This is a genomic window from Streptomyces sp. DT224 (genome assembly GCF_049844595.1).
Classification (GTDB): Bacteria; Actinomycetota; Actinomycetes; order Streptomycetales; family Streptomycetaceae; genus Streptomyces.
Window position 1 is genome coordinate 52284 of the sequence record NZ_JBNCLI010000011.1, and the last position, 113037, is coordinate 165320.

At 72.9% G+C, this 113037-nt stretch carries 96 protein-coding genes, 2 pseudogenes and 1 riboswitch (2 of these 99 running past the window's edge); of the genes and pseudogenes, 59 read left to right on the plus strand and 39 right to left on the minus strand.

Features of this window, described 5'->3' with window-relative positions; translation table 11 throughout:
• From ACLQ2N_RS26475 to ACLQ2N_RS26485, 3 genes are all read right to left on the minus strand, one after another.
• Positions 1 to 608 carry the 5' portion of an ATP-binding cassette domain-containing protein gene (locus tag ACLQ2N_RS26475; RefSeq protein WP_425816625.1) on the minus strand. It extends 133 nt beyond the left edge of the window, so 608 of the gene's 741 nt are visible here — the first part of the coding sequence; the start codon lies at positions 606 to 608; its stop codon lies off the left edge, out of view.
• A complete protein-coding gene (locus tag ACLQ2N_RS26480; RefSeq protein ID WP_425816626.1) occupies positions 556 to 2010 on the minus strand; it encodes an ATP-binding protein in 1455 nt (484 codons plus the stop codon). Before ACLQ2N_RS26480 ends, ACLQ2N_RS26475 begins: the two co-directional genes overlap by 53 nt.
• A gap of 67 nt (positions 2011 to 2077) precedes the next feature.
• Positions 2078 to 3061, minus strand: a complete 984-nt coding sequence (locus ACLQ2N_RS26485; RefSeq protein WP_425816627.1) for an Lrp/AsnC family transcriptional regulator — start codon at positions 3059 to 3061, stop codon at positions 2078 to 2080.
• Between the two features lie 138 nt (positions 3062 to 3199).
• Between ACLQ2N_RS26485 and ACLQ2N_RS26490 the strand changes: the two genes are divergently transcribed.
• From ACLQ2N_RS26490 to tsaE, 8 genes are all read left to right on the plus strand, one after another.
• Entirely contained in the window at positions 3200 to 4696 is a 1497-nt protein-coding gene (locus ACLQ2N_RS26490; RefSeq protein WP_425816628.1) for an MFS transporter, read from the plus strand.
• A gap of 93 nt (positions 4697 to 4789) precedes the next feature.
• Complete coding sequence (glmS, locus tag ACLQ2N_RS26495) at positions 4790 to 6637, plus strand: glutamine--fructose-6-phosphate transaminase (isomerizing) (protein ID WP_425816629.1); 1848 nt, start codon at positions 4790 to 4792, stop codon at positions 6635 to 6637.
• Between the two features lie 27 nt (positions 6638 to 6664).
• Entirely contained in the window at positions 6665 to 7033 is a 369-nt protein-coding gene (locus tag ACLQ2N_RS26500; protein WP_425816630.1) for a holo-ACP synthase, read from the plus strand.
• Between the two features lie 125 nt (positions 7034 to 7158).
• Positions 7159 to 8625 (plus strand): NAD(P)H-hydrate dehydratase, encoded by a 1467-nt coding sequence (locus tag ACLQ2N_RS26505; protein ID WP_425816631.1) that lies wholly within the window; start codon positions 7159 to 7161, stop codon positions 8623 to 8625.
• Positions 8626 to 8667: 42 nt separating this feature from the next.
• Complete coding sequence (locus tag ACLQ2N_RS26510) at positions 8668 to 9054, plus strand: DUF488 domain-containing protein (protein ID WP_425816632.1); 387 nt, start codon at positions 8668 to 8670, stop codon at positions 9052 to 9054.
• 52 nt (positions 9055 to 9106) lie between these two features.
• Positions 9107 to 10255, plus strand: coding sequence for an alanine racemase (alr, locus tag ACLQ2N_RS26515; protein WP_425816633.1), 1149 nt, complete (start codon positions 9107 to 9109; stop codon positions 10253 to 10255).
• 26 nt (positions 10256 to 10281) lie between these two features.
• Entirely contained in the window at positions 10282 to 11532 is a 1251-nt protein-coding gene (locus tag ACLQ2N_RS26520) for an alpha/beta fold hydrolase (protein WP_425816634.1), read from the plus strand.
• Positions 11501 to 12052: a tRNA (adenosine(37)-N6)-threonylcarbamoyltransferase complex ATPase subunit type 1 TsaE gene (gene tsaE, locus ACLQ2N_RS26525; RefSeq protein ID WP_425816635.1), complete on the plus strand. Its 552-nt coding sequence runs from the start codon at positions 11501 to 11503 to the stop codon at positions 12050 to 12052. The genes ACLQ2N_RS26520 and tsaE overlap by 32 nt, the downstream gene beginning before the upstream one ends.
• 445 nt (positions 12053 to 12497) lie before the next feature.
• Here tsaE and ACLQ2N_RS26530 read toward each other — a convergent pair whose 3' ends face one another.
• Complete coding sequence (locus tag ACLQ2N_RS26530; RefSeq protein ID WP_425817097.1) at positions 12498 to 13043, minus strand: hypothetical protein; 546 nt, start codon at positions 13041 to 13043, stop codon at positions 12498 to 12500.
• A gap of 224 nt (positions 13044 to 13267) precedes the next feature.
• Here ACLQ2N_RS26530 and tsaB point away from each other — a divergent pair, with 224 nt between their 5' ends.
• The 7 genes from tsaB to ACLQ2N_RS26565 all read left to right on the plus strand — a co-directional run bounded on the left by tsaB (position 13268) and on the right by ACLQ2N_RS26565 (position 18149).
• The gene (tsaB, locus tag ACLQ2N_RS26535) at positions 13268 to 13906 is read left to right on the plus strand and encodes a tRNA (adenosine(37)-N6)-threonylcarbamoyltransferase complex dimerization subunit type 1 TsaB (protein WP_425817099.1); all 639 of its coding nucleotides are present in this window, start codon (positions 13268 to 13270) and stop codon (positions 13904 to 13906) included.
• The gene (gene rimI / locus ACLQ2N_RS26540; RefSeq protein WP_425816636.1) at positions 13903 to 14406 is read left to right on the plus strand and encodes a ribosomal protein S18-alanine N-acetyltransferase; all 504 of its coding nucleotides are present in this window, start codon (positions 13903 to 13905) and stop codon (positions 14404 to 14406) included. Before tsaB ends, rimI begins: the two co-directional genes overlap by 4 nt.
• On the plus strand, positions 14406 to 15506 hold the full coding sequence (gene tsaD, locus ACLQ2N_RS26545) for a tRNA (adenosine(37)-N6)-threonylcarbamoyltransferase complex transferase subunit TsaD (protein ID WP_425816637.1): 1101 nt from the start codon (positions 14406 to 14408) through the stop codon (positions 15504 to 15506). Before rimI ends, tsaD begins: the two co-directional genes overlap by 1 nt.
• Positions 15503 to 15775 carry a hypothetical protein gene (locus tag ACLQ2N_RS26550; RefSeq protein WP_425816638.1) on the plus strand — a complete coding sequence of 91 codons (273 nt, stop codon included), beginning with the start codon at positions 15503 to 15505 and terminating at the stop codon, positions 15773 to 15775. The genes tsaD and ACLQ2N_RS26550 overlap by 4 nt, the downstream gene beginning before the upstream one ends.
• Positions 15776 to 15855: 80 nt before the next feature.
• The gene (locus tag ACLQ2N_RS26555) at positions 15856 to 16326 is read left to right on the plus strand and encodes a VOC family protein (RefSeq protein WP_425816639.1); all 471 of its coding nucleotides are present in this window, start codon (positions 15856 to 15858) and stop codon (positions 16324 to 16326) included.
• A gap of 47 nt (positions 16327 to 16373) precedes the next feature.
• Positions 16374 to 17039, plus strand: coding sequence for a hypothetical protein (locus ACLQ2N_RS26560; RefSeq protein ID WP_425816640.1), 666 nt, complete (start codon positions 16374 to 16376; stop codon positions 17037 to 17039).
• Between the two features lie 135 nt (positions 17040 to 17174).
• On the plus strand, positions 17175 to 18149 hold the full coding sequence (locus ACLQ2N_RS26565; RefSeq protein WP_425816641.1) for a polysaccharide deacetylase family protein: 975 nt from the start codon (positions 17175 to 17177) through the stop codon (positions 18147 to 18149).
• Here ACLQ2N_RS26565 and ACLQ2N_RS26570 read toward each other — a convergent pair.
• On the minus strand, positions 18140 to 18556 hold the full coding sequence (locus ACLQ2N_RS26570; RefSeq protein WP_425816642.1) for a DUF6234 family protein: 417 nt from the start codon (positions 18554 to 18556) through the stop codon (positions 18140 to 18142). The genes ACLQ2N_RS26565 and ACLQ2N_RS26570 overlap by 10 nt on opposite strands.
• Before the next feature lie 306 nt (positions 18557 to 18862).
• On the opposite strand from ACLQ2N_RS26570, the gene groES reads away from it, so the two are divergent.
• Positions 18863 to 19171, plus strand: a complete 309-nt coding sequence (gene groES, locus ACLQ2N_RS26575) for a co-chaperone GroES (RefSeq protein ID WP_018101172.1) — start codon at positions 18863 to 18865, stop codon at positions 19169 to 19171.
• A 101-nt stretch (positions 19172 to 19272) separates the two neighbouring features.
• Positions 19273 to 20898 (plus strand): chaperonin GroEL, encoded by a 1626-nt coding sequence (gene groL, locus ACLQ2N_RS26580; RefSeq protein ID WP_361023710.1) that lies wholly within the window; start codon positions 19273 to 19275, stop codon positions 20896 to 20898.
• A gap of 69 nt (positions 20899 to 20967) precedes the next feature.
• Here groL and ACLQ2N_RS26585 read toward each other — a convergent pair.
• The 4 genes and pseudogenes from ACLQ2N_RS26585 to ACLQ2N_RS26600 form a co-directional block, all read right to left on the minus strand.
• Positions 20968 to 21213, minus strand: a pseudogene (locus ACLQ2N_RS26585) (IS30 family transposase); the annotation flags it as partial.
• Between the two features lie 301 nt (positions 21214 to 21514).
• Positions 21515 to 22555, minus strand: coding sequence for a hydroxyacid dehydrogenase (locus ACLQ2N_RS26590; RefSeq protein WP_425816643.1), 1041 nt, complete (start codon positions 22553 to 22555; stop codon positions 21515 to 21517).
• Positions 22556 to 22780: 225 nt separating this feature from the next.
• A complete protein-coding gene (locus tag ACLQ2N_RS26595) occupies positions 22781 to 23554 on the minus strand; it encodes an SDR family NAD(P)-dependent oxidoreductase (protein ID WP_425816644.1) in 774 nt (257 codons plus the stop codon).
• Positions 23555 to 23606: 52 nt separating this feature from the next.
• Positions 23607 to 24278, minus strand: coding sequence for an MOSC domain-containing protein (locus ACLQ2N_RS26600; protein ID WP_425817101.1), 672 nt, complete (start codon positions 24276 to 24278; stop codon positions 23607 to 23609).
• An 89-nt stretch (positions 24279 to 24367) separates the two neighbouring features.
• On the opposite strand from ACLQ2N_RS26600, the gene ACLQ2N_RS26605 reads away from it, so the two are divergent.
• Complete coding sequence (locus ACLQ2N_RS26605) at positions 24368 to 25306, plus strand: LysR family transcriptional regulator (protein WP_425816645.1); 939 nt, start codon at positions 24368 to 24370, stop codon at positions 25304 to 25306.
• A 70-nt stretch (positions 25307 to 25376) separates the two neighbouring features.
• Here the strand turns inward: ACLQ2N_RS26605 and ACLQ2N_RS26610 are convergent, their stop codons facing one another.
• A complete protein-coding gene (locus ACLQ2N_RS26610) occupies positions 25377 to 25703 on the minus strand; it encodes a WhiB family transcriptional regulator (protein WP_018101161.1) in 327 nt (108 codons plus the stop codon).
• 425 nt (positions 25704 to 26128) lie between these two features.
• On the opposite strand from ACLQ2N_RS26610, the gene ACLQ2N_RS26615 reads away from it, so the two are divergent.
• The 4 genes from ACLQ2N_RS26615 (at position 26129) to ACLQ2N_RS26630 (ending at position 30450) form a co-directional block, all read left to right on the plus strand.
• Positions 26129 to 26740, plus strand: coding sequence for a response regulator transcription factor (locus tag ACLQ2N_RS26615; protein ID WP_003948568.1), 612 nt, complete (start codon positions 26129 to 26131; stop codon positions 26738 to 26740).
• A 250-nt stretch (positions 26741 to 26990) separates the two neighbouring features.
• Positions 26991 to 27566: a sigma-70 family RNA polymerase sigma factor gene (locus tag ACLQ2N_RS26620; protein WP_425816646.1), complete on the plus strand. Its 576-nt coding sequence runs from the start codon at positions 26991 to 26993 to the stop codon at positions 27564 to 27566.
• A gap of 152 nt (positions 27567 to 27718) precedes the next feature.
• The gene (gene guaB, locus ACLQ2N_RS26625) at positions 27719 to 29221 is read left to right on the plus strand and encodes an IMP dehydrogenase (RefSeq protein ID WP_425816647.1); all 1503 of its coding nucleotides are present in this window, start codon (positions 27719 to 27721) and stop codon (positions 29219 to 29221) included.
• Positions 29222 to 29325: 104 nt separating this feature from the next.
• Positions 29326 to 30450 carry a GuaB3 family IMP dehydrogenase-related protein gene (locus tag ACLQ2N_RS26630; RefSeq protein ID WP_425816648.1) on the plus strand — a complete coding sequence of 375 codons (1125 nt, stop codon included), beginning with the start codon at positions 29326 to 29328 and terminating at the stop codon, positions 30448 to 30450.
• 63 nt (positions 30451 to 30513) lie between these two features.
• Here ACLQ2N_RS26630 and ACLQ2N_RS26635 read toward each other — a convergent pair whose 3' ends face one another.
• Together ACLQ2N_RS26635 and ACLQ2N_RS26640 are read right to left on the minus strand one after the other, a co-directional pair.
• Positions 30514 to 31041 carry a hypothetical protein gene (locus tag ACLQ2N_RS26635; RefSeq protein WP_425816649.1) on the minus strand — a complete coding sequence of 176 codons (528 nt, stop codon included), beginning with the start codon at positions 31039 to 31041 and terminating at the stop codon, positions 30514 to 30516.
• A 122-nt stretch (positions 31042 to 31163) separates the two neighbouring features.
• Positions 31164 to 32426 (minus strand): nucleotide sugar dehydrogenase, encoded by a 1263-nt coding sequence (locus ACLQ2N_RS26640; protein WP_425816650.1) that lies wholly within the window; start codon positions 32424 to 32426, stop codon positions 31164 to 31166.
• A gap of 244 nt (positions 32427 to 32670) precedes the next feature.
• On the opposite strand from ACLQ2N_RS26640, the gene ACLQ2N_RS26645 reads away from it, so the two are divergent.
• From ACLQ2N_RS26645 to ACLQ2N_RS26675, 7 genes are all read left to right on the plus strand, one after another.
• A complete protein-coding gene (locus tag ACLQ2N_RS26645; RefSeq protein ID WP_425816651.1) occupies positions 32671 to 34380 on the plus strand; it encodes a glycerol-3-phosphate dehydrogenase/oxidase in 1710 nt (569 codons plus the stop codon).
• 151 nt (positions 34381 to 34531) lie between these two features.
• Entirely contained in the window at positions 34532 to 36475 is a 1944-nt protein-coding gene (locus tag ACLQ2N_RS26650) for a serine/threonine-protein kinase (RefSeq protein WP_425816652.1), read from the plus strand.
• Between the two features lie 199 nt (positions 36476 to 36674).
• Positions 36675 to 39518, plus strand: a complete 2844-nt coding sequence (locus tag ACLQ2N_RS26655) for a protein kinase (protein ID WP_425816653.1) — start codon at positions 36675 to 36677, stop codon at positions 39516 to 39518.
• Positions 39519 to 39624: 106 nt separating this feature from the next.
• Positions 39625 to 41277 (plus strand): serine/threonine-protein kinase, encoded by a 1653-nt coding sequence (locus ACLQ2N_RS26660; protein WP_425816654.1) that lies wholly within the window; start codon positions 39625 to 39627, stop codon positions 41275 to 41277.
• 148 nt (positions 41278 to 41425) lie between these two features.
• Positions 41426 to 43054, plus strand: coding sequence for a succinic semialdehyde dehydrogenase (locus ACLQ2N_RS26665; protein ID WP_425816655.1), 1629 nt, complete (start codon positions 41426 to 41428; stop codon positions 43052 to 43054).
• A gap of 83 nt (positions 43055 to 43137) precedes the next feature.
• Entirely contained in the window at positions 43138 to 44970 is a 1833-nt protein-coding gene (locus tag ACLQ2N_RS26670; RefSeq protein WP_425816656.1) for a GMC family oxidoreductase N-terminal domain-containing protein, read from the plus strand.
• 290 nt (positions 44971 to 45260) lie between these two features.
• Entirely contained in the window at positions 45261 to 46976 is a 1716-nt protein-coding gene (locus tag ACLQ2N_RS26675) for a peptidase (protein WP_425816657.1), read from the plus strand.
• A 300-nt stretch (positions 46977 to 47276) separates the two neighbouring features.
• Here the strand turns inward: ACLQ2N_RS26675 and ACLQ2N_RS26680 are convergent, their stop codons facing one another.
• Positions 47277 to 47585 (minus strand): chorismate mutase, encoded by a 309-nt coding sequence (locus tag ACLQ2N_RS26680; protein WP_425816658.1) that lies wholly within the window; start codon positions 47583 to 47585, stop codon positions 47277 to 47279.
• Positions 47586 to 47919: 334 nt separating this feature from the next.
• On the opposite strand from ACLQ2N_RS26680, the gene guaA reads away from it, so the two are divergent.
• From guaA to ACLQ2N_RS26700, 4 genes are all read left to right on the plus strand, one after another.
• Entirely contained in the window at positions 47920 to 49506 is a 1587-nt protein-coding gene (guaA, locus tag ACLQ2N_RS26685; protein WP_425816660.1) for a glutamine-hydrolyzing GMP synthase, read from the plus strand.
• A gap of 120 nt (positions 49507 to 49626) precedes the next feature.
• A complete protein-coding gene (locus ACLQ2N_RS26690; protein WP_425816662.1) occupies positions 49627 to 50382 on the plus strand; it encodes an SAM-dependent methyltransferase in 756 nt (251 codons plus the stop codon).
• Positions 50383 to 50528: 146 nt separating this feature from the next.
• Positions 50529 to 51794, plus strand: a complete 1266-nt coding sequence (locus ACLQ2N_RS26695; RefSeq protein WP_425816664.1) for a hypothetical protein — start codon at positions 50529 to 50531, stop codon at positions 51792 to 51794.
• 140 nt (positions 51795 to 51934) lie between these two features.
• Positions 51935 to 52456 (plus strand): DoxX family protein, encoded by a 522-nt coding sequence (locus tag ACLQ2N_RS26700; RefSeq protein ID WP_425817103.1) that lies wholly within the window; start codon positions 51935 to 51937, stop codon positions 52454 to 52456.
• Here ACLQ2N_RS26700 and ACLQ2N_RS26705 read toward each other — a convergent pair.
• Together ACLQ2N_RS26705 and ACLQ2N_RS26710 are read right to left on the minus strand one after the other, a co-directional pair.
• A complete protein-coding gene (locus ACLQ2N_RS26705; RefSeq protein ID WP_425816666.1) occupies positions 52363 to 52626 on the minus strand; it encodes a hypothetical protein in 264 nt (87 codons plus the stop codon). The genes ACLQ2N_RS26700 and ACLQ2N_RS26705 overlap by 94 nt on opposite strands.
• Positions 52613 to 53926, minus strand: a complete 1314-nt coding sequence (locus ACLQ2N_RS26710; RefSeq protein ID WP_425816668.1) for a PspC domain-containing protein — start codon at positions 53924 to 53926, stop codon at positions 52613 to 52615. Before ACLQ2N_RS26710 ends, ACLQ2N_RS26705 begins: the two co-directional genes overlap by 14 nt.
• A 186-nt stretch (positions 53927 to 54112) precedes the next feature.
• Between ACLQ2N_RS26710 and ACLQ2N_RS26715 the strand changes: the two genes are divergently transcribed.
• Complete coding sequence (locus tag ACLQ2N_RS26715; protein WP_425816670.1) at positions 54113 to 55411, plus strand: PspC domain-containing protein; 1299 nt, start codon at positions 54113 to 54115, stop codon at positions 55409 to 55411.
• Positions 55395 to 56099 carry a LuxR C-terminal-related transcriptional regulator gene (locus tag ACLQ2N_RS26720; RefSeq protein ID WP_425816672.1) on the plus strand — a complete coding sequence of 235 codons (705 nt, stop codon included), beginning with the start codon at positions 55395 to 55397 and terminating at the stop codon, positions 56097 to 56099. Before ACLQ2N_RS26715 ends, ACLQ2N_RS26720 begins: the two co-directional genes overlap by 17 nt.
• Here ACLQ2N_RS26720 and ACLQ2N_RS26725 read toward each other — a convergent pair.
• Both ACLQ2N_RS26725 and ACLQ2N_RS26730 read right to left on the minus strand, forming a co-directional pair.
• Positions 56096 to 56863 (minus strand): GNAT family N-acetyltransferase, encoded by a 768-nt coding sequence (locus tag ACLQ2N_RS26725; RefSeq protein WP_425816674.1) that lies wholly within the window; start codon positions 56861 to 56863, stop codon positions 56096 to 56098. The two genes, ACLQ2N_RS26720 and ACLQ2N_RS26725, sit on opposite strands and share 4 nt — an antisense overlap.
• Before the next feature lie 43 nt (positions 56864 to 56906).
• Positions 56907 to 57953, minus strand: coding sequence for an NlpC/P60 family protein (locus ACLQ2N_RS26730; protein ID WP_425816676.1), 1047 nt, complete (start codon positions 57951 to 57953; stop codon positions 56907 to 56909).
• A gap of 309 nt (positions 57954 to 58262) precedes the next feature.
• On the opposite strand from ACLQ2N_RS26730, the gene ACLQ2N_RS26735 reads away from it, so the two are divergent.
• Positions 58263 to 58616 carry a hypothetical protein gene (locus ACLQ2N_RS26735; protein ID WP_425816678.1) on the plus strand — a complete coding sequence of 118 codons (354 nt, stop codon included), beginning with the start codon at positions 58263 to 58265 and terminating at the stop codon, positions 58614 to 58616.
• 127 nt (positions 58617 to 58743) lie between these two features.
• On the opposite strand, the gene ACLQ2N_RS26740 is transcribed toward ACLQ2N_RS26735, so the two are convergent.
• The gene (locus tag ACLQ2N_RS26740) at positions 58744 to 59919 is read right to left on the minus strand and encodes an NlpC/P60 family protein (RefSeq protein ID WP_425816680.1); all 1176 of its coding nucleotides are present in this window, start codon (positions 59917 to 59919) and stop codon (positions 58744 to 58746) included.
• A 7-nt stretch (positions 59920 to 59926) separates the two neighbouring features.
• Positions 59927 to 60077, minus strand: a riboswitch (cyclic di-AMP (ydaO/yuaA leader).
• 161 nt (positions 60078 to 60238) lie between these two features.
• On the opposite strand from ACLQ2N_RS26740, the gene pcrA reads away from it, so the two are divergent.
• Entirely contained in the window at positions 60239 to 62677 is a 2439-nt protein-coding gene (gene pcrA, locus ACLQ2N_RS26745) for a DNA helicase PcrA (protein ID WP_425816682.1), read from the plus strand.
• A gap of 57 nt (positions 62678 to 62734) precedes the next feature.
• Here the strand turns inward: pcrA and ACLQ2N_RS26750 are convergent, their stop codons facing one another.
• The gene (locus ACLQ2N_RS26750) at positions 62735 to 64183 is read right to left on the minus strand and encodes a peptidoglycan DD-metalloendopeptidase family protein (RefSeq protein ID WP_425816684.1); all 1449 of its coding nucleotides are present in this window, start codon (positions 64181 to 64183) and stop codon (positions 62735 to 62737) included.
• Positions 64184 to 64382: 199 nt separating this feature from the next.
• Positions 64383 to 65225, minus strand: a complete 843-nt coding sequence (locus ACLQ2N_RS26755; protein ID WP_425816686.1) for an esterase/lipase family protein — start codon at positions 65223 to 65225, stop codon at positions 64383 to 64385.
• A 326-nt stretch (positions 65226 to 65551) separates the two neighbouring features.
• Here ACLQ2N_RS26755 and ACLQ2N_RS26760 point away from each other — a divergent pair, with 326 nt between their 5' ends.
• A complete protein-coding gene (locus tag ACLQ2N_RS26760; protein ID WP_361023831.1) occupies positions 65552 to 65965 on the plus strand; it encodes a cobalamin B12-binding domain-containing protein in 414 nt (137 codons plus the stop codon).
• Between the two features lie 519 nt (positions 65966 to 66484).
• On the opposite strand, the gene ACLQ2N_RS26765 is transcribed toward ACLQ2N_RS26760, so the two are convergent.
• Positions 66485 to 68149, minus strand: a complete 1665-nt coding sequence (locus tag ACLQ2N_RS26765; RefSeq protein ID WP_425816689.1) for a DUF5691 domain-containing protein — start codon at positions 68147 to 68149, stop codon at positions 66485 to 66487.
• 29 nt (positions 68150 to 68178) lie between these two features.
• Complete coding sequence (locus ACLQ2N_RS26770; RefSeq protein ID WP_425816691.1) at positions 68179 to 69570, minus strand: SWIM zinc finger family protein; 1392 nt, start codon at positions 69568 to 69570, stop codon at positions 68179 to 68181.
• Positions 69571 to 69697: 127 nt separating this feature from the next.
• On the opposite strand from ACLQ2N_RS26770, the gene ACLQ2N_RS26775 reads away from it, so the two are divergent.
• The 5 genes from ACLQ2N_RS26775 to sucD all read left to right on the plus strand — a co-directional run bounded on the left by ACLQ2N_RS26775 (position 69698) and on the right by sucD (position 76655).
• The gene (locus ACLQ2N_RS26775) at positions 69698 to 70810 is read left to right on the plus strand and encodes an ATP-binding protein (protein ID WP_425816693.1); all 1113 of its coding nucleotides are present in this window, start codon (positions 69698 to 69700) and stop codon (positions 70808 to 70810) included.
• Positions 70807 to 73176 carry a DUF5682 family protein gene (locus tag ACLQ2N_RS26780; RefSeq protein WP_425816695.1) on the plus strand — a complete coding sequence of 790 codons (2370 nt, stop codon included), beginning with the start codon at positions 70807 to 70809 and terminating at the stop codon, positions 73174 to 73176. The genes ACLQ2N_RS26775 and ACLQ2N_RS26780 overlap by 4 nt, the downstream gene beginning before the upstream one ends.
• A complete protein-coding gene (locus ACLQ2N_RS26785) occupies positions 73173 to 74378 on the plus strand; it encodes a VWA domain-containing protein (RefSeq protein WP_425816697.1) in 1206 nt (401 codons plus the stop codon). Before ACLQ2N_RS26780 ends, ACLQ2N_RS26785 begins: the two co-directional genes overlap by 4 nt.
• Before the next feature lie 189 nt (positions 74379 to 74567).
• Positions 74568 to 75749: an ADP-forming succinate--CoA ligase subunit beta gene (sucC, locus tag ACLQ2N_RS26790; RefSeq protein ID WP_425816699.1), complete on the plus strand. Its 1182-nt coding sequence runs from the start codon at positions 74568 to 74570 to the stop codon at positions 75747 to 75749.
• Positions 75750 to 75770: 21 nt separating this feature from the next.
• Positions 75771 to 76655, plus strand: a complete 885-nt coding sequence (gene sucD / locus ACLQ2N_RS26795; protein WP_164404328.1) for a succinate--CoA ligase subunit alpha — start codon at positions 75771 to 75773, stop codon at positions 76653 to 76655.
• Between the two features lie 103 nt (positions 76656 to 76758).
• Here sucD and ACLQ2N_RS26800 read toward each other — a convergent pair whose 3' ends face one another.
• Complete coding sequence (locus tag ACLQ2N_RS26800; RefSeq protein WP_425816701.1) at positions 76759 to 78033, minus strand: helix-turn-helix domain-containing protein; 1275 nt, start codon at positions 78031 to 78033, stop codon at positions 76759 to 76761.
• Between the two features lie 125 nt (positions 78034 to 78158).
• Here ACLQ2N_RS26800 and ACLQ2N_RS26805 point away from each other — a divergent pair, with 125 nt between their 5' ends.
• Positions 78159 to 79772 carry a DUF6350 family protein gene (locus ACLQ2N_RS26805; protein WP_425817105.1) on the plus strand — a complete coding sequence of 538 codons (1614 nt, stop codon included), beginning with the start codon at positions 78159 to 78161 and terminating at the stop codon, positions 79770 to 79772.
• Between the two features lie 53 nt (positions 79773 to 79825).
• On the opposite strand, the gene ACLQ2N_RS26810 is transcribed toward ACLQ2N_RS26805, so the two are convergent.
• Positions 79826 to 81958: a sigma-70 family RNA polymerase sigma factor gene (locus ACLQ2N_RS26810; RefSeq protein ID WP_425816703.1), complete on the minus strand. Its 2133-nt coding sequence runs from the start codon at positions 81956 to 81958 to the stop codon at positions 79826 to 79828.
• Positions 81959 to 82233: 275 nt separating this feature from the next.
• Between ACLQ2N_RS26810 and ACLQ2N_RS26815 the strand changes: the two genes are divergently transcribed.
• Together ACLQ2N_RS26815 and ACLQ2N_RS26820 are read left to right on the plus strand one after the other, a co-directional pair.
• Positions 82234 to 83670: a pectinesterase family protein gene (locus tag ACLQ2N_RS26815; RefSeq protein ID WP_425816705.1), complete on the plus strand. Its 1437-nt coding sequence runs from the start codon at positions 82234 to 82236 to the stop codon at positions 83668 to 83670.
• Between the two features lie 49 nt (positions 83671 to 83719).
• A complete protein-coding gene (locus ACLQ2N_RS26820; RefSeq protein ID WP_425816707.1) occupies positions 83720 to 85207 on the plus strand; it encodes an RICIN domain-containing protein in 1488 nt (495 codons plus the stop codon).
• Positions 85208 to 85253: 46 nt separating this feature from the next.
• On the opposite strand, the gene ACLQ2N_RS26825 is transcribed toward ACLQ2N_RS26820, so the two are convergent.
• Complete coding sequence (locus ACLQ2N_RS26825) at positions 85254 to 86066, minus strand: hypothetical protein (RefSeq protein ID WP_425816709.1); 813 nt, start codon at positions 86064 to 86066, stop codon at positions 85254 to 85256.
• 320 nt (positions 86067 to 86386) lie between these two features.
• Between ACLQ2N_RS26825 and purN the strand changes: the two genes are divergently transcribed.
• Both purN and purH read left to right on the plus strand, forming a co-directional pair.
• Positions 86387 to 87043, plus strand: coding sequence for a phosphoribosylglycinamide formyltransferase (gene purN / locus ACLQ2N_RS26830; protein ID WP_425816711.1), 657 nt, complete (start codon positions 86387 to 86389; stop codon positions 87041 to 87043).
• Complete coding sequence (purH, locus tag ACLQ2N_RS26835) at positions 87030 to 88583, plus strand: bifunctional phosphoribosylaminoimidazolecarboxamide formyltransferase/IMP cyclohydrolase (RefSeq protein ID WP_425816713.1); 1554 nt, start codon at positions 87030 to 87032, stop codon at positions 88581 to 88583. Before purN ends, purH begins: the two co-directional genes overlap by 14 nt.
• An 84-nt stretch (positions 88584 to 88667) precedes the next feature.
• On the opposite strand, the gene ACLQ2N_RS26840 is transcribed toward purH, so the two are convergent.
• Positions 88668 to 89252: an RDD family protein gene (locus ACLQ2N_RS26840; protein ID WP_425816715.1), complete on the minus strand. Its 585-nt coding sequence runs from the start codon at positions 89250 to 89252 to the stop codon at positions 88668 to 88670.
• Between the two features lie 226 nt (positions 89253 to 89478).
• On the opposite strand from ACLQ2N_RS26840, the gene ACLQ2N_RS26845 reads away from it, so the two are divergent.
• From ACLQ2N_RS26845 to ACLQ2N_RS26855, 3 genes are all read left to right on the plus strand, one after another.
• Entirely contained in the window at positions 89479 to 90348 is an 870-nt protein-coding gene (locus ACLQ2N_RS26845) for a bifunctional methylenetetrahydrofolate dehydrogenase/methenyltetrahydrofolate cyclohydrolase (protein ID WP_164399210.1), read from the plus strand.
• The gene (locus ACLQ2N_RS26850; protein ID WP_425817107.1) at positions 90329 to 90853 is read left to right on the plus strand and encodes a DUF3017 domain-containing protein; all 525 of its coding nucleotides are present in this window, start codon (positions 90329 to 90331) and stop codon (positions 90851 to 90853) included. The genes ACLQ2N_RS26845 and ACLQ2N_RS26850 overlap by 20 nt, the downstream gene beginning before the upstream one ends.
• 354 nt (positions 90854 to 91207) lie before the next feature.
• Positions 91208 to 92197, plus strand: a complete 990-nt coding sequence (locus tag ACLQ2N_RS26855) for a malate dehydrogenase (protein WP_425816717.1) — start codon at positions 91208 to 91210, stop codon at positions 92195 to 92197.
• A 60-nt stretch (positions 92198 to 92257) separates the two neighbouring features.
• On the opposite strand, the gene ACLQ2N_RS26860 is transcribed toward ACLQ2N_RS26855, so the two are convergent.
• Both ACLQ2N_RS26860 and ACLQ2N_RS26865 read right to left on the minus strand, forming a co-directional pair.
• Positions 92258 to 92983: an isocitrate lyase/PEP mutase family protein gene (locus tag ACLQ2N_RS26860; RefSeq protein WP_425816719.1), complete on the minus strand. Its 726-nt coding sequence runs from the start codon at positions 92981 to 92983 to the stop codon at positions 92258 to 92260.
• Positions 92984 to 92991: 8 nt separating this feature from the next.
• Positions 92992 to 93501 (minus strand): carboxymuconolactone decarboxylase family protein, encoded by a 510-nt coding sequence (locus ACLQ2N_RS26865; protein WP_425816721.1) that lies wholly within the window; start codon positions 93499 to 93501, stop codon positions 92992 to 92994.
• Between the two features lie 47 nt (positions 93502 to 93548).
• Here ACLQ2N_RS26865 and ACLQ2N_RS26870 point away from each other — a divergent pair, with 47 nt between their 5' ends.
• Positions 93549 to 94955 carry a PLP-dependent aminotransferase family protein gene (locus ACLQ2N_RS26870; protein WP_425816723.1) on the plus strand — a complete coding sequence of 469 codons (1407 nt, stop codon included), beginning with the start codon at positions 93549 to 93551 and terminating at the stop codon, positions 94953 to 94955.
• Positions 94956 to 95003: 48 nt separating this feature from the next.
• On the opposite strand, the gene rocD is transcribed toward ACLQ2N_RS26870, so the two are convergent.
• Positions 95004 to 96209, minus strand: a complete 1206-nt coding sequence (gene rocD / locus ACLQ2N_RS26875; protein WP_425816725.1) for an ornithine--oxo-acid transaminase — start codon at positions 96207 to 96209, stop codon at positions 95004 to 95006.
• A 179-nt stretch (positions 96210 to 96388) separates the two neighbouring features.
• Here rocD and trpS point away from each other — a divergent pair, with 179 nt between their 5' ends.
• Both trpS and ACLQ2N_RS26885 read left to right on the plus strand, forming a co-directional pair.
• The gene (gene trpS / locus ACLQ2N_RS26880) at positions 96389 to 97402 is read left to right on the plus strand and encodes a tryptophan--tRNA ligase (RefSeq protein WP_425816727.1); all 1014 of its coding nucleotides are present in this window, start codon (positions 96389 to 96391) and stop codon (positions 97400 to 97402) included.
• A gap of 106 nt (positions 97403 to 97508) precedes the next feature.
• A complete protein-coding gene (locus tag ACLQ2N_RS26885; protein WP_425816729.1) occupies positions 97509 to 98102 on the plus strand; it encodes a 2'-5' RNA ligase family protein in 594 nt (197 codons plus the stop codon).
• 6 nt (positions 98103 to 98108) lie between these two features.
• Here ACLQ2N_RS26885 and ACLQ2N_RS26890 read toward each other — a convergent pair whose 3' ends face one another.
• Together ACLQ2N_RS26890 and ACLQ2N_RS26895 are read right to left on the minus strand one after the other, a co-directional pair.
• Entirely contained in the window at positions 98109 to 98897 is a 789-nt protein-coding gene (locus tag ACLQ2N_RS26890) for a decaprenylphospho-beta-D-erythro-pentofuranosid-2-ulose 2-reductase (protein WP_425816731.1), read from the minus strand.
• 29 nt (positions 98898 to 98926) lie between these two features.
• The gene (locus ACLQ2N_RS26895; RefSeq protein ID WP_425816733.1) at positions 98927 to 100267 is read right to left on the minus strand and encodes an FAD-binding oxidoreductase; all 1341 of its coding nucleotides are present in this window, start codon (positions 100265 to 100267) and stop codon (positions 98927 to 98929) included.
• A gap of 140 nt (positions 100268 to 100407) precedes the next feature.
• Here ACLQ2N_RS26895 and ACLQ2N_RS26900 point away from each other — a divergent pair, with 140 nt between their 5' ends.
• Positions 100408 to 101364 carry a YihY/virulence factor BrkB family protein gene (locus ACLQ2N_RS26900; RefSeq protein ID WP_425816735.1) on the plus strand — a complete coding sequence of 319 codons (957 nt, stop codon included), beginning with the start codon at positions 100408 to 100410 and terminating at the stop codon, positions 101362 to 101364.
• Here ACLQ2N_RS26900 and ACLQ2N_RS26905 read toward each other — a convergent pair.
• Positions 101312 to 102586 (minus strand): D-alanyl-D-alanine carboxypeptidase family protein, encoded by a 1275-nt coding sequence (locus ACLQ2N_RS26905; protein ID WP_425816737.1) that lies wholly within the window; start codon positions 102584 to 102586, stop codon positions 101312 to 101314. The two genes, ACLQ2N_RS26900 and ACLQ2N_RS26905, sit on opposite strands and share 53 nt — an antisense overlap.
• Before the next feature lie 121 nt (positions 102587 to 102707).
• Between ACLQ2N_RS26905 and ACLQ2N_RS26910 the strand changes: the two genes are divergently transcribed.
• The 3 genes and pseudogenes from ACLQ2N_RS26910 (at position 102708) to ACLQ2N_RS26920 (ending at position 106049) form a co-directional block, all read left to right on the plus strand.
• Positions 102708 to 102953 carry an SCO4848 family membrane protein gene (locus ACLQ2N_RS26910; RefSeq protein ID WP_203602060.1) on the plus strand — a complete coding sequence of 82 codons (246 nt, stop codon included), beginning with the start codon at positions 102708 to 102710 and terminating at the stop codon, positions 102951 to 102953.
• A gap of 66 nt (positions 102954 to 103019) precedes the next feature.
• Positions 103020 to 104275, plus strand: a pseudogene (locus tag ACLQ2N_RS26915) (metallophosphoesterase).
• A 220-nt stretch (positions 104276 to 104495) separates the two neighbouring features.
• Positions 104496 to 106049: an ABC transporter substrate-binding protein gene (locus ACLQ2N_RS26920; RefSeq protein ID WP_425816739.1), complete on the plus strand. Its 1554-nt coding sequence runs from the start codon at positions 104496 to 104498 to the stop codon at positions 106047 to 106049.
• A gap of 27 nt (positions 106050 to 106076) precedes the next feature.
• Here the strand turns inward: ACLQ2N_RS26920 and ACLQ2N_RS26925 are convergent, their stop codons facing one another.
• Positions 106077 to 106802 (minus strand): TetR/AcrR family transcriptional regulator, encoded by a 726-nt coding sequence (locus ACLQ2N_RS26925; protein WP_425816741.1) that lies wholly within the window; start codon positions 106800 to 106802, stop codon positions 106077 to 106079.
• A 27-nt stretch (positions 106803 to 106829) separates the two neighbouring features.
• A complete protein-coding gene (locus ACLQ2N_RS26930) occupies positions 106830 to 108077 on the minus strand; it encodes an MFS transporter (RefSeq protein WP_425816743.1) in 1248 nt (415 codons plus the stop codon).
• Positions 108078 to 108178: 101 nt separating this feature from the next.
• Here ACLQ2N_RS26930 and ACLQ2N_RS26935 point away from each other — a divergent pair, with 101 nt between their 5' ends.
• On the plus strand, positions 108179 to 108688 hold the full coding sequence (locus tag ACLQ2N_RS26935; RefSeq protein ID WP_425816745.1) for a MarR family winged helix-turn-helix transcriptional regulator: 510 nt from the start codon (positions 108179 to 108181) through the stop codon (positions 108686 to 108688).
• Positions 108689 to 108983: 295 nt separating this feature from the next.
• Here ACLQ2N_RS26935 and ACLQ2N_RS26940 read toward each other — a convergent pair whose 3' ends face one another.
• From ACLQ2N_RS26940 to ACLQ2N_RS26960, 5 genes are all read right to left on the minus strand, one after another.
• Positions 108984 to 109760 (minus strand): succinate dehydrogenase iron-sulfur subunit, encoded by a 777-nt coding sequence (locus ACLQ2N_RS26940; RefSeq protein ID WP_383295548.1) that lies wholly within the window; start codon positions 109758 to 109760, stop codon positions 108984 to 108986.
• Positions 109760 to 111514 carry a succinate dehydrogenase flavoprotein subunit gene (gene sdhA / locus ACLQ2N_RS26945; protein ID WP_425816748.1) on the minus strand — a complete coding sequence of 585 codons (1755 nt, stop codon included), beginning with the start codon at positions 111512 to 111514 and terminating at the stop codon, positions 109760 to 109762. Before sdhA ends, ACLQ2N_RS26940 begins: the two co-directional genes overlap by 1 nt.
• A 30-nt stretch (positions 111515 to 111544) precedes the next feature.
• Positions 111545 to 112018 (minus strand): succinate dehydrogenase hydrophobic membrane anchor subunit, encoded by a 474-nt coding sequence (locus ACLQ2N_RS26950; protein WP_425816750.1) that lies wholly within the window; start codon positions 112016 to 112018, stop codon positions 111545 to 111547.
• A 5-nt stretch (positions 112019 to 112023) separates the two neighbouring features.
• The gene (gene sdhC, locus ACLQ2N_RS26955; RefSeq protein ID WP_425816752.1) at positions 112024 to 112404 is read right to left on the minus strand and encodes a succinate dehydrogenase, cytochrome b556 subunit; all 381 of its coding nucleotides are present in this window, start codon (positions 112402 to 112404) and stop codon (positions 112024 to 112026) included.
• Between the two features lie 243 nt (positions 112405 to 112647).
• Positions 112648 to 113037, minus strand: partial view of a 2-oxo-4-hydroxy-4-carboxy-5-ureidoimidazoline decarboxylase gene (locus ACLQ2N_RS26960; protein WP_425816754.1) — the 3' portion only. 120 nt of this gene lie beyond the right edge of the window; the window shows 390 of its 510 coding nt (coding positions 121-510); its start codon lies off the right edge, out of view; the stop codon is at positions 112648 to 112650.

A 113037-nucleotide genomic window follows, 5' to 3' on the forward strand; every position in this document is an offset into this window, starting at 1 on the left:
ACGGAGACGTGATCGGCCTCTTCGGCCAGATCGGCTACGTCGTGAGTGGAGAGCAAGACCTGCACATCCTGCGTCAGGCTGTTCAGGATGTCGCGGAATACCCGGCGTTGATGAGGGTCCATCCCCGCCGTGGGCTCGTCGAGAAGGAGTACGCGGGCATCGTGGACCAGTGCGCCCGCGACACCGACCCGGCGAAGCCGGCCCCCGGAAAGTTGGCTGGTCTTCACGTCGGACTGGTCGGACAGATGGACACGGTTCAACGCCCGGCGGGCCTCACGCCAGGCATCCGAACGGTTCATCCCCTTGAGCCAGCCGAGATAGGCGACGTACTCACGTGCGGTGAGAGACGGCATGCGGACGATATCTTGCGGCATCCATGCCACAGACCGCCGGTAGAGCTTCGAACCCGCTGCGGTTCCGCCCAGTGCGACAGTGCCGGAGCGGGGCTTGATGACGGAGGCGGCGAGTTTGAGCAGCGTCGACTCCCCGCCCCGTTGGGAGTTGGGGCCGTGTGTAGGGCTGGCGTGGCAGGCGACCTTCTCCTCGCTGCGGTGCTCAGCGCCACGCCGCGATGACGTCCTCCGGGCCCCAGTGCGCGGCCAGGCCATCCGCCGCTGTGTCCGTCGGGGGCACGCGGCTCACCGCGACGAGGGGGGCGTCCTGGGCGCCGGGCACCTGCTGGGCGGAGGCGGCGAGTTCCGCGAGGTCGCGGGCGCCGAACGGGGTCTCGTCGCGCCACTTCACCGAGCCGACGAAGCAGACACGACCCGCCACCGGTGCGGCGTCGGCGCCGATGAGGTCGACCTCCGGGTTGTTCTGCCGGTTCCACCAGCCGCCGGTCTCCACGGCCTCGGGGAAGAGGCCGTCCGGAACCCGGCGGGCCAGGGACTCCCGGATCACCGGCTCCACCGCGCGGCCCCGCCACGAGGACCAGGACCGTTGGATGCGCGCGGCCGAGAACTCGCCCCTGCCCCTCTCCGCCTGGGCGACGGCGTTCTCCAGGTGGGCGAGCCAGAAGCGCAGGTACGTGTCGGCGATGCGGTAGCGCTTGAGCTTGTGGGCGGGCCGTGTGGAGAGCGGGACGTCGGCGGCCACGATCCGCTTGGCCTCCGTGAGTTCGGTCAGTATCGGGGCGAGCGTGCCGTGCGCCAGGGGGCTGCCGTCGGCGCCCCCCGTGCTCGCGGCGATGCCGGAGAACGTGCGCTCGCCGGAGCCGATCGCCCGGAGCACCCGGCCCGCCTGGAGACGCGCGGGGAACTCCGCCGCGAGGGACCGCTCGCCCGTCGTGAGCAGGACCGACGACGGGTCCTCCACCTGGCGGTCGAGATACGCGGCGACCGGCTCGCCGGTACGCCAGCCGGTGACCACCTCGGGGAAGCCCCCGGTGACGAGGTAGGCGTCGAGTGCCGCTGCCGCGCCCAGACCGGTGGAGTCCTGTACGTCGGCCGGGCTGAGCGGCCCCACGGTGTACTGGCCCGCCCGCCCGTAGAACGGGTGGTCGTACGAGGTCAGCCGGTCCATCATCGCCAGGTCGGAGCCGAGCAGCAGCAGGAGCACCGGCTTGGCGGACAGGTGCATGTCCCAGGCCGTCTTCAGCGCCGCGTCGAAGCCCTGGTCCGCCTCCGAGAGCCAGGGGACTTCGTCCAGGACGAGGATCACCGGCTCGTCGGACGGCAGGGCGGCGCCGACGGCGGCCAGCGTCCGCACCCAGTCCTCGGGGGCGGCGGCGTGCTCCAGCGCCGCGCCGTGGTCCCGCATCCCCTGAGCACCGGCGACCGCGTCGAACAGAGCTCTCCGGGCGAGCGGTGCCGGCTGGCTGCGGGTCGCCTGGAAGAACACGTAGGGCCGGCCCGACCGGGCGCAGAACTCCTGTACCAGCCGCGTCTTGCCGATCCGCCGCCGACCCTTGATCACCAGCGCCTGCCCGGTACCGCCGCCGGAGCCCGCGACGACCCGCTCCAGCCATGACCCGAGGATGCGCAGTTCGCGGCCGCGTCCGGTGAAGGCCACTGGTCCTCCGTAAAGTAGGAACGGATCAAAGTATGAGCCGTTCCGAGTTTAGCGGCTGCGGGCCCCGCTACCCCCTGAACGGCCCGTACGTCAGCTGCTTCACCCGGCGCAGCAGCGGCATCGACTCCACGTGCTCGACGCCGTCCAGGCCGCCCAGGCGTTCGCTGAGGTAGCGGTACAAGTGGGCCGAGTCGCGGGTGATCACGACCGCGACGAGGTTGGACGGGCCCGTGGTGGCCGCCGCGTACGCCACCTCCCGGTCCGTGGCCAGCGCCGTGCCCACCGCGTGCAGGGCGCGGGGCGCGGCGGTGACGTACAGCATGCTCGCGTCGCGGTAGCCGATGTGGTCGGAGTCGAACTCCACGTCGACGTACAGCGCCCCCGAGGCCACCAGCCGGGCCAGCCGGCGCCGGACCGCCGATTCGGAGAGGCCGGTCGCCCGCCGGAGCTCCGGGTACGTGGCCCGGCCGTCCCGTTCCAGCGCGGCGACCAGGGGCTCGTCGTCGGCGGTGATGACGGCGGGGCCGGGCGGGGCGGGGGCGGGCGTCGGGGTGAGGGCGGCGGCCTCTTCCGGGGTCAGCGCCCCGCTCTTGTGGAGCCAGCCGGCGGGGCCCCCGTAGAACCGGTGGGGCAGCTGGTGCGCGCGGATGTCCACGAGGTGCGGGGTGCGCGGCAGCTTGCCGATGAGCAGGTCGTCCGCGTCGTTCCGGCTGCGCACGTTGACCGTGCACGTCACCTCCGTGCCGCCCGACGTCAGCCCGATCCACGACGTGTCGGGCCGCTTCGCCAGGGCCTCCGCGATCGGCATCGCGCCCTCCGGCGCGCACCGCACCCGCAGCAGCCAGTGCTCGAACGACTCCTCGGAGGCCGCGCACCGCACCCCCACCACCCGCAGCCCCGCCTCCGCGCGCAGCGAGCGGAAGCGGCGCGCGACCGTCTGGTCGGAGACGCCGAGGACGGCCGCGATCCGGCTGAAGGGCGCACGGGCGTCCAGCTCCAGCGCGTGCAGGACGCGCAGGTCCAGGGCGTCGCCCCGGGTGGGTGATTCCACTGAGGAAGGCCCCTTCCGTGTCGGATTCCGGCGCCGGGCCGTCACTGGCTGGGGATTCCGGACGCGGTCGTCCGATCGTACGTACGGGGGTGGCCGCCGGTCACCTCGCCGAAGCCGTACGGGAGAAGGATCAAGGACATGCGTAAGTGGGGGCCGCTCACCGCGGTCTGTCTGGGGACGTTCATGCTGCTGCTGGACGTCACGATCGTCATCGTGGCACTGCCCGACATGGCGAAGGCGCTCGACGCCTCGCTCTCCGATCTGCAATGGGTCATCGACGGCTACGCCCTGGCGCTGGCCGCCCTGCTCCTCGGCACCGGCGCGGCGGCCGACCGGCTCGGCCGGCGCCGGGTCCACGTCGTCGGCGTCGTGCTCTTCGCCGCCGCCTCGCTGGCCTGCGGGCTCGCCTCCTCGCCGGGGCTGCTGGTGGCGGCGCGCGGGGCGCAGGGCGTGGGTGCGGCCGCGATGTTCGCGACGACGCTGCCGCTGCTCGCCTCGGTGTACCGGGGCAAGGACCGGTCCGTGGCGCTCGGGCTCTGGGGCGCGGTGGCCGGGGGAGCCGCCGCGATCGGGCCCGTGGTCGGCGGGCTGCTCGCCGAGGGGCCCGGCTGGCGGTGGATCTTCTACGTCAACCTCCCCGTGAGCGTCGCCGCGGTCTGGCTGACCCTGCGGACCGTGCCCGAGTCGCACGGGGCGCGGGACCGGCGCACCGACTGGGCGGGGACCGTCGCCTTCGCGGTGTTCGCGGGGGCGGCGACGTACGCCGTCGTACGGGCGGGCACCGTCGGCTGGGCGTCCGGGCAGACGCTCGCCACGTTCGCCGTCGCCGCGCTCGCCCTGGTCTGCTTCGTCGTCGTGGAACTGCGCGTCGCGCACCCGCTGCTCGACCTGTCGCTGTTCCGCACCTCCGCGTTCACCGGGGTGATGGCCGGGTCGCTCGCCTTCAACATGGCGGCCTTCGGTGTGCTGCCGTACACCTCGATCTGGCTGCAGACGGTCCTCGGACTCAGCCCGGTCCAGGCCGGCCTGGCGGTCCTGCCGCTGGCCGCGACCTCCTTCGTGGTCGCCGCCGCCGGCGGCCGGCTGCTGCACGGGGTGCGGCCGCGCTTCACCATCGGCGTCGGGCTCGCGCTCATCGGCGCCGGCACCCTCGCCCAGGCGGTCCTGGGCGCGGGCTCCTCCTGGCCCGCCCTGATCCCGGGACTGGTGCTCGCGGGCATCGGTACGGGCCTGGTCTCGCCGGCCATCGCGGGCGCGGCGCTCGCGGCGGTCCCGCCGGAGCGGGCCGGCATGGCGGGCGGTGCGGTCAACACCTTCCGCCAGCTCGGATACGCCTTCGGGGTCGCCGTGCTGGGGACGGTGCTGACCTCCCGGATGGCGGAGAACCTGGGCGACGGGGAGTCCCACGCCCTGGCGGGCGGCGGCGCGGCGGGGCTGCGGGCCGCGGGGGTGCCGGAGCACGCGCTGCGGACGGCGTTCGCCTCGGGGCTGAACACGGCCGCAGTGGTGGCCGGTGCGGTGGGGATCGTCGCGGGCGCGGCTGTGCTGCTGCTGGTGAAGGGGGAGCGGAAGGCGCCCGGGGCGCCGAAGGCCGCGGGGAACGGCGCCGTGCCGGAGGCCGTACGGGCGGGGTGAGGGCGCGGCGGCGCGTGGTTCTCAATCGGCTGGTGGACCCGGTTTTCTGCGATTATGCGAAGAACAGGGGCTGGTGACCAGGAAGGGACCACTATGTGCGGAATCGTGGGTTACGTCGGCGGGCAGTCGGCGCAGGACGTCGTCGTCGCGGGCCTCAAGCGGCTGGAGTACCGGGGCTACGACTCCGCCGGCATCGCCGTCCTCGCCGACGGCGGGCTCGCCGCCGCCAAGAAGGCCGGGAAGCTGGTCAACCTGGAGAAGTCGCTGAGCGAGCAACCGCTCCCGGCCGGCACCGCCGGGATCGGCCACACCCGCTGGGCCACCCACGGCGGCCCCACGGACGCCAACGCCCACCCGCACCTGGACAACGCCGGCCGCGTCGCCGTCGTCCACAACGGGATCATCGAGAACTTCGCCGCCCTGCGCGCCGAACTCGGCGAGCGCGGCCACGCCCTGCTCTCCGAGACCGACACCGAGACCGTCGCCCACCTCCTCGCCGAGGCGTACAGCCAGAGCGGCGAGCCGGCCGAGGCCATGCGCCAGGTGTGCCGCCGCCTCGAAGGGGCGTTCACCCTGGTCGCGGTCTTCGCGGACGCGCCGGACGTGGTGGTCGGCGCCCGGCGCAACTCCCCGCTCGTCGTGGGGCTCGGCGACGACGAGTCCTTCCTCGCCTCCGACGTCGCCGCGTTCATCGAGCACACCAGGTCCGCGATCGAGCTCGGCCAGGACCAGGTCGTGGAGCTGCGCCGGGACGGCGTCCTCGTCACGGGCTTCGACGGCCGGCCCGCCGAGGTGCGCGAGTACCACGTGGACTGGGACGCCTCGGCCGCCGAGAAGGGCGGGTACGCCTCCTTCATGCTCAAGGAGATCGCCGAACAGCCGAAGGCGGTCACCGACACGCTCCTCGGCCGCATCGACCCGGAGGGCACCCTCCACCTGGACGAGGTCCGCATCACGCGCGGCGAGCTGCGCGAGGTCGACAAGGTGGTGATCATCGCCTGCGGCACCGCGTACCACGCCGGGATGATCGCCAAGTACGCCATCGAGCACTGGACCCGCATCCCCTGCGAGACCGAGCTGGCCAGCGAGTTCCGCTACCGCGACCCGATCCTGGACCCGCACACCCTGGTCGTCGCCATCTCGCAGTCCGGCGAGACCATGGACACCCTGATGGCCCTGCGGCACGCCCGCGAGCAGGGCGCGAAGGTGCTCGCCATCTGCAACACCAACGGCTCCACCATCCCCCGCGAGTCCGACGCCGTCCTCTACACCCACGCCGGGCCCGAGGTCGCCGTCGCCTCCACCAAGGCGTTCCTCACCCAGCTCGTCGCCTGCTACCTCGTGGCCCTCTACCTCGGCCAGGTGCGCGGCACCAAGTGGGGCGACGAGATCCGGACGGTCATCCGGCAGCTCTCCGAGATCAGCGGCTCGGTCGAACGGGTCCTGGAGACCATGGAGCCGGTCCGGGAGCTGGCCCGGTCACTCGCCTCCCACGACACCGTGCTCTTCCTCGGCCGCCACGTCGGCTTCCCGGTCGCCCTGGAAGGCGCGTTGAAGCTCAAGGAACTCGCGTACATGCACGCCGAGGGGTTCGCCGCCGGCGAGCTGAAGCACGGGCCGATCGCGCTCATCGAGGACGGGGTGCCCGTCGTCGTCGTGGTCCCGTCCCCGGCCGGGCGGTCCGTGCTGCACGGCAAGATCGTGTCGAACATCCAGGAGATCCGGGCCCGGGGCGCCCGCACCGTCGTCATCGCCGAGGAGGGCGACGACGAGGTCGTCCCGTACGCCGACCACCTCATCCGCATCCCCGCAACGCCTACGCTGCTTCAGCCGCTGGTCGCCACCGTGCCCCTGCAGGTCTTCGCCTGCGAACTCGCGACGGCCCGCGGCAACGAGGTGGACCAGCCGCGCAACCTGGCGAAGTCCGTCACCGTGGAGTGAGCCGAGACGAGCAGTGAGGGTGGGTACGTGATCATCGGGGTCGGGATCGACGTGGCGGAGATCGAGCGGTTCGACGCGGCGCTGGAGCGTACGCCGCAGCTCGCGGCGCGGCTCTTCGTCGACGGGGAACTGCTGCTGCCGGGCGGTGAGCGGCGCGGCATCGCCTCGCTGGCCGCCCGGTTCGCGGCCAAGGAGGCCCTGGCCAAGGCGCTCGGCGCCCCCGCCGGGCTGCTGTGGACGGACGCCGAGGTGTACGTGGAGGAGAGCGGGCAGCCGCGGCTGCGGGTGCGCGGCACGGTGGCGGCTCGCGCCGCCGCGTTGGGGGTGAAGAGCTGGCACGTGTCGCTCAGCCACGACGCGGGGGTCGCGTCCGCGGTGGTGATCGCGGAGGGGTGACCGGGGCGCGGGCCCCTGTGGCCTCGGGTGGTCCGGCGGGCCGGTTCCGTCCTCGATCGCCGGACGGGCTCGATGGGTACGGGTGAAGCCTGCGCGGGGCGCCCGACGTGCGTACGTTGGAAGGCATGCGTACCGCCTACAGCGTCGAATCCGTACGGGCCGCCGAAGCGGCTCTCATGGCCCGGCTCCCCGAAGGTGCGCTGATGCAGCGCGCTGCCGCCGGGCTCGCCGCCGCCTGCGCCGATCTGCTGCGCCGGGGCGGCCGGGTCTACGGCTCCCGCGTCGTCCTCCTCGTCGGCACCGGCGCCAACGGCGGCGACGCCCTGTACGCCGGAGCCCGGCTCGCCCGGCGCGGCGCGGGCGTGGTCGCCGTGCGGGTCACCCCGGGCCGGGCCCACGAGGGCGGCAGCGCGGCCCTGCTCGCCGCGGGCGGACGCGTGGTGGACGGTGCGCAGAGCACCGCCCACGCGGACTGGGCCGGGCGCATCGACCTCGTGGTGGACGCCGTCACCGGCATCGGCGGGCGCGGCGGACTGCGCCCCGAGGCCGCCGAGCTGGTCCGGAAGTACACCGCGCACGGCGCGCCCGTCGTCGCCGTCGACCTGCCCAGCGGGGTCGAGGCGGACACCGGAGAGGTGACCGGCGACGCGGTGCGCGCGGACGCCACCGTCACCTTCGGCGCGTACAAGCCGGCGCTGCTCGTGGACCCGGCCGCCGAACGGGCCGGGGCGCTGCGCCTCGTGGACATCGGCCTCGGGCCCGAACTCCCCGAGGTGCCCGACCTGGAAGCCCTCCAGTACGCGGACGTGGCCGCGCTGCTGCCCGTGCCGGCCGCCGAGAGCGACAAGTACCGGCGCGGGGTCGTCGGCATCGCCGCCGGATCGACGCGCTACCCGGGCGCCGCCGTGCTCGCCGTCTCCGGGGCGCTGCGCGCCGGGGCGGGGGCCGTGCGCTACGCGGGCCCCGGCGGTGAGGCGGTCATCGCCCGGCATCCGGAGACCCTGGTCCACGCGGGCCGCCCCTCGGAGGCCGGGCGGGTGCAGGCGTGGGTCGTCGGCCCCGGGCTCGGCGACGGCACCGAGGCCGTGGCGGCCGTCTCCGACGTGCTGGCCGCCGAGGTGCCGGTGCTGGTCGACGCGGACGGGCTGCGGCTCCTCGACCCGGCCGTGGTGCGGGCCCGCAGTGCGCCCACCGTCCTCACCCCGCACGCCGGGGAGGCCGCCGCGCTGCTCGGCGTGGCGCGCGAGGAGGTCGAGGCGGGGCGGCTCGCCGCCGTCCGGGAGCTGGCCGGGCGGTTCGGCGCGACGGTGCTGCTCAAGGGCTCGACCACCCTCGTCGCCACGGACACCCCGCACACCCCGGTCCGGGTCAACCCGACCGGCACCCCGTGGCTGGCCACCGCCGGCAGCGGCGACGTGCTCTCCGGCCTCACCGGGTCCCTGCTCGCCGCCGGGCTCGCCCCGCTCGACGCCGCGTCCGCCGGGGCCTATCTGCACGGGCTCGCCGCCCGCCGCGCGGCCGACGGTTCCCCGCTCGCCGCGATGGACGTCGCCGACGCGATCCCCGGGGCGTGGCGGGACGTCCGGGCCTGAGCGAAGCTGGGGAGAACGACCGCCGAGGAGAGGTGACCGGCCGTGGGCAGCAGCGGTGACGTGCGCGTACGCCGGGTGTACGACGGGGTGGACGAGGGCGACGGCACCCGCGTCCTGGTGGACCGGCTGTGGCCGCGCGGGGTGTCCAGGGAGAAGGCGGCGATCGACCGCTGGCTCAAGGACCTGACCCCGTCGGACGAGTTGCGCTCCTGGTACCACGAGGACCGCTCCGCCACCCGCTACGACACCTTCGTCGAGCGCTACCGGGCCGAACTCGCCGGTCCGGCGGAGTCGGCGGCCGTGGACGAACTGGCCGGGCTGGTCCGCGACGGCGGCCCGGTGACGCTCGTGACGGCCGTCAAGGACGTCGAGCACAGTCACGTACCGGTCCTCGCCGACCACCTGGAACACCAGCTGCGCCACCGCTGACGCGCCCCGCCGGACCGGCCCGCACGGGCGGCAATGAGAAACTGGGCGCGATATGAACGAGACAGCGTCCTTGCGAGCCCGTGCCGAGATCGACCTCGACGCACTCCGCGCCAACGTGCGCGTCCTGCGTGCCCGGGCGGCCGGGGCGCACCTCATGGCCGTGGTCAAGGCCGACGCCTACGGGCACGGCGCGGTCCCCTGCGCGCGGGCCGCACGGGAGGCGGGCGCCGCCTGGCTGGGCACCGCGACCCCGCAGGAGGCCCTGGCCCTGCGCGCCGCCGGGCTCGACGGACGGATGCTGTGCTGGCTCTGGACGCCGGGCGGGCCCTGGCGCGAGGCGATCGAGGCCGACATCGACGTGTCGGTCAGCGGTATGTGGGCGCTGCGTGAGGTCACCGAGGCCGCCGCGGCGGCCGGGCGGCCCGCCCGTATCCACCTCAAGGCCGACACCGGCCTCGGCCGCGCCGGCTGCCAGCCCGCCGACTGGCCCGAGCTGGTCGCCGCCGCCCGCACCGCCGAGCGCGCGGGCACCGTCCGCGTCACCGGCCTCTGGTCCCACTTCGCCTGCGCCGACGAGCCGGGCCACCCCTCGATCACCGCCCAGCTGGACACCTTCCGCGACATGGTGGCGTACGCCGAGAAGGCCGGTGTCGAGCCCGAGGTGCGGCACATCGCCAACTCCCCGGCGACCCTGACCGTCCCCGAGTCCCACTTCGACCTGGTGCGGACCGGGATCGCCATGTACGGCATCTCGCCCAGCCCGGAGCTGGGCACCTCCGCGGACTTCGGGCTGCGCCCGGTGATGACGCTCGCCGCGTCCGTCGCCCTGGTCAAGCAGGTCCCGGCCGGCCACGGCATCAGCTACGGCCACCACTACACGACGCCCCGCGAGACCACGCTCGCCCTGGTGCCCCTCGGTTACGCCGACGGCATCCCGCGCCACGCGTCGGGCCGGGGGCCGGTCCTGGTCGGCGGGGTGCGGCGGACCGTCGCGGGCCGGGTCGCCATGGACCAGTTCGTCGTGGACCTGGACGGCGACGAGGTGGCGGCGGGCAGCGAGGCGGTGCTCTTCGGCCCGGGCGACCGGGGCGAGCCGAGCGCCGAGGACTGGGCGGAGGCCGCCGGCACCATCGCGTACGAGATCGTCACCCGGATCGGCGCCCGGGTACCGCGCGTCCACCTGGGCGCCACGACCGACTGACACGACCCACGAGGAGCGGGGCACGGGTGAGCGACATCAGCACGGGGGACGTGGTGGCGACGGCGGCCGCTTCGGGGGCCGGCTGGCGCCGGGCGGGCATCGCCGGCGCCGCCATAGGCGTGCTCGCCGCCGGGGCCGCGGCCGGGGTCGCGGTGGAGCGGCTGACCGTCGGCCGGGGCATGCGTAAGCGCGCCCGCCTCGCCCTGGACGCCACCGGCCCCTACGGCACCCTGCGCGGGACGCCCGGCCGGGCCGCCGCCGACGACGGCACCGAGCTGTACTACGAGGTGGACGAGGTCGACCCCCCGGAGAACCCCGGACCCCCGTCCGCCGGTGCGGGCTCCCGCCGGCGGCGGCTCTTCGGGCGCAAGGAACCCGCCCCCGTCACCGTCGTCTTCAGCCACGGCTACTGCCTCGGCCAGGACTCCTGGCACTTCCAGCGCGCCGCCCTGCGCGGCATCGTGCGCACCGTCCACTGGGACCAGCGCAGCCACGGCCGCTCCGAGCGCGGTCGCGCCCAGGCCCGCGCCGGAGGCGGGGTGCCCGTCGGCATCGACCAGCTCGGCCGCGACCTCAAGGCCGTCATCGACGCCGCGGCGCCCGAAGGCCCGCTCGTCCTCGTCGGCCACTCCATGGGCGGCATGACGATCATGGCGCTCGCCGAGCAGTACCCGGAGCTGATCCGCGACCGGGTCGCCGCCGTCGCCTTCGTCGGTACGTCGAGCGGCCGGCTGAACGAGGTCAGCTTCGGGCTGCCCGTGATGGGCGTCAACGCCGTGCGGCGCGTGCTCCCCGGGGTGCTGCGGGCGCTCGGCTCGCAGGCGGAGCTGGTGGAGCGGGGGCGCCGGGCGACCGCCGACCTGTTCGCCGGACTGGTCAAGCGGTACTCCTTCGGCTCCCGGGACGTGGACCCGGCCGTCGCGCGGTTCGCGGAACGGCTCATCGAGTCCACCCCGATCGACGTGGTCGCCGAGTTCTACCCCGCCTTCGCGGAGCACGACAAGAGCGCGACCCTGCCCCTCTTCCGCGACCTCCCGGTCCTCATCCTGGCCGGTGACAAGGACCTCGTGACGCCCAGCTCGCACAGCGAGGCCATCGCGGACCTGCTGCCCGACGCGGAACTGGTCATCGTCCCGGACGCCGGGCACCTGGTGATGCTGGAGCACCCCGAGACGGTGACCGACCGGCTCGCGGACCTGCTGGTGCGGGCCGGAGCCGTACCGGAGTCCTCTAACGTTGGCGGGCATGGAACCGCAGAACAGCCCGGCGGCCACTGAGGCCGCCGCGTACGGACACGTCCCCGGCGCCGTCAGCGTGCGCCTCGCCGTCGACTCCCCCGAACAGATGGGGGCCCTGGGCCGCCGGCTCGCCGCCGCGCTGCGCCCCGGCGACCTCGTGATGCTCACCGGCGAGCTGGGGGCCGGCAAGACGACCCTGACCCGGGGGCTCGGCGAGGGGCTGGGGGTACGGGGCGCGGTGACGTCCCCCACCTTCGTGATCGCCCGCGTCCACCCGCCGCTGTCCGGCGGGCCCGCGCTGGTCCACGTCGACGCGTACCGGCTGGGCGGCGGGCTCGACGAGATGGAGGACCTGGACCTCGACGTGTCGCTGCCGGAGTCCGTGGTGGTCGTGGAGTGGGGCGACGGCAAGGTCGAGGAGCTGTCGGACGACCGGCTCCAGGTGTTCATCGACCGCGCGGTGGGGGACACGGACGACGAGCGGCGCACGGTGACGCTGGTGGGCGTGGGGGCGCGCTGGGCGGGGCTGCGGAACGAGTCCTGGGCGCCCTGGGGCTGAGCGGACCGCGGTTTCCGACGCGCTGTCGGCAAAATGTTGCGCGGGACGGGGCGGGCGTGGTGACATGGAGGACGAGAGCGGGTTAGGTCTACCTAACCACGCCCCACCGGAGCCGGAGCCTCAGGAGGCGTCCATGCCGACATCCGACCGCGACCCGGGACCGCCGAGCACGGCGGTCCCCATGAGCACGCTGCTGGCCGCGACGGCAGCGGCGACCGCGGTGTCCACGCCACCCCAGCCACGCAACCAGCCCCACCCGGCGGGCCCGGCCGGCCCCGCCCACGCCGCGAGTCCCGCTCACGCGGCAAAGTCCGCCCGCACGGCGACATCCGGACGGGCGGCACGATCAAGCCCGTCCGGCGAGTGAGGACATCTGTGACACGGGCCGACGACGGCCCGCAGAAAAACAGCCCGTCCGGCAAGTGAGGACAACGGCCGGTCCGGGCTACGGGACCACCACGACGGTCGCCCCCACCGTGGCGAACCGCCACACCGCGTCCCCGTCGGCCCGGGACATCCGCACGCCCCCCGCCTTCACCGTGGGATCCGGCTCCTCCATCGACCCGTCCTGCGCGGCGCTGAAGCCGATCGTCACGTCGTCCACCGTGGCGAACCGCACCACGTGCTCGATCGGCACACCGTCGGAGCCCTTCACGCTGCCCGTGCGCGACGTCACGTGGTACGTGCCCGGCACCGCGTGCACCGGGCTCGGCATCACCTTGAACGTCCGCGACGCCTTCCCCTTCGCGTCCACCAGCCACACCCGGCGGTCGTGCAGCGCGTAGACGACCCGCGCCCCGGTGCCGGAGCCGGCGGGGACGGCGAGCGGGTCCTTCTTCGGCCTGGCCTTGCCCTGCCCGCCGGCCGGGGCGGACGCCGAGGCGCTGATCGACGCCTTCGGCTTCGCGCTCAGATCGTCCGGCACATTCGCGGAAGCCTGGTAGGCCAGGAAGCCGACCGCCGCGACGGCCGCCGCGGTGAGCGCGGCCACGATTCCCGAGCTGCCCCTTGCCACCGTGCGTGCCTCTTTCGCTGTCGTGTGCCGGAAGGCGCGAACCGTACGCCGTACGCGAACCGTAAGTCGTACAAGCGTTTACACGTACTCCGCGTATACCCGGTGACGGTAGCAGCCGGGACCGCCCGGGCCGGGATGCCGTACGGGGCGCGGGGCGGGCCGCGCCGGAGCCGTAGGCTGTTTGCGTGCTCTTGCTCGCAATGGATACCGCCACCCCCGCCGTCACCGTCGCCCTGCACGACGGGACCCGCGTCGTCGCCGAGTCCGCGCAGGTCGACGCCCGCAGGCACGGGGAGCTGCTGCTGCCCGCCGTCGACCGGGTCCTCGCGGACGCCGGGGTGGAACTCGACGCCGTGACGGACGTCGTCGTGGGCGTCGGCCCCGGCCCGTACACCGGACTGCGCGTCGGCCTGGTGACGGCCGCCACCTTCGGCTCGGTGCTCTCCGTGCCCGTGCACGGCCTGTGCACCCTGGACGGCCTCGCGTACGCCGCCGGGCTCGACGGCCCCTTCGCCGTCGCCACGGACGCCCGCCGCAAGGAGGTCTACTGGGCGCGGTACGAGGACGCCCGCACCCGGACCGCCGGGCCGTCCGTCGACCGGCCCGCCGACATCGCGGACCGGCTCGCGGGCCTGCCGGTCGTCGGGGCGGGCGCGGTGCTCTACCCCGAGGCGTTCCCGGACGCGCGCGGCCCCGAGCACCTGGCGGCGGGCGCCCTCGCGGGCCTGGCCGCCGAACGCCTCGCGGCGGGCGAGGAGCTGCTGCCGCCGCAGCCGCTCTACCTGCGCCGGCCCGACGCGCAGGTCCCGAAGAACTACAAGGTGGTCACCCCGAAGTGACCGTCACGACCGCGGTGCTGCGCGAGATGCGCTGGTGGGACATCGACCCCGTGCTCGCCCTGGAGCACGAGCTGTTCCCGGAGGACGCCTGGTCGGCGGGCATGTTCTGGTCCGAGCTGGCGTACGCGCGCGGCCCGGCGGCCACCCGGCGCTACGTCGTCGCCGAGGAGCCCGGCACCGGCCGGATCGTCGGATACGCGGGCCTCGCCGCCGCCGGTGACCTCGCCGACGTGCAGACGATCGCCGTCGCCCGCGACCACTGGGGCGGCGGGCTCGGCTCCGAGCTGCTGACCGACCTGCTCAGGCACGCCACGGCCTTCGAGTGCGCCGAGGTGCTGCTCGAAGTCCGCGTCGACAACACGCGCGCCCAGAAGCTCTACGAGCGCTTCGGCTTCGAACCGATCGGCTTCCGCCGCGGCTACTACCAGCCGGGCAACGTCGACGCGCTCGTCATGCGCCTCCACGTACACGAAGAAGCAGAAGAAAACGGGACCCACTGATGGCTGACGAACCGCTCGTACTCGGCATCGAGACCTCCTGCGACGAAACCGGGGTCGGCATCGTCCGGGGGACCACGCTCCTCGCGGACGCCGTCGCGTCCAGCGTCGACACGCACGCCCGCTTCGGCGGCGTCGTCCCGGAGATCGCCTCCCGCGCCCACCTGGAGGCGATGGTCCCCACCATCGAGCGCGCCCTGAAGGAGGCCGGGGTCAGCGGCCGCGACCTGGACGGCATCGCCGTCACCGCCGGGCCCGGCCTCGCGGGCGCCCTGCTCGTCGGCGTCTCCGCCGCCAAGGCGTACGCGTACGCGCTGAACAAGCCGCTGTACGGGGTCAACCACCTGGCGTCCCACATCTGCGTCGACCAGCTGGAGCACGGCCCGCTGCCCGAGCCCACCATGGCGCTCCTGGTCAGCGGCGGGCACTCCTCCCTGCTGCTCGCGCCGGACATCACCAACGACGTACGGCCGCTCGGCGCGACCATCGACGACGCGGCCGGCGAGGCGTTCGACAAGATCGCCCGGGTCCTGGACCTCGGCTTCCCCGGCGGCCCGGTCATCGACCGGCTCGCCAGGGAGGGCGACCCGGCCGCCATCGCCTTCCCGCGCGGCCTCACCGGCCCGCGCGACCCCGCGTACGACTTCTCCTTCTCCGGCCTGAAGACCTCCGTCGCCCGCTGGATCGAGGCCAAGCGGGCGGCCGGCGAGGACGTGCCGGTCCGGGACGTGGCCGCGTCCTTCCAGGAGGCCGTGGTGGACGTGCTCACCCGCAAGGCCGTCCGCGCCTGCAAGGACGAGGGCGTCGACCACCTGATGATCGGCGGCGGCGTCGCGGCCAACTCGCGGCTGCGCGCGCTCGCCGAGGAGCGGTGCGAGCGGGCCGGCATCCGGCTGCGCGTGCCCCGCCCCAAGCTGTGCACCGACAACGGGGCGATGGTCGCCGCGCTCGGCGCCGAGATGGTCGCCCGCAACCGGCCCGCCTCCGACCTGGAGCTGTCCGCCGACTCCTCGCTGCCCGTCACCGAGACCCACGTCCCGGGCGCCCACACGCACGACCACGACCACGTGCACGAGATCAGCAAGGACAACCTGTACTCATGAGCGCCCCGGTGACCGCCCTGATGTGGGAGGCCCGCGCCGCCGAGGGCCGGGGCGGCGAGCTGGCGGAATGGGCCCGCGCCCGCGCCGCCGGGCTGCCCCGCCCCCCGCTCCGCAGCGAGCTGCTGCGCGCCCCGCAGGACCGGGTCCTCGTCATCACCTGGTGGCAGGCGGCATACGCCGACGAGCTGCCGGAGCTGCCCGACCCCGACCCGGACCTCGTCACCCGGCCGGTCCACCGCTGGCGCTTCGCGTCGCTGGGAGCGGGGTAGCCCCGGCACGTCGATGAGTCCGGGAGGTCCGCGCGGTCTACCCTTCACGGCACTTTGCCCCTGTACGTGAGGAGAGGACCATGCAGAAGGTCACCACGTTCCTGTGGTTCCCGAAGAATTTGATCGAGGAGGCGGCCGACTACTACGTCTCCGTCATCGGCGGCGACTCGCGCGTCCTGGAGACCACCCGCTGGACCGCCGCCGGCCACGGCGAGGAGGGCACGGCGATGACCGTCCGGTTCCAGCTGGACGGCGCGGAGTACATCGCGTTCGACGGCGGGCCCGAGTTCACCTTCACCGAGGCCGCCTCGCTCTCCGTGGAGTGCGACTCGCAGGAGGAGGCGGACCGCCTGTGGAACGAGCTCACCTCCGGCGGCGGGCAGGAGAGCCAGTGCGGCTGGCTCAAGGACAGGTACGGCCTCTCCTGGCAGATCGTCCCGCCGGGCCTCGTCGAGGCCCTGACCGACCCGGACCCGGAGAAGGCCGCCCGCGCGATGAAGGCGATGCTCGGCATGAAGCGCCTTGACGTCGAGGCCATCCGCAACGCCTGAGCCCCGCGCGGGACTTGGGGCCACGGGCGCTCGATAGGGTCGGCCCCATGTCCCCTCGATTCGTGCTGCCGCCGCCCCCGCCGCCCGTGGAGATACGCGCCTGGCCCGACCGGGAAGCGCTGCTCGCCGACCGGTCCTTCCTGCTCGGCGTCCTGGTCAGGGCGCACATCGGACCCGGCCGGCTCGGACTGCTGTGGCTGTGGGGGGTGGTCGGCGCGATCGGCTGGTCGTTCATCGGGACGGCGATCGTCACCTTCGAGGAGTCGTACGACGCCATCAGCGCGATCGTCGGCGTGGTGATGCTCGCGGTGGGCGCCGCCGCCCTCGTCCCGGCGGTGATCCTGGTCGTCGTCGGGCTGCGCCGGGACGTGGCGGTGCGCCGGCTGCTCACGCAGTGGGGCGGGCTGGACCGCGACCCCGTCCGCGACGCCGGACTCCGGCTGCCCGGCACGACGCTGGGGTGGCTGCTGCCCTCCTTCGTGCTCGGCGCGCTGGGGCTCTACCTCTGCGTCGTCGTGCCGGCGGGAGCGGTCCGGGGCGAGGACACGTACGGGCTGATGGCGCTGATCATGGGGCTCGGGCTGCTGGCCTGGCTCGTCGGGCTCGTCGGCGTCCTCAAGGCGTTCTGGCACCGGCGCTGGATCGTACGGACGCTGGCCGGGTCCGCCGCGCGGCCCGCGCCGGTCGCGCAGGGCGGCGGCGTCCACCGCTGAAGCCCCTTCGGCCGCCTCCGTGTGAGCCACCCGGGGGACCGTGCGTGCCCGGCGGCGGTGTCGGAGCCGATGCCCCGTCACGTACTGGCAGGATCCGGCGCCATGCAGCCAGTACGACAAAAGGACAAATTGGCCATGAATGGGCGCGAACAGGGTGCGGTGGTGGGCGGGCGGCAGCGGGTGCGGGGCCGCCTGCGGCGCGGGCCGGGTTACGCGGTCCTCGCCGCGCTCCTGGTCGCCGCCGCCGCGTCCGGCTGCGCGGCCGGGGACGAGGACCCGGGCGCCGCCCGGAGCGCGAAGCTCCAGGCCGGCCAGGCGGGCCCGCAGGCGGAACCGGCCGCCGGGGCGCTCGGCACCCGTGCGGCGCAGGCGGAGCGGGCCAGGCTCGCCCAGGCCGCCCGCGCGGTCGCCGCCAAGAAGTGGGGCCTGGCGGCAACGCCGCTCGCGGCGCCCCTACCGCCCGCGAAGAAGCCGCACCTCACCACCCGCAAGGGCTTCGAGGTCGAGGGCCAGGACGACTCGCTGCCGCCGGTCTTCACCCGGGTCCCCACCACGGACAAGGTCGTCTTCCTGACGATGGACGACGGGGACGACAAGGACCCCGAGCTGCTGAAGATGATGTCGGAGCTGAACATCCCGTACAGCGCCTTCCTCAGCGACTACCTGGTGCGCGACGACTACACGTACTTCAAGGACGCCCAGTCCCGGGGGACCGTGCTCGGCAACCACACGCTCAACCACCGCTACCTGCCGGGCCTCTCCCACGACGAGCAGAAGCGCGAGATCTGCGGCCAGCAGGACATCATCGAGGAGCAGTTCGGCAAGCGGCCCCGGCTCTTCCGGCCGCCGTACGGCAACTACAACGCCGACACGCTCACGGTCGCCAAGTCCTGCGGCATCACCGCCGTGCCGCTGTGGGAGGCGGAGGCGTTCCCCGACCACATGGAGTGGCGCGGGGAGGACCGGAAGCTGCACCCCGGCGACATCATCCTCACCCACTTCCGGGGCAAGGAGGACTGGAAGGGGAGCATGCCCGACCTGGTCCGGTCCGTCATGAAGACCGTCACGGACCAGGGGTACGCCGTGGCCCGCCTGGAGGACTACGTGTAGGAGGCGGCGTACGCGCGGTCGGGCCCGCGCTCCGGGTGCGCCTCCTCGTAGGCGTCGTGCCAGGCCGTCAGCGTGAGGACCAGCAGCAGGCATACGCCGATCAGCTGGACGACGCCCGCGACCGGCAGCCCGAAGCGCAGCAGCACCACCGCGATCACACAGGCCACCGCGGTGACGGTGGCGAGGACGAGAGTGCCGGACCAGTCCATCCCGGGCGGTCCGGCCTCCGCCGTGTCCGGGTTCGGCGGGCGGGGGTCGGAGCCCGTGTACGCGTAGAAGAAGACCGCGCCGATCACCCCCTCCAGTGCGATGAGGAGCAGGCCGAGCACCACGTCGAGGCAGCCGGTCGCCACAGGCCCCGGGCGGGTGGCGGCCGGGCGGTCCCGGCCGGCGGGTCGTATGCGCATGCCGCCACCGTCCACCGGAACGGTCCGGACGTCCCCCGCGTTGTCCCTACGGTGTCCGGAACGTTGCCGGGTCGCAGCCGCACGGTGGGGCGGACGGCTCCCGGGTACGCCACGGGGGGCGTGAATTGGCACTCCGCTTGACCGAGTGCTAATCGCGGCCATAGTCTCAGTGCTGGCACTCCCCACTGGAGAGTGCCAGCAGTACTGTGCGACCGGCAGGTCCGGCACCCGCGACGACGGGCCCACCTGGTCGCCACCCCAAAGACTGTTAAACCCCGTGAGATCTCCGAAGGGGGAGACCGGATCGTGTCGACCGCCAGCTCCAAGGTTGCGATCAAGCCGCTCGAGGACCGCATTGTGGTCCAGCCGCTCGACGCCGAGCAGACCACGGCCTCCGGCCTGGTTATCCCGGACACCGCCAAGGAGAAGCCCCAGGAGGGCGTCGTCCTGGCCGTGGGCCCGGGCCGCTTCGAGAACGGCGAGCGCCTGCCGCTCGACGTCAAGACCGGCGATGTCGTGCTGTACAGCAAGTACGGCGGCACCGAGGTGAAGTACAACGGCGAGGAGTACCTCGTCCTCTCGGCGCGCGACGTCCTCGCGATCATCGAGAAGTAATTCACCCACGTTTGCTTCTGTTCTGCGCCCCTGGCCCCCTGCGAACCAACAGCCGGGCGGCAGGGGCGCAGTTCTTGTTTTGAGAGGAACAGTTCAGCTCCATGGCGAAGATCCTGAAGTTCGACGAGGACGCCCGTCGCGCCCTTGAGCGCGGCGTCAACAAGCTTGCCGACACGGTGAAGGTGACGATCGGCCCCAAGGGCCGCAACGTCGTCATCGACAAGAAGTTCGGTGCCCCCACCATCACCAACGACGGTGTCACCATCGCGCGCGAGGTCGAGCTGGACGACCCGTACGAGAACCTGGGCGCCCAGCTGGTGAAGGAGGTGGCGACCAAGACCAACGACGTCGCGGGTGACGGCACCACCACCGCCACCGTCCTCGCCCAGGCGCTCGTCCGCGAGGGCCTGCGCAACGTCGCCGCCGGCGCCTCCCCGGCCGCCCTGAAGAAGGGCATCGACGCCGCGGTCAAGGCCGTGTCCGAGGAGCTCCTCGCGACCGCCCGCCCGATCGACGACAAGTCCGACATCGCCGCCGTGGCCGCGCTCTCCGCGCAGGACCCGCAGGTCGGCGAGCTCATCGCGGACGCGATGGACAAGGTCGGCAAGGACGGCGTCATCACCGTCGAGGAGTCCAACACCTTCGGCCTGGACCTCGACTTCACCGAGGGCATGGCCTTCGACAAGGGCTACCTGTCCCCGTACATGGTGACCGACCAGGAGCGTATGGAGGCCGTCCTCGACGACCCGTACATCCTGATCCACCAGGGCAAGATCGGTTCGATCCAGGAGCTGCTGCCGCTCCTGGAGAAGGTCATCCAGGCCGGTGGCTCCAAGCCGCTCCTGATCATCGCCGAGGACGTCGAGGGCGAGGCCCTGTCGACCCTGGTCGTGAACAAGATCCGCGGCACGTTCAACGCCGTCGCCGTCAAGGCGCCGGGCTTCGGTGACCGCCGCAAGGCCATGCTCGGCGACATCGCCACCCTCACCGGTGCGACCGTCATCGCCGAGGAGGTCGGCCTCAAGCTCGACCAGGCCGGTCTGGACGTGCTGGGCACCGCCCGCCGCGTGACCGTCACCAAGGACGACACCACCATCGTCGACGGCGGCGGCAAGGCCGACGAGGTCGCCGGCCGCGTCAACCAGATCAAGGCCGAGATCGAGGCCACGGACTCCGACTGGGACCGCGAGAAGCTCCAGGAGCGCCTGGCGAAGCTGGCCGGCGGGGTCTGCGTGATCCGCGTCGGTGCCGCCACCGAGGTCGAGCTCAAGGAGAAGAAGCACCGTCTGGAGGACGCCATCTCCGCGACCCGCGCCGCGGTCGAGGAGGGCATCGTCTCCGGTGGTGGCTCCTCCCTCGTCCACGCCGTCAAGGTCCTGGAGGGCAACCTCGGCAAGACCGGCGACGAGGCCACCGGTGTCGCGGTCGTCCGCCGCGCCGCCGTCGAGCCGCTGCGCTGGATCGCCGAGAACGCCGGCCTCGAGGGCTACGTCATCACCTCGAAGGTCGCCGAGCTCGACAAGGGCCAGGGCTTCAACGCCGCCACCGGCGAGTACGGCGACCTGGTGAAGGCCGGCGTCATCGACCCGGTCAAGGTCACCCGCTCCGCCCTGGAGAACGCCGCGTCCATCGCGTCGCTGCTGCTCACGACCGAGACCCTGGTCGTCGAGAAGCCGGCCGAGGACGAGCCGGAGGCCGCGGGCCACGGCCACGGTCACTCCCACTAGCGTGTAGCCGAGAGGCCCGGTCTCCCTTGGGCGGTTTCTAGGGGTCGTTGCAACACGTGGTTGTGTTGGTCAGGCCGCGAGTAGTTTATGCAGGCGCTCGGCTGGGGTTTCCCAGCCGAGCGTTTTGCGTGGGCGGCCGTTGAGTTCGGCGGCGACGGTGGCCAGGTGTTCGCGGGGATGGACGGCGAGGTCGGTGCCCTTGGGGAAGTACTGCCGTAGCAGGCCGTTGGTGTTCTCGTTCGAGCCGCGCTGCCAGGGGCTGGCCGGGTCGCAGAAGTAGACCGGGACATCGGTGGCGATGCTGAAGCTCTTGCGGCCGGACGCGCCTCGTCCGTTCCGCCAGCGTCTGCCGGTCTTCGGGTTGATCCCGACAATCCGGCACGCTTCCTCGTTGCTCAGGCCCTGCCCCATGAGCCGGGAGTATGCCGCCCGCTCAGCGGACAGCTTTCTGCGCCCCTGAGGCTTCCGGTCCCCTCGGATCTCGAAATCCATCGCACCCCTTGAACTGGGGTGTTGCAACGATCCCTAGAACCCAAGTTGCGGGGACCGGGCCTTTTTGCGCTGGGGGGCTGGGCCCCGGCCCCTCCCGCTGCTCGAACGCCGGAGGGGCCGGCTCTCACGCCGACCGGTCCAGCGCCGCCGGACGCACCGGGTCCGCGAACGGCCGCCCCTGTGCGTAGCGTTCCAGCTCGTCCAGCGCGTGATCGGTCATCCGGTGCAGCTCGTTGCCGAGGGAGCCCGCCACGTGCGGGGTCAGGAGGACGTTCGGGAGGTCGTACAGCGGGGAGTCGGCCGGGGGCGGTTCGGGCTCCGTCACGTCGAGTACGGCGTGCAGCCGGCCCGGGACCAGTTCGCGCAGCAGGGCCGCCTCGTCGATCAGGGAGCCCCGGGCCGTGTTGATCAGCGTCGAGCCCGTCCGCATCAGCGCCAGCTGGCCGGCGCCGATCATGTGGTGGGTATCGGGGAGCTGCGGGGCGTGCACGGAGACGACGTCGGCGCGGGCGCACAGCTCGTCCAGGGCGGCCGGTTCGACGCCGAGGCGCGCCGCCTCCTCCGCGGTGACGAACGGGTCGTACAGCAGGACCGCCAGGTCGAAGGGGCGGAGCAGCTCGATGACGCGGCGGCCGATGCGGGAGGCGCCGACGATGCCCACCGTGCGGCGGTAGTTGCCGGCCCCGTCCAGCTCGGCGCGCCAGTCGTGGTCGGCGCGGACCTGGCGGTAGACGTGGGCCGAGTGCGGGACGCGCTTGTTGGCCAGCAGGATCGTGGCCAGGGTGTACTCCGCCACCGGCAGCGCGTTGGCCCCGGCCGCCGAGGAGACGGCGAGGCCGCGCTCCCAGCACGCGTCGGTGATGTGGTGCTTGACGGAGCCGGCCGCGTGGATCACCGCCTTCAGGCGGGGCGCGGCGGCGAGGACCCGTTTGGTGAGCGGGGTGGCGCCCCAGCACGTGAACAGGACCTCGGCCTCGGCGAGGGCGGCGGCGACGCGGGGGTCCGGGTCGGCCAGGTCGTGGGCGACGAGGTCCGGGTCCGTACGGGCGAGGGCGGCGAGCCGGTCGCGGTGGCGCGGCTCGAAGAGGCGCTCGTGGATGTCCGGGCCCATGGCGAGCAGAACCGAGGGCCGGGGGCTTCGTGTTGTCGTGGGTTGCGTGTGCATGAGTGAGTTGTAGTACCCGGGGCGTGGTGGCGGGAGGGGGATGCGGGAACCGCTTCCGGGCGGGGGAGGCAGGTGGGGGACCCGGCGGCGCCGTTCGTGAGGTCCGGACCGTCAGGGGTGGCGGTGCGCGACCGGCTCGGGGACCTCACCGAGCAGGACGAGCGGGTACGCGGCGCCCGGCCTCGGCGCCTGCGCGGCGGCGGCGTGCAGTGGTCGCGCCGCTCCCTACTGCGGCCCGTACTTGCGGCCCGTACGCGAGGTCAGCCCGCCGAGCAGGCCGCGCGGGGCCAGCTTCACCGCGCCCATCAGCACCTTGTAACGCGGGTCCGGGATCGACACCGACTTCCCGCGCGCCAGGTCCGCCAGCGCCGCGCTCACCAACTTGTCCGCGTCGAGCCACATCCAGCCCGGGATGTTGCCCGTGCCCATCCCGGCCCGCTGGTGGAACTCCGTACGCACGAAGCCCGGACACAGCGCCATCAGCCGCACCCCGGACCCGGCCAGGTCCTTCGCCGCGCCCTGGCTGAACTGCACGACCCACGCCTTCGAAGCCCCGTACGTGCCGCGCGGCACGAACGCGGCGACCGACGCCACATTGACGATGCCGCCCCGGCCGCGCTCCCGCATCGAGGCCGCCGCGGCGGAGGTCAGCCGCAGCACCGCCTCGCAGTGCACCTTCAGCATCGACAGCTCGTCGGCCATCGGGACCTCCAGATAGCGCCCCTTGTTGCCGAAGCCCGCGTTGTTCACCAGCAGGTCGACCGGGTTCCGGGCGTCCCCGAGGCGTTCCTCGACGGCGCGGATGCCCTGGTCGTCGGACAGGTCGGCCCGCAGTACCTCGGCCTCGATGCCGTGCCGGTCGTGCAGCTCGGTCGCCTGCTCGCGCAGCCGCTCCGCGTCCCGGGCCACCAGGACCAGGTCGTACCCGTCGGCGGCGAGCCGCCGTGCGAAGGCGGCACCGATGCCCGCCGTCGCGCCCGTGATCAGTGCAGTCGTCATACGCGGCACGGTAGAGCATCCGCGAGCGGCGCCTCCGGGCGCTCCCGCACGCTCAGGAAGCGGTGAGCTCCGCCGCGTACGCGCGTGCCGTGCGCAGCGTCGACGGAGTCAGCGCGCCGCCGGCCGGAAGCAGCAGCGGCAGCAGGTCGCGCCGGGTCGTCACGGCCCGGAACTGCAGCTCCACCGTCACCTCGTGGTCCGGCCGGTGCACGACCTCGACCGGGTCGCCCGCCCGGACCGAGCCCGGCGTGATCACCCGCAGGTACGCCCCCGGGGCCGCCGCCCGCGTGAACCGCTTCACCCAGCGGGCCTCGCCGAGGTGGCCCTGGAACGTACGGCACGGGATGCGGCCGGAGGCGACCTCCAGGACCAGCTCCCCGCCGATCCGCCAGCGCTCGCCGATCAGGGCCTCGCCGACCCGCAGCCCCGCCGTGGTCAGGTTCTCGCCGAACGTGCCGTTGGGCAGCGCGCGACCCAGCTCCCGTTCCCAGACGTCCAGGTCCTCGCGGGCGAAGGCGTACACCGCCTGGTCCGAGCCGCCGTGGTGGCGCAGGTCGCACACCGCGTCCCCGGCGAGACCGCTGCCGCCCGCACCCCTGGGGCCGGGGTCGGAGACCAGGACGGGCCCCTCCACCGGCCGCTTGTCGATCCCGGTCCTGCCGCCCGGGGCGTCGGTGTAGGACGCCGGCGTGGGACGCCCCGCGTTCACGGTCAGCACAGTCATCGCGGTCATACCGGAACGGTATCCAAGACCATCCCAAAGTCACGCGCGAATATCTCGCGATCACTCCAAGCGTTGCTTATGCTGGAAGGGTGATCGAAGCCCGCCACCTCCGCGTCCTGCGCGCCGTCGCCTCCACCGGCTCCTTCTCCGCCGCCGCCCGGGAGCTGGGCTGCACCCAGCCCGCGGTCAGCCAGCAGATGAAGGCCCTGGAGTCCTCCGCCGGGACCACGCTGCTCATCCGGACCGGGCGCGAGATGCGGCTGACGGAGGCGGGCGAGGCGCTGGTGCGGCACGCCTCCGGCATCCTCGCCGGGCTCACCGCCGCCGAGGAGGAGGTCGCCGCGATCGCCGGACTGCGGGCCGGCCGGGTCCGGCTCGTCTCGTTCCCGAGCGGCAGCTCGTCGCTGGTCCCGGGAGCCCTCGCCGCCCTGCGCGCCGCCCACCCCGGCACGCGGGTCTCCCTCGTGGAGGCCGAGCCGCCGCGGTCGGTGGAGATGCTGCGGGACGGCGACTGCGACATCGCGCTCGCCTTCCGGTACGGCGAACCGGGCGCCGAATGGGACGACCTGGTGGTCCGTCCGCTGCTCACGGACCGGCTCACGGGGCTCGTGCCCGAGGGGCACGCGCTGGCGGACCGGGACGAGGTCGGCATCGCGGAGCTGGCCGGGGAGTCCTGGATCGCCGGGTGCCCCCGGTGCCGCGGGCAGCTGGTGGAGGTGTGCGAGGGGTCCGGGTTCACCCCGCGCATCGACTTCGCCACCGACGACTACCCGGCGGTGATCGGCCTGGTCGGCGCGGGCCTGGGGGTCGCCGTGCTGCCGGCGCTGGCCATCGAATCGGTACGCCCCCGAGGGGCCAGGACCGTCACGGTGGTGCCGGCCATCGAACGCGAGATCGTCGCGCTGACCCTGCCCGACCTGGCGCGGGTCCCTGCGGTGGCGGCCACCCTGGATCACCTGGCGCTGGCCTCTTCCGGCCCGGCCGCACTGTCCGGCCCCGCCGAGGTGTCCAGCCCCTCCGGCGTTTGAGGGGCGGAGTCCCGGGTCCGGGAACGGGTGGGGTGAAGAAACGTTTCTCCCCTGATGCGCGCAGCGGCGGTCACCCATGCCCCGGGGGAGACGCCGGCGCCGCCGCCGTGATCAGCCGGTTCCGCGCACGCCCCATCAGCTCCTCGCGCTCGTCCTCGGTGAGCCCGCCCCACACTCCGTAGGGCTCGCGAACGGCCAGCGCGTGCGCCGCGCACTCCGCGCGGACCGGGCACCGCATGCAGACCTCCTTCGCGGAGGTCTCGCGGGCGCTGCGGGCGGCGCCGCGTTCCCCCTCGGGGTGGAAGAAGAGCGAGCTGTCGACCCCGCGGCAGGCCGCCAGCAGCTGCCAGTCCCACAGGTCGGCATTGGGTCCGGGAAGTCGGGAGAAATCGGCCATTGCTTGTCCCCTCGAAACCGTGCTGAGTCGGAAGCGTCGTGTGTGTCGTGGGTGGGTGCTCGTCGATGATCGCGTACAAAACCGTACATCTACGGTGTTAGTAGATGTAAATATGACTGATTGCGAATCTAGTCGTAGACACCACCTAAAGGGAAGAAATCCCGCTAAATGGGGCACGGTCCTGCCGAATATTTCGGTTGACGCCTGGACGACCCGTGGTGCTCTCCTCCGTGAGCGCTCACTCACGTAGAGTGCCGAACTCGGTCTTCCGACCCGTAACTCTTTCGAGTGACCATCGTTGAGAGTGCGGAGGCGGTTGGCAGAAAGAGCGATCGGGCAGATGTCCGAGAGCGTCAACCGCACAGGTGACGACTTGTAACAGCCTGGAGGCTCAAGGTGACGCGCATCAGCTGCGGAGGGCGGTCATGACTTCCGTCCTCGTCTGCGACGACTCCCCGCTTGCCCGAGAAGCGCTCCGTCGCGCGGTCGCGACCGTACCCGGCGTCGAGCGTGTGACGACGGCCGCCAACGGCGAGGAAGTCCTCCGCCGCTGGGGTGCCGACCGTTCGGATCTGATTCTCATGGACGTACGCATGCCCGGGCTCGGGGGGGTGGAGACGGTCCGCCGGCTGCTCTCCGCCGACCCCGGCGCCCGGATCATCATGCTGACCGTCGCCGAGGACCTGGACGGCGTCGCGCTCGCGGTCGCCGCCGGTGCCCGCGGCTATCTGCACAAGGACGCCTCCCGGGCAGAGCTCCGGGCGACCGTCACCCAGGCGCTGGCCGACCCGACGTGGCGGCTCGCCCCGCGCCGGCTGCGGTCGGCCGAGATGGGTGCGGCGCCCACGCTCACGGCGCGCGAGATCCAGGTGCTGGAGGGGATGAGCCACGGCCGCTCCAACGCGGAGATCGGCCGCGAGCTGTTCCTCTCCGAGGACACGGTGAAGACGCACGCCCGGCGGCTCTTCAAGAAGCTCGGTGCCTCGGACCGCGCCCACGCGGTGGCCCTGGGCTTCCGGTGGGGTCTGGTGCGCTGACAGTCGGCCCGGGCCCGCGCGGCCCGGGCGGCAGGGGGTGCGGCGCGAGCCGTACCCCGCCGATCCGGCGGTATGTGACGCTTCCCGGCCGATGCCGCATCCTTGAGACGTGGAGTTCCTCGGGAACGATTCGGTCGAGCGGAAGGGGAGGGCGCAGGACATGACTTCCGGCGCACCCGCTCATAACGCTTCGGTGCACAACTACGGACGCGGTGCCGCGGATGAAGCGGGGCCGGGGCACCATGGTTCGATGCGCGACGACGGGACGACGGTGATCGGTGGCCTGGTGCACCGTGCCGTCGAGGGCGACGCGCAGGCCACCCACGACCTGCTGGCCCATGTACACCCGCTCGCCCTGCGCTACTGCCGGTCCCGGCTGAACCGGCTGCCCGGTGACGCCCGCCACTTCGTGGAGGACCTGGCGCAGGAGGTGTGCGTCGCCGTGCTCATGGCGCTGCCGCGCTACAAGGACACGGGCAGACCCTTCGAAGCGTTCGTCTTCGCCATCGCCGGTCACAAGGTGGCCGACCTCCAGCGCGCCGCGATGCGGCACCCCGGCTCGACCGCGGTGCCCTCCGACGAGATGCCGGAGCGCCCCGACGACTCGCTCGGGCCCGAGGAGCGCGCGCTGCTCAGCAGCGACGCCGCCTGGGCCAAGAAGCTCCTGGCCAACCTCCCGGAGAACCAGCGCGAACTGCTCGTGCTGCGCGTCGCCGTCGGGCTGACCGCCGAGGAGACCGGGCAGATGCTCGGCATGTCGCCGGGCGCCGTCCGGGTCGCCCAGCACCGGGCGCTGAGCCGGCTGCGGGCCCTCGCCGAACAGTGAGGGCCGGGCCCCGCGCGCGTACCGGTGCACCACGCGGCAGGCCCCGTAGAAAGCTACAGAACTTCTTGGCGATCTTGCTCGTGGAATGAGACGCCTCCCGAGCCCGTTAGCATGGACATCCGCACCGATCAAGGCCATTTGGGGAAGGTGTCATGACTGCAAACGTCGACGGAGTGCCCGAGAAATTCGCGACGCTCGGGCTGACATACGACGACGTGCTGCTGCTGCCGGGCGCATCCGAAGTGCTGCCCAACGCGGTCGACACCTCGACGCTCATCTCGCGCAACGTCCGCGTCAACATCCCGCTGCTGTCCGCCGCCATGGACAAGGTCACCGAGGCCCGCATGGCCATCGCGATGGCCCGGCAGGGCGGCGTCGGCGTGCTGCACCGCAACCTCTCGGTCGAGGACCAGGTCAACCAGGTCGACCTGGTCAAGCGGTCCGAGTCCGGCATGGTCAGCGACCCGATCACGGTCGGCCCGGACGCCACGCTCGCCGAGGCGGACGCGCTCTGCGCCAAGTTCCGGATCAGCGGTGTCCCGGTCACCGACCAGGCGGGCAAGCTGCTCGGCATCGTCACCAACCGCGACATGGCGTTCGAGTCGGACCGCTCGCGCCAGGTGCGCGAGGTCATGACGCCGATGCCGCTGGTCACCGGCAAGGTCGGCATCTCCGGTGTGGACGCCATGGAGCTGCTGCGCCGCCACAAGATCGAGAAGCTGCCGCTGGTGGACGAGGCGGGCCTCCTCAAGGGCCTCATCACGGTCAAGGACTTCAAGAAGGCCGAGCAGTACCCGAACGCGGCCAAGGACGCCGACGGCCGGCTGCTCGTCGGCGCCGCCGTGGGCGCCAGCCCCGAGGCGCTGGACCGCGCCCAGGCGCTGGCCGAGGCGGGCGTCGACTTCCTGATCGTCGACACCTCGCACGGCCACAACAGCAACGCGCTGAACTGGATGTCCAAGATCAAGTCGGCCGTCTCCGTCGACGTCATCGGCGGCAACGTCGCAACCCGCGACGGCGCCCAGGCCCTGATCGACGCCGGCGTGGACGGCGTCAAGGTCGGCGTCGGCCCCGGCTCCATCTGTACGACCCGCGTCGTCGCCGGCATCGGCGTCCCGCAGGTCACCGCGATCTACGAGGCCGCGCTGGCCGCCCGCGCCGCGGGCGTCCCGGTCATCGGCGACGGCGGCCTCCAGTACTCCGGCGACATCGGCAAGGCGCTCGCCGCCGGCGCCGACAGCGTGATGCTGGGCTCGCTCCTCGCGGGCTGCGAGGAGTCCCCGGGCGAGCTGCTGTTCATCAACGGCAAGCAGTTCAAGTCGTACCGGGGCATGGGCTCGCTGGGCGCGATGCAGTCCCGCGGCCAGGGCCGCTCCTACTCCAAGGACCGGTACTTCCAGGGCGAGGTGGCGTCCGACGAAAAGCTGATCGCCGAGGGTATCGAGGGCCAGGTGCCCTACCGCGGCCCCCTCGCCAACGTGCTGTACCAGCTCGTCGGCGGTCTCCGCCAGACGATGGGCTACGTGGGCGCGGCCTCCATCGGCGAGATGGAGAGCAAGGGCCGCTTCGTCCGGATCACCTCGGCGGGTCTCAAGGAGAGTCACCCGCACGACATCCAGATGACGGCCGAGGCGCCGAACTACAGCAAGAAGTAACGCGACAGCGCAGGTGAGGGGCGGTCCGAGGTTCCCGGGACCGCCCCTCTCCCATGTGTCGGGGATACTGGACACGCAGACGCAGAGGGAAAGGCCACATCATCGTGACTGAGATCGAGATCGGGCGCGGCAAGCGCGGCCGCCGGGCATACGCATTCGACGACATCGCCGTCGTCCCGAGCCGCCGGACCCGCGACCCGAAGGAGGTCTCGATCGCCTGGCAGATCGACGCCTACCGCTTCGAGCTGCCGTTCCTGGCCGCCCCCATGGACTCCGTGGTGTCCCCGCAGCACGCCATCCGCATCGGCGAGCTCGGCGGCCTCGGCGTCCTCAACCTGGAAGGGCTGTGGACGCGGCACGAGGACCCGCAGCCGCTCCTGGACGAGATCGCCCAGATGCCCGTCGAGTCCGCGACCCGTCGGCTCCAGGAGATCTACTCCGCGCCGATCCGGGAGGAGCTGATCGGGCAGCGCATCAAGGAGGTGCGCGACTCCGGCGTCGTCACCGCCGCCGCGCTCTCCCCGCAGCGCACCGCGCAGTTCTCCAAGGCCGTGGTCGACGCGGGCGTGGACATCTTCGTCATCCGCGGCACCACGGTCTCCGCCGAGCACGTCTCGGGCGCGGCCGAGCCGCTGAACCTGAAGCAGTTCATCTACGAGCTGGACGTCCCGGTGATCGTCGGCGGCTGCGCCACGTACACCGCGGCCCTGCACCTGATGCGTACCGGCGCGGCCGGTGTCCTCGTCGGCTTCGGCGGTGGCGCCGCGCACACCACGCGCAACGTGTTCGGCATCCAGGTCCCGATGGCGACCGCCGTCGCCGACGTGGCCGGTGCCCGCCGCGACTACATGGACGAGTCCGGCGGCCGCTACGTGCACGTCATCGCGGACGGCGGCGTCGGCTGGTCCGGCGACCTGCCGAAGGCCATCGCCTGCGGCGCGGACGCCGTGATGATGGGCTCCCCGCTGGCCCGCGCGACGGACGCGCCGGGCCGGGGCCGGCACTGGGGCATGGAGGCCGTCCACGAGGACGTGCCGCGCGGCAAGCTGGTGGACCTGGGCTCGGTCGGCACGACCGAGGAGGTCCTGACCGGCCCCTCGCACACCCCGGACGGCTCGATGAACATCTTCGGCGCGCTGCGCCGGGCGATGGCCACCACGGGCTACAGCGACCTCAAGGAGTTCCAGCGCGTCGAGGTGACGGTGGCGGACTCGCAGCACCGCCGCTGAGTTTCCCCGTACGTACGCCGGAGGGCCCGGACCGCGGCCGCGGTCCGGGCCCTCCGGTCTTCGTTACGCGCCCTTCCTCGCACCGGCGACGGCGCCGACGGCGCCGAGGGCCAGGAAGAGGTAGTCCTTGAAGTCGGCCGCCTCGCTGTACGCGTCCGTGAGGACGCCGAAGTGGTCGAAGAAGATGCTGGTCGCCGACTCGTGCGCGAGGTCGGAGAGGGCGATCGAGATGCCCACGAGCTGGCCGATGTACACGGCGCCGATGGAGAGCAGCGCGCTGACGACGGTCACGGCGGGGTTGGCGCCGCCAAGCTTGCTCGCCGCGAAACCGACGAGGAGGCCGACGCCGACCGCGATGTAGCCGATCTGGTGATCGGACTTGCCGAGGATGAAGCCGTAGATGAGCGCGCCGACGACGGCCGCCACCACGGCCGCGCCCAGGCCGAGCGCGATGTTGTTGCGCGCCGGCGGGGCCGGGGGGCCGAACGGGGCGGGGCCGCCGAACGGGGCGCCGGGCTGCTGGCCCGCGAACGGGTTGCCGCCCTGGGGCTGGCCGTAGGGCTGGTTCGGCGGTGGTACGGGCTGGCTCATGCTGGGTTCTCCCCCTGGGGACGTCTACGCAACTCTGTGCGAGGAGTGACGCCGCAGGCTAGCAGTCGGTTCCGACATCGGCCCACCGAAATCCTTGGGGGAACTGGGCTGAGGGCCCGTCATCAGAGCCGGTGGGCGGCTCCGGCGGGGGTGGCGCCGCGGGTGTCCAGGAGGAGTTGCGCCTTCACCGCGAGGCCCTGGAGGTCGTACGTACGGTGGTGCTGGAGCAGCACCGTGAGGTCCGCGCCGGCGGCCGCCTCGTAGAGCGAGTCGGCGCGGGGGACGGGGAGTTGGCGGACGCGCCAGTCCAGGACGTGCGGGTCGTGGAAGCCGATCTGGGCGCCCATGTCCATCAGCCGGGTGGCGATCTCGCGCGCGGGCGAGGCCTCCTGGTCGGCGAGGTCCGGCTTGTAGGTGACGCCGAGCAGGAGGATCCGCGCGCCGCGGACCGCCTTTCCGTGTTCGTTGAGGAGGGTGGCGCAGCGCTGGATCACGTACTGCGGCATCCGCTCGTTGATCTCCTGCGCCAGCGAGACCATCCGCAGCGGAGGACCGGGGGTGCGGTGGTGGTACGGGAGATGGCCCGGGTCGACCGGGGCGCCGTGGCCGCCGACGCCGGGGCCCGGGCGGAAGGGCTGGAAGCCGAAGGGTTTGGTCTCGGCGCACCGGATGACGTCCCAGAGGTCGACGCCCAGATCGTGGCAGAGCACCGCCATCTCGTTGACCAGGGCGATGTTGACGTACCGGAAGTTGGTCTCCAGGACCTTCGTCATCTCGGCCTCGCGGGTGCCCCGGGCCCGGACCACCTTGTCGGTGAGGCGGCCGTAGAAGGCGGCGGCGGACTCGGTGCAGGCAGGGGTGAGGCCGCCGATGACCTTCGGGATGTTGGCGTAGACGTGGGTGCGGTTGCCGGGGTCGAGCCGGCTGGGGGAGTGCGCGAGGTGGAAGTCGCGCCCGCCGCGCAGCCCGGAGCCCTCCTCCAGGATGGGGAGCAGCAAGCCCTCCGTGGTGCCGGGGGGCACGGCCGATTCGAGGAGCACGGTGGTGTGCGGGCGCAGCCGGGCGGCCAGGGCGCGGGCCGCGTCGGCGACGGCGCTCAGGTCGAGGGTGCGGTCGGGGCCGAGCGGGGTGGGCGCGCAGATCACGGCGGTGCGGACCCGGCCCAGCTCGGCCTGGTCGGTGGTGGGCCGGAAACCCAGCGAGAGCATGCGGCGGATGTCGGACGCCGGCAGCGATCCCTCGACCGGCGCACGGCCCGCGGCGACCTCCGCGAAGGCCCGGGGGTCGGTGTCGTAGCCGATGGTGTGGATACCGGCGTGGACGGCGGCCTGGGCCAGGGGCAGGCCGAGGTGACCGAGTCCGATGACGGCGAGGTCTGCAGGCACGGGGTGGGCCGTCCTTCCCTTAAGACCAGGAGGCAGAAAGCGCAACCGCTGTGGACAGCGCTATGTCAGGTTAGGCGTAAATATGACCGATATGCCGCATTGTGTGGCCCTTGTCGTCCGGGTGTTGTCCACAGGCGGTGGCTGAAGTCGCGCGGCGCGGACAGAATCGATCTGTGGGCACGGGCACCGAACGCATGGTCGGGGCCGCGATCCGTGCCGGACCCCGAGCAACCGGGAGGCAGCGGTGAGGACAGCGACACTGGGACCCGCGGAGCGCGCCGAGGCGCTCGCCGCCATGGCCGAGCGCGAACTGGACGTGCTGGTCGTGGGAGCGGGCGTGGTCGGCGCCGGAACGGCGCTGGACGCGGTCACCAGAGGGCTCTCGACCGGTCTGGTCGAGGCGCGCGACTGGGCGTCCGGCACGTCGAGCAGGTCGAGCAAGCTGATCCACGGCGGCCTGCGCTATCTGGAGATGCTCGACTTCGCCCTCGTACGGGAGGCGCTGAAGGAGCGCGGGCTGCTGCTCGAGCGGCTCGCCCCGCACCTGGTGAAGCCGGTGCCCTTCTTGTACCCCTTGCAGCACAAGGGGTGGGAGCGGCTGTACGCCGGTTCCGGCGTCGCGCTGTACGACGCGATGTCGGTCTCCTCCGGGCACGGCCGGGGCCTGCCCATGCACCGCCACCTCTCCCGCCGCCGGGCCCTGCGCGTCGCGCCGGCCCTGAAGCGGGACGCCCTGGTGGGGGCCCTGCAGTACTACGACGCCCAGATGGACGACGCCCGCTATGTCGCCACGCTGGTGCGCACCGCTTCCGCGTACGGCGCGCAGGTGGCGAACCGGGCCCGGGTGACCGGCTTCCTCCGGGAGGGGGAGCGTGTCGTCGGCGCCCGGGTGGAGGACGTCGAGGCGGGCGGCGCGTACGAGGTCAGGGCCAAACAGGTGGTCAACGCGACCGGGGTGTGGACGGACGACACCCAGTCGCTGATCGGCGAGCGCGGCCAGTTCCACGTACGGGCCTCCAAGGGCATCCACCTGGTCGTCCCCAAGGACCGCATCCACTCCTCGACCGGCCTGATCCTGCGCACCGAGAAGTCCGTGCTCTTCGTCATCCCCTGGGGCCGGCACTGGATCGTCGGCACCACGGACACCGACTGGGACCTGGACAAGGCGCACCCGGCCGCCTCCAGCGCCGACATCGACTACCTGCTGGAACACGTCAACGCGGTCCTGTCGACGCCCCTGACCAGGGACGACGTGGAGGGCGTCTATGCCGGCCTGCGGCCCCTGCTGGCCGGTGAGTCGGACGCCACCAGCAAGCTGTCGCGCGAGCACACCGTCGCGCATCCGGTGCCGGGCCTCGTCGTCGTAGCGGGCGGCAAGTACACGACGTACCGGGTGATGGCCAAGGACGCCGTGGACGAGGCGGTGCACGGCCTCGACCAGCGCGTCGCCGACTGCGTCACCGAGGACATCCCGCTGCTGGGCGCCGAGGGCTACCGCGCCCTGTGGAACGCACGCGCCAGGATCGCCGCCCGCACCGGCCTCCACGTCGCCCGGGTGGAGCACCTGCTCAACCGCTACGGCTCGATGACCGAGGAGATCCTGGAGCTGATCGTCGCCGACCCCGCGCTGGGCGATCCGCTGCCGGCCGCCGACGACTATCTGAGGGCCGAGATCGTGTACGCCGCCTCGCACGAGGGGGCGCGTCACCTGGACGACGTCCTGACCCGGCGCACCCGGATCTCCATCGAGACCTTCGACCGGGGCACCCGCTCCGCCCGCCTCTGCGCCGAGCTGATGGCGCCGGTCCTCGGCTGGGACGCCGGCCGGACCGACCGCGAGGTCGAGCACTACGAGAAGCGGGTGGAGGCGGAACGCGAGTCGCAGCGCCAGCCGGACGACCTGACGGCGGACGCGGCGAGGCTGGGGGCACCGGACATCGTGCCGCTGCTGTGACGCCGCCTCGGCCCGGCCCCGGCGGAACTCCGCCTCCGGGAGCCCCGGTTCCCGCGTGTCGGGGGCGGCACCAGGACCCGGCACCGGGGCCGGTCCCGGGGTGAGGGACAATGAACGCTCTGCCAGGGCGGGTTGATCGCAGAGGGGACGCATGTCGGAGGCGGAGCAGGCACGGGAGCCCCAAGGGGACACGGACGGACGTCTCCTGGCGGGGCGGTACCGGCTGGGGGAGGTGCTCGGCCGGGGCGGTATGGGTACGGTCTGGCGCGCCGTCGACGAAACCCTGGGCCGGACGGTGGCGGTCAAGGAACTGCGGTTCCCGTCGGCCATCGACGAGGACGAGAAACGCCGCCTCATCACGCGGACGCTGCGCGAGGCCAAGGCGATCGCGCGCATCCGGAACAACGGCGCGGTCACGGTCTACGACGTGGTGGACGAGGACGACCGGCCGTGGATCGTCATGGAGCTCATCGAGGGCAAGTCGCTGGCCGAGGCGGTCCGCGAGGACGGTGTCCTGGAGCCGAAACGGGCCGCCGAGATCGGCCTCGCCCTCCTCGACGTGCTGCGCTCCGCGCACCGCGAGGGCATCCTGCACCGCGACGTGAAGCCGTCCAACGTGCTGATCGCCGAGGACGGCCGGGTCGTGCTGACCGACTTCGGGATCGCCCAGGTCGAGGGCGACCCGTCGGTCACCTCCACCGGCATGCTCGTCGGCGCCCCCTCCTACATCTCGCCGGAGCGGGCGCGCGGTCACAAGCCGGGACCGCCCGCCGACCTGTGGTCGCTCGGCGGCCTGCTGTACGCGAGCGTCGAGGGCTCCCCGCCGTACGACAAGGGCTCCGCCATCGCGACCCTGACCGCCGTGATGACCGAGCCGCTGGACCCGCCGAAGAACGCGGGCCCGCTGGAGGAGGTCATCTACGGGCTGCTCACCCGCGACCCCGAACAGCGGCTGGACGACGCCGGGGCGCGCGCCCTGCTCAACGACGTCATCAGCTCCTTCGAGCAGCCGGAGCGCCCCGCCCCGGCACCCGCCGACGCCACGCAGGTGATGGCGCTGCCCAAGGGCGCCGCCGACACCAAGACCGGGTCCGGCGACGCGGGCGAGGGCGCCCGCGACCGGCTGCGCGGCGCGCTGCGCTCCGTGCGCAACGCCCGGACCACGCCCCCCGCCGGTGCGGCCGCCGCCCCCGTCACCGCACCGCCCGTCCCGGCCCGGCCGGCCTCCGCCCCCGGCGCCGCGTCCCCCTCCGGGGCCGTGCCGCCGCAGCGCCCGGCCTCCTCTCCGGTCACCCCGCCCCGCGCGTCCCTCACGGACGTGGTCCCGCGCCGCACGCTCGCGATCATCGCGGCCGTCATCGTGCTCGCGGTCCTCGGTACGGTGCTGGCCCTCACCCTCGGCGGGGGCGACGACAAGCCCGACGACTCCGGCGGGAAGAACGCCGGCGCCTCCGCACCCGCCGGGACGTCGAGCGCCGGCGCCCCGTCCGGCTCCTCCGACGCCGCACAGGGCGACAGCGGCAAGGAGCAGGACGCCGGCCAGGACAAGGGCAAGGACAAGGGCAAGGGGCGGGACGACGACGCGGCCGGTGAACAGGGCGAGGACGGGAAGAAGGGCGGCAAGGCCCAGGACGCCGTGCCCGCCGGCTACCGCACGGTGACCAACAAGCGGTTCCACTTCTCCATCGCGATGCCCAAGGGCTTCCGCTTCGACACCACATCCGGCCAGGGCGCCGGCGCGATCTACAACGCCGACGGCGGCTTTCCCCGCCTCCAGGTCGACTTCACCTCCTCGCCGGGCAACGACGCCGCCGCCTCCTGGAACTCCGCCCGGGGCGGGGTCGCCGCCTCCAGCACGGACTACCACCACCTGGGCATTCAGAAGGTGCAGTACAACGGCTATCCGACCGTCGCGGACTGGCAGTTCGAGCGCACGCAGCACGGGCAGCGGGTCCGGGTGCTCAACCGGGGCTTCAAGGCCGACAGCGACCACGGCTACGCGATCATGATCAGCTGTAAGGCCGACGAGTGGGACGGCAAGGAGTGCCGGGCGCTGCGGAAGGCGGCGTTCGCCTCGTTCAAGCCGGTCGACTGAGGCGGGAGGCGGCGGGATTCGGCGCGGCGGCGCGGCTGGTTGGGCCGACCTGCCGCGTGGTCGCCGCTTGCCACGTATGGTGAGAGCCTGGAGACCGTACGCAGCCGAAACGCGCAGTCAATTGCACCGCAACCGACTGTGATTGACCGATTCGGTGCGGTCTCCGTGGCCGGGGGACAGCGCGCTCTGGGGAGGCGTCGTGGACGACTACGCGGGTCGGGTGCTCGCCGACCGCTACCGCCTTCCGCTGCCCCCGTCCGACGCGTACGAGTTCGCCGAGACGCGGGCCTTCGACACCTACAGCGGGCAGGAGGTCCTGGTCCGTCAGGTGCCGCTGCCCGAAGTGGTGGACGCCGAGTTCGTGGAGGGCGACGGCCGGACGTCCGCCGGGCCGCACACCGCCCGGCGGCCCGCCGACCCGGCCGTGCGGCGCGCCATCGAGGCCGCCCAGGCGGCGGCCCAGGTGCCCGACCACCCGCGCCTGGACCAGGTCTTCGACGTGTTCGCGGAGGCGGGCTCGCTCTGGATTGTGAGCGAGCTCGTCGCGTCCCGCCCGCTGGCCGCGCTGCTCGCGGAGCGCCCGCTGAATCCGTACCGGGCCGCCGAGATCGGCTCCGACGTGCTCACCGCGCTGCGCGTGCTGCACGCGCACGGCTGGACCCACCGCAACATCACCGTACGCACGGTGCTCGTCTGCGACGACGGACGCGTCGTCCTGACCGGTCTCGCCGCCGGGGCGGCCGAGGAGGCGCTGTGCGGCTACAGCCCGGTGCCGCGCCCCGACGACGAGGAGCCGGACGAGGACGGCTTCGGCGGTCCCGCCGTCGAGACCGGCCCCACCGGCCCGTACGTGCCGCCCGCCGGCCTGCTCCCCGCCTCCCGGGGCCCGGCAGCGATCGAGCCGGGCCCGTACGGCTCCGAGGAGGACCCCGCGCCCCGGCCGGTGCCGCCCGCCGGGCTGCCCGTGCCCGCCGCCGGGGCGGACACCGCCGCGCGCGCCCGGGCCGGAGCGATCGCCGCGTACCGTGCGGGCACCCGCGCCGCCGCCCGCCGGGGCGAGGAGGAGCGCCGGGGGGCGGCGCTGCCGCCGGACCGGGACGAATGGGCGCGCGACACCGCGCCGTCGGGCCCCGCCGCACCGGGACGGCCCGAAGAGGACGCGTACGACGACGCGTACGACGACGCGTATGACGGCGACGCGGGCGAGGCGTCCTGGAGCGCCCTGCCGCCTGCCCGGGACGACGCGTACGACGACGACGCGTACGACGACGACGCGTACGACGACGACGCGTACGGCGACGGCCCGGAGGGGCCGCGCCCCGGCATCCCGCCGCGCCCCCGCCCCGACCTGCCGCAGCTGCCCGGCGGCTGGGTGCGCGACCCGGACGCGCCGGGGCCGTACGACGCCCGCTTCTACGACGACGATGAGGACGACGAGGACGAGGACGACGGTCCGCCGCCCCGCCGCCTCCACCTCGCCGGCACCTGGGACGACGGGCCCGCCGCCGGGCGCCCCGTGCCCGCGGGCGGCTCCCGCGAGGACGCGCTCCGCGCCGACGCCGCGCGCCGCGGGCACGGGGCGCCCGGCGACCGCGGCTCGTACGGCCCCGCGACGCCCGGCCGCGACGCGTACGAGGCCGACGCCCCGGGTCCCGACGCCCCCTCCGGCCGCTGGAACGACGAGGACGCCGAGGGCCCCGGCGCGGGCGGGTATCGCGGGCCCGCCACCGCGCTCGCCGCCGAGCGGGCGCGGCAGGCGCGGATCGCCGTGGTCGGCGCGGTCACCGAGCGGTGGGCACCCGAGCAGGCCGGACCCGTGCACGGCAACTGGCAGCTGGCGCCGCCCATCGGGCCCGCCACCGACCTGTGGGCCCTCGGCGCGCTGCTCTTCCGCGCCGTCCAGGGGCACGCGCCCTACCCCGAGGACAGTGCGGCCGAGCTGGTCCAGATGGTGTGCGGCGAACCGCCCGCGTTCGCCGAGGAGTGCGGGCCGCTGCGCCCGGTCGTGGAGTCGCTGCTGCGGCAGGACCCCACCGAGCGGCCGGACGTCGAGGAGCTGAGCGGCTGGCTGCGCTCCCTCGTGCGGTCGGCGCCGGAACCGGAGGCCGGGTTCGACGTCGTTCCGCTGCCCGCGGAGGACGCCACCCGGCTCCCCGTCGTCCGCAGGCGCGGCGAACTCGTCCGCAAGCGGCGCTCCCGGCGCGGCGGGGGGACGCACGCCCGCGGCCGGCTCCCCCGCGAGGCCGTGGACCGCACCGCCGTCACCCACCGCGAGCCACGCCTGAAGCCGCCCCGCGAGCCACGGGAACCCCGCGCGCTGCGGGAGGGCGGCCAGCCGCGCCGGCTGGGCCGGACGCTGCTCGTCCTCATCATGCTGGCGCTCGTCGCGGCGATCGCGTACGCGGTGCTGTTCATGCCCAAGTCCGGCGAGGAGGACGGCAAGGGGACCGGCGCCGCCCCTTCCCGTACCGCCTCCGCACCACCCGCGTCCACGACGCCCGAGCCCCCGTCCGGCACGTCCGGGAAGCCGTCCGCGCCCGCCTCGTCCGGGGCGCAGAAGCCGCAGACCAGCCGGTCCGCCGCCGCGCTCGCGCCCGGTTACACCCTCCGCAAGGACGCCGAGGGCTTCGAGGTCGGGCTGCCCAAGGGATGGCAGCGCAGCCCCGCCAACGCGGAGCGTCAGATCCGCTACGGCAGCGACGGGTTCAGTGTGCTCATCGTCCCCGGCCGCGACACCGCCAAGGCCAACGGCAGCGATCCGCTCGACTACCAGCGGGACAAGGAGCCGGAGCTGAAGCCGTTCCGCGACTCCAGCTGGTCGTCGGCGAGCGGTCTGCGGCGTACGGACGTCGGCCGACAGGCCATGGCCGAGGGCCAGTTCACCTGGCAGGACGCCAACGGTCGTGAGGTGTACGTCCGCAACCTCGTCATGCTCGTCGGCGGCCGGTACCACATCCTCCAGGTCATCGGCCCCGAGGACGAGCGCGACCGGATCACCGAGATCTACCAACAGGCCAGCGTCTCCTACCGCGTGACGGCCTGAAGCACGGGATCTGAGTCACAGTGCGGTCTCGTGGGCGATGCGAGGTTCCGTGGCCGCGCGTCCGCTCCGTAACCTGTCTTCCGGACCAACGGGGGCGGGAACACAGGTGGATCGATCACAGGGCACGGAAGCGGGGCTGTTGCTGGCCGGGAGGTACCGGCTGGGCGACGTCCTCGGACGCGGCGGCATGGGGAAGGTGTGGCGCGCCCACGACGAGGTGCTGCACCGCACGGTGGCCGTCAAGGAGCTGACCGCCGGGCTGTACGTCGCCGAGTCGGACCGGATCGTGCTGCACCAGCGCACGCAGAAGGAGGCCCGCGCGGCGGCCCGGATCACCCACCCCGGCGTCGTCACCGTCCATGACGTGGTCGAGTACGACAACCGGCCGTGGATCGTCATGCAGTACGTGGACGGGCCGTCGCTCGCCGACCGGGCGAAGGAGTCCGGCGGCGAGATCGAGGCCCGCGAGGCCGCCCGCATAGGACTGCACGTGCTGGGCGCGCTGCGCGCCGCACACGCGGCCGGGGTGCTGCACCGGGACGTGAAGCCGGGCAACGTGCTGCTCGCCCCGGACGGCCGGGTCCTGCTCACCGACTTCGGGATCGCCGCGATCGAGGGCGACTCCACCATCACCAGGACCGGTGAACTCGTCGGCTCCATCGACTATCTGGCGCCCGAGCGGGTGCGCGGCGGCGACCCCGGACCCGCCTCCGACCTGTGGTCCCTCGGCGCCACGCTGTACACGGCCGTCGAGGGGCGTTCGCCGTTCCGCCGGACGTCCCCCATATCGACCATGCAGGCCGTCGTCACCGAGGAGCCGCCGCCGCCCGCCAGGGCCGGGGCGCTCGCCCCCGTCATCACCGCGCTGCTGCGCAAGGAGCCGGAGGACCGCCCGTCGGCGGCGGAGACCGAGCGGATGCTCCTGGAGGCCATGGAGGGCCGTGCGCCCCGGGCCGCCCAGGCGTTCGTCCCGACGCAGCAGGTCTCCGAGGAGATGCTGCGCGGGGGCACCGCGGTGTTGCCCCACCCCGGGCCCGTCGCGCAGCCCGGACCGGCCCCGGCCCCCCGCGCCCCGGCTCCCCGCCGCAGCCGCTGGCGTACCAGGGTCCTGGTCATCGCCCTGGCCGCGGTGCTCGGCGGCGGCGCGGGGATCGCCGCGATGCTGTACGCGCACCGCACGGAGGCGGCCGGGAGCACGGACGGCGGTACGACCGCGCACGGCTCCCGCAGCCCGGGGCCGGTCACGCCGAAGCCCACGCCGACGCCCACGCCCTCGCCGAGCGCTTCGGGCACCGTGACGCAGGACGTGCCGGACGGCTGGCGGCGCGTCGTGGACCCGTCCGGATTCAGCGTGCTGCTGCCGGAGGGCTGGAAACGCGTGGTCAACGAGAACAACATCGACTACACCCCCGACGGCGGCGTGCACTACCTCCGGGTCAGCGCCGATCCGGCGCCCGACTACGACCACCCCTACGACCACATGATCGGGCTGGAGAAGCAGCTGAGCACCCGGCTGCCCGACTACAAGCGGATCGAGCTGAACAGCAACGTCTACCGCGACTTCGTCGGTTCCGTGTGGGAGTTCACCTGGACCGAGAAGAACGGCGAGGCGCGGCACGCGATCGACCAGATGTACCTCGCGGAGGACGGTGGCCCGGAGTACGCGCTGTACATGACGGGCCCGGCGGACGACTGGGACGAGACCCGCGACCGGTTCAACGCGATCCTCCGCAGCTGGCGCCCCCCGGCCGAGCAGTAGCCCGCCGGGTGATAGCCGCTGATCAGGGCTTATGTCGCCAGTGATCACTGGCTGAGTCGGCGGGGGTGTGGCGGGTCTCCGGGAGAGACGGTGAAAAGGTGTTACCCACGGGTACCCAAAGGCTTCCCACCGACGTACTCTCGCCCTCATGACGGACTCGCAGGCCCCCACGTCCTCCGCCGCCGCCACGGCCGGCACCAACCCCGTGGCCGCCGCCCCCGCGGGCGTGCGCACGGCCGCCGATGTCGTGACGCCCGAGGTGGTCGCCCGGCTGACGCGCGGAGTCTGCGGCTCCGGCCGCACCGCCAACCACACGCCGTTCACCGGCGAGAAGCTGGCCGACCTGCCGGAGTCCACCCCCGAGGACGTGGCCGCCGCCTTCGAGCGGGCCCGCGCCGCCCGGCCCGCCTGGGCCGCCCTGCCGGTCCGGGACAGGGCCGCCGTACTCCTGCGCTTCCACGACCTGGTCATCGGGCGCCAGTCCGAGGTCCTCGACCTCATCCAGCTGGAGACCGGGAAGGCCCGGCTGCACGCCCACGAGGAGGTCCAGGCGGTCGCCGTCGCCGCCCGGCACTACGGCCGCAGGGCCGCCGCCTATCTGAAGCCGAAGCGGCACACCGGGGTCGTGCCGACGCTCACCAAGGTCACCGAGCTGCGTCAGCCGCGCGGTGTCGTCGGCCAGATCGCCCCCTGGAACTACCCGTTGGAGCTGTCCGTCGGCGACGCGCTGCCCGCCTTCGTCTCCGGCAACGCGGTGGTGATGAAGCCCGACACCGAGACCGCGCTCACCGCCCTGTGGGCGCGTGACCTGCTGATCGAGGCGGGCCTCCCGGCCGAGGTCTTCCAGGTCGTCCTCGGCGACGGACCGGTCGTCGGCCCGGAGGTCGTCAAGCACGCCGACTACGTCTCGTTCACCGGCTCCACCCGCACAGGCCGCGAGGTCGCCCAGGGCGCGGCCGCCCGACTCGTCGGCGTCTCGCTGGAGCTCGGCGGCAAGAACGCGATGCTGGTCCTGGCGGACGCCGACGTGGAGAAGGCCGCCGCCGGCGCCGTCCGCGCCTGCTTCTCCTCGGCCGGGCAGCTCTGCATCTCCATCGAGCGGCTGTACGTCCACGAGTCGGTGGCCGACGACTTCGTGGAGCGGTTCGCCGCCCGGACGAAGGCGATGCGGCTCGGCAGCGCCCTCGCCTACGGCGCCGACATGGGCTCGCTGGTCGGCGAACGGCAGCTGGAGACCGTCGGCCGGCATGTCACCGAGGCCGTCGAGAAGGGCGCCAGGCTGGTCGCCGGCGGGGTCGCCCGCCCGGACATCGGCCCGCTCTTCTACGAGCCGACGATCCTGGACGGCGTCGAGGCGCCCATGGCCGTCTGCACCGAGGAGACCTTCGGCCCGGTCGTCTCGATCTACCGCTTCCGCGACGAGGACGAGGTGGTGGAGCTGGCCAACGCCACCCCGTACGGCCTGAACTCCAGTGTCTGGACCAAGGACTCCGAGCGCGGCCACCGGATCGCCGCCCGGCTGCGCACCGGCACCGTCAACATCAACGAGGGGTACGCCCCCGCGTACGGCAGCGTGCAGTCCCCGATGGGCGGCATGAAGGACTCCGGCCTCGGCCGGCGCCATGGCTCCGAGGGCATCCTCAAGTACACGGAGGCCCAGACCGTCGCCCAGCAGCGGCTGATCCCGCTCGCCCCGTCCTTCGGGATGGACGACGAGAAGTACGCGGCGTTCATGACCCGCAGCCTGAAGGTGATGAAGGCGTTCCGCCTGCGCTGAGCCCTCCTGGGGGCGCCGTCCGCGCTGAGCCCTCCTGGGGGCGCCCCCGCACCACTTCTGTCCTTTTCGTACCGAGGAGTGCCATGTCCCAGGACAGCCCTGCCCAGAATCAGGAACGGCCGGCCGGTGCGGCCGACGACGACGCCGCGTACGACTACGACGTGATCGTCGTCGGGTCCGGCTTCGGCGGCGCGGTCTCGGCGCTGCGGCTGACCGAGAAGGGGTACCGGGTCGGCGTCCTGGAGGCGGGGCGCCGCTTCACCCCGGGCACCCTGCCGAAGAACTCCTGGGACCTGAAGAACTACCTCTGGGCACCCGCCCTCGGCCTCTTCGGCATCCAGCGCGTGCACCTGCTCGGCAAGGTGATGGTGCTGGCCGGTGCCGGGGTGGGCGGGGGCTCGCTGAACTACGCCAACACGCTGTACGTGCCGCCCGCGCCGTTCTTCGAGGACCGGCAGTGGGCGCACATCACCGACTGGCAGGACGAGCTGAAGCCGTACTACGACCAGGCCAAGCGGATGCTCGGGGTCCGGCTCAACCCCACGACGACCCCCTCCGACGTCCACCTCAAGGCGGCCGCCGAGGCCATGGGCGTCGGCGACACCTTCCACCTGGCCCCGGTCGGCGTCTTCTTCGGCGACGGCCAGGACGCGGACGGCACCGCGCGCGCGAAGCCCGGCGGCACGGTCGCGGACCCGTACTTCGGCGGCGCGGGCCCGGCGCGCAAGGCGTGCACCGAGTGCGGCGAGTGCATGACGGGCTGCCGCCACGGCGCGAAGAACACCCTCAACGAGAACTACCTCCACCTCGCCGAGAAGGCCGGCGCGGTCATCCACCCCATGACCTCGGTCGTCGCCGTCACCGAGCACCCCGAAGGCGGCTACCGCGTCGCCACCGTGCCCACCGACCGCCGGAAGAAGGCGAAGCCCACGGCCCTGCGCGCCCGCGAGGTGGTCGTCGCGGCGGGCACGTACGGCACCCAGACGCTGCTGCACACGATGAAGGACAAGGGGCTGCTGCCCCGGCTCTCCGCGAGGCTCGGCGAGCTGACCCGTACCAACTCCGAGGGCCTGGTCGGCGCCCAGACCTCCGACCGGCGCTACCGCAGGAAGCACGGTACGAAGCCCGACTTCACCAAGGGCGTCGCCATCACCTCGTCCATCCACCCCGACGAGAACACCCACATCGAGCCCGTCCGCTACGGCAAGGGCTCCAACGCCATGGGCGGCCTCACCATCGTCCAGGTCCCCTACAGCGCCCACCGGGTCCTCGCCTGGCTCGGCAACGTGGTCAGGCATCCCACGATCGCCGCCCGCTCGCTCTCCAACCGGCGCTGGTCGGAGCGGGTCATCATCGGGCTCGTCATGCAGTCGCTCGACAACTCCCTGACCGCTTACCGCAAACCGCGCGGCATCGGCAAGGGCCTGCTCACCGCCCGCCAGGGCCACGGCGCGCCCAACCCCACGCAGATCGCCGAGGCGACCCGGAGCGCGACCCTGCTCGCCGAGGAGATCAACGGCTTCCCCGGGTCCAACATCGGCGAGCTGATGGGCACCCCGCTCACCGCCCACTTCCTCGGCGGCTGCCCGATCGGCGCCACCGCGGACGAGGGCGTCATCGACCCGTACCACCGGCTGTTCGGGCACCCGGGCATCTCGGTGGTCGACGGCTCGGCGGTCTCCGCGAACCTCGGCGTCAACCCGTCGCTGACGATCACCGCCCAGGCGGAGCGCGCCATGTCGTTCTGGCCGAACAAGGGCGAGCCGGACCCGCGTCCGGCGCAGGGCGAGGCGTACGAGCGGCTGGCGGCGGTGGAGCCGCAGGCACCGGCGGTTGCGAAGGAGGCGTTCGGCGCGCTCAGGCTGCCGTTCCTGGGGATGCCCGCGGTGCCGCCGAAGAAGCCGGAGACGGCCTGAGCACAGCAGAAGGGGCTGCACCCCCCTCCCAGTGCAGCCCCTCACGCTGTAACCGGTCCGTCGTACGACAACCGACAACCGGTGTTCCGCATGCATGACCTGCCGGGCCCCCCGATGGTTGTCCTCCCACTGATGAAATCCTTATGTGAGGTGGGTCACTCTCGGAGTGCCCCGCTTGTCGTACCCGATCCGTGATCTGATTCCGGGCAACTTTTCCCCGGCGCCCCCGGTCGTACCCCCTGTCGCCGCCACAGCGATCACACAGCTCCCGACGACCCCGAGGGCCCGAGATGAGAAGCACGCCTCCGTTCCGCCGTGCGGCGGGCATCGTCGCCTCGGCCGGCCTGCTGGCGGGCGGTCTGCTCACGCTGAGCAGCCCCGCGCGGGCGGCCGACCCCGAGTTCACGATCGGCGGCCCGGCCGAGACGGCCCTGCACCCTTATCCGGCCACGGGCACCCCGCGGAGGGCGAGCCTCGACGTCACGGTGACCAACCCCTCGGAGGACGAGGAGAACGGCGCCTTCCAGGGCGAGTACACGGTGCGCTTCGACTTCGGGACGCTGGCGGGCGTCGCGGACGTCTCCTTCGACGGGGAAGGCGGCCTGGACTGCGAGCGGACCGGGACCACCGCCGTCTGCCACGACTACGGGATCCGGCCCGGCCTGAGCAGCCTCGCCGGACTCCGGATCAGCGCCGCCCAGGGCAGCGAGGAGGGCGACTCCGGCACCATCGAGGTCACCGCCGGGGCGGAGGGCGCCACCTTCCGGCCGTTCACCGCGCACGTGTCGGTCGGCGGGCCCGACCTGTCGATGAAGCGGCTGCCGCTCAGGACGGAGCTGAAGCCCGGCGACAGCCAGCCGGTGCCCATCACCTTCACCAACAACGGCACCCGCGCCGCCCGGGGCGTCCTGCTCACCCTGCGCAACACGCGCGGCCTGGAATTCACCGAGCGCTACCAGAACTGCGAGTACAGCGAGGAGGACCTGGGAATGGGCCCGGGCGCGTGGTCCACCGCGCTCTGCACCTTCCCCGGCAGCTTCGAGCCCGGCGCCACGTACACGCTGGACGTGCCGCCCGTGCTGCGGGCCACCGAGCGCGCGCTCTACGACACCTTCCTCTACCGGATCGAGGAGGACGGCACCGATGCCCGCGCGGCGCTGCGCTCCGGCGCCCGCTTCAGCCCCGGCACGGGCGCGAAGCCGGCCCTGCGCATGGCCCCGGCCGTCCGCCCGGCCGACCTGGACCCTTCGGACAACCAGCAGGACGCCGACTTCCGGACCACGAACACCGCCGACTTCGCGGCCTACGGCGACCGGGCCGCGGGCGAGGCGGGCGACACCGTCGACGTGACCCTGGGCTTCCGTAACAAGGGCCCCGCCTGGATCGGCTACATCCGCTCCGGCGAGGACGTCGCCACCGTGGACTTCACCGTGCCCCACGGCAGCCACGTCGTCTCCAAGCCGGACGCCTGCCGGGGCGTGACCGCGTCCGGCGAGTACCGCGAGAACCAGGAGAAGGCCCCGCGCTACTTCTGCTCCACGCCCATGTCCGTCCTGGAGGACGCCGACCTCGCCCTGCCCTTCCGGCTGAAGCTCGTCTCGGCGGACCCCGGCAGCAACGGCGCGGTCGTCGTCCGCAACACCCACCTCCAGGCGCCCGCGCTGCCCTTCGACCCGAAGCCCGCCAACAACAAGGCATGGGTGGAGCTCAACGGCGAGGACGGGCACGCCACGACGGGCGGCTCCGGCAGCGGCGGCTCGACGGCCACGGGCGGCTCGTCCTCGGCGGGCACGAGCGGCACCAACGGCGGAACCGGCGGCTCGGGCAGCGCGGGCGGCTCCGGCGGCAACGGCACCTCCGGCACGACGGGCTCCGGCTCCGGTGACACGGGCGGCTCGCTCGCCTCCACCGGCACCACCGCCCTCGCCGCGTCCGGCGCGGCCCTCGTCGCGCTGCTCGCGGGCGGCGTCCTGCTCACCGTGTCGAGGCGGCGCGCCACGCGCTGATCCCGCACACGGAGAAACGGCCGGCCCCGGGCGTCCCCGGAGCCGGCCGTTTCCCTGGAGAGACCTGGCGGTCCCTCCGAGTGACCGGGCTGCTGTCCCCTGCCGACCGGTCACGCACGCCGGTGCGCGGTCCCACGGCGTACACGTACGCCACGCACCCCGGCGGAGCCACGTGTGGTTCCCCTGAAGATCCGCCCCTGGCCGACGCGGACACCGGGACCAACGAAGCCGCGCAGGGCCCGGTCACGCGCCGTACGGGTGAGACTCCGCCCGAACTGGGATACGGCGGGGGAGCGCCGCTCAGACCCGGCCCCGGCACAGCTCCAGGAGCGTCATCGCCAGCGAGGTCCCCGGCTTGCCCAGCGCCTCGCGGTACCGGACCAGGATCTCCGTCTCGCGGGACAGGTTGACCCGGCGGCCGCCCGACGTCATCCGGGCCTCCTGGATCACCGCCGAGACCGCCATCCGCTCCTGGACGAGCCCGATGATCCGGTCGTCGAGGGCGTCGATACGGGTGCGGGCGTCGCCGATCAGGGACGCCGCCTCATCGGTGCGGGCGCCGGTCGCCTCGGCGGCGGTCGTCGCGGCGGGGGTGGTGGTGCTGCTCATGACGGTCTCCCGGTGGGATGCGGCACCCCGGGGCCGGACGGGCCCGGAACGCAGAACGCCCCGGGCCTGTCGGCCCGGGGCGCCTGGAACGTTGCTTGTCAGTTGCTCAAGCAGCACGACCATGGCAGCCGGCGGGCCGGATGCCATAGGTAAAGACGAAGATCGTGTGCTGACGCATGGGGTCAGTATGGACCCTCGTGCCCGCCGGGCCCACGCCCGGCCCGGATCGTGAGACGCCGCACGCCCCGGGGCCCTGGCCCGGACCGGGGCAGGTCACTTCCGGCCGCCGGTAGAATTGGAGGACCGACCCCTCTCCACCGCCGGAAGGCCGCCCGTGCCAGCAGCACCCCCCGCCGCCCCCGACACCACCACCGACGTGGTCCTGGTAGTCGACTTCGGCGCGCAGTACGCCCAGCTCATCGCCCGCCGCGTCCGTGAGGCCCGGGTCTACAGCGAGATCGTGCCGTCCACGATGCCGGTGGCCGAGATGCTGGCCAAGAACCCCCGCGCGATCATCCTCTCCGGCGGCCCCTCCTCCGTCTACGCCGAGGGCGCGCCCTCGCTGGACCGCGCGCTCTTCGAGGCCGGGGTCCCCGTCTTCGGCATGTGCTACGGCTTCCAGCTGATGGCGACCACGCTCGGCGGCACCGTGGACGACAACGGCGCCCGCGAGTACGGCCGCACCCCGCTCACCGTCTCCAAGTCCGGCTCCACCCTCTTCGAGGGCACCCCGGACGAGCAGTCGGTGTGGATGTCGCACGGCGACGCCTGCTCCGCCGCCCCCGAGGGCTTCACCGTCACCGCGTCCACGGACGTCGTCCCGGTCGCCGCCTTCGAGAACGACGAGAAGAAGCTCTACGGCGTCCAGTACCACCCCGAGGTCATGCACTCCACGCACGGCCAGCAGGTCCTGGAGCACTTCCTGTACCGGGGCGCGGGCATCGAGCCCAGCTGGACCACGGGCAACGTGATCGAGGAGCAGGTCGCCGCGATCCGCGCCCAGGTCGGCGACAAGCGCGCCATCTGCGGCCTGTCCGGCGGCGTGGACTCCGCCGTCGCCGCCGCCCTCGTCCAGAAGGCCATCGGCTCCCAGCTCACCTGCGTGTACGTCGACCACGGCCTGATGCGCAAGGGCGAGACCGAGCAGGTCGAGAAGGACTTCGTCGCCGCGACCGGCGCGAAGCTCAAGGTGGTCGACGCCGAGAAGCGCTTCCTCGACGCCCTGGCCGGCGTGTCCGACCCGGAGCAGAAGCGGAAGATCATCGGCCGCGAGTTCATCCGGGTCTTCGAGCAGGCCCAGCTGGAGATCCTCCAGGAGGACGGCCCCGAGGTCGCCTTCCTCGTGCAGGGCACGCTCTACCCGGACGTCGTGGAGTCCGGCGGCGGCACCGGCACCGCCAACATCAAGTCCCACCACAACGTGGGCGGCCTGCCCGAGGACATCGAGTTCGAGCTGGTCGAGCCGCTGCGCCAGCTGTTCAAGGACGAGGTCCGCATGGTCGGCCAGGAGCTCGGCCTGCCGGACGAGATCGTCCAGCGCCAGCCCTTCCCCGGCCCGGGCCTCGGCATCCGCATCGTCGGCGAGGTCACCAAGGACCGGCTCGACCTGCTGCGCGAGGCCGACGCCATCGCCCGCGAGGAGCTGACCGCCGCCGGCCTGGACCGCGACATCTGGCAGTGCCCGGTGGTCCTGCTCGCGGACGTCCGCAGCGTCGGCGTCCAGGGCGACGGCCGCACCTACGGCCACCCGATCGTGCTGCGCCCGGTCTCCTCCGAGGACGCCATGACCGCCGACTGGTCCCGGCTGCCGTACGAGACCCTGGCGAAGATCTCCACCCGCATCACCAACGAGGTCGCCGACGTCAACCGCGTGGTGCTCGATGTGACGAGCAAGCCGCCGGGGACCATCGAGTGGGAGTGACCGTCCCCGCAGGACCCTGACGATGCCGCCACCCGGCGTACCGGGCGGCGGCATCGCCGTTTCCGGGGTGCGCGAAAACGCGTGGCGGGCACCGGGGCGCCCGTGGCAGGCTCCCGCCCCATGTCCGCCGATGAGATCCGCGCCCTGATGTCCGCCGCCCACAACGACCGCCTGACCTGGAACACCCCGCTCTCCGACGAGCACGCCGCCCAGCTGGTCGCCGCCTGCGCCCCCGCGCCCGGTGCGCGCGTCGTGGACCTCGGCAGCGGCTGGGGCGAGCTGCTGATGCGCCTGGTGGAGTCCGCGCCCGGGAGCACCGGGGACGGCGTCGAGACCGACCCGGAGGCCGTCGCACGCGGGCGGGCGCTCGTCGGGGAGCGGGGGCTCGCGGAGCGCGTACGGTTCCACGAGGTGCCCGCCGCCGAGTGGCCGGAGCGGGGATACGACCTGGCCGTGTCCATCGGCGCCTCGCACGCCTGGCCCGGCGGGACCGCCGAGGCCCTGGCCGCGCTGCGGGCGTCCGTACGGCCCGGCGGACGGGTCCTGTTCGGCGAGGGGTTCTGGGAGCGGGAGCCGGACGAGGCGGCGCTGGCCGGACTCGGCGCCGAACCCGGCGACTTCGGCTCGCTGCTCGACCTGATCCGGCAGGCCGAGGCGGCGGGGCTGCGGGCGCTCCAGGTGACCGCCGCCGACCGGCGCGAGTGGGACCTCTTCGAGTCGAACGCCAACATCGGCCGGGGCGAGCGCTGGGCCCTGGCCCACCCGGACCATCCCCTGCGCGACGGGGTCGTCGCCGCCGTGGACGAGCGGCGCACCGGCTACTACGGCGGCTACCGGGGCACGCTCGGCCTGGCCTACCTCGTGCTCAGCGCCTGAGCGGGTATCGAACACGCTGGCGAAGGTGCCCCTCCGGTGCGCCCCGATGCGGCGGACCGCCGCCCCGTACGGCACAATTCGCTGCGTTCACAGACGAGTTGGCTGCCCCGGGGTGGCGACAGGGGCGGGAAAGGGCGGCGTTCTCCGTGGCGTTGGACGAGGCACGACAGGGCGCGCACGGCGGCGGCTGCACCTGCGGGGACTGCCCGCACGGGGCGCGCCAGGGACACCGGCGCGCGGTGGCCGCCTTCCTGGCCAAGCGCGACGGGTTCGCCGCCGGACAGGGACTGCCCGCCGGGGTCGCCCAGTCGGCGTCCGCGACCCGGCAGTGGGTCTCCGACGAGCTGACCGAGTCCGCGCGCGAGGTGGCCGACCGGGGCCGCGAGGCCGGGGACGCCTGGCTGTACCGGGTGTGGCAGCGCACCCTGGTCGTCGTCTGGGGCGGCCTCGCCGTCCTCGCCCTCGCCGAGGCCGCCACCGCGATCGGGGCGGGCTGGACGCACGCCCGTACCGCCGGACTCGTCGCCGGACTGGTCACCGCCGCACTGCTGACCGCCGCCGCCCACGTCCACCGGGCCCGCGGCGGCCTCCTCGCCCCGCTGATCGGCGAGGACAACCGGCTCTCCACCTCCCGCGCGGTCGCCGCGTCCTGGGTGCTGCTCGCCGTGTTCTCCGTGCTCGTCCTCGCCCTGGAACTGGCCGCCGCCTCCGGGCACGCCCGGCGCGACGAGCTGATCGAGGGGCTGGACCTGGCGCGCGGCGCCGGAATCGTGGCCGTGCTGGCGCTGGTGTGCGCCGTGGCGGTGGCCGTGCGCCGGGTGGTGAGCGTACGGGTGCTGTCGGGGCGGCTCCAGAAGCTGCGCGCCGACCGGCCGCGCGCGGCGGACCTGCTCACCGACGACTCGGGGCGCGGTGGCTTCACGGACGTGCAGTACGTGCTGGTGTCCACGGTCGCCGTGGTCTTCGCCGCGGTCCGCCTGGCCCGCAGGCCCGAGCAACTGCCCGACCTGCCGTGGGGCCTCGCCCTCCTGGTGGCGGTCTCGGCGGCCGTCTACTTCACCGGCAAGTACGGCGAGGGCGGCCGGCCCGTCGTGCTCTCCGTCGTCCGGTCCCGGGAGGCGGGCGACCTGGACGCGCCGATCCGGACCGGGGACGACATCGAGATCCGGGGCGCCGGATTCGTGCCGCCGGGCGCGGGGGCCCCGGACCGGCTGGCCCGGGTCGTGGTGCGGATCGGGACCGTGCACGTCCACGTCCCGCTGGTGCCGGTCGCCGGAGGCTTCGCGAACCCCTCCGACACGCTGCTGACCGTGCCGGTGCCGGTCGAGGTGGAGCCGGGCGTGGTCGAGGTGCAGGTCGTGACGGCCGCGGGCACGGAGACCGCCCCGGTCACCATCGACGTCACCGACTGATCCGGTCCCTTTCCGCGAACCCGGACCGCGCTGAACGCTTTCGCCGCGTTCGTACGTAAGGTCGGGTGACGGACCGCACGGTCCGGTGGCTGCGACCGGGCGGCCGCAGCGACGGCACGGCCGCGGAAGGCGGGAGCAGCATGTACGGGTACGGCGGTAACGGGCGGGGCCTGGGACGGGTCCAGGGCGAGGGCAGCAGCCTGCGGGACCTGGCGCGGGAGCACGCCCTGCTGCCGCTGCGGATCTTCCTCGGCGTCACCTTCGTGTACGCGGGGCTCGACAAACTCACCGACAGCGCGTTCTTCCACGCCAGCGGCCCCGGGGCGATCGGCGAGCAGATGCACGCCGTGCGCGACTCCGCCGCGATCCCCGGCCTGGTCGACCTGGCGCTGCACAGCCCGTCCGGCTTCGGATACGCGATCGCGATCGGCGAGCTGGCCGTGGGCATCGGCACCCTCCTCGGCCTGTGGACGAGGATCGCCGCACTCGGCGGCGCCCTCATCTCGCTGAGCCTGTGGCTGACCGTCAGCTGGCAGGTCTCCCCGTACTACCTCGGCAACGACCTGATCTACCTCATGGCGTGGCTGCCGCTGCTGCTGGGCGGGGCCCCGTCGCTCTCGCTGGACGCGCTCTTCGCGGCGCGCCGGCGGCGGATGCGGTAGCCGATCAGGGTGACCCAGGCGGCCGTCCACAGCCCGCCGCCGAACAGCGCGATGAAGAACTGCGGCGGGGCGTCCCAGGCGCCCGCCGCGTCCGCCGCGTATCCGGCGGCCAGGGCCAGCATCACCAGGCCCGTGACGGCCCGGCCCGGCCGGAACTCATGACGCGGCACGATTGACCTCCAGCTGTCCGTAGTCCACTTCCAGATCCAGGTCGACGGTGCCGCCCGGGGTGCTGCCCTCGGCCGGCGACAGCGTCCTGCGCTGGTCCTGCGTGGCCCGGATGTCCAGATCGCCCTTGTGCCGCCCGTCCACCACCACGAGCGCGCCGAACCGGGTCCGCGCGTGCACCCGGACGGTGACCTCCGGCGGGACGTGCACCAGCACCCGGCCGGCCCGGGCCGCCACCCGGGTCCGCACTGTGTCGCCCCTGGGCACCGTGATCCGGGTCAGGTCCAGCTCGGCCTGGCCCGCGCCGATCGCGTACAACGGCTGGACGGCGGCGACGGACGCCGGGCGCCACTTCTCGCGCACCCAGTCCGTGCCGATGTCCTTGGGCAGCGACGCGGCACCCACCAGCAGCCCGGACGTGATCATCGCCAGCAGCAGGGTGCCGAAGCCGGTCCGCCCGACGAACGCGCTGACCAGCATCGCCAGGCCGAACACCCCGAGCGCGGCGGCGAGGCCGATCTCCAGGCTCGTGCCCAGCGGCTGGGACTCCCAGGTCAGCCCCGTACCGAGACCGCCCGCGAGCAGTGCGCCGAGGAACGCCGGGCCGGCGATCGAGCGCGGCCCCCGCACCTCCCGCGACCGGGGCGGCGGCGGGCGGAACGGGGCGTCGGGCGTCGCCCCGCGCGGCTCCCCGGCGACGGCGGTGTCGTGCGGCCCCCACAGATAGCCGATCGCCACCTTTCCCGTCGACCCGTCCTTGACTATGGGGTCGCGCCACCAGGACGGCCAGGACAGCGTGGGCGGCGCCATGACCTCGGGCGGCGCGTCCGACGCCGCCTGCGCGGCCGCCTGGTGCAGCGGGTCCTGCGGGTCGGCCGTCTTGCGCGCCTGCGTCCACATGGAGAAGCCGAGGACCGCGATCGACAGCATCGCCGAGAACGCCAGCGTGCCGCCGTTCCCCAGCATCGACAGGAAGAGACCGCAGCCGATCAGCGCGCACAGCACCGCGCTCAGCGCAGCCAGCTCGACCCGCCCCGACAGCAGCCGCCGCGCCTCGTTCTCGTCCTCGCCCTCCGCCGGGATCAGCAGCCAGGCGAAGCCGTAGAAGATCAGCCCGAAGCCACCGGTCACCGACAGCACCCCGAGCACGATCCGGAAGATCACCGGATCGACGTCGCAGTACCGGCCCAGCCCGCCGCACACCCCCGCCACCACCTTGTGCCGCGGGCTGCGGTGCAGGCGCGGAGCGGGCTCGGGAGTCGGCGGTGCGGCGCCGGGCGGCGCGTCCTGGGGAACGGTCATGGCTCCATGGTGACGGCCCCCGGGCCGCACCGGCACCCGCCCCGACCCTGGCCGGTCCCTGATATTGCCCCGCCCGGCTCTCAGGGATGCCGGGCCCCGTCCCGCCCTCGCGTCCCCGCGGTCTCAGGGTGGAACCGGGGGCCGACCCTGATGCCCTCGCCCGCACGGGCATGTGACGATCGGACCATGCCAGCCGCCACCACCCGAGCCGCAAGCTCCCACGCCCCCGACCCGGAGGAGCCCCCGCTGCGCAAGCTGTACCGCAGCGCCGACGGCCGGCTCCTCGGGGGAGTGGCGCGCGGGCTCGCCGGACACCTCGGACTCCCGGTCGCCTGGCTCCGGTTCGTCTTCCTCGGGCTGTTCTTCGCGGACGGCCTCGGCGCCCTGCTGTACGCGGTGTTCTGGATCGTGGTCCCGCTCGGCGTCGGCGGCGTGGAAGGACCCAAGTCCCTCTTCGAGACCGCCCCCGACGGCACCCGCCGCCTCCGCAAACCCGACAAGGGCCAGGTCTTCGCCCTCATCGCGCTGCTCTTCGGCGCCGCCGTCTTCGTCGGCAACGTCGACATGGGCAGCAAGGCCGACCGCTACATCTGGCCGAGCCTCCTCATCGGCGCCGGCTCCGTCCTGGTGTGGCGCCAGGCGGACAACGCCCGCCGCGCACGCTGGATGGAGGTCGGCCGCCGCCGCCGCGTCCTGCACGTGGCCCGTGCCCTCGCCGGAGTCGCCCTCGTCGGCCTGGGGCTCGCCGTCTTCATGGTCGTACGGGGCTCCGCCGCCCAGCTCGGCAACGTCATCACCGCCGCCATCGCCGTGCTCACCGGCATCGCCCTCCTCGCCGGCCCCTACCTCGTCCGCATGACCCAGGACCTCTCCGAGGAACGCCTCATGCGCATCCGGGCCCAGGAGCGCGCCGAGGTCGCCGCCCATGTCCACGACTCCGTGCTGCACACCCTCACCCTGATCCAGCGCAACGCCGACGACGCCGGCGAGGTCCGCCGGCTGGCCCGCTCCCAGGAACGCGAGCTGCGCAACTGGCTGTACAACCCCGAGGGCACCGGCAAGGACGAGGACGACGAGCCGGAGACGCTGGCCGAGGCCGTCAAACGGGCCGCCGCCGAGGTCGAGGACAAGCACGGTGTCCCGCTGGAGGTCGTCGTCGTCGGCGACTGCCCACTGGACGAGAAGCTGGCCGCACAGATGCAGGCCGCACGCGAGGCGATGGTCAACGCCGCCAAGTACGGTGGCGAGGGCGGTGCCGTCCAGGTCTACGCGGAGGTCGAGGGCCGCACGGTCTTCGTCTCCGTGCGCGACCGGGGCCCGGGATTCGACCTGGACTCCGTACCGGGGGACAGAATGGGCGTACGAGAATCGATCATCGGCCGGATGCAGCGCAACGGCGGCACGGCCCGGCTGCGTTCGGTGCCCGGCGGGGGCACCGAGGTCGAGCTTGAGATGGAGAGGACGAGCGATGAACGGGACCAGTGAGGCGGCCGGGGGCCAGGAGAACCCGGAGCGCCGGGTACGAGTCGTGCTCGTCGACGACCACCGGATGTTCCGCACCGGCGTACGGGCCGAGATCGGCCGCACCGAGGAGACCGGGGTCGAGGTCGTCGGCGAGGCGGCCGACGTCGACCAGGCGGTCACCGTCATCACGGCGACCCGCCCCGAGGTCGTCCTCCTCGACGTCCACCTCCCCGGTGGCGGCGGCGTCGAGGTGCTGCGCCGCTGCGCGCCGCTGATGGGCGCCGCCGAGAACCCGGTGCGCTTCCTCGCGCTCTCCGTCTCGGACGCCGCCGAGGACGTCATCGGCGTCATCCGGGGCGGTGCCCGGGGCTACGTCACCAAGACGATCACCGGCACCGACCTGGTCGACTCGGTCTTCCGGGTCCAGGACGGCGACGCCGTCTTCTCGCCCCGCCTGGCCGGCTTCGTCCTCGACGCCTTCGCTTCCACGGACGCGCCCCCGGTCGACGAGGACCTGGACCGGCTCACCCAGCGCGAACGCGAGGTCCTGCGCCTGATCGCCCGGGGATACGCGTACAAGGAGATCGCGAAGCAGCTGTTCATCTCGGTGAAGACGGTCGAGTCCCACGTCTCGGCGGTGCTGCGCAAGCTCCAGCTCTCCAACCGCCACGAGCTGACCCGCTGGGCGACGGCGCGACGGCTCGTCTAGGGCCTGTCCGGGTCCAGCGAGATGTTCAGCTTCTCGCCGATCCTGCGGTAGCCGATGGAGACGTAGATCCGCTCCACATCGGCGTCGCCCGGCTCCAGCCACACCACCCGGCAGCCCCGGTCGAACGCGGTGCGCGTCAGGTGCGCGGAGAGCGCGGCGCCGATGCCCCGGCGGCGGAACTCCGCGCCGACCGCCAGGCCCGCCAGCTCGCTGAGGCCGTCCACCGGGACCGAGCAGCCGCCCGCGCCCGCCGGGGCGCCGCCGGCCGTCGCGAGGGCGGCGACCCCGCCGCCCGCCACCGCGTCGCGCAGCCACTGCGCCGTGCCGTCCTCGGGCTCGCCCTCGCCGCCGTAGCCCAGGTGCTGGACGAGCGCGGCGGCGGCGAACTCCGCTTCGGTGGCGGGCTCCGCCACGACCAGGTCCGCGACCGGCTTCGGCTCCACCAGGCCGCCGGGGGCGCAGGCGAGGATGGGGGCCCGGTTCTCGACGGTGAACCCGGCCGCGAGGAGCGCCGGTTCGACGGCGGGTGCCCAGCCGGGCAGGAACTCCAGGCGGGGCATCCGGTCCCGCTCGCGGAACGCCGCTATGAGCGCGTCGAGTTCGCCGGACGTCGGCTCGGCGTCCTGGTCCGGGATCGCGTAGTTGGCGTACTTCAGCGACCAGTTCGGGTTGTAGCGGATCACGAACGGCCCGACGCGGACATGGTCCGGGGAGCGCAGCGTGAGCGTACGGGCGTGGGTCTGGACGTCGGCGTCCATCGGCATGTTCGGTTGTCCTTCGGGCCGTTGAGGTCGGGCGCGCCGGAGCCTATGCCACCCGGGTCGCCCCCGCGAAGGGCATTTCGTCGATGGGCGCGATCCGGACCGGGGCCCCGGGGCGCGGCGCGTGGATCATCCGGCCGTTCCCGATGTACAGGCCGACATGGCTGACGCCCGAGTAGAAGAACACCAAGTCCCCGGGGGCCAGCTGGGAGCGCGGGATGCGTTGCCCGGCGTTGATCTGGGTGTACGTGGTCCGGGGCAGCGAGACCCCGGCGGCGCGCCAGGCGGCCTGGGTGAGCCCGGAACAGTCGAAGGAGTGGGGCCCGGTCGCTCCCCACACGTACGGCTTGCCCAGCGCGCTGTACGCGAAGGCGACCGCCTGGGCGGCGCGGGCGTTGGGCGCGGCGACGGCACCGCGCGGTGCGCTCCGGTCCGCGTGGCCGGCCCCGCGCCCCTTCTCGGAGGTGTCGTAGGCGGCGCGCTCGGCCGGGGTGAGGCGGGCGAGCAGGCGGCGGGCCTCGGCCAGCTTGGCGCGGACGGTCGCCCGGTGCTCCTTCAGGGCGGCCTGCCGGGAGGCGAGCTCGGTGAGCTTCCCGGCCGCTTCGGCGCGTACCTGGGCGATCTCCGCGACCTGGCGGCGCACCGAGCGCACCTCGGCGGCCCGGCGCTCGCCGGCCCGCTCCGCGTAGGTGGCGCGGCGCAGGTACTGGTCGGGGTCGGAGGAGAGCGCCAGCTGCACGGAGGGGTCGATCCCGGCGGACCGGTACTGCGCGGCGGCGTACGCGCCGAGCACGTCGCGGGCGCTGTTGAGGCGGGCGGTCCGGCGGGCGGCCTCGTCGCGCAGGGCGTCGACCGACTTGGCGGCGGCGGTCGCCTCGGACTTCGCGCCGTTGTACTTCTCGGTGGCGACCTCCGCCTCCCGGTACAGCCGGTCCACCTGGGCCTTGACCTGCCGGGCGGTGGGCGCGGGGTCCGCGTGCGCGGCTCCCGGCAGCACGGCGGCCGTCGCGGCTCCGGCGACGGCGAGGGTCGCCGCGGTGCGGGCCGCGGAGGCGGTGGTGAGGCGCTGCCTGGGTTTGCGATGCGCTGCCACGGGGGCGGGCGTCCTTCCGTGCGACGGCCCGGCGGGGTGTACCGGCGGGGTTCCTCCGGTGGCCGGCGAGAACGGTCCTGGTCCACGGCCACCGTGAAGGGACGCTAATCCGAGGTCACGGGAAGGTGTCGTTATGACTGCTATTGCCCACTCTTGGCGTGGCATTGTCGCCGGATGGCCGGCTGTGAAACATCAGTGACCGGGAAAAGGGTCACAGAAGCAGGCAAAAAGTGCATTCATCATTCAAGCGGCCCGTAGGCCCCACCCTGCCCGGAGTGATCCGAGGGGAGGGCTCTAGGGTGCGGAACCATGCGCGTACTCATCGATTTCGTCGTCGCCCTGCACATCATCGGCATCGCCGCCCTGCTCGGCGGCTTCCTCGGTCAGATGAAGGCGATGAAGGCCGGCACCGCCCGTTTCGTCCCCGGCATGCTGCACGGCGCGCTGACCATGCTCGTCACCGGCGTCGCCCTCGTCGGCCTGGACCAGGCCGACGACCACCCCGTGAACAACGTCAAGATCGGGATCAAGCTGCTGTTCCTCGTCGTGATCCTGGGGCTCGTCTACGTCAAGCGGGACGAGGAGAAGGTCGAGAACGGCATCTTCGCGGCGGTCGGCGCGCTGACCCTGGCGAACATCTTCATCGCCACGCTCTGGACCTGAGCCGCACTTTGGACCTGAGCCGCACTTTGGACCTGAGTCACGCTCCGGACCTGGGCCACGCTCCGGACCTGAGCTGCCGCAAGAGGGCCGGCCCGTGTGCGGGCCGGCCCTCTTCTGCGGTCTGCGGTCAGGCGGGGCGCACACTCCCGTAGATCGGCATGTAGTAGATCGACTCCTCGCGCACGTTCGCCCCGGGCTTCGGTGCGTGGATCATCATCCCGTCGCCCTTGTAGATCCCGACGTGGCTGATGTCGTCGTAGAAGAACACCAGGTCACCCGGTTGCAGGTCGGCCGTGGCGATCCGCGTGCCGACGTTCACCTGGTCCCAGGTGGTGCGCGGGATGTCGACGCCCGCCGCCTTCCAGGCCGCCTGCGTCAGCCCCGAGCAGTCGTACGAGGAGGGGCCGGTCGCCCCCCAGACGTACGGCTTGCCGATCTGGGCGCGGGCGAACGCGAGCACCTTCTCCGCCTTCGTGGACGCGCTGGTGCCGGAGCCGGAGCCGGAGCCGGAGCCGGAGCCGGAGCCGGCCTCTGAGCCTGAGCCCGAGCCCGTCTGCGTTCCGCCGCCGCCCGATGCCTCGGCCTTCCGCTCGGCGTCCTTCCTGGCGGCGGCCTGCTTCTTCGCCAGCTCCGCCGCCTTCCGCTTCGCCTCCGCCTCCTTCTTGCGCTCCAGCTCCGCCAGGCGCGCCTTCTCCTCGGCGGTCAGCTTCGACAGCAGCGTCCGGGCCTCGGTCAGCTTCGTCCGGACGTTCTGCTTGCTGGTGCGCAGCGCGGCCTGCGACTCGGTCAGCGTCTCCAGGCTCTCCACGGCCGCGGCGCGCTGCTCGGACGCCTTCGTCTGCTGCGTACGGAACTCCGTGACCGCCTGCTGCTGGCGCTCGGCCATGCGGTCCATGAGGTGGGTCTGGTCGAAGAACGACTGCGGGTCGTCGGCCAGGAAGAAGGTGGCGGTCGGCGCGAGGCCGCCGTTGCGGTACTGGGCGGCCGCGTAGTTGCCCAGCGTCCTGCGGGCGTCGTTCAGCTTCTCGGTGCGCTTGGCCACGTCGTCGAGCAGCGTGTCGACCTTGGCCTTCTGCTTGTCCGTGGCTTCCTTGGCCTGGTTGTACTTCTGGGTCGCGTTGCCGGCCTGCCGGTAGAGGTCGTCCACCTTCTTCTGGACTTCCTCGATGCTCGGCTTCGGCGTGGGCGCGGCCATCGCGCTCTGCGAGGACAGCAGGGTCACCGAGGCCAGCGCGGCCGAGGTCAGCCCGACGGCGGGGACGGTGGAGCGCATCCGGGTGCGCGGTTTGCGATGCGACGCCAAGGCCGGCATCTCCTTCCGTGGACCGCCTACCGGGTTAGCTGTCGGGTTCGGGCGGAACGGAAGGCTGCCCTACGGTCCGGTGGGGAAGGACCGATTCACCCCGGTACTGCGTGTGGGTCCCCGGTTCCGGGCGGGCCCGGATTCGGCGTGGTGGCCCGCTCGGCGTGGGTCGCCTCTGGGGGTACGGGCCGTCCGAACGTGCACGCTAGCCAACTCATGGGGCCGCTGTGAAGGTTGGTGTTCGATATGCCCGATACATTTCCGTGACCTTTTCGGAGCGGGGTCGAGTGTCGGTGGGGAGCTTTAGACTCGGACAGCGATGAGCAGCCTCTTTGACGACAGTTTCCTGGCCGGCCTCCAGCAGGAGGAGGACGCGCCCCCGCCGCCCCCCGAGGACCCCGCACCCGAAGCGGTGCCGGAGGACCTGTTCGCGGGCGTGTTCGACGGGCCCCCGCCGGCCCGTGACGCGTACTACCGCGACGGCGCGCACCGCCCGGTCATCGATCCCGAGGCGCTGCTCGACGGACTGAACACCGAGCAGCGCGCCGCCGTCGTGCACGCCGGATCGCCTCTGCTCATCGTGGCCGGCGCCGGCTCCGGCAAGACCAGGGTGCTCACCCACCGCATCGCTCACCTGCTGGCCGAGCGGGGCGTCCATCCCGGCCAGATCCTGGCGATCACCTTCACCAACAAGGCCGCCGGCGAGATGAAGGAGCGCGTCGAGCAGCTGGTCGGTCCCCGGGCCAACGCCATGTGGGTCATGACCTTCCACAGTGCGTGCGTCCGCATCCTGCGCCGCGAGTCCAAGAAGCTCGGCTTCACGTCCTCGTTCTCGATCTACGACGCGGCCGACTCCAAGCGGCTCATGGCCCTGGTCTGCCGCGACCTGGAGCTGGACCCGAAGCGCTACCCGCCGAAGTCCTTCACCGCCAAGGTCTCCAACCTCAAGAACGAGCTCATCGACGAGGAGACCTTCGCAGGGCAGGCAGCCGACGGCTTCGAGAAGACCCTGGCCCAGGCGTACGCGATGTACCAGGCCCGGCTGCGCGAGGCCAACGCGCTGGACTTCGACGACATCATCATGACGACGGTCCACCTGCTCCAGGCGTTCCCCGATGTCGCCGAGCACTACCGCCGCCGCTTCCGGCACGTCCTCGTGGACGAGTACCAGGACACCAACCACGCCCAGTACACGCTGGTACGCGAGCTGGTCGGCCCGGCCGGTCCGGAGAGCGCCCCCGCCGAGCTGTGCGTCGTGGGTGACGCGGACCAGTCGATCTACGCCTTCCGGGGCGCGACCATCCGCAACATCCTCCAGTTCGAGGAGGACTACCCGGACGCGACGACGATCCTGCTGGAGCAGAACTACCGCTCCACCCAGACGATCCTGTCCGCCGCCAATGCCGTCATCGAGCGCAACGAGAGCCGCCGCCCCAAGAACCTCTGGACCAAGGCCGGCACCGGCGCCCGCATCACGGGCTACGTCGCGGACACCGAGCACGACGAGGCGCAGTTCGTCGCCGAGGAGATCGACCGCCTCACCGACGCGGGCGACGCGAAGGCCGGCGACGTCGCCGTCTTCTACCGGACGAACGCGCAGTCCCGTGTCTTCGAGGAGATCTTCATCCGCGTCGGCCTGCCCTACAAGGTCGTCGGCGGCGTCCGCTTCTACGAGCGCAAGGAGGTCCGGGACGTCCTGGCCTACCTGCGGGTCCTCGCCAACCCCGAGGACACCGTCCCGCTCCGCCGCATCCTCAACGTCCCCAAGCGCGGCATCGGCGAGCGCGCCGAGGCCATGATCGACGCGCTCTCGCTGCGCGAGAAGATCACCTTCCCGCAGGCGCTGCGCCGCGTGGACGAGGCGTACGGCATGGCCGCCCGCTCGGCCAACGCCGTGAAGCGGTTCAACACGCTGATGGAGGAGCTGCGCACGGTCGTGGAGTCCGGCGCCGGACCCGCCGTGGTGCTGGAAGCGGTCCTGGAGCGTACGGGTTATCTCGCCGAGCTCCAGGCGTCCACCGATCCGCAGGACGAGACCCGCATCGAGAACCTCCAGGAGCTCGCCGCCGTCGCCCTCGAATTCGAGCAGGACCGGGGCGAGGAGGAGGGCGCGGGCACGCTCGCGGAGTTCCTGGAGAAGGTGGCGCTCGTCGCCGACTCCGACCAGATCCCCGACGAGGACACCGACGGTTCCGGCGTCATCACGCTGATGACCCTGCACACCGCGAAGGGCCTCGAATTCCCGGTCGTCTTCCTGACCGGCATGGAGGACGGCGTCTTCCCGCACATGCGGGCGCTCGGCCAGGTCAAGGAGCTGGAGGAGGAGCGCCGCCTCGCGTACGTCGGCATCACCCGCGCCCGCGAGCGGCTGTATCTGACCCGGGCCGCCATGCGCAGCGCCTGGGGCCAGCCCTCGTACAACCCTCCGTCGCGGTTCCTGGAGGAGATCCCGGACCAGCACCTGGACTGGAAGCGGAAGGGCCCGATGGCCGCCCCGGCGGGCCCCACCTCGGGGATCACCTCGTCGCTCTCCGCCTCCCGCGCCCGCTCCGGCCCCTCCGGCTTCGCGACCCGGCGGACCTCGGACAAGCCGACGATCACGCTGGTCGCGGGCGACCGCGTCACGCACGACCAGTTCGGCCTGGGCACGGTGACGGCGGTCGAGGGAGTCGGCGACCAGGCGAAGGCCACGGTCGACTTCGGCGACGACCGCCCCAAGAAGCTGCTCCTGCGGTACGCGCCGGTGCAGAAGCTCTGAGAAACCAGCGGCGGCCGGAGCCTCCGAGGCCCCGGCCGCCGCAGTCGTCCGTCCCGCTCAGTTCGGGTTGATCCCGTGGCCGCGCAGCCACGGCAGCGGGTCGATCGCCGCACCGCCGCCCGGCCGTACCTCGAAGTGCATGTGCGGGCCGGTCGAGTTCCCGGAGTTCCCGGAGTACGCGATGACGTCGCCGGCCTTGACGGGGCCCGAGCGGATACGGGTGCTGCTGAGGTGGCAGTACCAGGTCTCCGTGCCGTCGGCCATGGTCACGATGGCCATGTTCCCGTAGGCGCTGTTGTACTGCGTACGGACCGTGCCGTCGGTCGCCGCCATCACCGGGGTGCCGTACTGGACGGGGAAGTCGATGCCCGTGTGCACGGACATCCAGTTGACTCCCGCCTGCCCGAAGTAGGCGCTCAGACCGTGCTGCTTGACCGGCAGCACGAATTTGGGGCGCAGGGCCTCCTTGCGGGCGGCCTCCGCCTCGCGCCTCTTCCTCTCGGCGGCCTGCCGCTGCTTCAGGTCGATGCGTTCCTGGGTCCGGCTGGCGCGGTCCGCGAAGTTCTCGGCGTCGGCGCTGAGGTTGGCGAGCTGGGTGTCCAGCTTGTTGTTGGCCGCGACCGGCTTGACCGTGCCCGGGTCGGCGGCGGCCATGGTGGTGGGCGCGTCCTTCTTCGTGTCGTCCCCGCCCATCCCGCTCACCGAGGCGGCGGCGATCCCGGCCACGCTCATCACGCAGGCGGAGGGAACGGCGACGGTGAGGAGCGCGGAACGCTTCGCGGGGGAACGCCTGCGGCTGCGGTTACTGCCGCGGCGGGGCTCGGCGGGGGCGAGATCGGGGTGCGGCTCGGCGGCGACGTCCGGCGCGTCGTCGGCGCGGTGGTGGGGCTCGTACGGGTCCGCGTCGTGAGAGCCGGGCTCCTCGTACGACGCGTAGGTCTCGTACGGCTCCGGGGGGCCGGCCTGTTCGGCTTCGTTCGAGGCGGCCGGGCTTTGCCCATTTTGCTCTTCGTGCCCGGGCGTGGCGCCGGTGTTCCAGGCGGTGGCGTCGTACACGCCGGTGTCGTACGTCCCCGTGTCGTCGGAGGGCCACGCGGTCGCGGCGGCGGTCCAGGTGCTGGTGTCCCACGGGCCGGAGGAGTCCGGGGCGCCGCCCTGGGACGGGATGCCGGGGGCGTAGCCCTCCGTCGGCAGCCAGCTGGTGGCGGTGTCGTACTGCGGCGTTCCGTCGTACGGGGTGGTGTCGTACCGCGGGTGCTGCGGGGCCTGGTAGGCGTGGTGCGCGCCCGTGTCCCAGGGGGTGGTGCCGTACGCGCCGCCGTATCCGGTCCCGCCATCGGTGTACGGGATGCCGTAGCCCTGCGAGGTGTCGTACGAGGCGTCATAGGCGCCGTCGTAGGCGACGCCGGTGCCGGGGAGGGAGCCGAAGAGCGGGTCCGTCTCGAAGCTGCCCGTGGAGCAGTCGTCGTATCCGGCATACCCGGCGTGGGGGTGCTGGTCGTTCACCAACTTCTCTCTCGCCTCGGCAGCAGGACCAGGTTCCGGGGCCGTGGGGTACCCCGGGAGAACTGGCGGCGACTGTACCCGGCGGTATCCGCCGCCGACAATCTTCGACGGCTCGGAGGCGCACGGGAAAACGGGCAATCGGCCGTCATTCGGCGGCGAGAGCACAGAGCCTTGGCTCTAGGTTCGAAGTTTGTTCGATTTAAGCGGCGGGGGTGGACGAGGTGGTCCCCGGGGCGGTCCCGGGGGTCTGCCGGGTGGACTCCGCTTCGTCCAGCGCCTCACGCACGGCAGCCGCCACGGCCGGGTGCACCGGCAGCGCGAGGTGGCCGATGCCGGTGACGCGTATGTTGACCGCGGCCAGGTCCGGGTGGTCGACGCAGGCCGCTTCGGCGGGGACGATCACCCGGTCCAGTTCACTCCAGAAACTGACGAACCGGGTGCGGCAGCCGGGTGCGGGCAGCCGCAGCTCCTCTACGGGGGCCGAGCCCTGGCGCATCTGCCGCACGATGGGCAGCGCCCCGGCCAGCGGGGCGACGGCGGTCCCGGCGTGCGGCGTGCCCAGCGTGACGAGGGTGCGCACCCGGCGGTCACCGGCCAGCCGCTGTACGTAGTAGCGCGCGATGAGGCCGCCGAGGCTGTGGCCCACGATGTCCACCCGGTGGTGGCCGGTGCGGGCGCAGATCTCCTCGATGTGCCGGCCCAGCAGCTCGGCGGCCGTGCGGATGTCGCTGGTCAGCGGGGAGTAGTTGAGCGACTCCAGACGGGTCCAGCCGTGCCGGGCCAGGGAGCGGCGCAGCAGGACGAAGACGGAGCGGTTGTCGATGAAACCGTGAAGAAGGACGACGGGTGGCCGGTCGGTGGGTGCGATGTCCGCGTGGGCGGGGTCGGCGCCGTCATCAGCCGGATTCCGGCCCGGGCGGCGTTCACCGGCGATCCCGGTGGGATACAGCAGGGCGTGCCCGGCGAGCACGACGAACTCCAGGGCCGTCGCTCTCAGCAGTGCGGTCGGCGGGGCGGGGAACGGCAGGCTGGGGGGCTTCATGGTCGGCCTCCTGCTCCGGACGGGCGCCGCGCCGGCGGAGCCCGGACGGGACGCCCTGTCGGAGGCGGCCCGTGCGGACGGAGACCCGTACCACCGTGCCGTGCGGCTGACGGCGCGGTGATACGGCGACCCGATGCGGCTCGCCGGGCTTTCGGTTCCCCACGGCGAAACCGCCGCGGGCCCTGGAACCGGTGCCCGTGAACAATGTCCCATGTGTGATTTCCCCCTCCCGGCCCACCGTGAAACGGCGGCTTGCGGGATGCTGTGGATAACGTTCGTTCACATCCCCGGCCCTTCAGGCACGGGAGACGCATGTGGAGGCAGTGATGGGTGTGACCGGTCCGATCCGTGTGGTGGTGGCCAAGCCGGGCCTCGACGGCCATGACCGCGGGGCGAAGGTGATCGCGCGGGCGCTGCGCGACGCGGGTATGGAGGTCATCTACACGGGCCTGCACCAGACGCCCGAGCAGATCGTGGACACGGCGATCCAGGAGGACGCCGACGCGATCGGCCTCTCGATCCTCTCCGGCGCGCACAACACGCTCTTCGCCAAGGTGATCGAACTCCTGAAGGACCGCGACGCGGCGGACATCAAGGTCTTCGGCGGCGGCATCATCCCGGAGGCGGACATCGCCCCCCTGAAGGACCAGGGCGTCGCGGAGATCTTCACCCCGGGCGCGACGACGACGGCGATCGTCGACTGGGTCAACGCGAACGTCCGCCACCCGGCGGAGGCGTAGGGCGCCGGACGCGCCGGGCAACGGGGGCGCTGCGGTCCGGAGTGGCCGGACGCGCCGCGGGGGCCGGTCCGGGCCCGCCGAGCGTCGGCTCCGCGTCGCCGGGCCGGGGCGTCGGCGCCGCGTGACGGGGCGGACAGGCCGGGCCAGGGCCTGCCCGGCGGATCATGGCCGGGGTCGCGACGCCGCGCGAAGGGCGCCCGGTGCCGACCGGCCCGGGGCCGACGTGAGACGTCGGGACGCCGGGCCCGTGGCGCACGTCGGGCCGGCCCCGGGCGCCCCGGGCCGTGGCTCAGGCGTACGGCGGTGCGGCTGGGCCCAGTCGGCTCGCCCCGGGCGCCCCGGGCCGCACCCCCGCGCCCCCCCGCGCCCCCCCCGCGCCGCGCGGGCCGTCCGCGCCGGCTCCGCGCCCCCCGCGCCGCGCGGGCGGTCCGCATCGGCTCCGCGCCCGGGCGGAGCCGGTGCGGGAGTGGCCGCCCGGGAGGCGGTGGCGAGCGGGGCGGGGCCCGGGGGGCCGCGGGATCACCGCACCGGGGACCCGGACAGCTCGCTGTCCATCGTGGCGCGCAGGCGCAGCGTGGAGACCAGGCGCTGGAACGCCTCCGTCCAGTAGCCGTTCGCGCCGGGGGAGGCGTCCGCCGGTTCGGCGGGGGTCGTCGTCAGGACCTCCAGGCGGGCCGCCTCCGCAGGATCGAGGCAGCGCTCGGCCAGGCCCATGACGCCGCTGAAGCTCCACGGATAACTGCCCGCGTCCCTCGCGATGTCGAGCGCGTCGACCACGGCCCGGCCGAGCGGCGGCGCCCACGGGACCGGGCAGACCCCCAGCAGCTGGAACGCCTCCGACAAACCGTGCGCGGCGACGAAGTCCGCCACCCAGGCGGCCCGTTCCCCCGGGGGCAGCACCGCCAGGAGCTTGGACCGCTCGGCGAGCGACGCCGTACCGGGGCCGTTGGACGGGGGCGTCGACGGCGGACCCAGCAACGCCCGCGCCCACGCGGCATCGCGCTGCCGCACGGCGGCCCGGCACCAGGCCGCGTGCAGCTCCTCGCCCCAGCCGTCCGCCACGGGCAGGTCCACGATCTCCTCCGCGCCACGCCCACCGAACCGCGCCGGCCAGACGGAGAGCGGGGTCGCCTCCACCAACTGGCCCAGCCACCACGACCGTTCGCCCCGGCCGGACGGCGGGAGCGGCACGACCCCGTCACGCTGCATCGCCTCGTCGCACTCGTGCGGCGCCTCCACCGCGACGAACGGCTCGTCGCCGGTCAGTCCCGGGTTCACGCAGGACAGCGCCCGGTCCGCCATCCGCCGGGACAGCGCCGAACCGGGCAGTGCGGACAGCAACTCGGCCGCCGTCGCCCGGACGTTGCGGCTGCGGTCGGCGAGCGCCCGTTCCAGGAACTCCTCGTCCGCGGCGGACAGCCCGGTACGCAGCGAGTCCACGAACATCAGCCGGTCCTCGGCCCGTTCGGTCTTCCACGTGGTGGCCAGCAGCGCGCGGGCCGCCTCCGCGTCGTGCGCCCGTACGGCCCCGAGCAACGCGACCCGCTCCGCGAACAGGCCCTCCTCCCACAGCCGCCGCACCGCCTCCGCGTCGTCCGGCGGGGGCAGCAGCGCACTGCCGGACGCGCCGCGCAGCGCGAACTTCCACTCCGGATTCAGCCCGGCCAGCCACAGGCCGCGCGGCCCGGCGAACTCCAGGGTCTGCGGGCGCAGATCGGTGCGGGCCCTGGCCGCGTCCAGCAGCGCGGGCAGGGCGGAGTCCGGCGCCCGGTACCCGTGCAGGTTGGCGGTGGCCAGCCATTGCGGGATCAGCTCCGTCAGGTCCGGGGCCGCGCCCCGCCTGCCGCCTGAGCCCGCCGCCCGGTCCGCCAGGAGCTGGGCCAGCCGGCCACGGGCCGCTTCCGGCAGCGGCGGCCGGGGGTCGTCGGGCGCCACGGCGGGGCGCGGCGACGCGGCGGCGGGCAGCAGCCCCGCCCGCCGCCGCACGGTGTGCAGCGCGGCGGCGTCCAGCAGTGCGGCGGCCGCGCCGTCCGGGCCGGTGCCGGAGGCGCCCTCGGGGGGCCGGCGGTCCGTGCCGAGCAGGGCCGAGGTGACCAGCTCCTCCCACGGCACGGAGACGAGCGCGCCGGGCGCGGGGGCCCCGCTCGCTGTCGGGGTGGCGGCTGGTGCGGTCGTACGGGACATCGCCCCTCCTCAGGAGCCGGACTACGGAGTCAGATGAGCGTGACGGTCTCGACGGGATCGCCCGTCCGGCCCGCGGCCCATGCCGCCAGCGGGTCGAAGCCCCGGTGGCCGCACTCGCCGAAGACCGTGAGCGGAACCCCGCCCGAGACCGCGACGAGCTTCCAGAGCGACGGGCGGTTCACCGCGGCAGGTGTCACGGGCAGGGCCTCCCGGCCCTCCGCGTCCACCAGTTGCCAGCCGTCCGGGGACGGCACCGGTATGACGTCGCGCAGGGTCACCGGCCGGGACTCCGCCCACGGGTCGTCGCCCAGGGCCCGCCCGTACGCGGCGATCGCCTCGGTGACCGTGACACCCGGCGGGGGCGTGACGGCGGGTCCGGGCATGCCGAAGCGCTCGCCCAGCTCGGCGCGGAGCTGCCCGGAGCCCGGATGGGGCGTCAACTCGGCGTCGATCGTGACGCCCACGGGCAGGGCCTGGGCGGGGGAGCGGCCGGCCGCCCCGAAGGACAGCAGCAGCGCCGTGCGCCCCGACTCCTCGCCGTACAGCCAGATGCGGCGGGTGACGATCTTGCCCTCGGGGGTGTCGTACTGGGCGAGGACCAGCCAGCGGTCGCGGACCGGCGGGCCCTCCGGGGAGGCCGGCAGCCCCACCCGCGTACGGACCGTGGCCGCGAGCGCGGGCGGCAGCCGGTCGCGGCCCAGCCACGCCGAGTCCAGCAGGTGCAGCAGCGCGCACTCCTCCAGGAGCCGCACCGGCCAGCCCGGACCGGACGCCGGAACGGCGCCCAGCTCCCGCACCCGGCTCGCGAGACCGGGTGCCTGCGCGTCGACCATGCGGGCCGCGGTCTCCTCCCACAGCCCGTACCCCGCCTGCTCGGCCGCCGCGAGCCCCCCGCGCAGCAGGTCGGTGAGGCGCTGCTCCAACTCCCGCGCACCGCCGCCGATCCGCTCGGCGCGCTTCTCCGCCCGCTTGCGCGCGGCCTCCGGATCGGCGGGACCCGCCGCACCCTCACCCCCGGCGGGCCGCGCCTTCGCCTCCGCACGGGCACGGCGGCCGTCCAGCCACTCCCGCGCCCAGTCCGGCGGCGACCCGGCGGGCACCGCCGCGTCGTCGGACGCGTGGAGCAGCAGCAGCCCCAACGCGTGCTTGCACGGGAACTTGCGACTGGGGCAACTGCACTTGTACGCGGGGCCGGTGGTGTCGGCGACCGTCCGGTACGGCTTGCTCCCGCTGCCCTTGCACAGCCCCCACACTCCACCCGTCACATCCCACCCGGTGTCCGACCAGGAGCCGGCCGCACCGAGCTTGTTCCCCGCCTTGCGTGAGGCGTCGTCAGGAGCCAGGGCCAGTACCTGCTCCACCGTCCGGCGCGCGGCCGAGGCAGCGGCGCCCAAGGGTTCTCCCCCGTCAGTCAGCAGCATGCCAACGACGTTAGGCGGCCCCACTGACAATGATCCTGACCTGCGCAAACGGCGATTGTCAGTGCCATGGTGCACGGTGGAACCACATCCGGCCGACCGACTCGGCGACCGATCCGGAGGGGGATCCATGACCGTGTCCGAAACCACCCAGGCAAGCACAGGCGAGGCACTGCGCCCGCATGCCGAGGACGCCTTCGCCGACGAGCTGAAGGCGCTCGCGGCGGCCGACGACCGCCCCAGGCCCGAGCGCTGGCGCCTGTCCCCCTGGGCCGTCGCGACGTACCTGCTGGGCGGCACCCTGACCGACGGCACCGTCATCACACCCAAGTACGTGGGACCGCGCCGCCTGGTCGAGGTCGCCGTCACCACGCTCGCCACCGACCGCGCCCTGCTGCTCCTCGGCGTCCCCGGCACCGCCAAGACGTGGGTCTCCGAGCATCTGGCGGCCGCCGTCAGCGGTGACTCGACGCTGCTCGTCCAGGGCACGGCGGGCACCCCGGAGGAAGCCGTCCGCTACGGGTGGAACTACGCGCAGCTGCTCGCCCACGGTCCCAGCCGCGACGCGCTCGTGCCCAGCCCGCTGATGCGCGCCATGGCCCAGGGCATGACCGCCCGCATCGAGGAACTGACCCGCATCCCCGCCGATGTGCAGGACTCGCTGATCACGATCCTCTCCGAGAAGACGCTGCCCCTGCCCGAGCTGGGCCAGGAGGTCCAGGCGGTGCGCGGGTTCAACGTCATCGCGACCGCCAACGACCGCGACCGGGGCGTCAACGAGCTGTCCAGCGCGCTGCGCCGCCGTTTCAACACCGTGGTCCTGCCGCTGCCCGCGACCCCGGAGGCGGAGGTCGACATCGTCTCCCGCCGCGTCGACCAGGTCGGCCGCTCGCTCGACCTGCCGCCCGCCCCCGACGGCCTCGCCGAGATCCGCCGCGTCGTCACGGTCTTCCGCGAACTGCGCGACGGTGTCACCACCGACGGCCGCACCAAGCTCAAGTCCCCCTCGGGGACGCTGTCCACGGCCGAGGCCATCTCCGTCGTCACCAACGGCCTCGCGCTCGCCGCCCACTTCGGCGACGGGGTGCTGCGCCCGGGCGACGTCGCGGCCGGCATCCTCGGCGCGGTCGTCCGCGACCCGGCGGCGGACCGGGTGATCTGGCAGGAGTACCTGGAGACCGTGGTCCGCGAGCGGGACGGCTGGAAGGACTTCTACCGCGCCTGCCGGGAGGCGTCCGCATGACCGGCACCCCTGGACCGGGGCCGCTGCTGCTGGGGGTGCGGCACCACGGCCCCGGCTCGGCCCGCGCCGTCCGAGCCGCCCTCGACACCGCGAACCCCCGGGCCGTCCTCATCGAGGGCCCGCCCGAGGGCGACGCGCTGCTGCCGCTCGCGGCCGACGAGGAGATGCGGCCCCCGGTCGCCCTGCTCGCCCACGCGGTGGACGACCCCGGCCGGGCGGCGTTCTGGCCGTTCGCCGAGTTCTCCCCCGAGTGGGTCGCCATCCGCTGGGCGCTGGCCCGGGACGTGCCGGTCCGCTTCATCGACCTGCCCGCCGCGCACTCGCTGGCCATGGAGGCCGGCGCGGAGACGGACCGGGACGACACCGCCGAGGAACAGCCCGTCCCCGTCGACCCCATCCGGGTGCTCGCCGAGACCGCCGGGTACGACGACCCCGAGCGCTGGTGGGAGGACGTGGTCGAGCACCGCGTGCCCGGCAGCGGCGAGGCGGCCGGCCCGCTCGCCGCGTTCGCCGCGCTCGGCGAGGCGATGACCGCGCTCCGCGAGGCGTACGGGGACGGCGGGCATCCCCGGGACGCGGTGCGCGAGGCGTACATGCGCATCCAACTGCGTACGGCAGCGAAGGAGTTCGGCGACGAGTTCGCCGTGGTCTGCGGCGCCTGGCACGTCCCCGCCCTGCGTACGCGCACGACGCTCACCGCCGACCGGGCCCTCCTCAAGGGCCTGCCCAAGGCCAGGGCCGAAGTGACCTGGGTGCCCTGGACCCACCGCAGACTCGCCCGGCACAGCGGATACGGGGCGGGCATCGAGTCGCCCGGCTGGTACGAGCACCTCTTCGCCGCCCCGGACCGCCCCATCGAGCGCTGGATGACGAAGGTCGCCGGACTCCTGCGCGACGAGGACCGGTTCGTCTCGTCCGCCCACGTCATCGAGGCCGTCCGGCTCGCCGGGACGCTCGCCGCGATGCGCGGCCGGCCGCTCGCCGGGCTGAGCGAGACGACCGACGCGATCCGGGCCGTCATGTGCGAGGGCTCCGACATCCCGCTCGCGCTCGTCCACGACCGCCTCGTCGTCGGCACCACGCTCGGCGAGGTCCCCGACACCGCCCCCGCCGTCCCCCTCCAGCGCGACCTGACCCGGCGGCAGCGCACCCTGCGGCTCAAGCCGGAGGCTGACGAGCGGGACATCGAGCTCGACCTGCGCAAGGACACCGACGCCTCCCGCAGCCGGCTGCTGCACCGGCTCCGCCTCCTCGGCATCGGCTGGGGCGAACCGGCCGCCGGGCGGGGGAGCACCGGCACCTTCCGGGAGAGCTGGCGGCTGCGCTGGGAGCCCGAGCTGTACGTGCGCGTCGCCGAGGCGGGCGTCTGGGGCACCACCGTGCTCTCCGCCGCCACCGCCCGCGCCGAGTCGGACGCCCTGGCCGCGACCGCGCTCGCCGAGGTCACCGGGCTGGCCGAGCGCTGCCTGCTCGCCGATCTGCCGGACGCCCTGCCGGTCGTGATGCGGGCCCTCGCCGACCGCGCCGCGCTCGACGCCGACGTCGGCCACCTCGCGGACGCCCTCCCGGCCCTGGCCCGCACCCTGCGCTACGGGGACGTCCGCGCCACGGACACCACCGCACTCGGCGAGGTCGCGGCCGGCCTCGCGGAGCGGATCTGCGTCGGCCTGCCCCCCGCCTGCACCGGGCTCGACGCCGAGGGCGCCGAAGCGCTGCGCCGCCAGGTGGACGGCGTCCACACCGCGATCGGACTCCTCGCCGGCGCCGTGCCCTCGAGCGCGGACGGGCTGCGGACGCGCTGGCGCGCGGTGCTGCACAAGCTGACCGTCCGGGACACGGTCGCGGGCGTCATCCGGGGCCGGGCCGCCCGGCTGCTCCTGGACGACGGCCACCTCGACCAGGACGCAGCCGCCCGGCTGATGGGCCTCGCCCTCTCGCCGGGCACCCCGCCGGCCGACGCCGCCGCCTGGATCGAGGGCTTCGTCGGCGGGGCGGCGGGCGGCGGCATGCTCCTCGTCCACGACGAACGGCTGCTCGCCCTGGTCGACTCCTGGCTCACCGCAGTCCCCGCCGACACGTTCACCGACGTGCTGCCCCTGCTGCGGCGCACGTTCTCCGCGTACGAACCGGGCGTCCGGCGCACCCTGGGTGACCTCGTCCGGCGCGGCCCGGCCCCCGCCGGGGCGACGGGGGCCGGGTCCCCGGCGGGCGCGGGCGCCACGGCTCCGGGCTTCGGCCCGGTCCTTGACGCGGCCCGCGCGGACGCCGTGGTCCCGGTCCTGCGCCTGCTCCTCGGCCTGGACGAGGGCCCGGCGCCCACGGCTCCCGCCCACCACGACGACACACCACTGGGGGAGACGGCATGACCACGGACGACAACGCCCACGACGAGCGGCTGCGCCGCTGGCGCCTGGTGCTGGGCGCCGACAGCGAGGAGAGCACCGGGCGCGGGCTCACCGGGCGCGACGCCGCGATGGACCAGGCGCTCACCGCGCTCTACGGGAGCGGGGGACGGCCCGGCGGCCGGAGCGGCGGCGGGCGCTCCGCCGGGCTCGGCGCCTCCGCGCCCTCCGTGGCCCGCTGGCTCGGTGACATCCGGACGTACTTCCCCAGCTCCGTCGTCCAGGTCATGCAGCGCGACGCGATCGACCGCCTCGGCCTCTCCGCGCTCCTGCTCGAACCGGAGATGCTGGAGGCCGTCGAGGCCGACGTACACCTCGTCGGCACCCTGCTCTCGCTCAACAAGGCCATGCCCGAGACGACGAAGGAGACCGCCCGGGCCGTGGTCCGCAAGGTGGTCGAGCAGCTGGAGAAGCGGCTCACGACCCGCACCCGGGCCACGCTCACCGGCGCGCTCGACCGGTCGGCGAAGATCACCCGCCCCCGCCACCACGACATCGACTGGGACCGCACCATCCGGGCCAACCTCAAGAACTACCTGGAGCTGCCCGGCCGGGACGGGGCCGGCACGGTCGTCCCCGAACGGCTCATCGGGTACGGGCGGGCCGCGCAGTCCGTGAAGAAGGACGTCATCCTCTGCATCGACCAGTCGGGCTCGATGGCCGCCTCCGTGGTCTACGCGTCGGTGTTCGGCGCCGTGCTCGCCTCGATGCGCGCCCTGCGCACCCGGCTCGTCGTCTTCGACACGGCCGTGGTCGACCTCACCGACCAGCTGGACGACCCCGTCGACGTCCTGTTCGGCACCCAGCTCGGCGGCGGCACCGACATCAACCGCGCCCTGGCCTACTGCCAGTCCCGGATCACCCGGCCGGCCGACACCGTCGTCGTGCTCATCAGCGACCTGTACGAGGGCGGCATCCGGAACGAGATGCTGAAGAGGGTCGCCGCGATGAAGGCGTCCGGGGTGCAGTTCGTCACTCTGCTCGCCCTCTCCGACGAGGGCGCCCCGGCCTACGACCGCGACCACGCGGCGGCCCTGTCCGCCCTGGGAGCCCCCGCCTTCGCCTGCACTCCCGACCTCTTTCCCGACGTCATGGCCGCCGCGATCGAGAAGCGCCCGCTGCCGGTACCGGATCCGGAGACCGCCCCCACCAGGGGGATTCTGTGACCGTAATCACCGCCCGGGCGCGATCTGCGATTTAGGGTCACGCGGGGCGCGGGGATAACCTGCGAGATGGACATGCCGCGTATCCGGTCACCGTGTGCGCCTTCCTAGTGACACCGCAGTCACGTTGCCCCTCGCGGCACGCCCACGCAGAAAACCAACCGCGAGACCATTGATAAGGGACGGACGCGCGTGGACCTGTTCGAGTACCAGGCGAGGGACCTCTTCGCCAAGCACGGTGTACCGGTGCTGGCCGGTGAAGTCATCGACACGCCTGAGGCAGCCCGCGAGGCGACCGAGCGGCTGGGCGGCAAGTCGGTCGTCAAGGCGCAGGTGAAGGTCGGCGGCCGCGGCAAGGCCGGCGGCGTCAAGCTGGCGGCGAACGCCGACGAGGCGGTCGCCCGCGCGACCGACATCCTCGGCATGGACATCAAGGGCCACACGGTCCACAAGGTGATGATCGCCGAGCTGTCGCCGGAGATCGAGGCGGAGTACTACGTCTCGTACCTGCTCGACCGCACCAACCGCACCTTCCTGGCCATGGCCTCGGTGCAGGGTGGCATGGACATCGAGGAGGTCGCGGAGAAGACTCCCGAGGCCCTCGCGAAGGTCCCGGTCAACGCCGTCGACGGCGTCGACATCGCCAAGGCCCGCGAGATCGTGGCCCAGGCGAAGTTCCCGGCCGACGTGGCCGAGGGCGTCGCCGAGGCCCTGGTCACCCTGTGGGACACCTTCGTCGCCGAGGACGCGCTCCTCGTCGAGGTCAACCCGCTGGTGAAGACCAAGGACGGCCGCATCCTGGCCCTGGACGGCAAGGTCTCGCTCGACGAGAACGCCGACTTCCGTCAGCCGGAGCACGAGGCCCTCGAGGACAAGGCCGCGGCCAACCCGCTCGAGGCCGCCGCCAAGGCCAAGAACCTCAACTACGTCAAGCTCGACGGCGAGGTCGGCATCATCGGCAACGGTGCCGGTCTGGTCATGTCGACCCTGGACGTCGTCGCGTACGCCGGTGAGAAGCACGGCAACGTGAAGCCCGCCAACTTCCTCGACATCGGTGGCGGCGCCTCCGCCGAGGTCATGGCGAACGGCCTGGAGATCATCCTCGGCGACTCGGACGTCAAGTCCGTCTTCGTCAACGTCTTCGGTGGCATCACCGCCTGCGACGAGGTCGCCAACGGCATCGTCCAGGCCCTGGAGCTGCTCAAGTCGAAGGGCGAGGACGTCACCAAGCCCCTCGTCGTGCGTCTCGACGGCAACAACGCGGAGCTGGGTCGCAAGATCCTCTCCGACGCCAACCACCCGCTGGTCCAGCGCGTGGACACCATGGACGGCGCGGCCGACAAGGCCGCCGAGCTCGCCGCGGCTGCGAAGTAAGGAAGAGGGACTCAGACCACCATGGCTATCTTCCTCACCAAGGACAGCAAGGTCATCGTCCAGGGGATGACCGGCGCCACGGGCATGAAGCACACCAAGCTCATGCTGGGCGACGGCACCAACATCGTCGGCGGCGTCAACCCGCGCAAGGCCGGCACGACCGTCGACTTCGACGGCACCGAGGTGCCCGTGTTCGGCTCCGTCGCCGAGGCGATGGAGAAGACCGGCGCCGACGTGTCCGTCCTCTTCGTGCCGCCGGCCTTCGCGAAGGCCGCCGTCATCGAGGCGATCGACGCCGAGATCCCGCTCGCCGTCGTGATCACCGAGGGCATCGCCGTCCACGACTCGGCCGCCTTCTGGGCGTACGCCGGCTCGAAGGGCAACAAGACCCGGATCATCGGCCCGAACTGCCCCGGCCTGATCACCCCCGGCCAGTCCAACGCCGGCATCATCCCGGGCGACATCACCAAGCCCGGCCGCATCGGTCTCGTGTCCAAGTCCGGCACGCTGACCTACCAGATGATGTACGAGCTCCGCGACATCGGCTTCTCGTCCGCCGTCGGCATCGGTGGCGACCCGGTCATCGGTACGACGCACATCGACGCCCTCGCGGCGTTCGAGGCGGACCCCGAGACCGACCTGATCGTCATGATCGGCGAGATCGGCGGCGACGCCGAGGAGCGCGCGGCCGACTTCATCAAGGCCAACGTGACCAAGCCGGTCGTCGGTTACGTCGCGGGCTTCACCGCCCCCGAGGGCAAGACCATGGGCCACGCCGGCGCCATCGTCTCCGGCTCCTCCGGCACCGCGCAGGCCAAGAAGGAGGCCCTCGAGGCCGCCGGCGTGAAGGTCGGCAAGACGCCGACCGAGACCGCCAAGCTGGCGCGCGAGATCCTCGGCGCCTGACGCCGCCGCCGCGCTCGCGCGGCAGGGTGTCACCGTACGTACGACGCGGGCCCGTCCCCCTCACCGGGGGACGGGCCCGCGTCGTCGTGTGCGCCGGACCGGTTCAGCCGGCCTCGGGCACCAGCCGGGCCGGGCCGTGGAACAGCTCGTCGCCGAGCTTCTTCCGCAGCTCGACGTCCTGCGGCGTCAGCTTCTGCGGGCCCCCGACCGGCGGCACCCCGCCGACCTTCTGGGCGGGCGCCGGTGGCGTCTCGTACTTCCGGGGAGCCGTCGCCAGGGTGATCAGCGTGAGCCCGACGATCAGCACGGTGAACGCGATGGCCGTCCGGGCCCACAGCTGAGCCTTGCGTTCGCTGCCGGTACGGATCAGCTCCGGCACCGGCAGCGAGGAGGCGGAGCGGCTGCGCGCGAGCGTGCCCAGGTGCTCGTGGATCAGCGCGGACTGCTCGGCCGGTGTGTCCGGCTCGGCGATCTCGGGCAGCCGCTCGGCGACGGCCGCCCGCGCGGTCACCAGCCGCCCGGCCGCCGCCCGGGTACTCGCCTCGGTCTCCGCCGCGGTCTCCGGCAGCCCAAGCCCCACCCCGTCGTGGAGCACCAGCGTGCGGCGGTACGAGGGGGGCAGGGACAGCAGCGCTTCGAGCAGCGCCCACGAGGCCGGCGCCTCGGGCGGCGGGTCGGGGCGGCGGTGCTCCCGGTTCAGCCGGCGCCAGGGGGACATCGCGTACTCGTACGCGGCGGCCCGCACCCAGCCGACCGGATCCCGGTCCACCGCGACCTCCGGCCACCGCTCCCAGGCCAGCTCGAAGGCCTTGGCCACGGCCGCGCGGGACAGGGCGCGCTGCCCGGTCAGCAGATACGTCTGCTGGAAGAGGGCCGAGGCGGCGTACCGGTACAACGCGTCGAACGCGGCGGCGGGCGCGTCCTCCCCGTGGTCGCCGTCCGGCCCGCCGGGCGGCGACCCGGGCCCGCCGGGCGGCACCTCGGGCACCTCCTCAGGCACCTGGGGCGCTGCTTCGGACGCCTCGGACACGACAGCCTCAGGCGCCTCGGGCGCGGCAGCCTCGGGCGCCTCGGCGGCAGCCTGGTCCGGTTCGCCGGCGTCCACGGCGACGCTCCCGGGGGCTTCGGCGGGAACCGGTGGAGGGGGCGGGGCAGCCGCACCCGCCGTGCCCGTCCCGAGCAGCCGGGCGTACGTCTCCCGCTTGCGGCCGCGCGGGGTGCTGCGGCCCGTCTCCCAGGCCCGCACCGTCGCCCGTGTCACGCCGACGGCCGACGCGACCTGCTCCTCCGTCAGCGCCAGGGCCTCCCGCAGCCTGCGCCGCTCCTTCGGCGAGGGCAGCGGAGGGGCGGCGGCCGTCTCGGACGTGCTCTGCGTCATGAGGGCCGCCCGTACGGCCTGCACCGGGTGAAAAAGTACATAAACGTATATTGATCGACACCCCGGCTGTTCGCCCGTTACACGAAATAAGCGCGTGTCGTTGGCAGCATGACCGCGTGACCCAAGTGACCGAACGCAGCTCCTTGTTGTCGCAGGACGAGCGGGGGCGGCCCGCCGTACTGGCCTCCGCGGTGCTGCGCGGGGCGATCGCAGCCGGGCTCGGCCTGGGATCCGTCGCCGTCCTCGTCGCCGCGCTCTGGATCAGCTCACCGGCCCCGGACAGCGGTCCGGGCGAGGCGTTCCACGCGGCGGCCGCCCTCTGGCTCCTCGCGCACGGTGCCGAACTGATCAGGACCGAGACGCTGACCGGGGCCCCGGCACCGATGGGCGTCGTCCCGCTGCTGCTCTCCGCGCTGCCGGTCTGCCTGGTGCACCGGGCGGCCAGGGATGTGCTGGAGCCCGAGGAGGGGCACGGGGCCCCGTCGCCCGGCGGCGCGTTCGCCCTGGTGACGGGCGGATACCTGCTGGTCGTCGGGGCGGTCGCCCTCTACGCGCGCGGCGCGTCGCTGTCCGCGCGCCCGCTCTCCCTGTTCTTTCCCTGCGCCCTCGTCGTGGCGGGCGCGGCGGCGGCCGGGGTGTGGACGGCCTGCGGGCGCCCGCTCGGGCCGCCGCCCTCCTGGGCGCCGGTGCGGCTGCACGAGGCGATGGCGCGCACCCGGTTCCTGCGGCGGGCCGACGCGGTGGGCCGGTCGGCGCTGGCGGGGACGGCGGTGCTCCTGGGCGGCGGCGCGCTGGTCGTCGCGTCGGCCCTGGTGTGGCACGGCGCACCGGTCCAGGAATCGTTCCTCCGGCTCTCCACCGACTGGGGCGGCCTCATCGCCGTCCTCCTGCTGGCGCTGGGACTCGTGCCGAACGCGGCGGTGTGGGGTGCGGCGTACGGGCTGGGGCCCGGGTTCGCCCTCGGCACGGCGTCGACGGTCACCCCGCTGGCCTTCACCGGGTCCCCGGCCGTCCCCGACTTCCCGCTGCTGGCCGCGATGCCCGCCCACGGTCCGGGCGCACCGCTGAACTGGGCGGCCGGGGCGGTTCCGGTGGCGGCGGCCCTGACGGTCGCCTGGTTCACCGCACGGAGGGCGGTGCCCGCCCGGGGCGAACGCGAGGAGGCGTGGAGCCCGGGGGAGACCGCGCTCACCACCACGCTCGGGGCGGCGGGCTGCGGGCTCGGCGCGGCGGTGCTGGCGGCGGCCGCCGGGGGACCGCTGGGCAGGCACGCCCTGGCGGACTTCGGCCCGGTGTGGTGGCTCACCGGGGCGGCGGCGCTGACGTGGACGGCGCTGATCGGCGTCCCCGCGGCCCTGCTGCTGCGGGCCTGGCGGCTGCGCGGGCGCACGAAGGAGGAGGACGACGCGCCGGCCGCGGGGACCAGCCGGAAGGCCGCCGCGCCCGTACTTCCGCCCCCGCCCGCACCCGGACCCGACGCGCCGGCGGGCCCCGGTTCGCCGGCCGCCCCCCGCCGCCGCTGGTGGTCCCGCGCTGCCGGGGAGACCGTGCCGCGGCCCGAGGAGACGCCGGCACCCGCCGCCGTTCCCGTACCGCCGTCCGGTGGCGCCGACGAGGCGGACCTCGACGCGTACGACTTCCTGCCGATCGACCCCTGGCACGCGCGGACGCCGGCCGACGGGCCCCCGGCCCCGCACCCGGCGGACGGCGACGCCTCCGGTGAGCCGGGTCCGGCCTGATCCCCGGGCGGAGCCCCGGCCCCGGCGGCAGGCGGCCGTCGGCGGCCCGGTCGTCAGGGCGTCATCGGCGCGCCCACGGCGACGCCCGGGTCGCGGGGGCGGAGGAAGGCGGTACGGGGCAGTGAGCCGTCATTCCCCCGCAGGCCCTGCGCCCCGTGCGGGTCCTTCGAGCCGAGGTCGCTCAGGGACACATCCGGTCCCGCCGCGTCCCAGGTGTTGCCCACCGAGTGGACGGCCGGGCCGGGCGCCGTCTCACGGCCGTCGTCCCAGGCGGCGTTCCTTCTGGCGGTGCCCGTGGTGTCGGAGAGCCGGAAGCCGGCGATGCCGTTGTGGTAGGTGCTGTTGCGCTCCAGGGTCAGGGCCCCCGCGTTCCCCAGGTCGGTGAAGCCGTAGCCCTCGTTGTCCCAGGCGGCGTTGAACCGGGCGGTGTGCGAGGCGGTGACCGTGGTGTGGCCGCCGCCGAACGCGAAGCCGTTCCCGTTCCCGTAGGCCCAGTTGCGTTCCAGCAGTACCGCGCCGGTGAATCCGCCCAGATCGACGCCGTCGCCCTCGTTGCCCCAGGCGCGGCACCGTCGGACGGTGTTGCCGTCACCCGTTCCGAAGACGATCGCCAGGCCCGTGCTGTGCCCGTTCGCCTTGCGGTTGTCGTGGAAGTCGCTGTCGACGACCGTGTTGCCGACGGTGTCCTCGCCCCGCAGGGTGAGTCCGGACCCGCCGTTGTGATGCACGTTCAGGCCGTCGAAGACGTCGTGCGCGCACCCGTCGCACACCCACGCGTGGTCGCGGGCCCCCCGCACCTCCAGATTCCGTACGGCCCAGTGGTCGGCGCGCTGGACGACGGCCCCCTCCCCGGCGGTCACCCCGGAGAGATCGAGCACCGGTCGTTCCCCGTGGCGCGCGGTCAGCGTGATGGGCTCGGCGGCGCTGCCGTCGGTGTCGAGGACGAGGGGTTCGGCGGGCCGGTAGGTGCCGCCGCGCAGCACGATGCTCTGCCCCGGACGTACCAGTCCGGCTGCCTTGGCGACCGTGGCGTACGGGTGCGCGAGGCTGCCGTCGCCCCGTGCGTCCGAGCCGTCGGGCGCCACGTACAGCTCGGCCGCTCCGGCCGGGGAGGGGGACGACGAAGGACGGCCGATGCCCGCGTCGGGGGCCGGAGCCGCCCTCGGCGCCACCTGGGGCGGGCCGGCCGGACTCGTGTGCCGCCCCCAGGGCAGTATGAGCGCACCGAGTACCACCACCGTCGCCGCCACCGCACCGGCCACCAGCCGGGGCCGGCTGCTCCGGACCGTGTGGGAGGCGAGTTCCGCGGCGGAGCCGGTGGGCGCGGCCCCGCCCGTCTTCAGGAGATCTCCGAGCCAGGCCAGCAGTGTCACGGGCACGGGCAGTACGGCGATGCCGGGCAGCAGCCGCTCGGGGGGGATCAGCCCGTCGCGCCGGGAGCCACAGGCCGGGCAGTCGCGGACGTGCCGGGCCAGCCGCTTGCGCCACAGCCCGCTGGGCTGTCCGTTCCAGCCTCGGGCGGCGGCGACGAGTCCGGGGCAGGGCGGCGCGGCGGAGAGCCCGCCCACAATGAGCCGGGATATCTGCAGCCGCTCCTTCATCCGCTGCACCCGGACCGCGGCATGGGTGCGCGGCAGCCGCAGCGCCGCCGCCAGCTCGCCTCGGGTCAGTACCCCGGCGGTCTCCTCCCACCACAGTGCGAGCAGGTGGCGGTCGGCGGCATCCAGCCAGCGGGCGGCGTGGACGACGTCGCGGCGCTGGTCGGCGAGGACCAGCTCGGTGACGCTCCGCTCCGCGAAGTCGGCCCGAGGGTCAGCTGGCTCCGTGGCCTCCTGCTCCAGGCCGGGCCGTACGCGGGCGAGCCGATGGCGGCGTCGGTACTGCTGGATCTGCCGGTAGACGATGGCCACGGCCCAGGAGTGGAAGCGGTCGGGTTCCCGGAGCGCCGGCAGCCCTCGCACGATGTGCAGCATCACCTCCTGCACCTGGTCGTCCGCGTCGGCGTGACCGTCGAGGGCGCGGGCGACGATCCGGTGGACCAGCGGCAGGCAGCCGGCGAGCAGCGCCTCCAGCGCGGACCGGTCGCCGCCCTGGGCGGCCCGGACCAGTGACATCTCGTACGGCGTGGTGCCTCGGGGGTGGGGCTCGCCGCCGGCGTGGGTGCCTCCTGGCGGAGGGTGGTCCATGAGTTCCGCTCCCTCGCACGTGTCCCTGCTGAACCGGTGTACGAAGTGGCCCCCCGGAACCGCGGCTGACGATCACTCACATCGAACGCGCGCCCTTCGGTCGTGGATTCTGACATGGCCGCAGCCGTGGGTAAAGCAAGGGCTTTCTGAGATTTCTGTTATCCGTCACCCCCTCGCAGCACCTATCCCTTCGCCGCGGTTCTCCCCGGCCGCAGGCACCTTCAGGTACCGCTCCGAGGAAGGGACGACAACTCATGAGATCCGAACCTCCACGTATGACCGCTCCCGGCAGCGCCATCGCCGCAGTGGTGTCCGCTCTGGCCGTGGTGGCCGGTGGGCTGGCCGTGTCGGTGTCGACGGCGGGCGGTGCTGCCGCGGCCTCGGTGCCGGCGGTGGATTCGGCGTATCAGCTGGTGGTGGCGAAGTCGGGCAAGTGCGTTGATGTGCCGGGTGCTTCGCAGGTCGCGGGCGCGGAGCTTCAGCAGTGGGGCTGTACGGCGGATTCGCCGTGGCAGCAGTTCCGGCTGAAGTCGGCAGGCAGTGGTGTGTACACGCTGGTGAGTGAGAGCAGTGGGCAGTGCGTCGATGTGCCCGGTGGTTCCACGGTCAGTGGTGTGCGTGTCGTGCAGTGGGGGTGTGGTGCGGGCAAGACGAATCAGCAGTGGACGCTGACGCCCAGTGGTTCCGGTACGTGGCAGATCGTCAATGTGAAGTCGGGTCTGTGCCTGTCAGACGAGCTGGCGTCGACCAGCAACGGGACGGCGATCATCCAGGAGACCTGCACCCAGAACACCAACAAGCAGTGGACCTTCAAGCCCGTCGGGGAGCGGCCCACCGTCGCGGCCGACGGCTCGGGCACCTACCGCACCGTGCAGGCGGCGGTCGACGCCGTCCCCGCGAACAACGCCCGGCCCGTCGACATCACCATCGCTCCCGGCACCTACCGGGAGATCGTCCGCATCCCCGGTGACAAGCCCTACATCACGCTGCGCGGGCTGGGATCGGGGCCGTCCTCGACGGTCGTCGTCAACAACCACTCGGCCGGTGAGTACGGCACATCGGGCAGCGCCACCATGTTCGTGGACGGGCACGACTTCAGGGCCGTCAACCTGACCGTGTCGAACGACTTCGACGAGAGCTCCGCCTCATCGGGTCACCAGGCCCTGGCCATGAGTCTGAACTCGGACCGTTCCGTGCTCGACAACGTACGGCTCCTCGGTGACCAGGACACTCTCCTGGTCAACAACTCGGCGCGGAGCTACGCGGTGAACTCCTACGTGGAGGGCACCGTGGACTTCATCTTCGGCGGCGGCACGATCGTGTTCGACCGCTGCGACATCTACGAGAAGCGGTCCACCGGCGGCCCGATCACCGCAGCCAGCACGGATGCCGGGAAGAAGTACGGCTTCCTCTTCTACAAGTCGAGCATCACCGGCGCGTCCGCCAACCGGACCCAGCTCGGGCGCCCGTGGCGCCAGGACGCCCAGGTCCTCTACCGCGAGTCGACGCTCAGCTCCACCGTCGCCGCGGCCCAGCCGTGGATCGACATGTCGTCCAACAGCTGGAAGAACGCCCGGTTCGGCGAATACCGGAACACCGGTTCCGGAGCGGGCGTCAACAGCAACCGGCCGCAGCTGGGCGACGGCGCCGCCGCCGACTACACCCCGCAGAAGTACCTCGCCGGCAACGACGGCTGGAACCCCGTCCGCTGAACCCGGCTCCCCACCCTCTCGCTTCACTCGTACAGGAAAGAAGGCAGACATGACACAACGCAGCATCCGTCGTCGCGGGTCCCACAGGCGCGGTTCGGGCAAGGTCGTGGCCGGGGTGGTTTCCGCTCTGGCCGTGGTGGCCGGCGGGACGGCTGTGTCACTGGCGGGTTCCGCTGAGGCGGCGGTGCTTCCGGCGGTGGACACGGCGTATCAGTTGGTGGTGGCGAAGTCCGGTAAGTGTGTGGATGTGCCGGGTGCTTCGCAGGTCAGTGGTGTGGGGCTTCAGCAGTGGAGCTGTACGGCGGGTTCGCCGTGGCAGCAGTTCCGTCTGAAGTCGGCGGGTGGTGGTGTGTACACGCTGGTGAGTGAGAGCAGTGGGCAGTGTGTGGATGTGCCCGGTGGTTCCACGGTCAGTGGGGTGCGGGTGGTGCAGTGGGGCTGTGGTGCGGGTAAGGCCAATCAGCAGTGGAAGCTGGCGCCCAGTGGTTCCGGTACGTGGCAGATCGTCAATGTGAAGTCGGGTCTGTGTCTGTCCGACGAGCTGGCGTCGACCGGCAACGGCACGGCGATCATCCAGGAGACCTGCACCGACAACACCAACAAGCAGTGGGCCTTCACCCCCGTCGCCGGCAGTGGCGGACGCTCCTGGTCGACCACGGCCGACGGCTTCGCCTCCACCGGCGGCGGCACCACGGGCGGCGCGGCGGGCGCGACGGTCACCGTCAAGACCTACGCGGACCTGGTGAAGTACGCGGGCGCGGCCGAGCCGTACACCATCAAGGTGGCCGGTGCGATCACCGTCACCCCGTACGGCCGGGAGATCCCGGTCAAGTCGAACAAGACGCTGGTCGGCGTCGGCACATCCGGCCAGATCGTCAACGGCGGGTTCTTCCTCGGTGAGGGCACCCACAACGTCATCATTCGGAACCTCACCATCCGGGACACCCGGATGACCGAGGACGACCCGGACGACAAGGACTACGACTACGACGGCATCCAGATGGACACCGCGGACCACATCTGGATCGACCACAACCGCATCCAGCGGATGAACGACGGGCTCATCGACAGCCGCAAGGACACCAGCTACCTCACCGTGTCCTGGAACGAGCTCGGCGAGGTCAACAAGGCCTTCGGCATCGGCTGGACGGAGAACGTCACCGCCCGCATGACGATCCACCACAACTGGATCCACGACACCAACCAGCGCAACCCCAGCGTCGACAACGTGGCGCTGGCGCACCTCTACAACAACTACATGCAGAACATCACGTCGTACGGCAACCTCTCGCGCGGCAAGTCGAAGACCGTGATCGAGAACAGCTACTACGACCACGTGGCCAACCCGTACTACCCCGACACCTCGGCCGCGTCCCTGACCCAGTCCGGTTCCCTCGTGGTCGACTCCAGCGGTAAGCAGCAGACCAACGGAACGACCTTCGACCCGCACAGCTACTACAGCTACTCCCTGGACGCCGCCAAGGACGTCCCGGGCCTGCTGAAGCGGTACACCGGTCCGCAGAGCAACATCGGCTAGAACGGGCACTGCGCCGGGCCCCCGTCCGCGGGGTCCGGCGCGGCTCTCAGCGCTTGACGCCGAAGAAGGGCTCCAGCGGCTTCGGGAGCAGGTCGTTGCAGGCCAGCTGGCCCGACTTGGTCAGGGCGTCGTTCACACAGGTGTAGTAGTCGCGGTAGACCATCTGCACCGTGAACGTCGTCGCGACGATCGCCAGCGCGACCACACCCGTCACCAGACCGCTCACCGCCGCCGTGGTCTGCTGCCGGCCCCCGCGCTGCGAGGCGAGCGTGTCCGGCGCCGGAACGCTCCCGTCCGCCGTACCGGGCGCGGCGGGTCCCTCCGCCGCGCCACCGGCCACCGGCGGCTTCGGCTTGGCGCGCAACGCGCTGACCGCCCAGTACGTGGCGAGCGCGCCGAGCAGCAGGGCGATCTCCGAGAAGTCGAAGATCGCGAAGAAGAAGGCCCACATACCGGAGAGCAGCGCGTAGCGGGCGCGGCGCTGGACGGGGTCGGTCGGGTCCCAGCGCGGGCCGGCCGGGGGTCTCTCCTGACCGGCGGGACCGGAGGGGCGCCCCCCGAAGGAGCCGCTCTGGCGGCCGGGCTGCTGACTGCTCCACTGGCTGCCCCACACGGGCCGGTCGTCCGACGGCTGCCCGTCGGACCCGTTGTCGCCATCGCCCCCGCCGGACGGGTGGCGCGGCTGCCAGGGCTGGTCGGGGCGGCCCTCGGGCGGCGGCGCGAAGGGGTTGTCGTCGTTCGGGCTCCCGGAGGAACCGGAGGAGCCGGAGGGAGAGGACGAGGAGGAGCGCTCGCGCATCAGCACGGCGGCCCGCTCGGGCAGCGGCTGGCGGAAGGCGGTGCGGCGTCGGTCCGGCATGTGGTGAACGTCTTCCCCATCTCGTCGTTTCCGCCCGGCGGACGGTTCGCTGCCCCTGACGCTACCTTCCGGCGAGGAGGGGCCGAAAGCGGGGAGCGCGGGGTCCGTCACCCCCCGGGGACCTCCCCTCCGTCACCCCCGTCAGGCAGGGGCGCGGCGCGGTGCCGGTATCGTTGCTGACGGTCGGCCCGTTCGTAGAGTTCCCCGTATGGGGGAGCGCGCTTCTTTCGTACGACCGTACAAATCGCTGGCCGCCGCCCCGGTGCCGTGGTGGCGGGCCGGCCGCTTCGAACCGCTCGCACGCGAGAAAGGGCCCAGCCGTGGCCTCCCCGCTTCCCTCCGCCGCCCCGGCCCGTGTGGTCGTCCTGGTCTCCGGTTCCGGTACGAACCTCCAGGCCCTGCTCGACGCGATCGGTGACGATCCCGAGGGCTTCGGCGCCCGGATCGTCGCGGTCGGCGCCGACCGCGACGGCATCGCCGGCCTGGAACGGGCCGAGCGCGCCGGGCTCCCCACCTTCACGTGCCGCGTCAAGGACCACGCCACCCGCGAGGAGTGGGACGCCGCGCTCGCCGGGGCCACCGCCGCGCACCGGCCGGACCTCGTGGTCTCCGCCGGGTTCATGAAGATCGTGGGCAAGGAGTTCCTGGCCCGGTTCGGCGGCCGGTTCATCAACACCCACCCCGCCCTGCTCCCCAGCTTTCCCGGTGCCCACGGCGTGCGTGACGCGCTCGCGTACGGCGTGAAGGTCACCGGGTGCACCGTCCACTTCGTCGACGACGGCGTCGACACCGGTCCGATCATCGCGCAGGGCGTGGTCGAGGTGACCGAAGAGGACACCCCGGAGGGCGAAGCGGCCCTCCATGAACGCATCAAGGAAGTCGAGCGCAAGCTGCTCGTCGAGGCCGTGGGGCGGCTCGCCCGCGACGGCTATCGCATTGAGGGACGAAAGGTTCATCTCGGTCATGTCGGAGAATAAGCCCATCCGCCGCGCCCTGGTCAGCGTCTACGACAAGACGGGCCTCGAAGACCTCGCCCGCGGCCTGCACGAGGCGGGTGTCGAACTGGTCTCCACCGGGTCCACCGCCGGAAAGATCGCCGCCGCCGGTGTCCCGGTCACCAAGGTCGAGGAGCTGACCGGCTTCCCCGAGTGCCTCGACGGCCGCGTCAAGACGCTGCACCCGCGCGTCCACGCCGGCATCCTCGCCGACCTGCGCCTCGACGCGCACCGCGAGCAGCTGGCCGAGCTGGGCGTCGAGCCGTTCGACCTGGTGGTCGTCAACCTGTACCCGTTCAAGGAGACCGTCGCCTCCGGCGCCACCGCCGACGAGTGCGTCGAGCAGATCGACATCGGCGGCCCGTCCATGGTCCGCGCCGCCGCCAAGAACCACCCCTCCGTGGCCGTCGTCACCAGCCCGGAGCGTTACGCCGACGTGCTCGCCGCCGTCGAGGCGGGCGGCTTCGACCTGACCGCCCGCAAGCGGCTCGCCGCCGAGGCGTTCCAGCACACCGCCGCCTACGACGTGGCCGTCGCCGGCTGGTTCGCCGCCGACTACGCCGCCGCCGACGACTCCGGCTTCCCGGACTTCTTCGGCACCACGTACGAGCGCCAGGACGTCCTGCGCTACGGCGAGAACCCGCACCAGCCCGCCGCGCTCTACACCTCGGGCACCGGCGGTCTGGCCGGTGCCGAGCAGCTGCACGGCAAGGCGATGTCGTACAACAACTACACGGACACCGACGCCGCCCGGCGCGCCGCGTACGACCACGCCGAGCCGTGCGTCGCGATCATCAAGCACGCCAACCCGTGCGGCATCGCCATCGCCGACGACATCGCCGAGGCGCACCGCAACGCCCACGCCTGCGACCCGCTGTCGGCGTACGGCGGTGTCATCGCCGTCAACCGACCGGTGACCGTCGCCATGGCCGAGCAGGTCGCGGAGATCTTCACCGAGGTCATCGTCGCCCCGGCGTACGAGGACGGCGCGGTCGAGATCCTGTCCCGCAAGAAGAACATCCGCGTGCTCCGCTGCCCCGAGGCCCCGTCCGCCGAGGTCGAGGTCAAGCCGATCGACGGCGGCGCGCTGCTCCAGGTCACCGACCGCCTCCAGGCCGAGGGCGACGACCCGGCCAACTGGACGCTCGCCGCGGGCGACGCGCTCTCCGCCGACGAGCTGCAGGAGCTCGCCTTCGCGTGGAAGGCGTGCCGGGCGGTCAAGTCCAACGCCATCCTGCTCGCCAAGGGCGGCGCCTCGGTCGGCGTCGGCATGGGCCAGGTCAACCGGGTCGACTCCGCGAAGCTGGCCGTCGAGCGCGCGGGCGAGGAGCGGGCCGCCGGTTCCTACGCGGCGTCCGACGCCTTCTTCCCCTTCCCGGACGGGCTGGAGATCCTGACCGCCGCCGGCGTCAAGGCCGTGGCCCAGCCGGGCGGTTCGGTCCGCGACGAGCTGGTGGTCGAGGCCGCGAAGAAGGCCGGCGTGACGATGTACTTCACGGGCACCCGGCACTTCTTCCACTGAGCCGCCCCGTCCCCGTACGCCCGAGGGCCGTAACCCCGCGCGATCCGCGTGCGGTTACGGCCCTCGGGCCTGCTTGAGGGGCGGTCAGCCGACGCGCACCACGACGGTGGAGCAGACCTTGTCCGCGAAGGTCTGGTTCTTGGAGTCCCAGAGCGGCCACAGGAAGCCGATGTAGCAGGCTATGCCGTCCAGGAAGTGGGCGAGGTAGCGGACGAAGGTCATTCCGAAGCCGAGCGGGCGGCCGTCCTGCTCGCGCAGGAGGCTGATGCCGAGGGCCTTCTTGCCGACGAACTGGCCGGTCGTGCCTTCCTTGTACAGCTTGAAGAGACCGAGCCCGATGGCGACGACGACACCGAGCGCCATCACTCCGGCGCCCGCGCCGCCGCCTATGCCCCCGCCGACGGCCAGGATGACGCCGTAGGGGACGCCGACCACCAGGTAGTCGATCAGGACCGCGCCGACGCGCCGCCACCAGCCGGCCAGCGGCGGGCGGGCACCGTAACCGGGCTGCTGGCCGTAGTCGCCACCCGGCACCGGCGGGGCCGTCGGATAGCCGTACCCCTGCTGCGGCACGCCCTGCGGGGCCTGCGGGTAGCCGTAGCCCGGCTGCTGCGGCTGACCGGGCTGCTGCCCGTAAGGGTTGTTCGGGTTCGGGTCGCCGAAGCTCATGGGCGTTCCTCCAACAGATGTACGGGGACGGTGCGGCCGCACGGAGGAAGAGAAAACGTCAGCGGTCCAGCCCCCCGGTTACTGCTGCGGCACAGCGGCCTTCATCGTGATAAGCGGTTAGTACGTTTGTCCAGCCGCGGTTCGAGAAGTTGTCCAAGTGCAACCTTGCGTCCACGCCTGGTACCTGATTGGTCCGAGGGCGGGGTCATCCGGGAGTATGGGGACCATGACTGCCCAGATTCTCGATGGCAAGGCCACCGCAGCCGCGATCAAGTCCGATCTGACCGCCCGCGTGGCGGCCCTCAAGGCCCGGGGCGTCACGCCCGGCCTTGGAACCCTGCTGGTCGGGGACGACCCGGGCAGCAGGTGGTACGTGAACGGCAAGCACAAGGACTGCGCGCAGGTCGGCATCGGCTCCATCCAGCGCGAACTCCCCGACACCGCCACGCAGGAGGAGATCGAGGCCGTCGTCCGCGAGCTCAACGCCGATCCCGCCTGCACGGGCTACATCGTGCAGCTGCCCCTGCCCAAGGGCATCGACACCAACCGCGTCCTGGAACTGATGGATCCGGCCAAGGACGCGGACGGCCTCCACCCGATGAACCTCGGCCGCCTCGTGCTCAACGAGACCGGCCCGCTGCCGTGCACCCCGCAGGGCGTCGTCCAGCTCCTGCGCCACCACGGCGTCGAGATCAACGGTGCCCACGTCGTGGTCGTCGGACGCGGTGTCACCATCGGGCGGTCCATCCCGCTGCTGCTCACCCGCAAGTCGGAGAACGCCACGGTGACCCAGTGCCACACCGGCACCCGGGACCTGGCCGCCCACCTGAAGCAGGCCGACATCATCGTCGCCGCCGCGGGGGTGCCGCACATCATCAAGCCCGAGCACGTGAAGCCGGGCGCCGCCGTCCTGGACGTCGGCGTCAGCCGCGACGAGAACGGCAAGATCGTCGGCGACGTCCACCCCGGCGTGGCCGAGGTCGCCGCCTGGATCTCGCCGAACCCGGGCGGTGTCGGCCCGATGACCCGCGCCCAGCTGCTCGTCAACGTGGTCGAGGCCGCCGAGCGCGACGCGGCTGCCGTCTCCGCCGGCTGACCCCGTGGGTGCTGGTACGAGCCCGGACACCGGCTCCACGGAGGAGACCGGCGCGACCGGGGCCACGGCGGACTCCTCCGAGCCGTCCGACGCCGGCGCCGCCGCCACCCGGCGGTCGCGGCGGTTCTCGCTGACCCGGGACACCGCGCGGCCCGAGGGCGGCGGGCGGGCGGCCGGCGGGGACGCGCCGGCACCGGCCCGGCAGTGGCCGCTGCTCGCGGTGCTCTGCACGGCCGGCGCCGGACTGCTGATCGTGGCGGCCGATCCCTTCGAGGAAGCCTTCCGCGTCGGCACGATACTGATCGGCATCGGCCTCGTCCTCGGGGCGGTCCTGCGCGTGACCGTCCGGTCGGTGGGCATGCTCGCGGTGCGGTCCCGCTTCACCGATCTGGTGACGTACGGCCTGCTCGGCGTCCTCATCGTGCTGCTCGCGCTGGTCGCGCAGCCGGAGCCGTGGCTCGACATCCCCTTCCTGGAGGACGCGGTCCACTTCACGGTCCGCTGACCCGCGCTCCGCCGAACGGAGAACCGGTGGCCGTCCCCTCCCCCGAGAAGGGACGGACACCGGAGGCGGGGCAACCCGGAGCGCGAAGCTCCCGAAACGGCGGTCGAGCGGCCTTGCCCCGTCCTGCGTCCAGCCTTGTCGAGAGCCCTCACCCGTTCAAGGGATGGCTGATCCCTGTGGCACGGAAGTGACCATTCCGCCATGGTGTGATCGACAGGCAACGGGGGCCGGGCGGCCGTGGGGTTCCGGGTCGGATAGCCTGGCCGACGGATATCTCTTCACATCAAGATTCAGGGAGATGTCCCGCACCAGGGGCCAGGAGCCCGGACCGCCAGCTGTCTAACGGAGATCGCCATGACCCGCACTCCCGTGAATGTCACCGTGACCGGCGCAGCCGGCCAGATCGGCTACGCGCTGCTCTTCCGCATCGCCTCCGGCCACCTGCTCGGCCCGGACGTGCCGGTCAACCTGCGTCTCCTGGAGATCCCCCAGGGGCTGAAGGCCGCCGAGGGCACCGCGATGGAGCTCGACGACTGCGCCTTCCCGCTGCTGCGCGGCATCGAGATCACCGACGACGCGAACGTCGGCTTCGACGGTGCGAACGTCGCCCTGCTCGTCGGCGCCCGCCCCCGCACCAAGGGCATGGAGCGCGGCGACCTGCTCTCCGCCAACGGCGGCATCTTCAAGCCGCAGGGCAAGGCGATCAACGACAACGCCGCGGACGACATCAAGGTCCTCGTCGTCGGCAACCCGGCCAACACCAACGCGCTCATCGCGCAGGCCGCCGCCCCGGACGTCCCGGCCGAGCGGTTCACCGCGATGACCCGCCTCGACCACAACCGCGCGATCTCGCAGCTGGCCGCCAAGACCGGTGCCGCCGTCTCCGACATCAAGAAGCTGACGATCTGGGGCAACCACTCGGCCACCCAGTACCCGGACATCTTCCACGCCGAGGTCGCCGGCAAGAACGCCGCCGAGCTCGTCGACGACGAGGCGTGGCTGGCCGACACCTTCATCCCGACCGTCGCCAAGCGCGGCGCCGCGATCATCGAGGCCCGTGGCGCCTCCTCCGCCGCCTCCGCCGCCAACGCCGCCATCGACCACGTGTACACCTGGGTCAACGGCACCGCCGAGGGCGACTGGACCTCGATGGGCATCCCGTCGGACGGCTCCTACGGCGTGCCCGAGGGCATCATCTCGTCGTTCCCGGTCACCACGAAGAACGGCACGTACGAGATCGTCCAGGGCCTGGACATCAACGAGTTCTCCCGTGCGCGCATCGACGCCTCGGTGAAGGAGCTCACCGAGGAGCGCGACGCGGTCCGCGAGCTCGGCCTCATCTGATCCACCAGACACCACGCCCCCGGCAGCCGCAGCGCTGCCGGGGGCGTGGTGTGTGCTACGTCAGCGGAGCCGGTCCGCGATCTCCCGCACCGCGGCCATCGCCCGGCGCTGGAGCCCTGGCCCGAAGGTGATCCGGGTCGCGCCCAGCTCACCGAGGCGGCCCGGGCCCGGCCCGTCCGGGCGGGCCAGCGCGTTCAGCGGCAGCCCGGGCAGGGCTCCGGCCAGCGGCCCGAACACCTCGGGCGGGGCCATGATCGGGTACAGGCAGTCCGCGCCCGCCGCCGCGTAGAGCCGCGCCCGGCGCAGGGTCTCCGCCGCCGGGTCCACCCCGTCCGGGACGCCCGTGACGTACGTGTCGATCCGGGCGTTCACGAAGAGCGCGTCCCCGGCCGCCGCCCGCACCGCGGCCAGCCGGTCCGCCTGCGCTCCGGCGTCCAGCAGGACCCCGTCCACCGTGTCCTCCAGGTTGCAGCCGACCGCCCCGGTCGCGAGCAGCCGCTCCACCAGCTCGGCGGGCGCCAGCCCGTACCCGGCCTCGATGTCGGCGGAGACCGGTACGGAGACGGCCCGGGCGATCCGCGCCACCGCCGCGAACATCTCGGCGGCGGGCGTCGAGCCGTCCTCGTAACCCAGGGACGCGGCGACCCCCGCGCTCGGCGTGGCGAGCGCGGGGAATCCGGCGTCCGCGAAGACCAGGGCGCTCGCGGCGTCCCACGGGCCGGGGAGGACCAGCGGGTCACCGGGGGCACGGCCGTGGTGCAGGGCCCGCAGGCCCGACGCGGTCACCGGGCCGCTCAGCCGTGGTCGCCGGGCGTGTAGTGGCCCGGCACCATGCGGGTGGTCACGGCGAACCGGTTCCACGAGTTGATCGTGATGATCGAGGCGATGAGGTGGGCCAGCTCCTCCTCGCCGAAGTGCTTCGCGGCCCGCGCGTACACCTCGTCCGGCACGAAGCCGTCGGTCAGCACGGTCACCGCCTCGGTCAGTTCGATCGCGGCGATCTCCTTCGGGGTGAAGAAGTGCTGCGACTCCTCCCAGGCGCTGAGCTGGATGATCCGCTCCACGGACTCGCCCGCCGCGAGCGCGTCCTTGGTGTGCATGTCCAGGCAGAACGCGCAGTGGTTGAGCTGCGAGGCGCGGATCTTCACCAGCTCGCCGATCACCGGGTCGATGCCCTTGCGGGAGACGGCGTCCAGGCGGGCCATCGCCTTGTAGACGTCAGGGGCGTGCTGCGCCCAGGCCAGGCGGGGGGTGTGTTCGGGACAGTAGCCGGAGGTGCTTTCGCTGTTCTCGTTCGTCGTCATGCCCCTCACGCTACGGGGAGAGTGGCGCAGCGGTATGGTCCATTTCCATGACAGATGCCTGGGCCACTTTCGGCGCCGACCTCCATCTCGACCCGACCGGCTCGACCGGTCTGCGGGCCGGCCTGATGGACGCCCTGCGCGAGGCCGTCCGCACCGGCCGCCTGGCGCCCGGGACCCGCCTGCCGTCCTCCCGCACCCTCGCCGCCGACCTGGGCGTCGCCCGCAACACCGTCGCCGACGCCTACGCGGAGCTCGTCGCCGAGGGCTGGCTCACCGCCCGCCAGGGCTCCGGCACCCGGGTGGCACGCCGCGCCGACCCCCGGCCCCCGGCGGCACCGGAGGCCCCCCGCGCCAGGCCGCCGCGCGGCGCACCCGCGTACAGCCTGAAGCCGGGCACCCCGGATCTGGCCACCTTTCCGCGCGCCGAGTGGCTGAAGGCCGCCCGGCGCGCCCTGTCCGCCGCGCCGAACGACGCCTTCGGCTACGGCGACCCGCGCGGCCGGATCGAGCTGCGCACCGTCCTCGCCGAATATCTGGCCCGGGCGCGCGGGGTGTACGCCGACCCGGACCGGATCATCGTCTGCTCCGGATTCGTGCACGGCCTGATGCTGCTCGGCAAGGTGCTGCGCGGGCGCCGGGTGCGGGAGGTGGCCGTCGAGTCGTACGGTCTCGGCGTCCACACCCGTCTGCTCACCGAGGCCGGGCTGCGCATCCCCTGCCTGCCGCTCGACGAGCTCGGCACCCGGACCGGCGAGCTGCACACCCTGCGCCACGCGGGCGCGGTCCTGCTGACCCCCGCGCACCAGTTCCCCACGGGCGTTCCGCTCCACCCGGACCGGCGGGCGGCGGCCGTCGACTGGGCCCGGGCCACCGGCGGGCTGATCCTGGAGGACGACTACGACGGCGAGTTCCGGTACGACCGCCAGCCGGTCGGAGCCCTCCAGGGCCTGGACCCGGAACGCGTCGTCTACCTGGGCACCGCCAGCAAGTCCCTGGCACCGGGGCTGCGGCTCGGCTGGATGGTGGTGCCGCGCGCCCTGGCGCCCGCGGTCGCCGAGGCGAAGGGGGCGAGCGACTGGGCACCGGGCGCGCTGGACCAGCTGACGCTCGCGGAGTTCATGGCCTCGGGGGCGTACGACCGGCACGTGCGGTCCATGCGGCTGCGCTACCGCAACCGGCGCGACCAGCTCGTCGCGGCGCTGGCCGAGCGCGCCCCGCGGATCCGGGTCAGCGGGATCGCCGCCGGGCTGCACGCCGTCCTCGAACTCCCGGAGGGCGGCGAGGCCGAGGTGATCCGGGCGGCGGCCTGGCAGGGCCTCGCGGTCGAGGGCCTGGCCTTCTACCGCCACCCGGACGCCGCACTGAAACGCGAGGCGCTGGTCATCGGCTACGGCACCCCGGCGGACAGCGCGTGGACGGGGGCGCTGGAGGCGCTGCTGCGGGTGCTGAGCTGAGGGGGCGGGCTCACCCGGGCCGTGCTCCCGGCCCGCGCCCGCCCCGGTTCAGCCCCGCAGCACCTCCCGCAGCTGGTCGAGCCCCCAGTCCAGGTCCTCCTTGCCGATCACCAGCGGCGGCGCGATCCGGATCGTGGAGCCGTGGGTGTCCTTCACCAGGACCCGGCGCTCCATCAGCCGTTCGGAGATCTCGCGGCCCGTGCCCAGCTCCGGCTCGACGTCCACGCCCGCCCACAGCCCGCGTCCCCGTACGGCCCGCACCGCGCCCCCGCCCGCCAGCAGCCCCAGCTCGTGGTGGAGGTGGTCGCCCAGTTCGGCGGCGCGCTGCTGGTACTCGCCGGTGTTCAGCATCGCGATGACCTCCAGCGCCACCGCGCAGGCCAGCGGGTTGCCGCCGAACGTCGAGCCGTGCTCCCCGGGGCGGAACACGCCGAGCACCGCCGCCGACGACACCACGGCCGACACCGGCACGACGCCGCCGCCGAGCGCCTTGCCGAGGAGGTACATGTCGGGGACGACGCCCTCGTGCTCGCAGGCGAAGGTCTTCCCGGTCCGGCCCAGACCGGACTGGATCTCGTCCGCGACGAACAGCACGTTCCGCTCGCGGGTCAGCTCCCGCACCCCGGCGAGATAGCCGGGCGGCGGCACCAGCACGCCCGCCTCGCCCTGGATCGGCTCGATCAGCACGGCCACGGTGTTCTCCGTCATGGCCTCGCGCATCGCGGTGAGATCCCCGTACGGCACGATCTCGAAACCGGGGGTGTACGGGCCGAAGTCGGCACGGGCCTCCGGGTCCGTGGAGAAACTGATGACGGTGGTCGTGCGGCCGTGGAAGTTGTCGGCGGCGACGATGATCTTCGCCATGCCGTCCGGGACGCCCTTGACCCGGTAGCCCCACTTGCGGGCGGTCTTCACCGCCGTCTCGACGGCCTCCGCCCCGGTGTTCATCGGGAGCACCATCTCCATGCCGCACAGCTCCGCCAGGCGCGTACAGAAGTCCGCGAAGCGGTCGTGGTGGAAGGCCCGGGAGGTGAGCGTCACCCGCTCCAGCTGCGCCCGCGCCGCGTCGATCAGCCGGCGGTTGGTGTGGCCGAAATTGAGTGCCGAGTATCCGGCGAGCATGTCGAGGTAGCGGCGCCCCTCGACATCGGTCATCCAGGCCCCGTCCGCCGTGGCGACGACGACGGGCAGCGGGTGGTAGTTGTGCGCGCTGTGCGCCTCGGCGGAGGCGAGGGCGTTTTCCGTGGTCGACACGGGATCTCCGATCGTCGTGCGGCGTAAGCCGGGGTTGGGCCCACTTTGTATCGTCGGTCGGTTCTCCCGCGAGGAAACCTTCACTTCACGGCGCGCCCGCGATTTCCGCCGCGCGGGCCCGCCGGGCGATTCCTCCACCGGCTGCCCGGGAAGGGCCGCACACCTGAGACAATGAGCCCATGGCCTCTGAACGTCCCCGCGTGCTATCCGGAATCCAGCCCACCTCCGGCTCGTTCCACCTCGGCAACTACCTCGGCGCGGTCCGCCAGTGGGTGGCCCTGCAGGAGTCCCACGACGCCTTCTACATGGTCGTCGACCTGCACGCCATCACCGTCGCGCAGGACCCGGCGCAGCTGCGGGCCAACACCCGGCTCGCCGTCGCCCAGCTGCTGGCCGCCGGGGTCGACCCCGAGCGCTGCACGGTGTTCGTCCAGAGCCACGTGCCCGAACACGCCCAGCTGGGCTGGGTGATGAACTGCCTGGCCGGGTTCGGCGAGGCGTCCCGCATGACGCAGTTCAAGGACAAGTCCGCCCGGCACAGCGCCGACCGCACCTCGGTCGGCCTGTTCACCTACCCGATGCTGATGGTCGCCGACATCCTGCTCTACCAGGCCGACGAGGTCCCGGTGGGCGGGGACCAGCGCCAGCACCTGGAGCTGACCCGTGATCTCGCCGAGCGGTTCAACGGCACCTACGGCGACACCTTCACGATCCCGGAGCCGTACATCCTCAAGGAGACGGCGAAGATCTACGACCTCCAGGACCCGTCCTCGAAGATGAGCAAGTCGACGGCGAACCCGAAGGGGCTGATCAACCTCCTGGACGAGCCGAAGACCACCGCCAAGAAGGTGAAGAGCGCCGTCACCGACACCGACACGGTGATCCGCTTCGACCTGGCCGAGAAGCCCGGCGTCAGCAACCTGCTCGCCATCTACTCGGCGCTCACCGACGCCTCGGTGCCGGAGCTGGAGCAGAAGTACGAGGGCAAGGGCTACGGCGCGCTGAAGACGGACCTGGCCGAGGTCGTGGTCGACTTCGTCACACCGTTCCGCACGCGTACGCAGGAATACCTGGACGACCCCGAGACGCTGGACTCCATCCTGGCCGAGGGTGCCGAGAAGGCGCGGGCCGTGGCCGCCGAGACCCTGGCGCTCACCTACGACCGGATGGGCCTTCTGCCCGCCAAGCACTGAGTCCAAGGACCCTGGCGGCACAGGGCTCGCAGGCGGCACACTTGCGGCGTGAAGTCTGCGGCCGCCCGTGGCTGAAAACAGACCACCGAGGATTGAGGAGAACGACGTGGGGACCGTAACGCTCGGCGTTTCGATCGCGGTCCCGGAGCCCTACGGCAGCCTGCTCCAGGAACGCCGCGCGAGCTTCGGGGACCCTGCCGCACACGGCATTCCCACCCACGTCACCCTCCTGCCGCCGACCGAGGCCGAGGCCGCCGACCTGCCCGCGATCGAGGCGCACCTCGCCTCGATCGCGACCGGCGGCCGCCCCTTCCCGATGCGGCTGGCCGGCACGGGCACCTTCCGCCCGCTGTCCCCGGTCGTCTTCGTCCAGGTGGTCGAGGGCGCCTCGGCCTGCGCCTGGCTCCAGAAGCGGGTCCGGGACGCCTCCGGGCCCCTGGTGCGCGAGCTCCAGTTCCCGTACCACCCGCATGTGACCGTCGCCCACGACATCTCCGAAGCGGCGATGGACCGGGCGTACGAGGAGCTCGCCGACTACGAGGCGTCCTGGATCTGCGGCTCCTTCGCGCTGTACGAGCAGGGCCGGCTGGACCGCGTCTGGCGCAAGATCAACGAGTTCCCGTTCGGCGCGGGCGGCACCGGCCCCGCGGTCCCCGCGCAGAGCGGCAGCACCCTGGACGCGCCCTCGCTGCACCCGTAGCGCCCGTCACACCGGCAGCCGCCGGAACAGCGGCCGGGGTACGTGCCGCAGCGCGGACATCACCGCGCGCAGCGCCCCCGGCACCCACACCGTCTCCGAACGCCTCCGCAGCCCCGCCACGATCGCGTCCGCCACCGCACCCGGCGTCGTCACCAGCGGCGTCCGGGTGAACGGGATCGTCGCCAGCGGCCCCCCGGCTCCCCGGACCGCCGCCGCGTCCGGGACCACGAGCCCGGGCCGCACCACCATCACGTGCACCCCCGTGCCGTGCAGCGCGTCGCCGAGGCCCTGCGCGAACACGTCCAGGCCCGCCTTGCTCGACCCGTAGATGAAGTCCGCCCGCCGGGCCCGCTCGCCGGCCACCGAGGACAGCACCACCAGGGAGCCGTGCCCCTGCGCCTGGAGCGCGCCCGCGCACACCAGACCGGCGGAGACCGCGCCGGTGTAGTTCGTCTGCGCCACCCGGACCGCCGCGAGCGGTTCCTCCTCGTCGCGCCCCTGGTCGCCCGGGATGCCGAAGGCGAGCAGCACCATGTCGATGTCGCCCTCGGCGAAGACCTTGCCGAGGACCGTCTCGTGGGACTCGGTGTCCAGCGCGTCGAACGCCACGGTCTGCACGTACGCCCCCCGGTGGCGCAGGTCCTCCGCCGCGGCCTCCAGGGCGGGCGAGGGCCGGCCGGCCAGCCACACCGTGCGGGTGCGGTGGGCGATCAGGCGGCGTGCGGTGGCGAGCCCGATCTCCGACGTGCCGCCGAGGACGAGCAGGGACTGCGGGGCACCGAAGGCATCCTTCACGGGAACGCTCCTTGCAGGGGAAGAGGGGTCTACAGCGACAGCCGGCGGGACAGGTCCGAGCGGAACGCCCCGTTCGGGTCCAGTTCGGCCCGCAGCGCCCGGAAGTCGGGCAGCCGCGGGTACATCGCGGCGAGCGCGCCGGGGCGCAGCCGGGCGTCCTCGGTGAGGGAGACCCGGCCGCCCGCCGCCGCCACCTCCTCGTCCAGCGAGTCGAGGAAGCGGGCGAGCCCCGGCAGGCCGGCCGGCAGATCGAGGGAGAGGTGCCAGCCGGGCGCGGGGAACGACAGCCAGCCGGGGCCGCCCTCGCCGCACCGCCTGAGCACCGCCCGGAAGGACGGGCAGCGGCTGCGGGCGATGCGTCCGACGATCCGCCGCAGCGTCTCCTCCTGTCCGTGCCCGACCAGGAACGCGTAGTGGATGCGGCCGCCGGTGGGGGAGACGCGGTTGCTGTGGGGCCGGGCGTCCAGGGCGCGGAAGAAGGCGCCGAGCGGCTGGAGCTCCCCGGTGCGCGACCGGGGAGCGGAGCGGTAGCCGATCTCGTTGAGCGCGGCGGCGGAGAGCCGGGCGAAGAGGCGGGGCAGCAGCGGCAGGGCGGCGGGGCGGCGCGCCGGGCCGAGCGCGAGCGCGGTGCGCCGGGCGTGCGCCGGGAGCGCCTGCACCGGTACGTGGTCCGCGCGGACCAGGACGCCGCGACCGGTGGCCCGGCCCCGGGCGGTGAGGTCGATCCGGGCGTACTCGTAGGGGCGGTGGCCGCGCGCCATCCGGGCCAGCAGGTCGTCCAGGCCGCCCGCCCGCTCGGTGTCCACCGACATCAGGGCCGTGGTGACGGGCCGGAACCGGAGCGTGGCCGAGAGGATGACGCCGGTCAGTCCGAGGCCGCCGGCGGTCGCGTCGAAGAGCGGGGTGCCCGGACGCACCGTACGCGCCTCGCCGTCGGCGGTGAGCAGCGTGAACTCCGTGACGTGGCGGGAGAAGGAGCCGGCCGCGCGGTGGTTGTCGCCGTGCGCGTCCGAGCCGATCGCGCCCCCCACCGTGACGTATCGCCCGCCGGGCACCACCGGCGGGAACCAGCCGAGCGGAAGCATCACCTCGCGCAGCCGGTGCAGTGTCGTGCCGGCGTCGCAGACCACCAGGCCGGCCGCCGCGTCGATCGCCCGGACGCGGTCGAGTGCCGTCATGTCGAGGACCGAACCCCCGGCGTTCTGCGCCGCGTCGCCGTGCGTCCGGCCCAGGCCCCGGGCGATCGAGCCGCGCGGCCCGCAGCCCAGCACGGTCGCCGCGGCCTCCTCGTGGCTACGGGGGCGGAAACGCAGCGCGGTCGTCGGGGCGGTGCGGCCCCAGCCGGTCAGGGACACGGTGTCGACAGACATGGGGGTGACCGTATCGCCCGGGATAACACCTTTGAGGGATTTGTTACAACACTCACCGAAATGGGTGATTGAGTGGCCGCCATCCCCCGCACCCCGCACCGGGCTTCGGTTTTGGCGCTCCGGAGGGGTAGTCGTGATCCATGGACTGGCTGAAGAAACTCCCCGTCATCGGGCCACTCGTCTCCCGGCTGATGGAGACGCACGCCTGGCGCAGTTACGAGACGCTGGTGCGGGTCCACTGGGCCCGGCTGGCCGCGGCCATCACGTTCATCAGCTTCCTCGCGCTCTTCCCGCTGATCGCGGTCGGCGCGGCGATCGGTGCCGCGCTGCTGACCGACAAGCAGCTGGACACGATCGAGGACAAGATCGCCGAGCAGGTGCCCGGCATCTCCGACCAGCTCGGCATCGACAACCTGGTCGCCCACGCGGGCACGGTGGGTCTGGTGGCCGGTGCGCTGCTGCTCTTCACCGGCATCGGCTGGATCGGCTCGATGCGGGACTGCCTGCGCGCGGTCTGGGAGAGGGACGACCTGGACGAGGGCAATCCGGTCCTGCGGAAGCTCCAGGACGCCGGGGTGCTGTTCGGCCTGGGCGGTGCGGCGCTGGTGACGCTCGCGATCTCCTCGGTCGGCTCGGTGGCCGTCGGCTGGGTCGCCGACCTGCTCCACATCCCCGAGGACGGGGCGGGCGGGGTGCTGCTGCGGATCGCCGCCCTGCTGGTGGCCGTCGCCGCCGACTTCCTGCTGCTGCTCTATCTGCTGACGCTGCTGCCCGGCGTCGAACCGCCGCGCCGCCGGCTGATGGTGGCCGCGCTGATCGGCGCGGTCGGCTTCGAACTGCTCAAGCTGCTCCTCGGCAGCTATATGAAGGGCGTCGCGTCCAAGAGCATGTACGGCGCCTTCGGAGTGCCGATCGCCCTGCTGCTGTGGATCAACTTCACGGCGAAGCTGCTGCTGTTCTGCGCCGCCTGGACGGCGACCCCGGGCAAGGAGGCCGAGCGGGCGGCGGACGCGGAGGGGGGCTCCACGCCCGCCGCCCGGCGCGTCACGGGCGAGGACGGCGACGCATCAGGTCCGGCAGCGGCCAGCGCCGGTTGACCAGGAAGACCCCGCCCGCCACGAGGACCAGCACCCCGCCGACGATGCCCAGCGCGATGCCGACCCCGCTGGAGCCGTCGGTGGCGGCCGCAGCCCGCGCGGCCTTGTCCGGCCCGTGGCCGCCCTTGTCCGTGGCCGCCGTGTCCGCCTCGGCGCCCTTGCCCGCCCCGGCGGTGTCCGCGCCGTCGCCGGTGACCGCGGACTTCGGCGCGACCAGCTCACCGACCGGGGTGACCTTGCCGGTCGCGGCGAACCCCCAGTCCAGGAGCCGGGCCGCCTCCTTGTACACCGCGTGCGTCTCGTCGTCGGCCGGGTGCATGACGGTGACCAGGAGGACCTTGCCGCCCTGCTCCGCGACGCCGGTGAAGGTGTTGCCGGCGTGCGTGGTGTAGCCGTTCTTGACGCCCGCGATGCCCTTGTACGCGGTGACGCCGTCGGCCCCGGTGAGCAGCCGGTTGGTGTTCTGGATGCCGAAGGTCTCGCGCTTCTCGCCCTTCTTCTTCTCGCCGGGGAACTGCGCGGTGGCGGTCGAGCAGTACTCCCGGAAGTCCGCGTTCTGGAGCCCGTCGCGGGCGAAGAGCGAGAGGTCGTACGCGCTGGAGACCTGCTCGGGCGCGTCGTACCCGTCGGGCGACACCACGTTCGTGTCCAGCGCCTGGAGCTCCACCGCGCGGTCCTGCATGGCCCGGACGGTCTTCGGCACACCGCCGTACATCGAGGCCAGTACGTGCACCGCGTCGTTCCCCGAGCGCAGGAAGACCCCGAGCCACAGGTCGTGCACCGTGTAGCTGAGGTCCTCCTTGATGCCGACGAGGCTGCTGCCCTCGCCCATGCCGGCGAGGTCCTCGTCCTTCACCGTGTACTCCCGCGTCTTCGGCAGGAGCGCCGGATCGTCGAGCAGGGTGTCCGCGAAGAGCATCTTCAGCGTGGACGCCGGGGGCAGCCGCCAGTGCGCGTTGTGCGCGGCGAGCACCTCGCCGGTCTCCGCGTCCGAGACCATCCACGACCGGCCCGTCAGCTTCTTGGGCAGCACCGGGGCGCCGGGCCCGAGGTTGACCTGGGTGCCGGTCCGCCCCAGCTGCGCGCCGCCCACCTGCGACATGGTCGCGGGAGGCTTGGGGGCGTCGTCGTCCCCGTCGGCCGCGGAGGCGGGCGTGACGGCGAAAGCGGACAGCAGGGCGGCAGAGGTGACCGCCAACGCGGCCTTCTTGAGAGCTGGCACGGTCGAAAACGTACATGCAGTTGATGTGAATATATGTACTGGCAGCATGACCCGCCGGGCGGACCGCCGGTACGGACCACCCCGCCCGAGCCCCCCGGAGCGCGGCGGCGATACTGAATCCATGAAGCTCAGCCGCCCGGTCTCCTGGTTCCTGCTCGCCTTCGGGGCGTGGTCGTGGGTCATCTGGGTCACCTTCGCTAAAAACTTGTGGAAGGACGGCAGCGGCCTCGCCTTCGACGACGCCGGTGACCCGACCGCGTACTTCTGGGTGCATCTGCTGCTCGCCATCACGTCCTTTCTCCTGGGGACGGCCGTGGGCTGGATCGGGTTCCGGGGCGTCAGGGCCCTGCGTACCGAAAAGGCTTGAAATCACTGGTCCCGACCGGGGCCTGAATCAGGCGGTACCGGGACGAACGGGGCGGGGGAGCGGGACATGCGGGTCGTGGGGGCCGTGCTGGCGGCGGTCGTGGTGCTCGCCTTGCTGGCGGCTGTGCACCGCTATCTGTGGCGCCGGTTCGTCGGTGACACGACGGCCCAGGGCAGCCCCTGGCGCAGGGCCGGCACGATCGCCGCGTACGTGCTGCCGCTGCTCAGCGTCGGAGCCCTGGCCGCCGGACCGGCGGGCGCGCCCTTCCCGCTCCAGCGGGCGCTGGCCTGGCCCGGCTACCTCTGGCTCGCCGCGCTGCTCTACCTGACGCTCGCCCTGCTCGTCGGCGAGGCCGTACGCCCCCTGCTGCGCCGGTGGCTCGCGCGCCGGGCGGCGGCGGTCCGGCCCCCGTACGGGAATCCGCGCCCGTCCCCGTACCGGCGCCGGCGCCGCGGGCCGCGCCCGGGCCGGAGCCCGTCGCGCCCGCCCTCCACGCCCCGTCGCGGCGGCTGTTCGTGGCGCGGGCGGTCGGGGGTGCCGCCGCCGTGGCCGGCCTGGGCACCGTGGGCTACGGGACGTACGGCGTGCTGCGCGGGCCCCGGGTGAAGCGGGTCACCGTGCCGCTCGCCCGGCTGCCGAGGTCCGCCCACGGTTTCCGGGTCGCCGTCGTCAGCGATATTCACCTGGGTCCGATCCTGGGCCGCTCCCATACGCAGCGGATCGTGGACGCGGTCAACCGGACGCAGCCCGATCTCATCGCGGTCGTCGGTGATCTGGTGGACGGTTCGGTCGCCGATCTCGGTCCGGCCGCCGAACCGCTTGCCGGCCTCCGCGCCCGGCACGGCGCGTTCTTTGTCACCGGCAATCACGAGTACTACTCCGGCGCCGCCCAATGGGTTGATCATGTAAGGGAATTGGGGCTGCACCCGCTGGAGAACGCCCGGGTGGAGACCGGCGGTTTCGATCTGGCCGGGGTCAATGACATCGCGGGCGAGAGCGAAGGACAGGGCCCGGATTTCGCCCGCGCCCTCGGGGACCGCGACCCCGCCCGCGCGGTCGTGCTCATGGCCCACCAGCCCGTGGTGATCGACGAGGCCGTCGAGCACGGCGTGGACCTGCAGCTGTCCGGGCACACCCACGGCGGCCAGCTGTGGCCGGGCAACTACGTGGCGGAGCTGTCCAACCCGACGGTCGCCGGACTCGAACGCTACGGCGACACCCAGCTCTACGTCACCCGGGGCGCCGGTGCCTGGGGTCCTCCCGTGCGGGTCGGCGCGCCGTCCGACATCACCGTGGTCGAGCTCGCCTCCCGGCAGGCGTAATCACCCTCGTACGCACGCGAAATGGCGGAACCGGTGACCGTTCGGGAACCCTCTGTATTCGGCTTCAGTGTCAAAGGTTTCGACTGACAAACAATTGGCTATGAGCCTCTGTTCTCCCCTTCCAGATGTGAAAATCGTGTGATTTGCTGGGCGCGAACGTGCGGTGATCTGCGTATCTGAGCGCGACACCGAGGTGGGGCTGTTAAGGGAGAGCACGTCAATGCGGTCGATCCGGCTACGGATTCTCGCGATTTTCGCGGTATTGGTCATCGCAGGCGTGGTCGCCTGGCAACTCCTTCCCTCGGACGAGGGGAACTCCGATCCGATCGTCGTCGGTACGACCGACGCGGTGACGTCGCTCGACCCGGCGGGCGCCTACGACGCGGGTTCCTGGGCGATGTACAGCAACGTCTACCAGTCCCTGATGACGTTCAAGTCCGGCGGGATCGTCCCCGAGCCGGACGCGGCCGAGAGCTGCGGCTTCATCGGCGGCAAGCTCCAGACGTACCAGTGCAAGCTCCGTGACGACCTGACGTTCTCCAACGGTGACGAGGTCACCGCCGAGGACGTCAAGTACTCGTTCGACCGGATGCTGGAGATGAAGGTGGACGCCGGTCCCTCGGTCCTGTTCCCCAGCCTGAAGAACGTGGTCACCGAGGGCCGGACCATCACCTTCAACCTCTCCGCGCGTGACGCGACCTTCCCGCAGAAGATCGCCACGGGCGCCGGCGCGATCGTGGAGAAGGACTCCTACGCGGAGCACAAGCTGCGCAACGACGGCAACGTGATGGGCTCGGGGCCGTACGTCCTGAAGTCCTACGAGGACGGTGTGAAGGCCGAACTCGTGCCGAACTCGCGGTACAAGGGGGCGATCTCCAGGACCGGCGAGCCGGTCACCGTGCGGTACTACAAGGAGTCCGACGACCTCCTCTCGGCCTGGAAGTCCGGCCAGGTCGATGTGACGCACCGTCAGCTGCCGCCGTCGGCGCTCGCCGAGCTGAATCCGGGCGACACCGACAAGCGCGTCACCGAGGCGGACAGCGCCGAGATCCGCAACCTCGTCTTCAACGTCCGCAAGGACGCCCCGCTCGCCGACCGCAGGGTCCGCCAGGCCATCGCGGCGGTCATCGACCGCGGCCCGCTGGTGAGCAAGGTCTACAAGGGCACCGTCGAACCGCTCTACTCGCTGATCCCGCAGGGCACCATCGGGCACAGCACCCCGTTCTTCGACGCCTACCCCTCGCCGGACTCCAAGCGGGCGAAGGCGCTCATGGACGAGGTCGGCGTCCAGACGCCGCTGGCCCTGACCTTCGGCTACCGCGAGGGTGACCAGTACGTCGACGAGACCAAGGAGATCCAGCGTCAGCTGAACTCCACCGGACTCTTCAAGGTGTCGATCAAGGCCGTCGAGTGGACCCAGTTCCAGAAGGACTACGCGGCGGGTAAGTACGACATGTACACCGTCGGCTGGCTCCCCGACTACCCGGACCCCGACACCTTCAGCCAGCCGCTCGTCGGCCGCGACAACACCCTCCACAACGGCTACACCAGCAAGAAGATGGACGACCTGATCGGCGCCACGCTGCAGTACAGCGACCGCAGCCGGGCCTCGGGGGACTTCAAGGATCTCCAGAAGCTGGTCGGCGAGGACGTGCCGCTGGTGCCGCTGTGGCAGAAGAAGGACTACGTCATCGCCAAGTCGGACGTCTCCGGCTCGCAGTACCTCTCCGACGGCACGGGCGTCTGGCGCCTGTGGGAGCTCGGCTGGATCTGATCCACCCCTGCGACGACGCGCGGGCGGCTAGGACTTCAGCGGTCCGGCCGCCCGCGCCGTCGTTTCCGGCAGGAACTCCTCCAGCACCTCGTGCACCTGCCGCACCAGCGGCCGCAGCACCCGGAACCGGGACACCGCCAGGGCGCGCGCGGCGATCGGGACCGTACGCGTGACCAGCCGGCGGCTGCGGGCGGCGCCGGCCGTCCGGTCGTACACCCAGAACAGCACCAGGCCCATGTGCGCGAGCCACATCAACCGCGGGAGCAGCGGGGTCAGTTCGGGGTCCGTCCGGGTGGTGGAGCCGTTCAGGCAGCGCGCGTGGATCGCGATGACCGCCTCGCGCGCGGTGGCCGACTCCGGTGAGAACGGGCTGAGCGGGCTCTCCGGATCGGCGGCGTTCTTGAAGAACTGTGTGGCGAAGGGGCGGTACGGCTCCGCCACGTCCAGCCAGGCCAGCAGCACCCCGCGCAGCCGGGCCGCGAGCTCCTTCTCGCCGTCCAGGACCGGCCGCACCGCCTCCGCGTGCTCGGCGGCGAGCCGGTCGTAGAACCCCTGGACCAGGTGCTCCTTGGACGAGAAGTAGTAGTAGGCGTTCCCCACGGAGACGCCCGCCTCCTGGGCGATGGCCCGCATGGTGGTCCGGTCGTAACCGCGTTCCTGGAAGAGCCGGAGCGCCGTTTCGAGGATCAGCGCGCGGGTCTGCTCGCTCCGGGGGGCCTTGGCGGCCTTCGCGTTCTTCTCTTCCTTCACCACGGCCCGAGCGTATCCGGGCCGCGCCCGCTACCTCGCCGCGGGCGTCGTCCCCGCCGGCGCCCCGGTCTCCCGCGCCGCGCCGGCGGCGGGTGCCCCGAAGCGCCGTACGCCCGGCACCGCGGCGGTGGCCGCGCAGGCGGCGCCCGCCAGCAGCCCGGCCGCGGCGAGCGGGACCTCCGTGTTCCAGGCGGAGGCGGCGAGCGGGGCGAGGGTGTAGCCGAGGGGCATCGCGGCCAGCGAGAGCAGCCAGTCGTACGAGGTGACCCTGGCCAGGGCCTGCGGCGGCACCGCGGACTGGACGGCGGTCTCCCAGACCGGGTTGAGGAAGCCGAGACCGGCCATGGCGATCCCGTACGCGGTGAGCGAGACGGCCACCGGGGCGTGCGCGGCCAGCAGGCAGAGCGGCAGCACGTACAGCGCGCCGGCGAGGTTGGCGGCCAGGACCGCCCGGCGGGGCCGGATGCGGGCGGCCACCAGCGAGCCGGCCAGCAGGCCCACCGCCCCGGTCTGGAGGAGCACGACCCAGGCCCCCTTGCCGCCCGGGCCGTGCAGGAAGAGGGCCGGGCCGAGCGTGGTCAGCACGGCCGCCGCCCCGTTCCAGACGGCGTGCGCGATCAGGCTCGTCCAGTACCAGTCACGGCCGCGGACCTCGGTCCAGCCGGCCTTGAGGTCGCCGAGCAGGGAGCGCCGGGGGATCGGGACGTGGCGGACCCGGATCACGTACAGCAGGGCGGCGCTGACCGCGAAGCTGGCGCCGTCCAGCACGAAGGCCCAGCCCGGCCCGGCCGTGAGGATCAGGGCCCCGGCGACGGCCGGCCCGCCGATCCGCGCGGTCCCGGAGGCCACCGCCATCAGCGTGTTGGCGCGCAGCAGCGCCGACTCGTCCACGGTGCCCCGGACCAGCGGCGACGAGGTCGGCATCGCGAAGGCCCCGGCGGCGCCGCCGACCGCCTCGGCCAGGGCGATCTGCCAGAGGGCCGGGGTGCCGGAGAGCAGTTCGGCACCGACGAAGAGCTGCGTCGCGCACCGCACGAGATCGGTGGTCAGGGCCACCGTGCGGGCGTTGAAGCGGTCACCGACGACACCGCCCAGCGGGAGCAGCAGCAGCTTGGGCACCATCGCGCACCCCAGCACCAGGGCGAGGGCGCTGTTCGAACCGGTGGCCAGATAGACGGCGAGGGTGAGCGCGGCCGGGATCGCGGAGTCGCCCAGCATCGACAGGGAGCGGCCGATGAAGAGCAGCCGGAACGAGCGCGTCCTCAAGGGGTGGGTCATGGGCGGCAATCTATTTCGGTACCGAAGTACCCGTCAACAAGAATTTCGCTTCCGAAAGACTTCCCCGCCGTCCTCGAAGGCGCCCGCGTAGGCTGAGCGCCATGGAGCGACGCGACTGGACCGACGGGCACGTGGAGCGCTGGAGACCCGTGCTTCCCGAGCTCGACCCGGATGTCGAGGGCGCGGTGACCCGGATGAAGAAGCTCTCCGTCCACCTGCGCCGGGTGCGCGAGCAGTCCCTCATCGATTTCGACCTGGACCGGCAGGAGTTCGAGACCCTGCACAAGCTGGCCGGACGCGGCGGCACGGCGGCCCCGTCCGAACTGGCCGCCGACCTCGACCTCGCCCCCGCGTCCGTCACCGGCCGGCTGGACGCGGTCGAGCGCCGCGGCTTCGTCCGGCGCACCCCGTCCACCACGGACCGGCGCCGCGTCGACGTGGTCTTGACGGACGAGGGCCGGTCGACCTGGCTCGGCGCGATGGCCTTCCTCGGGCACGAGGAGGAACGGCTCCTCGGGGTCCTGGACGCGGACGAGCGGGCCCTGCTCAACGACATGCTGCGGCGCATCATGGTGGTCGCGGAGGACCGGGGCGGGGCGGCCTGGGACTGACGCAGCCCTTCGACCCGGTCTCGTACAGTGCCCCGGTCCGCAGGTGACGCCCCTTCACCAGCCGCAGGTCCTCGACGGACCGCCCGTCCGGTGTGCGGACGGTCGCGCCGTTCGGCCCGGGCCGACTCGGCCAGGCCCCGGACGAGCGGGGCGAGTTCGGCGACGAGGCCGCGCTCCACGGCCAGGACGGTGCCGGAGGGTGGTCATCCGGACGGCCGTACCGCCCGGGCCCCCGGACACGGCAAGAGGCCCGGTCCCCTCGCGGGGGACCGGGCCTCTTCACATACTCGGGGGATCAGAAGCGACGCGTGATCAGCGCGCGCTTGACCTCCTGGATCGCCTTGGTGACCTCGATGCCACGCGGGCAGGCGTCCGTGCAGTTGAAGGTGGTGCGGCAACGCCACACACCGTCACGGTCGTTGAGGATCTCCAGGCGCTGCTCGCCGCCCTCGTCGCGCGAGTCGAAGATGAAGCGGTGCGCGTTGACGATCGCCGCCGGGCCGAAGTACTGGCCGTCGTTCCAGAACACCGGGCACGAGGACGTGCACGCGGCGCACAGGATGCACTTGGTGGTGTCGTCGAAGCGCTCGCGGTCCTCGGGGGACTGCAGACGCTCGCGGGTCGGCTCGTTCCCCTTGGTGATGAGGAAGGGCATGACGTCGCGGTACGCCTGGAAGAACGGGTCCATGTCGACCACGAGGTCCTTGAGGACCGTGAGGCCCTTGATGGCCTCGATCGTGATCGGCTTCTCCGGGCTCAGGTCCTTGATCAACGTCTTGCAGGCGAGCCTGTTCTTGCCGTTGATCCGCATGGCGTCCGAACCGCAGATGCCGTGCGCGCAGGACCGGCGGAACGTGAGCGTCCCGTCCTGGTTCCACTTGATCTTGTGAAGGGCGTCGAGGACACGCTCCTTCGGGTCGATCTCGATCTGGAAGTCCTGCCACTGGGCCTCGTCGGAGACCTCTGGGTTGAACCGACGGATGCGGAACGTGGCCGTGATGTACGGCGAGTCGGCGAAGCCGGGCTCGGGCTCGGGAGCCTTGTCGGCCTTGTCCAGGGTGGGTGTAGCCATCAGTACTTACGCTCCATCGGCTGGTAGCGGGTCTGGACGACCGGCTTGTAGTCCAGCCGGATCGACTCGGTGCCGTCCTCGGCGACCTCGCGGTACGCCATGGTGTGGCGCATGAAGTTGACGTCGTCGCGGGTGGGGTAGTCCTCGCGGTAGTGACCGCCGCGGGACTCCTTGCGCGCCAGCGCCGACGTCGCCATGACCTCGGCGAGGTCGAGCAGGTTGCCCAGCTCGATGGCCTCCAGCAGGTCCGTGTTGAACCGCTTGCCCTTGTCCTGGATGGACACGTCCAGGTAGCGCTTGCGCAGCTCCGCGATCTTGTCGACCGCGGCCTTGATCGTCTGCTCGGTGCGGAACACCATCACGTTGGCGTCCATGCACTCCTGGAGCTCCTGGCGGATCGTCGCGACCCGCTCGGTGCCCGTGGAGTTGCGCAGCCGCTCGACCTGGTCGATGACCTGCTGCGCCGGGTTCTCCGGAAGCTCGACGAGGTCGTTCTTCGCGGCGTACTCGGCGGCGGCGATGCCCGCGCGGCGTCCGAAGACGTTGATGTCGAGCAGCGAGTTGGTGCCGAGGCGGTTGGCGCCGTGCACCGACACGCAGGCGACCTCGCCGGCGGCGTACAGGCCCGGGACGACGGTGGTGTTGTCGGCCAGCACCTCGCCCTCGACGTTGGTCGGGATGCCGCCCATGGCGTAGTGCGCGGTCGGCTGGATCGGGATCGGGTCCGTGTAGGGCTCGATGCCGAGGTACGTACGCGCGAACTCGGTGATGTCCGGGAGCTTGGCGTCCAGCTGCTCCGGCGGCAGGTGCGTCAGGTCGAGGTAGACGTGGTCGCCCTCGGGACCGCAGCCGCGGCCCTCGCGGATCTCCGTGTAGATGGAGCGCGAGACGACGTCGCGGGAGGCGAGGTCCTTCATGACGGGCGCGTACTTCTCCATGAAGCGCTCGCCGTCCTTGTTGCGGAGGATGCCGCCCTCACCGCGGGCGCCCTCCGTCAGCAGGATGCCCATCCGCCAGATGCCGGTCGGGTGGAACTGGAAGAACTCCATGTCCTCCAGCGGCAGACCCCGGCGGTAGCAGGCGGCCTGGCCGTCACCGGTCAGGGTGTGCGCGTTCGACGTCACCTTGAAGAACTTGCCGGTGCCGCCCGAGGCGTAGATGACCGACTTCGCCTGGAAGACGTGGATCTCGCCGGTGGCCAGCTCGTAGGCGACGACGCCGGCGGACTTCTTGACCCCGTCCTCCTCGACGACCAGCTGGTCCAGGACGTAGAACTCGTTGAAGAACTCCACGCCCTCCTTGACGCAGTTCTGGTAGAGCGTCTGGAGGATCATGTGGCCGGTGCGGTCGCCCGAGTAGCAGGCACGGCGGACCGGGGCCTCGCCGTGGTTGCGGGAGTGACCGCCGAACCGGCGCTGGTCGATCTTGCCCTCGGGCGTACGGCCGAACGGCAGGCCCATCTTCTCCAGGTCGAGGACGGCGTCGATGGCCTCCTTCGCCAGGATCTCGGCGGCGTCCTGGTCGACCAGGTAGTCACCGCCCTTGATCGTGTCGAAGGTGTGCCACTCCCAGTTGTCCTCCTCCACGTTGGCCAGCGCGGCGGCCATGCCGCCCTGCGCGGCGCCCGTGTGGGAGCGGGTGGGGTAGAGCTTGGTCAGCACGGCGGTGCGGCTGCGCTTGGTCGACTCGATGGCCGCGCGCATGCCGGCGCCGCCGGCGCCGACGATGACGGTGTCGTACGTGTGGATCTGCATGGTTTACCTCTGGTCCTTCGGGCCCGGCGCCTAGCGGATGTTCGGGTCGAAGGTGAAGATCACCAGCGTGCCCAGCAGGACGGTGAACACCGTGGCGGTGTACAGCAGCATCTTCAGCCAGAAGCGGGTGTTGTCCCGTTCGGCGTAGTCGTTGATGACCGTACGCAGACCGTTGGCGCCGTGCAGCATGGCGAGCCACAGCATCGCCAGGTCCCAGACCTGCCAGAACGGCGAGGCCCAGCGGCCCGCCACGAAGGCGAAGCCGATCTTGGACACGCCGCCGTCCAGCACCAGCTGGATCAGCAGGTGGCCGATGACCAGGACGACCAGCACGATGCCCGACAGGCGCATGAAGAGCCAGGCGTACATCTCGAAGTTGGTGCGCGAGCCCTTGGGGGTCTTGCCGGTCCGCTTGCGCGGCGGCTCGATGACGGGGGCCGGATGGTCGACGTCGTAGAGCGAAGCGCCCTCGACGGCGCCGATCGCGGAAGTCTCGGTGGACATGGGCCTCAGCTCCCGAAGAGTTCGCGTGCGGCGTGGCCGAGGACGGGGTACAGGGCACCCAGCATCAGCACGATCCAGATGCCCAGCACGGCCCAGAGCATCTGCTTCTGAACGCGCGGGCCCTTGGCCCAGAAGTCCACGGCGACGATGCGCAGACCGTTCAGCGCGTGGAAGAGAATCGCGGCCACCAGGCCGTATTCGAGGAGCGCGACGATCGGCGTCTTGTACGTGGACACGACGTCGTCGTATGCCTCGGGGGAGACGCGGACGAGGGCGGTGTCCAGGACATGCACGAACAGGAAGAAGAAAATGAGGACACCGGTGACTCGATGAGCCACCCAGGACCACATGCCTTCCCGGCCGCGGTACAGCGTTCCAGCCGGCACGGAAGAACCCTCCGGGAGCGGGGATTGGGGTCGGCCGGCTTGACTGTCGGTCTGACCCGGCCGGGTACGGTCCACCGGCCCCGGCCATCGTAGCGACGGATTGTCGGTTCGATCGCGCGGGGCCCTCCGGTGTGATCAAAGTGGCAACGAAACAGGCACGGACGGGCTATGGACAGCCCTCCACGACCCTGTCCGGCCCCTCAGTGCCGGGGAATCCGGGCCGTGCGGCCCGGCCCCAACCCGTTACCGACTCGATATCAACGCGGCCAGGCGGCCCCGGGCGAGTCGCCGCATCTCGTCCGCCGTGACCGCCCGCTCCCGGTCCTCCTCGTGCGCCAGCCGGGCCCGGATGCCGGCCAGCACCTGGTCGGGGTGTTCGGCGGGCGGGTAGCCGTCCAGGCAGATCACGAAGACATGGCCGAACCTGCGTTCGTACTCGGCGTGGGCGGCGGCCAGCGCGAGATGGGCGGAGCGCGGCGCGTCCGGCCGCAGCCCCGGGGACACCTCGGCCGCCAGTGCCTCGGCGTGATCGCCCGGGGAGAGGTCGTAGGCCGCCTCGTCGGCCGCGGCGAACAGCGCCTCCGCGTCCGGGTAGGGGCGGTGGCCGGCGAGGCGCCGCGCCCAGGCCACGCT

What these genes read in the sequence shown, in the direction of transcription:
- ACLQ2N_RS26680 (WP_425816658.1), bottom strand. Translation starts at nt 47,585, where the DNA reads ATGAGCAGCACCACCACCCCCGCCGCGACGACCGCCGCCGAGGCGACC.
- ACLQ2N_RS26600 (WP_425817101.1), bottom strand. Translation starts at nt 24,278, where the DNA reads ATGACTGTGCTGACCGTGAACGCGGGGCGTCCCACGCCGGCGTCCTAC.
- ACLQ2N_RS26855 (WP_425816717.1), top strand. Translation starts at nt 91,208, where the DNA reads ATGACCCGCACTCCCGTGAATGTCACCGTGACCGGCGCAGCCGGCCAG.
- alr (WP_425816633.1), top strand. Translation starts at nt 9,107, where the DNA reads ATGAACGAGACAGCGTCCTTGCGAGCCCGTGCCGAGATCGACCTCGAC.
- ACLQ2N_RS26615 (WP_003948568.1), top strand. Translation starts at nt 26,129, where the DNA reads ATGACTTCCGTCCTCGTCTGCGACGACTCCCCGCTTGCCCGAGAAGCG.
- ACLQ2N_RS26755 (WP_425816686.1), bottom strand. Translation starts at nt 65,225, where the DNA reads ATGAAGCCCCCCAGCCTGCCGTTCCCCGCCCCGCCGACCGCACTGCTG.
- ACLQ2N_RS26895 (WP_425816733.1), bottom strand. Translation starts at nt 100,267, where the DNA reads ATGTCTGTCGACACCGTGTCCCTGACCGGCTGGGGCCGCACCGCCCCG.
- ACLQ2N_RS26780 (WP_425816695.1), top strand. Translation starts at nt 70,807, where the DNA reads ATGACCGGCACCCCTGGACCGGGGCCGCTGCTGCTGGGGGTGCGGCAC.
- ACLQ2N_RS26920 (WP_425816739.1), top strand. Translation starts at nt 104,496, where the DNA reads ATGCGGTCGATCCGGCTACGGATTCTCGCGATTTTCGCGGTATTGGTC.
- ACLQ2N_RS26690 (WP_425816662.1), top strand. Translation starts at nt 49,627, where the DNA reads ATGTCCGCCGATGAGATCCGCGCCCTGATGTCCGCCGCCCACAACGAC.
- ACLQ2N_RS26845 (WP_164399210.1), top strand. Translation starts at nt 89,479, where the DNA reads ATGACTGCCCAGATTCTCGATGGCAAGGCCACCGCAGCCGCGATCAAG.
- ACLQ2N_RS26910 (WP_203602060.1), top strand. Translation starts at nt 102,708, where the DNA reads ATGAAGCTCAGCCGCCCGGTCTCCTGGTTCCTGCTCGCCTTCGGGGCG.
- ACLQ2N_RS26570 (WP_425816642.1), bottom strand. Translation starts at nt 18,556, where the DNA reads ATGCGCATACGACCCGCCGGCCGGGACCGCCCGGCCGCCACCCGCCCG.
- ACLQ2N_RS26825 (WP_425816709.1), bottom strand. Translation starts at nt 86,066, where the DNA reads ATGCCGGACCGACGCCGCACCGCCTTCCGCCAGCCGCTGCCCGAGCGG.
- ACLQ2N_RS26565 (WP_425816641.1), top strand. Translation starts at nt 17,175, where the DNA reads ATGAATGGGCGCGAACAGGGTGCGGTGGTGGGCGGGCGGCAGCGGGTG.
- purH (WP_425816713.1), top strand. Translation starts at nt 87,030, where the DNA reads ATGTCGGAGAATAAGCCCATCCGCCGCGCCCTGGTCAGCGTCTACGAC.
- ACLQ2N_RS26950 (WP_425816750.1), bottom strand. Translation starts at nt 112,018, where the DNA reads ATGTCCACCGAGACTTCCGCGATCGGCGCCGTCGAGGGCGCTTCGCTC.
- ACLQ2N_RS26550 (WP_425816638.1), top strand. Translation starts at nt 15,503, where the DNA reads ATGAGCGCCCCGGTGACCGCCCTGATGTGGGAGGCCCGCGCCGCCGAG.
- ACLQ2N_RS26900 (WP_425816735.1), top strand. Translation starts at nt 100,408, where the DNA reads ATGGACTGGCTGAAGAAACTCCCCGTCATCGGGCCACTCGTCTCCCGG.
- ACLQ2N_RS26715 (WP_425816670.1), top strand. Translation starts at nt 54,113, where the DNA reads ATGCCAGCCGCCACCACCCGAGCCGCAAGCTCCCACGCCCCCGACCCG.
- sdhA (WP_425816748.1), bottom strand. Translation starts at nt 111,514, where the DNA reads ATGCAGATCCACACGTACGACACCGTCATCGTCGGCGCCGGCGGCGCC.
- ACLQ2N_RS26840 (WP_425816715.1), bottom strand. Translation starts at nt 89,252, where the DNA reads ATGAGCTTCGGCGACCCGAACCCGAACAACCCTTACGGGCAGCAGCCC.
- sucD (WP_164404328.1), top strand. Translation starts at nt 75,771, where the DNA reads ATGGCTATCTTCCTCACCAAGGACAGCAAGGTCATCGTCCAGGGGATG.
- tsaE (WP_425816635.1), top strand. Translation starts at nt 11,501, where the DNA reads ATGGAACCGCAGAACAGCCCGGCGGCCACTGAGGCCGCCGCGTACGGA.
- ACLQ2N_RS26870 (WP_425816723.1), top strand. Translation starts at nt 93,549, where the DNA reads ATGACAGATGCCTGGGCCACTTTCGGCGCCGACCTCCATCTCGACCCG.
- ACLQ2N_RS26560 (WP_425816640.1), top strand. Translation starts at nt 16,374, where the DNA reads ATGTCCCCTCGATTCGTGCTGCCGCCGCCCCCGCCGCCCGTGGAGATA.
- ACLQ2N_RS26665 (WP_425816655.1), top strand. Translation starts at nt 41,426, where the DNA reads ATGACGGACTCGCAGGCCCCCACGTCCTCCGCCGCCGCCACGGCCGGC.
- ACLQ2N_RS26505 (WP_425816631.1), top strand. Translation starts at nt 7,159, where the DNA reads ATGCGTACCGCCTACAGCGTCGAATCCGTACGGGCCGCCGAAGCGGCT.
- ACLQ2N_RS26800 (WP_425816701.1), bottom strand. Translation starts at nt 78,033, where the DNA reads ATGACGCAGAGCACGTCCGAGACGGCCGCCGCCCCTCCGCTGCCCTCG.
- ACLQ2N_RS26700 (WP_425817103.1), top strand. Translation starts at nt 51,935, where the DNA reads ATGTACGGGTACGGCGGTAACGGGCGGGGCCTGGGACGGGTCCAGGGC.
- ACLQ2N_RS26595 (WP_425816644.1), bottom strand. Translation starts at nt 23,554, where the DNA reads ATGACGACTGCACTGATCACGGGCGCGACGGCGGGCATCGGTGCCGCC.
- ACLQ2N_RS26620 (WP_425816646.1), top strand. Translation starts at nt 26,991, where the DNA reads ATGCGCGACGACGGGACGACGGTGATCGGTGGCCTGGTGCACCGTGCC.
- trpS (WP_425816727.1), top strand. Translation starts at nt 96,389, where the DNA reads ATGGCCTCTGAACGTCCCCGCGTGCTATCCGGAATCCAGCCCACCTCC.
- tsaB (WP_425817099.1), top strand. Translation starts at nt 13,268, where the DNA reads ATGGATACCGCCACCCCCGCCGTCACCGTCGCCCTGCACGACGGGACC.
- ACLQ2N_RS26735 (WP_425816678.1), top strand. Translation starts at nt 58,263, where the DNA reads ATGCGCGTACTCATCGATTTCGTCGTCGCCCTGCACATCATCGGCATC.
- glmS (WP_425816629.1), top strand. Translation starts at nt 4,790, where the DNA reads ATGTGCGGAATCGTGGGTTACGTCGGCGGGCAGTCGGCGCAGGACGTC.
- ACLQ2N_RS26710 (WP_425816668.1), bottom strand. Translation starts at nt 53,926, where the DNA reads ATGACCGTTCCCCAGGACGCGCCGCCCGGCGCCGCACCGCCGACTCCC.
- ACLQ2N_RS26725 (WP_425816674.1), bottom strand. Translation starts at nt 56,863, where the DNA reads ATGCCGATGGACGCCGACGTCCAGACCCACGCCCGTACGCTCACGCTG.
- ACLQ2N_RS26775 (WP_425816693.1), top strand. Translation starts at nt 69,698, where the DNA reads ATGACCGTGTCCGAAACCACCCAGGCAAGCACAGGCGAGGCACTGCGC.
- ACLQ2N_RS26675 (WP_425816657.1), top strand. Translation starts at nt 45,261, where the DNA reads ATGAGAAGCACGCCTCCGTTCCGCCGTGCGGCGGGCATCGTCGCCTCG.
- ACLQ2N_RS26935 (WP_425816745.1), top strand. Translation starts at nt 108,179, where the DNA reads ATGGAGCGACGCGACTGGACCGACGGGCACGTGGAGCGCTGGAGACCC.
- ACLQ2N_RS26670 (WP_425816656.1), top strand. Translation starts at nt 43,138, where the DNA reads ATGTCCCAGGACAGCCCTGCCCAGAATCAGGAACGGCCGGCCGGTGCG.
- ACLQ2N_RS26610 (WP_018101161.1), bottom strand. Translation starts at nt 25,703, where the DNA reads ATGGCCGATTTCTCCCGACTTCCCGGACCCAATGCCGACCTGTGGGAC.
- ACLQ2N_RS26650 (WP_425816652.1), top strand. Translation starts at nt 34,532, where the DNA reads ATGTCGGAGGCGGAGCAGGCACGGGAGCCCCAAGGGGACACGGACGGA.
- guaB (WP_425816647.1), top strand. Translation starts at nt 27,719, where the DNA reads ATGACTGCAAACGTCGACGGAGTGCCCGAGAAATTCGCGACGCTCGGG.
- ACLQ2N_RS26940 (WP_383295548.1), bottom strand. Translation starts at nt 109,760, where the DNA reads ATGGCTACACCCACCCTGGACAAGGCCGACAAGGCTCCCGAGCCCGAG.
- ACLQ2N_RS26720 (WP_425816672.1), top strand. Translation starts at nt 55,395, where the DNA reads ATGAACGGGACCAGTGAGGCGGCCGGGGGCCAGGAGAACCCGGAGCGC.
- ACLQ2N_RS26770 (WP_425816691.1), bottom strand. Translation starts at nt 69,570, where the DNA reads ATGCTGCTGACTGACGGGGGAGAACCCTTGGGCGCCGCTGCCTCGGCC.
- groL (WP_361023710.1), top strand. Translation starts at nt 19,273, where the DNA reads ATGGCGAAGATCCTGAAGTTCGACGAGGACGCCCGTCGCGCCCTTGAG.
- ACLQ2N_RS26865 (WP_425816721.1), bottom strand. Translation starts at nt 93,501, where the DNA reads ATGACGACGAACGAGAACAGCGAAAGCACCTCCGGCTACTGTCCCGAA.
- ACLQ2N_RS26760 (WP_361023831.1), top strand. Translation starts at nt 65,552, where the DNA reads ATGGGTGTGACCGGTCCGATCCGTGTGGTGGTGGCCAAGCCGGGCCTC.
- ACLQ2N_RS26765 (WP_425816689.1), bottom strand. Translation starts at nt 68,149, where the DNA reads ATGTCCCGTACGACCGCACCAGCCGCCACCCCGACAGCGAGCGGGGCC.
- tsaD (WP_425816637.1), top strand. Translation starts at nt 14,406, where the DNA reads ATGGCTGACGAACCGCTCGTACTCGGCATCGAGACCTCCTGCGACGAA.
- ACLQ2N_RS26785 (WP_425816697.1), top strand. Translation starts at nt 73,173, where the DNA reads ATGACCACGGACGACAACGCCCACGACGAGCGGCTGCGCCGCTGGCGC.
- ACLQ2N_RS26635 (WP_425816649.1), bottom strand. Translation starts at nt 31,041, where the DNA reads ATGAGCCAGCCCGTACCACCGCCGAACCAGCCCTACGGCCAGCCCCAG.
- ACLQ2N_RS26555 (WP_425816639.1), top strand. Translation starts at nt 15,856, where the DNA reads ATGCAGAAGGTCACCACGTTCCTGTGGTTCCCGAAGAATTTGATCGAG.
- ACLQ2N_RS26820 (WP_425816707.1), top strand. Translation starts at nt 83,720, where the DNA reads ATGACACAACGCAGCATCCGTCGTCGCGGGTCCCACAGGCGCGGTTCG.
- pcrA (WP_425816682.1), top strand. Translation starts at nt 60,239, where the DNA reads ATGAGCAGCCTCTTTGACGACAGTTTCCTGGCCGGCCTCCAGCAGGAG.
- ACLQ2N_RS26490 (WP_425816628.1), top strand. Translation starts at nt 3,200, where the DNA reads ATGCGTAAGTGGGGGCCGCTCACCGCGGTCTGTCTGGGGACGTTCATG.
- ACLQ2N_RS26930 (WP_425816743.1), bottom strand. Translation starts at nt 108,077, where the DNA reads ATGACCCACCCCTTGAGGACGCGCTCGTTCCGGCTGCTCTTCATCGGC.
- ACLQ2N_RS26815 (WP_425816705.1), top strand. Translation starts at nt 82,234, where the DNA reads ATGACCGCTCCCGGCAGCGCCATCGCCGCAGTGGTGTCCGCTCTGGCC.
- ACLQ2N_RS26590 (WP_425816643.1), bottom strand. Translation starts at nt 22,555, where the DNA reads ATGCACACGCAACCCACGACAACACGAAGCCCCCGGCCCTCGGTTCTG.
- ACLQ2N_RS26810 (WP_425816703.1), bottom strand. Translation starts at nt 81,958, where the DNA reads ATGGACCACCCTCCGCCAGGAGGCACCCACGCCGGCGGCGAGCCCCAC.